Below are 115,343 nucleotides of genomic sequence, written 5' to 3' on the forward strand. Positions count from 1 at the left end.
ATGCCATTAAGCGAAGGTCATTCGCAATTTTAGACATATTCATCATACATACTTTAAGTGCTGCAGATACTTCAGTGTAAGCATCCGTATTTTGCGTTGCATCTACTAAGTCTTCTGCACCAACTAGTGGTAGTTCACTAATTGCAGCTAAATGTTTTACAACTGCTTCAATATATTCTGGATCTGCATTTAAGCCTGTACCAACTGCAGTTGCTCCCATATTTACTTCATATAAATGTTGACGTGATTGCTGAATTCGTTTCATATCACGTTCAAGTACACGAGAGTACGCTTTAAATTCTTGTCCAAGACGAATTGGCACAGCGTCTTGTAAATGTGTACGACCCATTTTAATCACATGATCGAACTGTTCTGCTTTTAATTCAAATACATCGTGCATATAACCCATCGTTTGTAATAAACCTTCTAATGCGTTTAATGTAGCGATATGAATCGCCGTTGGGAATGCATCGTTTGTTGATTGCGCCATGTTCACATGACTATTTGGACTAATATAATGATAGTCTCCCTTTTCCATTCCTAATAATTCAAGAGCACGATTGGCAATGACTTCATTTGCATTCATGTTCATTGAAGTACCTGCTCCGCCTTGGATTGGATCGACAATAAAATGATCATGCCATTTCCCGTCAAGAATTTCTTGAGCAGCTTCTGCGATTGCGCCGCCCTTGTTCAATTCCAATCTTCCTACATCTGTATTAGCAAGCGCTGCAGCTTTTTTTACAATTGCGAACGCTCTAATTAAACCTTCATGGATTTTGTATCCTGTAATTGGGAAGTTTTCAACTGCACGCATTGTTTGTACGCCGTAGTATGCATAGTTTGGTACTTCTTTTTCACCTAAAAAATCTTTTTCAATTCGAACACCATTTTTAACTTCAGTTAATGTTGCCATGATTATTCACTCCTTAACGATTTCTTATGCTGCTTTTGTTTCTTTGACTGTTTCTACATATTGTTTTGCTTTCTCATTATCGAATTCGCCTTCCCACTTCGACATAACAATGGCCGCTAATGCATTTCCTAATACATTGACAGATGAGCGAATCATATCTAAAATGCGGTCAATTCCCGCAATTAACGCGATACCTTCTAGTGGTAACCCCATTGAACCTAACGTTGCTAATACAACAACGAACGATGCACCTGGAACTCCCGCCATACCTTTGGATGTTAACATGAGAACGAATAATAACGTTATTTGCTCTGTCAGTGACATGTGCACACCGTACATTTGTGCAACAAATAATGCCGCTAACGCTTGATAAATAGCCGATCCAGTCAAGTTAAATGTATAACCTGTCGGAATTACGAAAGAGGCAACTGCCTTTGGACAACCGAACTCTTCCATTTTTCTCATTATATTAGGTAAAACAGCTTCTGAACTTGCTGTCGTAAATGAAAGAATAAGTTCTTCTTTTAAAATTTTCATTAATGTAAAAATGTTTACGCCAACCATTCTTGCATTAATACCTAATACAATCACAACGAATAGTATAACAGTTACGTATACAGCTAGCACTAGTTTTCCTAAAGGAAGTAGTGTTGCTACACCAAATTTTGCAACCGTAACCGCAATTAATGCGAATACACCAAATGGTGCAAATTTCATAACTTGATTTGTAACCCAAAACATCGCTTCGAGTACACCTTCAAAGAAGTTAAAAACAGGCTTTCCTTTTTCCCCAATTGCCGCAACTCCTAAACCGAATAATACTGAGAAGAAAATAATCGGTAATAAGTCACCTTGTGCAATCGATTCAAATACGTTTTTCGGTACAATGTGAACAATTGTATCAGCAAAACCTTTCTTCTCAGTTGCATCTGCTGTTTGTTTATAAGAAGAAATATCACTTTGCTGTAAGTTATTCATATCAACGCCAGTACCTGGTTGGAATATATTCGCTGCGAGTAATCCCATTAAAATAGCAATCGTTGTAATAATTTCGAAATAAAGAATTGTCTTACCGCCCAGTTTCCCAAGCTTTTTCATATCTCCTACACCAGCTACTGCAACAATTAATGCAGAAATAACAATTGGTACTACAATCATCTTAATTAAGTGAATAAATATATCCCCAATTGGTGTGATATAAGAAATCGCCGTTTTATTGCCATAAAAGACTGCCCCTACTACAATCCCTAAAACAAGCGCGACAAAAATTTGTGTTGCCAATCCGAATTTTTTCATTTATGTTCATCCCCTTTATGCGAACGCTTTCATTTAGTATTTATAAAAAGCTTACTCACACATCATATAGGGGAACCTACAAAATCATACAAAAACCTACAAGTTTGTCACAAAAAATTCGAAAATTTTTCTTTCCTTTTTCATTGACACCTTTTTATTAAAAAGATATAAAATATACTTGATAAGTAGTCAGATTCTTTCGTATAATCAAAAAGATATATACTTACTACAAATCAAAATGAAAAGGAGTGGATGATATGAAAAACTATACAAAGCAATTCGTCTTATCTTCTTCTTTTCTTTTTCATTTTCTTAAAAAGGAACAAAGGCATTCGCCTTTGTTCCTTTTTTATTGCGATCTATATAGGGGGAATTGTTATGAGGCCATATAAACGTGTCTTAATTAAATTAAGCGGCGGTGCACTTGCCGATCAAACCGGAAATAGCTTTAACTCCAAACGATTAGAACATATCGCAAACGAAATTTTATCCATCGTTGATTTAGGTATCGAAGTATCCATCGTCATCGGTGGGGGTAACATTTTTAGGGGGCATCTAGCGGAAGAATGGGGAATCGATCGTGTAGAAGCTGACAATATCGGTACGTTAGGTACAATCATTAACAGCTTAATGCTACGCGGCGTTTTAACAAGTAAAACAAATAAAGAAGTGCGCGTTATGACTTCCATCCCGTTTAATGCTGTAGCTGAACCATACATTCGCCTACGTGCAGTCCACCATTTAGATAACGGGTATATCGTTATTTTTGGGGGTGGTAACGGGCAACCGTTCGTTACGACAGATTACCCAAGTGTTCAAAGAGCCATTGAAATGAATAGTGATGCTATATTAGTCGCAAAACAAGGAGTAGATGGCGTCTTTACTAGTGATCCAAAACATAATAAAGCAGCAAAAATGTACAAAAAACTAAACTATAACGATATTGTTAGGCAAAACATACAAGTAATGGATCAAGCCGCTTTATTGCTTGCCCGTGATTATAATTTACCAGCACACGTCTTTAACTTTGATGAGCCTGGAGTAATGAAAAGAATTTGCTTAGGTGAACATGTGGGGACGTTGATTAATGATGATGCTTCATTGCTTGTGCATGAAAAATAATTACTAATCATAAAAAAGGGGGTCTATAAAAGGCCCCTTTTTCATTAAAATTTACAAATAAAAATCAATCAATCCCGCAATTTTCTCTTTACAGCGCTCCCAGAATGATAACTTTTCAAAAAATTCTTTCGTCATCTCTTTTGAATCATGAAAATCCTCCGTTAATGCCTCATTAACTTGCCCTACAATTGAACCACCATGAATATACAAATTCATTTCATCATTTATATTGAAACTTCGCGAAGTAAAATTTGTCGTACCAATAACAGTTAGTTCATTATCAATAAGCATTAATTTGCCATGGAACATTCCTTTTTTATAACCATATACTTTAATTCCATTATTAACAGCTTGACGAATATAAGGATATGCTGCCTCTTTAATAAGAGGGATATCTGGTTTATATGACCAAAGTATTTTTACTGTAACACCACGTTTTTGTGCCGCGATTAAAGCGTTCATTAACTCTTTATTTTTCGCTATAAAATACGGGGTCGTAATGACAACCGAATGCCTCGCTTCGTTTATTAACTTCACATATTTTTCAGCAACGTAATGTCCATTGTAACTCACCATCGTATGTAACGTGTTCCCTTTACTAGCTTTATTCGTACTTCTCTTTATATGTTCTTTCGTATCTCGTTTCCAATCTAAAACGAATTGTTCTTCTAAATCTTTTGCTCCTTCACCTTTAAGTCGCACATGATAGTCACGCCAATATCCAAATCTCTTATCTTTACCTAAGTACTCATCTCCTATATTAAAACCACCTGTATAGCCAATCTCCCCATCAATCGTCGTAATACGGCGATGATTACGATGGTGCAGTGAATAAAAACCAAATGGCAATTCAGGTTTTCTACTATATGTAAAATGTACACCACTTTCCCGCAATTCATTTATCTTCTTTCTTTCAAATGATAAATCATTAATGCGATCAACGGATAAATAAACATTTACTCCTTCTTTTGCCCTTTCTTTTAATAAGTTTAAAAAAGTATGGCTACTTTTATCATCTGACAAAATAAAAAAGTACGTGTAGATAGATTGCTTCGCTTCTCTTATATCAGTAAATAACTGTTTATAAAACGACTTCCCTTCTACATATAATTGAAAATCACTATAGTGGGGAGCATACTCTGTCGGCATATTTTTACCAGCTTCCATTTTCCTTCCTAAGGTAACGTCAATATGCATCCAAATTAAAATAAAAACGAAAATAGCAATAATAATAGAAGTAACTCTTAATATTTTTTTAATCATTTTGGTTTCCTTCCAATCATATTCCTTACTATTTCGTAGTGTTTCATTTAAATATGTTTTCATACGAAATGTATTTCTTATTTTTATTGATACTAAACAGTTAAAGGAGATACGAATATGAGAAAAGGAAAAACTCCTATTGTTTTTATCCCAGGTCTTTTCGGTTCAATGAGCAATATTATTATTCCCGGCACTGGTAATTGGAGTTTTGGACTATCTGCATTTGTTTACGAACCATTCATCATGATGCTAGAAAGTATGGGATACGAACGAAATAAAGACTTGTTCATCTGTTTTTATGACTGGCGGCAACGTATTGTTTTTTCTACACAAAAATATTTATTACAAACGATTGCTTATGCTAAAAAGGTTACAGGTTGCGATAAACTAAATCTAATTTGTCATAGTATGGGCGGTCTTCTTGGACGTTCTTACGTTCAAAGTGCAACATATAAAAATGATGTGAATCAACTTATAATACTCTGCACACCAAACGCTGGATCTCCACCAAATTATAGTTATTGGACTGGAGGTAGTCTCCCTATCCATGCCTCTTCTAAAATAAATATCGTTCATTTTTATATGGAACAATATATTTGTTACTTAAGCATCTTACATAAAATGAATAAAGTTGAGGCGATACACATTTACTTTCCAGGATTACAAGATGTTATTCCTTGTAAAGATTACGGAAATTATTTATTTATAAGATCTGGCTCTTCTATTACATTTCTTCCTTATAGTAAGATGAAAACGAAAAATCCTTTCCTCGATACATTAAATGAAAATAGATTTATTATACAAAAAAGAAATATTGAAACGACACTCATTGCCGGAGATGGAGAGGAAACAATTCAATATTTACAAGTCGTCCCTTCACATCCCAAACTGAAATGGACAGACGGCAAAGTCGTCGGTGATTTAATTACAAAACATGGTGACGGTAACGCTGTTCTACATAGCGTTTTTCTTCTAGAGGGAAATAAATATGTTGTGCATGCTTCACATAACGAAGTGCTCTACAAAAGCATTTCTATACTACAAAAGATACTCTAAATTTCAAAAAAAGGTATGGCATTAAGCCACACCTTTTCACATTAAACAAAATTTCTCGCATCATTATTTCTTCCAAATTTATAAATCGCAATTAAGAAGAATGCAATTGCAAAAGCGAATAAAATTAAAATATTTAAATACAACTCAGAGAATGGAATTCCTTGCTGTAGTTTTGCTATCGTGTCTAATAACCAACGCTGCGGAAGGAAATTAGCTACTTTTTGTACTGCATTTGGCATAATGTCGTACGGGAAATAACATCCAGCGAGCAAACATGTTGGTACTATCACTAAATTTTGCATTGCATTTGAAGCAGCTGAACTTTTTGAAAAAGACACAATGACTAATGATAAACCAATTGCGATTAAAGCGAATATCATAAGCACACCAATCATTACTATGAAAGGCATATTAATATTTGTATGAAAAACATTCGTCAGAAATAATACTGCAATGACAATTTGCAATGTTAATATCATCATATTTACTGCGATATTGGATAATATAAATTTCTTTCCATCAATTGGTGTTGATAATAATCTAAAGTACGTTCTATTCTCTTTTTCTTTTAAAATAAATCCTGATAAGTTCACTGCTGAAAACAGCATAAACATAATAAGATAACCCATCGTTTGATTTGTCATATCTTTATTTTTCGAAGTATCTTCTAGCGTCTCAGTTTTCATTTTAAATGAACTTTTTTGATACCCTGCGTACATATTATCAAATGTACTTTGATCTGTTCCTGCTACTTTACTAATAGCTGCTATATTATCAATATAATTATATAAATATGATTTTATAAATCCTGTTACTTGATCACCTTTAATCGATGAAATTTCAATATGATCTGGTTTCCCTTCTCGAACACTTTTGGAAAAACCAGAAGCTAATGTAATAACTCCATCAAGTTTTTTGGAAGTGAGTTTATCTTCCACTTCAGACTCCTTAACCTTACTCACATTCACATGATTTAATCCTTCTAAAAACTTTATCGTATCGTTTGCTATCGGCTCATTTTCTTTATTTACAATCCCGATATTTAACGTTCCTTGCCCTGCATTTCCGTATATCGAAAAAGAGATGAGCGTTCCGATTATTGGCAAACTAATAATAATGAATAACCCTTTTTTATTTTTCAAAAGTACAGATAACGTTTTTTGTATGAGCCATAAAATATCTTTCATACTATAGCCCCTCCCGTCTACGTAATGCAATAATTGCAATTAATAAAAAGAGTGCTGATATTCCAAGGTTTAAAGAAATGACTGGTAGTGCTGCCCCTACATCATTCGCATAAATAATTTTCATAACAGCTGTATTTGCCCACGTTAATGGTGATAAATTCGTAACGAAATTTTCTTCTACTACGAAATATGCACCACCAAAAATAGAAGCTAATTGCACTACTACCATAATAATTGCTCTTGATGCTTCAGCTGTTTTTGTAATATATCCGATTCCTAAACCGAAGCTAATTGCTAGAAAGACTTGTGTTAATAAAATAAGAAATATGATTCCAAGATGATTGCCCCAATTCGCTTGAAAAACAAATTTACTAAATAACATGACGAGTAATATGCACAGGGCATTTGCTACTAGGCTACCTAGTACTTTCCCAATGAATATTTCAGCTTTACTTATAGGTGCAGCAATGAGACGATCTCCTGTTTTACGTATTCGTTCTCTTCGAATTAAAGAACTCGCTCCCATTGCAGCATATAATGCAATCATCGTTGTCATTACAACCGCATAGTAATCCATAGAACCTGGTTTTTTTGCAGCTTGTAAGGATGTTTCTTTTATATAATCATTATGATTTCCGTTTGAAATAACTGTGCTCAACTTAGTAGGATCTACTTTTGCAACTTCGACCGCTACATTGTACTTATCAACAAATGTTGTAAGCATTCCTTCCACAATACTTCCCTCAATACTACTTTTGTCACTTCCGTAAAATTTCGCACCATCTTTCTTTAGTTCTACATAAGCAGCATATTTATTTTGTTTTACTTCTTCTTTTCCATCTATACCTTCGGAAGCTTTTTGAAAATGAATACCTGATTTATCGACTTCTTTTGTAAATGCTGCAAACGATTGAGAAAATGTGCTACTCGCTTCATCTTTATATAGCACTTGTATATCTTTAATCGAATGACTATCACTATTAAATGCGTTTGTTAATGCTGTTCCTAATACAAGCATAAGCACAATTGGAAATGCTAACATAAAAACTAAAGTTCTTACGTCTCTGAAATCTCTTTTCATATGCATAATTGCAATATTGAAGATGTTCAATTGATGAACCTCCCTTTACTGTTCTTCTTTTACCTTTTATTTATCTCGTAAGTTTCTTCCAGTCAACGTAAGGAATACCGTTTCTAAATTCGGAGCCTGCTCCTCTAACGAACGAATTTCAATATCATGATTAATGAAGTGCTGAATAATTTTATTTAAATTGTTTAATCCTGCATCCGAGTTTACTTTAATTACGTTCTCTTCAATTTGAACAGCTTTCACACCGTTTATCTCTTTTAACTTCTCTACATCTAAATTTTCTACTGACTTCACTTCAATCCAAATATCTTTCGTATCTGTAATAATCGCTTTTAATTGTTCTTTCGTACCTTCTGCAATCACTTTACCGTGATCTACTATAGCTATTTTCGTACAAATCTCTTCTACCTCTTCCATGTAGTGACTCGTATAAATAATCGTACTTCCCATTTCGTTTAATTTCCGAACAGACTGCAGGATATAATTTCTTGACTGGGGATCAATTCCAACTGTCGGCTCATCCATAATAATTAACTTCGGTCTATGAGCAATTGCACAAGCGATATTCAGTCTTCGCTTCATCCCACCAGAAAAGTTCTTTGGATAGCTTTTCTGTTTATCGCTAAGTCCTACAAATTGAAGAGCTTCCTCGACCCTAGCTTTTAATTCAGCTCCTCGTAATCCGTACAATCCAGCAAAAAATTTCACATTTTCATAAGCTGTTAACTCTTCATAAATCGCAATATCTTGCGGAACGATACCGATATTCATCTTCGCAAATCGATTATGTTTCTTTATATTTTTTCCTAGTATGCTAATTTCACCTTCATTACTTCTTAACAAACCAGCAATCATGTTGATTGTCGTACTCTTACCAGCACCATTCGATCCTAAAAAGCCAAATATTTCTCCTTCTTTAATAGATAAAGACATATTATCAACTGCGATGAAATCACCAAATTTTTTCGTTAAATTTTTAATTTCTAAAGTATTCATCGTTTCACCCCTATTTCGGTTTCTCTGCTTTTAGTATAAACAAAAAGAATGAACCTGCTCAGTGCAGAAGTTCATTCTTTTCACATGAGATTATTCACTTTTTTCATATGAGATGATTCATCCTCATATCGGCAGCAACATTGTTACTGAAAAACCACTTGTCCCATCTACAATAATTTTACCATTTACAGATGCCGTTCGTTCCTCCATCCCCATAATCCCGAGACCTTTTTTAACAAGTACTTCACCTTTGCCATTATCCTTCACTTGTACTTTCACCATCTTGTTAAGTACATGAATATCGATTGAAATAACTGTCGCATCAGCATATTTCATCGCATTTGTTAATGTCTCCGTAACATTTTCACCGATAATCTTCCACTGAATCGGTGAAATCATATCTAAATTCCCTTTATATACGAAAGGAATATTTATATCATGCTTACTGGCAAATTCCTCTATGAATAATTTCATACGATGAATGCCAATTTGCTCTGTTGGTGGTTTCATATTTTTTAATGTCACCCGAATACTTTCAATTCCGTCTTTTGAAATATGAATTGCATTTTGTAATAACTCGGCTGATTTTTCTTTATCTATCTCCATTAACCTCTTTGCTGCTTCCATTTGAATAAGTGCACCTGTCATCGAGTGGCCAATTTTATCATGAATTTCTTGAGAAAGTCGATTTCTCTCTTCTAACTTAAATGTGTATTCTGATTGCCTTATGTACTCTTTATTTTCATGTAAGCTTTTCGTCAATCGCTGCATATCTTTTCGCATCTTATCATTTTGTGATTCAAGCTTTAATACGCGCGATATATACCGTTCTGCCATAATTAATACGAGGAAAGAAAATGCAACAATTAATCCGTATGTCATTCGAATGCTTTCATTTGTAAAAATAATAGGAATCATCATAATGATAAATAGCTGCCATTTCTTCTCTATATAACGGAATATAATTTCATATAAGTTCAATGGTAAAAACAAAATAAAGAACGAATGAATCTTCCATGTAAATAACATAACTAGACCAATTGATACGCAAGTTAATATGTTTTTGTACGTAGCTTTTTTAAATATAGAAATCAGCACGTTTACAGAAAGATATAAAAGCAAAGTAAATATAATCCATGGTAAGTTCTCTACATTTAAATAAATGTAACTAAACACAATATATATAAAGACAATTAATTTACTTACAATTAACCAAAATTCCATATCTTTAATCTACTTTCCCTGTCAAATAATAAATCGCGATTTGTGTACGATGTTCAAGTCCAGTTTTCCCTAAAACTGATGTAATATAATTTGCAATTGTTCCTTCTGATATGAAAAGTTGCTTCGAGATTTCTTTATTCGAAAAGCCTTTTGCAATTAATGCGATAATACTCAGCTCTCTTTCTGTAAAAAGACTTGTATCTATTTTACATTCTTCCTCTTTACTTTCCATTAAATTAGACTTAATTTTATCGAGAACGACATCTTGCATAACTGTTTGCCCGTTATATACTCCTTTTATCGCATCACGAATACGCTCTGGATCATTATTTTTTAATAAATAACCTTTCGCTCCGTTTTTTACTGCATCCAAAATATATTCATCATCATCAAACGTCGTTAAAATAAGCGGCTTCGTTTTCGTCTCTTCACAAATAAATTTCGTCGCCTCTACCCCGTTCATGTTCGGCATACGAACATCTAAAAGAGCGATATCAACGTCGTTCTTTTTGCAATATTCCACTGCTTCTTTTCCGTCATTTACTGTATCTACTACTTCAAACTCTTCATATGTATTTAAAATAATTTTCATGCCTTCTCTAATAAAAGAATTATCATCTGCTATTAATATTTTAATTTTCATGTTTGTTAGTATGGAACTTCCCCTACTAACATTCACATCCTTTCTCCCGGTAACATTTCCTACTTGCTCATTATATACTTCTCTTTACCATTTTTTCACACCTTTTTTTTCATCTAGCTCTCCTGCAAAAAATATATTATTCTTTTTTTACAAAATGTGTAGGGTGACTTATCATTCTTTACGTCTATATAATAGAATGCGTCAAAAAGGAGGGAGAGACCGATTGAGGAAAAACAATTAATTGAAAAAGCACAACAAGGAAGCGAACATGCTTTTCGTATCCTTGTGCAAACATATCGTCATTATATTTTTCAAGTTATCTTTTCTATTTTAAGGCATGAAGAAGATGCAAAAGATGTTACACAAGAAGTATTCGTAAAAATTCACGCCTCTCTCCCAAATTATCAATTTCGTGGATTAAAAACGTGGATGGCGCGTATTGCCACCAATCACGCTATTGATTATAAGAGAAAAAAAGCTAGAGAAAACGAAGAGCTATCCTTATGTAAAGAAACTGAGGAAAATATAAAATCCTCTCATAATATCGAGGCTTTATTATTGACGAAAGAGCAAAAATTACTCATTGCTCAAAAACTGAGAGAACTTCCCGAAAATTACCGTGACGTCGTTCTCGCACATTACTTAGAAGAAAAAAGTTATCAAGAAATTGCTTTACAGGAAAACATCGAAGTGAAAACAGTCGAAATGAAACTGTATCGGGCAAGAAAATGGATTAAAAAACATTGGAAGGAGGAAGAGTTTCTATGATGCATTATTCAAAAGAAGATTGGCGCAATTATACATTAGATGTTATAGAAAGCAATGAACGTGAATCTATGGAAGAACATCTTTATGAATGTAATCATTGTTTAGCACTTTATATGGAAAGTATTGATGAACAACAGGAAAACCTTCCAATGATAAATGATGATTCATTTACGAACGAAGTTATGACGCAAATTAATTTTGAAACGCTACAACCTAATGAAAATATAAAAACAAACTCACTAAAGCGCACCATCGTTCACTACATAATTGCGACTGCGGCTACAATTATTTTTATGGTAAGTGGTTTATTCCAATATATTTTCACAGCGACATCAAATTTCGAGAAATCTTCAAAACATAACAAGTCTTCTATCTCACAACAAATTGTAAACAAATCGGTAGACACATCCAAAAAGGACGGAGGTTCAAAGCATGAATAAAAATCCCTTTTTAGCACTTGTATTAGGGCTAATTCCCGGGCTTGGACATTTATATTTAAAGAAATTTGGACGGTTTATTTTATATAGCGGAGGGGCTGTATTTCTATTTATCTTTGCAGTATTTTGTACAATAGCATTGGGAGCGCGTGATATTGCTTTTCTTTCTCTATTTTTACTAGCCGTGTTATGGGTGGTCAACTTATTAGATTTAGTTATCACGATTATTAACCAATCGAAAAAACAAGCAACCGGAGAATTGACAGAGTCCTCTAAAGAGAGCGAACGATTTTATATCATTCTTCTTTCCATCATCCCTGGACTTGGTCATTTTCAATTAGGGCTTATGCAACGTGGACTTACATTTTTAGTAGCTTGTACAGGAATCGGAAGTATGATTATTTTCGTTGCACTTTTAACATCGCAAGAAAGTTTTCTTATCTTCCTTATTACATTACCTGTTTTATGGATTTACAATTTCTTCGATGTTGTTCAGCAACTCCAGAAAAAAGAACGTGGTGAGCAATTAGTTGACCGCACTATTTTTGAAGATTTTGAAGAGCACCGTGAGCAAGGAAAGAAAAGTAAAACATTCGCTTCTATTTTAGCGATGTTTCCTGGAGCAGGACATATGTATTTAGGCTTGCAGCGCCGCGGTCTTCAGCTTATGGCAGCCTTTTTACTTTCAATATATTTACTCGACTTATTAAGACTTTCAGCGTTTTTATTTTTAGTACCGATTATTTGGTTCTATAGCTTTTTTGACGCTTTACAACAAACTGCAAAGTATGGAAAAGAACGTGTAAATGACGAACCTATCATTGATTATTTTATCAATCATCAAAGATGGATCGGTATTGGGTTAATTGCACTCGGTGGTTATTATTTATTAGATCAAACAGTCCTTCCTATTTTGAATGATTACTTTGCAACTATATTTAACATTCATCTTAGCGAGCTGTATTATCGCTATTTCCAAACATCTATCGTTGCACTCCTCTTAATTGGTGGCGGCTTTAAATTGTTACTTGGAAATAAAGAAAATAAAGGTGGTACGAAAGAATGAGAACATGGCGCGTTGGAACATTTTCAATGGGGCTTTCTATTATTGCATTAGGTTGCTTCTTACTATTTTCAGTTATAAAAGGCACGCAAGCATTAGATTCTTTAACAGCATGGTGGCCTGTTTTACTTATTATACTTGGCGTGGAAATCTTACTTTACCTTCTATTTTCTAAGAAGGAACAATCATTTATTAAATATGATATTTTTAGTATTTTCTTTATCGGTGTTTTAGGAAGTGTTGGCATTGCTTTTTACTGTTTATTATCAACTGGATTACTAGATGAAGTTCGTTATTCTATGCATACCACTCGCCAAACGAGTAATATTCCAGGTGGACAACTTGATATACCTGAATCTATCAAAAAAATTGTAGTGGATGCAGGGCATCATCCTCTAACAATAGAGGGCAATGATACAAATCAAATTCACCTTCTTGGAACATATGAAATGACGACGAAAGCTAATGAAAAACTCAATTTAAAACAAGAAGATTTCCTTTCGGTTCAAACAACTGGGGAAACGATGTACGTAACATTAAAATCATTACCCGTTCAACATACGTTATGGAATTCGGCACCACAAGTGAAACCAACGCTTGTTCTTCCGAAAAATAAAAATGTGGAAATCCGTGCTTCAAATAACGAACTATCTCTTTATCCAGGTCAATTACAAAATAATTGGTTTGTACAAGAAAGCTCAAGAGTGTCTGTCCATCTTGCAAAAGAGAGTGATGTATCTTTAACAGCAGTAACGAATCAAAAAGAAACACAGGGAAGCACACCTTGGGAACAAGTAGAAGATGTAACGAAAAAAGAAAATACTTCTTCAGAAGAGCATCCAGAATTAAACAACCAAGAACATTGGTATAAAAATTCAATTAAAACTGGAAATGGCACGTACAAGTTAAATATTGAGAAAGCTTATAATTTAAATATGAGCGTTATTGAAAAATAAGAAAAACCTTCCGCAATTGCGGAAGGTTTTTCTCATATAATCGCTTTAATTCCTTCTAATACTAATCCAATCATAAATCCGCAGACAGCTCCGTTTACTCGGATCCACTGCAAATCTTTACCAACGTTATTTTCAGTCATTTCAATTAACGTTTTATCATCTAACTTATCAAGGTTTTCTTGTACAAGTTTTCCGATTTTCGAATGGTTATTTTCAACAAGCTTCACAACTTGTTTTTGTAACCATTCTTCTATTTTTTGAACAGTCTGTTCATCCTCTTTTATTTTATTCATTTGTGTTTGTAAAAATGGGATAACATACTTATCCGCAAATTCTTCGTTATTTACAAAGACAACTGCTCTTTGTTGTACTTGCTCCAGCATCTCTTTTATTTTGTCAGTAGCATTCCAATTAGCAATCCATTTTTCTTTCCAATTTTCTAATTCTTGTAGTAACGCTTCATTTTCTTTTACATTTATAATTTCTTGACGAATTTTCGCTAATATAAGTTGTCTCGTGCTATTATCTGCATCTTGTAAGCTGTTAATATTGCTAATGATAAATTTCTGCAAAATACCGCCAATTTTATCTTCATCTACAATATTCATAAATGATTTCAAAGTAAACTGCAAGAATCCATCCACTTTTATATTTTCCATCGCCTTCATACCTAAGCTTCCGAGCTGATAACGCGCTTCATCTTGCGCTGTCCAATCTTTCACTTTTACTAATATGTAATCAAGTGTCTTTTCATCATATTCTTGCACAACTAATTGATCAACAAGCACTTGCAATATGTTACTTGTATTAATTGTATGCAAATACGTTTTTAATTCTTTTTCAATAATAACAGCTAACTTTTCTGTATCTATTGAAACAATTGCTTTCTCAGCAATCGTTACAATCCCCTTTTTCACAGCATCAGACTGCATTTCTCTCTCAGCAATTTGCAGCACCATTTGTGCTAGCTGCATCTCTTTTACTTTATTTGTAATACTTTCTTTCGTCAGCCACTCATTTTCTAACGTATGAATGAGCCCTTTCGTTACTCTCTTTCGGTTTTTAGGTAACAAAGCTGTATGCGGAATTGGAATTCCCATCGGGTGACGGAATAATGCTGTAACTGCGAACCAATCCGCAAGTCCACCAACCAATCCAGCTTCAAATCCCCCTTGTATAATCTCTCCTGCTACCGTTCCTTGAAAAGGGATAGAAGCCGCAAAGCCGATACCCATAACCCCAAGCGAAATACCCGCTATATATTTAGTCTGTAATGACATCGTATACACATCCTCTTATTATGTAAAATAAAGCTTTTTTGTTGTATTTATTCCATATTATTTATCCTTTATATATACTATAAAGAACTATTGTGAAAATAACAAAGATTTTTATGTACATGAAAAAATGAGGCTACAACTAGCCTCATTTTTCTTATATCGTTAATTCCAAACCTTTCCTATAATATTCATCCATTACATCTTTAGGAACCATACTTCCACCCGTTCCCCACACAATATGAGTACCTTTTTTCAACTTCTCTGTTAACTGGTGCTTTTGTAAATACTCATCTTCTTTACATATTTTCACTGGGCCTATCATACCTGCTAGTGCAGAAGGCTCTAAATCAATATTCTCCGTATCAGCTAGTTCTTTTAACAATCTATATAACGCTTCATCACTTACTGTGTAATTTCCACTCAAAAATGGTTCCATCGTTTTACCGACAAATCCAGATGGCCTTCCTACCGCAAGTCCATCTGCATCTGTTACATTATCAATTCCGATATCTTGAACAGCAATTTTGTCATGAAGGCCTGTCATTAAGCCGAGTAACATACAAGGAGAATGTGTTGGCTCTGCAAAGAAACAATGAACATTGTCTTTATACAATAACTTTAAACCGAATGCTACTCCGCCAGGTCCTCCTCCTACTCCACACGGAAGGTAAACAAATAAAGGATGATCTTTATCTACTACAACCTCTAACTCTTCTAATTGCTTTTGTAATCGTGATGCTGCGACTGCATATCCTAAAAACAAATCATGCGAGTTTTCATCATCGACAAAATAACAGCTAGGATCAGCATCCGCTTGCCTTCTTCCTTCTTCTACTGCTTTACTATAATCAGCCTCATATTCAATCACGTTTACACCTTTACTTCTTAACAAATCTTTTTTCCATTGTTTCGCGTCTGCTGACATATGAACCGTTACGTTAAAACCTAACTTCGCACTCATAATCCCAATACTTAATCCTAAGTTTCCTGTCGAACCTACCGCAATAGAATATGTTGCAAAAAACTCTCTACATGTATCACTATCTAAAATGGAATAATCATCTTCTACTGTTAACATACCATGCTGCAAAGCTAATTGTTCAGCATGCTTCAGCACTTCATAAATACCACCTCTAGCTTTAATTGATCCTGATATCGGAAGATGACTATCACATTTTAATAATAATTCTCCTAAAATAGGTTGCTCGTAATGTTTCTCTAAAGCTTGTTTCATTGAAGGGATTTTCACTAAAGGCGATTCAATTATGCCTTCAGTCTCTTTCGTTTCAGGAAAAACTTTCGCAATATATGGTGCAAAACGCTTTAACCTCTCCTCCGCATCTTTTACATCTTCTTCATTAAGTGGTGAATCTTTTATTGCCGTTTCATACTTTTCCATGTTCGGATTCACCCAAAACACTTCTTCTGTTTCAATTAATTTATTTAATAGTGGATATTCCTCTTTTAATTTCTCTATTTCTTTCATTCTTCTTCCTCCTCATCACCTTGTAGCTTACGATTTAATAAATTATAATTAAATTAATTTTAATATAGTTTAACACAAATTATTCATTTTAGTTAATTTTAATTTAATTTATTTAAATATAATTTAATTGTTATTAAGGAGATTTTCAATATGGAAAATATAGATATTGGTAAAAAAATTGAAAAACAAAGAAAAGAAAAAGGTTTAACGAGTAAAGAGCTAGCAAAGATGGCCAATATTACGCCATCTATGTTAAGTCAAATTGAACGCGGATCTGCTAACCCTTCTATCCAAACATTAAAAGTACTCGCTAAAGCGTTAGATGTTCCAACATTTAGCTTTTTACTGGAAGATACAAATACAGACGATTTAATTGTACGTTCTCATAAACGAAAAAAAATGATTATCGATAATTTATCATATGAAATGCTATCACCTGATTTCACAGGAAATTTAGCAACAGCGATTATGACCGTCCCGCCGAATACAGCTTCATCAGAAAATGTACTAGAACATAAAGGTGAAGAATTAGCATTTGTATTAGAAGGAAAAATCACATTACATTTAAATGAAGAAGAATACATATTGGAAACGGGTGATAGCGTAAAAATACCCGCTTATTTAAAACATAGATGGGTAAATCAATTTGAGAAAAATGCGATTGTCTTATTTTCTGTTACTCCGCCAATTTTTTAATAGATGTAATAAAAATAGCCACGTGCGGATTCCTCCGTACATGGCTATTTTTATCTTTTCGGCACGAACAAAATTCCTAAACTCATAACAAAAAAACTGAATATTTGCTGCATCGATAAACCAAATAAAACCGAATTTTGTTCACTAATAAGCGAAATAATAATATGAGCAAACCCCTCAACTATTAGAAAAACACTTATATTCTTTCCATTTCCGAGTCTTTCATTTTTCATCCATAACAAGCCCAGTATACAAAGACCAAGGATGATCTCATATACGAAAATGGGATGATATATAAATTTAGATTCATATATTTTCACACCCCAAGGCAGTGTCGTTTGTACACCTATTTTGTGGTGGAATAGAAAATAAAAAATAATACTCATACAAAACCCAATAGGCAATGCATCAAGTAAAATACGAAGCGAAAATTGCTCCTTTTTACTTTTCCAAACAATGTATACACTCGCAATTATACATCCTACTATAATATGTTTCATACTTCCTATAGCTAATAATGCTTGCAATGGCGATTTAAAAGCCCATACTGGATTTATAATTGCCGGTGCAAATTTCCATACAAATACAATGATTAGAAAAGCATTTGTTACTACATCCATCATTTTTTCATATGGTACACTTTCGTTCTTCATCTTTCGTTTCATCAATATAAATCCAAATAGACTTCCAATTATAAGAGATACAGGTTGTAACCTCACGATCCACTCCATTAATACAAAATCCCCTCTTTAACTCTCAATTAATTTCTTAAATTTCTCTTCTAATTGATCTGGAGGTAATACGCCTCGTACTTGCTCTACAATAATTCCATCTTTATTAACAAAAAACGTCGTTGGTAAAGAAAATACTTTATAATCTAATCCAGCTACTCCGTCCATATCTAGTAAAACAGGAAACTTAAATCCATGACGATCCGCAAAAGCGCTCGCTTCTTGCACTGGATCTCCTATTGTTGCATTTACCGCAAAGATTTCAACATCCTTTTTATATTTATCATACATACGAACTAAGTCAGGTGCCTCCATTTCACATGGACCACACCATGATGCCCAAAAATTAATAAGATACGGTTTTCCTTTTGCATCATGTAACGAATATAGCTTCCCGTCTAATCCTTTTAATGTTATGTCTGGTGCTTTAAATCCTACTTGTGGTAATACTTCTGTTTTTTGTAACTCCGCTTGTTTTTCTTTTCTTTCCTTTTCTTCTTTCTTTGTATTATAAAAGTTCACTCCGGCCCAAATTAGTGCTCCGGCCAGTATTATCGCAATTAGCTTCTTCACTTTTCTTCCTCCTAAATACACTACATCAAGTAGTGTTAATACTTAAAAAAAAGAGGCTATATGCACTCTCCGACAATCAGTACAACCGACATACAAAATAAACCTACTGTTACATATACCGAATTTGTATGTAACGGCATATTGAGCTTAACAACTTTTTCATGTAACACTTGCTCGATTCGTAAATTGATTGCTGTTTTTGCAAATGAAGCTGTCACACATCGATTTTCCATTGTCTTTATTTTAATTAATTTTAATAATGCGCTTCCTAACTCGAATTTAGATTTCATTTTCCGCATTGCATACTTATCTGCAGCTAACTCTTGATACACATGATAGCGCTGCAATAACCCTTTTAATATCGGGATGTATATCATTCCTTCTGCTAATAACGTAAAACAAAATAATTTTAATGGGTCTCGATTGTTTTGATGATATTCTTCATGAAAAATAATCGCATCCATTTCTTCATCTGAAAAAGTTTGAAGCATCCCTTCTGACATGACAACTTTCGGACGAAATAACCCAATTGTAAATGCCGCAACTTCCGCAGTCGGCAATATATATATTTGTTTTCCTTTTCGAACGAAGGGAATAAGTACTTTTTGTAATCTTTTAGTATCAAAAAATTGTCGCCACATTCTTTTGCACACGATAAACACAGTAAGTAGTAGAAATCCAGCGATTATAATACGAATGAATGATAATTCTTTCATATGTTTTTCTAACTGAAACAAGCAAAAATTCGAAAGAAAGAACGCCTTATTTTGAAACAGAAATGGATATGTAACGTAATACACTAACATACTAAAAAAGAGGGAACTAACAATGACTGCTAACAATACGATTTTACGCATTTGCCATTTCATTTCATTAATCCTCTTTTTTTAACTGACTCAATTTATCTTCTAACTTTTTTATTAAAGTCGGATCAACTTGCTCTAATTCATCTAGCATATGATTTACAACTAAATCACCAAATTCCCCCATCAATTCCTGTGTCATTTTCTTCGTTTGATTGGATAAGAATTCATCTTTTGTTTGTACAGCACGATATATTCCACTTCTTTTCATAGTCTGCTTTTCTAAGTGTAATTTCTCTACTAACCTGTTCATAACTGTCATTACAGTATTAAAATTTACAGGTGATTCTTCACTTAATTTCTGCTGTACTTCTTTAATCGTAATACCCTCACTAGACCAAACAATCTCCATAATCTTTGCTTCAAGCGGTCCAAAGAAATGGTTTAACCCTTGTTCATTTAGCTTATAGTTTTGAGTAAACATCGTATAGCTCCTTTCACACTACGAATTGTAGTATAAATGAAATAAAAGGTCAATTATGAATGCTATACACTAAAATTCACTCCCAAATCCCATTCACTGTAAACCTAACTTTTCTCCAAATGTTTCAAACAGATACTGCTCTAATATTTGCACACTAAACTTCTCATTGCGCCCTAGTGCAAATAATTCCCGATCTTTCGCTACTATAGTATCTAACGGAATAACGACATTATCCACTATTTTTGTAATTTCAATGATGTTACTTTTTACATTTACCTCTGTTTTAAATTCAATGTTTTCTAATACGATATGCGAGCGTCTTCCTGATGCAAAAAAAGTAAAGTTAGGATTTTTATAAATACCAATTTCACTCTCTAGTGGATATAAATATTGAAAAATGATATCTCTATGTCCATCTTTTATTATTTTTTCATCCTTCTCATCATCCAAGTATTCTTTCACCTTCGTTGTAAATTCAAATCGAAAATCCACTTTTTTCACGCTCCCTCTTTGTATTTTTATATTAAATAAATATATTGAAATAATTTTACCATATTGTAATACAACTTCCTATTAAAAGTAAAAACTCATTTGTAAAATCTCTATTATTTCCAATTCTTTTTTAAAGGATAAGCACTCATTCAATATGAATTCATGCTTCGTTATATCTATTTAAACATATTGTTTCCATATTTTGAAACAATAGTAAGGAGCATTATATAACAATAAAGTGAACCTTTAATCAGTAGGGGCTTTGTTCATCCTCCACCTAACTTCTTTGCTTCCGCTGAACTTTGAGATGGGGTCTTACTGCCCATTATTGCGGGATAAACTGTTTCTAATTCATTTTCCTATATAGCCACTATCACCTTTATTATTCCAATATATTTAAACCCCATTTTCTACTTATTCATTACGTAAGAGAAGGAATGTAACTCTCTTCTATCGAATTTTTATATAACGAAAATGATTAGGTGGTGCTTTACTATGAAATTAGCTGTCATTGGTGGCGGTGATTTACAAGATTCAAATCACTCGCCTATTAATGAGCGACTTATAGAATTAACAAATAAACAGTATCCGAAAGTATTATTCATTCCTACAGCTAGTCATGATGATGAAAGCTATATAAAATTATTTTTAGACACATTCGAAAAACAATTACACTGTGAAGTACAAATTTTACGTATTATAGCCGATACACCTTCAAAATATGAAATAGACGAAATGATTCAGTCTGCTGATTTAATTTATCTCGGTGGCGGGAACTATATTCAAATGATTACAGAATGGAAAGAACATAAGCTCGATGAAAAATTACTATTGGCTCTGCAGCAAGGAACGCTCATTGCAGGGTGTAGCGCTGGTGCTATGTGTTGGTTCACATCTAGTATCCGCTCAGATTATGAAGGTTCTGGTTATATAGAGAGTAACGGCTGGGGAATTGTGAACAAAAGGTTTTGTCCACATTATAATCAATTAAATAGAATGAACGCCTTCCATTCCTTTTTACAAAATCATCAAGGTAATATAGAAGGCATTGCACTAGAGGATAATTGCGCCTTATATATTACAGAAGAATCTTTTGAAATTATCGGTGAACCAGAAAAAGCGTGGGAGTTTTACATGAGTGATAATAAACTCATTAGACAACATTTTGATATTACTTTAAAAAGCTATTTATAAAGTGAAACTTTAATCAGTGGGGGTTTTGTTCATCCCCACTGATTATTAGTTGAACCAATCGGGCATCCACGGGCAGTTGATCTCCCACCTAACTGCTTTGCTCCAGCCGAATTTTGAGGTAGGAGTCTTACTGCCCGTTAATGCGGGATAAACATCCCTTTACAAAAATGCCCCTAAGTATAATAACTTAGGGACATTTTTTGTGTTTAACTCACTAATCGTGTAATTCGTTTCTTCTGCCATGAAAGCTTATAATATGCATACTGTAAAATTAAGCTGACAATAAATGCTGCTGGGTATCCAATCCATATCCCTTCTATGCCAAGACTTGTATGGTAAGAAAGGTAATACGCTACAGGTACTTCAACAAGCCAAATTGATACGACGCCAATAACAGTTGGCCATAATACTGTACCGCTTGCTCGCATTGTCGCACTAATAATTTGCGCATGACCGAAAATTAAATAACTCCATAATGTGATCATAACTAGGCTATGAGCAATTTCAATTGTAGTTTGACTCGTTAAAAATAGTGCTAGAATGTCTCTTGAGAACAAGTAAATGAGAGATATTAGCACACCACCGATGACGTAGTTCATAATAATTCCGGCCTTCACAACTTTCTGCAATCGATCAAATTGATTCGCACCAATTGATTGTGCAGCAAAAATGGAGACTGTAATACCAAGACTAACGGCTGGCATTTGTACATAACTTGCAACTTGGTTCACAACGCCATAAGCTGCTGTTGCATCCGAACCGTAACGATTTACAAACGCGATTACCGCAATTTCTGATAATGAAACTAATATCATATTAATACTTGCTGGAATACCGAGTCGTAGTAATAACTTTAATAAACCCCAATCCATTCGAAGATATTTCCTTACCGTACTATCTAATTGTAGCGGGTGATTTTTCTTCTTTAAATACACTAACATGACAATAAACGTAATAACTGTAGATATAACAGAAGCATATGCTGCTCCATACACATCTAATTTTGGAGCACCTAACCACCCAAAAATAAGGATTGGTAATAAGATCATATTTAGCGCTGTACTTACAATTAAAAAGTAAAATGGCGTTTTAGAATCTCCTGTACCTCTCATAAACGTTGTGTATGCGAAATATAAAAATAAGATTGGCATCGATATAAATAAAATACGTGCATAATGTACACTTATTTCAACAATATTTTCTGGCGTCCCCATAAGGCGCATAATATCCATTGCAAAAATACTACCTACTATCGCTAACACAACTCCAATAATAAAGGTAAATGTTAGCGTCGTACCAACAATCGCTTTTAAACGATCTTCGTTTTTTGCACCAAACGCCTGACCAATTAAAATGGAACTCCCTGAACCAATACCAATTACGAATGAAACAAGTAAGAAAAATAATGGGAAGAATGCCGATATAGCCGCTAAATCATTCACTCCAAGCCACCTTCCTACTACTACCATACCGAATAATTGTCCAACTGATTGTAGTACATTACTTAATAGTAACGGTACTAAAAACATGGACATCGATTTCCAAATCGGTTTACTCTCACTTTCTAACTTATGTGACTCCGCACCTTCTTTATTGTTATTTGTAGGTGGTTTCAAATTTCATTTCTCCTTTTATTAAAAATCTGTTTTTCAACTTCCCTCTTTTTGTATATTTGTTGTAATGGTGTGCTTCTATTCATATTCTTTTCTATGTTATTATAACTTCACCCAATATTGGCTTCCATCAGCTGTTCTATCTAAAAACCCGTATTCGATTAAATATCTTCTCAAAGTTACAAAATCCGGATATACGCTTTCTATAATAGCATTTACTTCTTTTTCAGTGTACTTTTTATTACTATCAAACTTCGTCACTAAATGACGTAATATAATTAATTTACGCTTTTGCTTTTTTGGAAATTTAGAAAGCGGTCCATCTAATCCCTCTGTAAAATGCGTTTTTAACACTTCATCATTTTCTTCTTCTGTAATATTGTAGCGATCATCTACCATCGTTGCTGTTCTATGAATGGGTACAAATTTCGTTTGTACTTTTGATTTTTCTTCTGAAAGTTCCATTAACGCCAAAAACACTTTCGCTTGCTTCATTTTCTCTCGAAGGGTAAACCGATGATTGCGGATAGTTGAAGTACTTCCGCCATCCATCTCTTTTACAATCTCTTTATCATTCAGCCCCATATGGAAAAACTGAACCATCTTCTTTTGCAAATCAGTTAAACCCGTATACTTCTTATCTAGGTTTAATAAATAATCAAACATCGACGTATGTTCGTTTTGCACATGCAATTGTACAAACTTTTCTGCTTCATACAAAACTTGATTATCTTGATAAATAACACCCTTTATAAACGCTTCTCCACAAGCTAAACAAATATATTCCTCTGCTTCCGCTTCAAATACATACCCTTTCTTCAACTCCTCAACTGAAGCGTCCCAAAACTTCTCTGAAATATCACTCATACTAAACACTCCTTTAAAATGTTTATTTTAAAATAGACAAATCTTAATAACGTTTATTATCACTTCATCATCTTAACATAACAAAAACAAACTTTTCAATGTTTCGTTTACCTATTTTATAAACCTTTATAAAAACGTCTATTGGATATTCTTTAAAAAGGACATAAAGCAACGAAAAGCGAATGTATTTAATATATGAATTACGATAGGATGTGAAACAAAACATGACTATTCTGGACGACCCTTGGTTTACTGTTAAACAAATTGTCCAAAATACATATGCAATTAGTGAATATGGACATTGGGAGAAAGTACATTCCTTCTTACTTGTAGGCCATACTATCGCACTCCTTATTGATACTGGACTAGGTATCGATAATCTGAAGCGTATAACTGACCAACTAACAACCTTACAAATTACTGTTGTCACAACACATGTCCATTGGGATCATATCGGTAGTCACTCACAATATGAAGAGATCTATGTACATGCTTTAGAAGCAGATTGGCTCATTAACGGGATAAAAGGACTTCCTATTACTCAAATTAGGCATGACATCGCTCGAGATATCACTTTACCTACACCTAAAACATTTCAACCTGAAACATTCAAGCCTTTTCAAGGAACACCAACAAAATTACTACAAGATGGAGACATTATTGATATCGGAAATAGGAAGATTCAAATTATACATACCCCAGGTCACTCACCGGGACATATTTGCCTATACGATTATGAAACTGCGTTTTTATTTACGGGAGATTTACTTTATGAGGGCACGATTTTTGCATTTTATCCATCTACAAATCCTGTAGATCTAGTTCAGTCTCTAAATAAAATTACAAACGTCTTTCCTATTAAACAAATTTTTGGTTCACATCATACCCTCGGCCTTTCACCTGTTATATTGAAAGAGGTGAAATATGCTATTCAATATTTAAATGATAAAGAGCTGATCAAACACGGGACTGGTATTCATACATTCCAAAACTTCAGCATTCAATTTTAACTAAAAAAAGGTGTTTCCGTATAAGAAAACACCTTTTACTTTTTATATATTCTATTTACAGTCTCTACTAAAACCTTACTTACCTCTACAAATATATGTTTTCGATTTCCATCCTCAACAAATTTATTAGCACAACTACCCATAATGATTATACAACTAATTATGACTAACACTATCTTTCTATTCTTGTAAGTCACTTCATGCCACTCCACTATTACAAAACTTCTTTTAAATTTATCCCATCAAGAAATTTTACATGAATAATAAAACGTGTGAATATGCAATTATGCATATTCACACGTTTTATTACGATGTTATGATTTAATTTAGTTAAAGTACACGTATACCGAGGTGACTAACTTGAAATTTAAAGCGAAAAAAAATCCATTTCACGTCATTTTTATTACATTATTTATCATGATTTTTTTCATTTCGCTATTCTTCCAAAATGAAAATTCTATTTTTTTCACCCTCATGATGCTGCTAAATATCGTGAATCTTTCTTCATTCTATTTCTCTCACTACAACGTAACGGAATCATCTCTTGTCGTAAAACATGGTTTCATACTACGTACTGAAATTCCCTTTGAAGATATTCGCCACATTAAATACTCTGGTAAAAAACTTCATTCAAAGAAATGGACTAGACAGCAATTAGAAATCCATTATAATTTATTCGACTCTGTGACAACTTTCGTACCACAAGAAGAAGAAAAATTCATTGCGCTTTTAAAAGAAAACTGCCCACATATGAAAATATTGAATATGTCTGCTAACAAATAATATATTTTGGCACTTACAGTAATAAAGAAACCAAGATTCTAAACAAAGAATCTTGGCGTTTTTATTACTCTTTCGGGGCAATCATTTTTTTCGGATCGACAATTTCATCGAATTGTTCTTCTGTTAGTAGTCCAGATTGCAGCGCTGCTTCTTTTAGCGTTAACCCTTCTTTATGAGCATGCTTCGCAATTTTCGCTGCATTTTCATATCCGATATGAGGGTTTAATGCTGTAACAAGCATTAATGAACGATTCACATTCTCTTTAATGACTTCTTCATCTGCTTCAATACCAACTGCACAATTATCATTAAATGAAACAATTGCATCTGCTAATAAGTGAGCAGATTGTAAGAAGTTATATGCAATAACAGGTTTAAATACATTTAACTCAAAATTGCCTTGGCTCGCTGCAAATCCGATTGTTGCGTCATTTCCCATTACTTGTGCTACAACCATCGTTAATGCTTCACTTTGCGTTGGATTTACTTTACCTGGCATAATAGAGCTTCCTGGCTCATTTGCTGGAATAATAATTTCTCCTAGCCCACTACGTGGACCACTTGCCAGCCAGCGCACATCGTTAGCGATCTTCATTAAATCCGCTGCTAATGCTTTTAATGCACCATGCGTATATACAACTTCATCATGACTCGTTAATGCATGGAATTTATTTGGTGCAGAAATAAATTGCTTACCTGTAAATTGGCTAATTTCCTCAGATACCATCTCACCAAATTTAGGATGGGCGTTTATACCTGTTCCAACTGCAGTACCACCAATCGCAAGCTCTTTCATATATGTATTGCTCTCTGCAATCATACGCTCTGTTTTTTCAAGCATACGGTGCCATCCACTAATTTCTTGTCCTAATGTTAACGGTGTCGCATCTTGTAAATGTGTACGACCAATTTTTATAATATGTTCAAATGCAGTTACTTTTTCTGCTAACGTTTCTTTTAATTTGGTAAGTGCTGGTAACACGTGATTTTCTACTGCGAGTACACATGCTACATGAAGCGCAGTTGGGAAAGTATCATTTGAACTTTGAGACATGTTCACATCATCATTCGGATGAATATGTACGTCAGATCCCTTCTCTTTCAAAATTTGATTCCCTCGGTTTGCAATTACTTCATTCACATTCATGTTTGACTGCGTACCACTCCCTGTTTGCCATACGACAAGTGGAAAATGTTCATTCCATTTCCCTGCAATCACTTCGTCAGCTGCTGTCACAATTGCTTCTGCTTTTTCTTCTGATAGCTTTCCTAATTTTTTATTAGTAAGTGCTGCACTCTTCTTTAAAATGGCAAATGCTTTTACAATTTCAAGCGGCATTTGCTCTGTTCCAATCGGAAAGTTTTCTTTACTACGTTGTGTTTGTGCTGCCCATAATTTATCAGCTGGAACTTTTATTTCTCCTAATGTATCTCTTTCAATTCTGTACTCCATTTTTTCATCCCCTTGAAAATAAAATACCTACATCTCTTATAATAACAGACTTTCTCTTAAATGATAAGAATTCTCACTCTTGTGTATAAAAAAAATACCTCCTGCCATCGCAGAAGGTATTTTTTTATGATGCTTGCTTTCCTTTTTCAGCATCATCAACATACCAAATAAATTTGCCTGTATATCCGTAAATAACCGCTAAAATTAACGATACGAAGCTTAACCACATAAATGGAACGTATGAGAACGTTGCTACACCTAAAATACCAGCCATAAAAATACCATTATCAGACCATGGCACCATACCTGAAGTTAACGTTCCACCTACTTCTGAGTTACGTGCTAATACACGTCGGTCTATTTTTAATTTATCATAGCTTTCTTCCATAATTTTCGGTGTTAAAATTAATGATACGTACATTGCACAACCAAATATATTCGCTAAGAATGCCACGATTAATGTAGACAATGTTACATTACCTGCAGAATTTAATTTCTTCTCAAATTTTGATACGATTACTTTTAAAACACCTAGTTTTTCAAGTAATCCACCAAATCCTAAACCGAAAATAATAACGGCTACTGATCCAAGCATACCGTTAATTCCACCACGGTTTAATAACTTGTCCACAAATTCAACACCAGATTGAATTGAGAATCCGTTATACGCTGTTCCAATCGCCTCTCCAAAGTTCATTCCTTGGAAAAGAGTTGCCCAAATTGCACCAATTAAAGCTCCCATTGCAATTGTTGGCATAGACGGTCTCTTTAGTGCTAATAGAACAATAACAATGACCGCTGGAACAAGCATCCATATTTTAATATCAAATTGCTTTAATAAAGCTTCTTTTAAAAACTCTACTCGATTTAAATCTACGTTATCGCCGCCATACATCCAACCAGCTACAGTAAACATAATACTAGTAATAATGTAAGCCGGAACATCTAATACGAGCATAGCTCGAACGTGAGCAATAACATCTACTTTCGCCATAGAAGCTGCCAGAACCGTACTATCAGAAAGTGGTGATAATTTGTCCCCGAAATAAGCTCCTGAAAGAACTGCACCAGCAACAAGTGGAAGTGGTAATCCAAGCCCTTCACCAATCGCCATCATAGCAATACCTGCTGTTCCAACTGTTCCCCATGATGTTCCTGTTGCGATAGAAGTGATCGAACAAATAATTAATGTTGCTAATAGGAATATGCTAGGGTGAATAAATTCTAACCCATAATAGATTAATGTTGGTACAACGCCACCAGCAATCCATGTTCCAATTAAAGCACCTACTGCAACTAAAATCAGTATTGCTTCTAATCCGTTAGAAATCCCTTTCGTAATTGCATCTTGCAATTCTTGATAACGAAATCCTAATCTTAATCCAAGCGCAATTACTAAAAACCATGAAATAAATAGCGCTAATTGAATTGGGAGATCAAAAATCGTTTGGAAGGAAAAGACAACAGCAAGAAATAGTAATAAAAGAACTATGATTTCTAGCATCGATGGTAATCTTACACTTTTCATTTTTTTCTCTCCTTACAAGTCGATAACATGACGTGTGTCGTCTTACATGTATGTAATATACAATTAGCGAAGACAAAACAAAATTTTCATATTATTTCGATTTATTTTTCCAGTATAATATATTGGACACCTTTTCTATTGTAAAAGTAGATGCTACTTTTCGCAATGGAAAATATAAAAAATGTTACATTTTTTATATTTAACAATCAAAGAGTAACTTTTTTAATATTTGCCACCAAAAAACTTTTTACTATTATCCTTACCGTTTAAAGGAATATCATTATTCTCCAAACAAAAAAGCACGCATCATTCAAATGATGCATGCTCCACTTTTATTTATACATATTTTGTATTTCTTCTTTGTTTTTAAGTATTTCCACAAACTTATCGCTACAACCTTTCGGAAATAATACGCCGAGTCCATATGAATGCTGGAACTGAAAATGAGGGTGCTTTGCTGTGACTTCATCCCAAAACTTATACACGCCGAAGTTTCGATCTTTCACCTCAATATCATGAAATAACACAATACCGTTATTCGCAAGTTTCGGTAACCATGTTTTATAATCATGAGAAACTGCTTCATACGTATGATAGCCATCAATATGCAACAAGTTTATCGTTCCATCTTGAAATTGATCAACGGCCTCATCGAAAGTAGAACGAATTAAATTACCTATATTGGGATAACTCGTATTTACGACTTTCTCTACGATTTGATAAACGCCTTCTCCATATGGACCTGTATGCTCATCTCCCGCCCAAGTATCTACAGCAAAACATTTTGTAGATAATCCCCCATCCTTTACCCCTTGACAAAAACTGAAAAAAGAAGCTCCTAAATGTGTACCTAACTCGACTAATACTTCCGGCTTTTCAAACCTTACTAAATCATATGCAAAGTCTAAATGCCCAATCCACGCCGTATTTGCCCGAATAAAATGGCTATAATTATCAAATTCAAATGTTGGTTTATGAGTAACCCAGCTCATCGCATATCTCCTTCTACCCATATTTTTAACAAACCAAATTACTCTTATCTTTATTTTTTTGTTACCGCAATTATGAGTCTATTTCATGAAAATATGAAGAATTAGTTCTTTTTCATTGTGGTAAAGCATCGTATACATACGGATCTTTAGGCGTATTGATTTTCTCTACTTTACTTACTTTTACAAGTGGAAATAGTGCTCCTTTATATGTCGTTTCGTCCAACAAACCTGTTATTTTCACCCATGTTTCCTGTGGGAGCTTTTTTACGTTTTCCCCTGCAACAATCATCCCCCAGACTGATGCATCCGCAATACAACAAGTTATGCCATATCGCGCCACTACCGCTTTATCACCTGTCACATCCTTATCATTATATATAAACCCTGAGAATGTAATTTCCTTCCCTTTAAATCCTTTTACATCTTGACCAATTATACTCATTGTTTGAACATAATCCTTATCCTCTACTTGTATCTTTCGTTGTCCCAACATACTTTTTGCTAATTGTTCTTCCGCTTGATCAGTCACTTTTAAATTCGAAGTTTCATCTTGTTCTTTCCCATTAGAATTTGCCTGTATTCCCTCTTTTTCGTTCTTTTCCATACTTCTCGCCTGTACACTTTGATTCATACCCCTTTTTCCTGCTAAACTTCCATCAATTGTTACACCTCCAAATAAAAAAGCACTAATAATTAGAACAACAAATAAAACATATACAAAATATCTTTTTAACCCTAACTTCAATTCCCTATGATGCACACAACAATTACAATCATCTTGTTCCTCTCTCTCATCTCCCCAAACTTGTAATGAACCAAGAAGTAAAATTACTACAAAAGCTATATACGTAAATTTAATCATTTTTGGAGCGATAAAATTATAAATATTCCCGGTTACAAATAGTTTAAATAAGAGCATTGCTAAACCAATTAAAATAATGCCACGAATATAGCGATGATAGGCCTTCTGTTCCTTTCCCTCCACGTTTCTCATCTCCTATAACGTTGTAATTTGCACGATTGTGTACACCGATAAAATAATAATTCCAATCAAAAAGAATACAAATCTCTTTTGAAAATATGCAAACAACATGAACGTATTTTTCATATCGAGCATAGGCCCAAACACAAGAAATGCGAGAAGTGCTTTTACAGAGAAAACATGTCCAAAAGATGCCGCTATAAACGAATCGGCCGCAGAGCAAATGGATAAAACATAACCAAATCCCATCATAATAATTGGGGCAATTACTTCGTTATGTGCTACTGCATCCAGTACATTCCCGTTTGAAATACACTTGCTAAAAAAGCACCAATCAGTAAATACTTACCAGTATCAAAAAACTCATCTACAGTGTGATTCATAACATCTTTCCAACTCTTTTTTTTGTTTTTTTGAACTGACACCTCTATGTCTTTTAAAACATTTCTTTCGCGATACCGATAATACACAATTAAACCTATGAATAGAGCAACAAGAATTGTTACCCCAAAGCGTGCATATACAATGTAATCATTTTTTTGAAACGCATATACAGTAGATAAAAGAACAACTGGATTCATAATAGGTGCACTTAGTAAAATAACAATGCCCACATGAAGTGGTAACCCCTTTTGAATGAGCCTTCTTACAATTGGTATAATGACACATTCACACATTGGAAAAAGAATTCCAACAAATACTGCTGGAACCATTGCAACAATTGGAGATTTCGGCATTACTTTTTGAATCATATCTTCTGTCACAAACACTTGAATGAGAGAAGAAACAATTACCCCTAATAAAATAAATGGTATTGCTTCAAATATAATACTTAAAAACACCGTATTCACATTCAACCATTCTTTTGGCATACTTTTATGCAAATTTGCTAAACTTGTAAAATCTACAAAAAATATTAAAAAGAGAAACATAGCAATAAGAGCTATTCCTATTAATTCTTTTGAAGCCCTATTAAAGACCATCCTTCTCGCCTCCATTTTACTTATATGTAAACAAGTGCTTGTCCAAAAGCTTCCTGCTACAGCACAAATTTTATAGTCTATTCCTATTCTTAAATCGTAACCATTATGATTTATTATTGATTTTTTCTTTTCCATCATTTAATATAAAACGTAATAATTACGATTTAAAGGAGAGAGTATTTCATGAAAAAAGTACCTATCACTGTATTAAGTGGTTTTTTAGGAGCTGGAAAAACTACCTTACTACATCATATTTTGACTAATAAGAACAACTTAAAAGTAGCTGTTATCGTTAATGATATGAGCGAAGTAAACATTGATGCATCCCTTATCAAAAAAGGTGGTTTTTCACGTACGGAGGAAAAACTAGTAGAAATTCAAAATGGCTGTATTTGTTGCACACTACGAGAGGATTTAATGATAGAAGTGAATCGGCTTGTGGAAAACGGTGATATTGACTATATAGTTATTGAATCTTCCGGTATAAGTGAGCCGATTCCAGTTGCCCAAACGTTTACGTATACAGACGATGTTCTGAACATTGACTTAACAAAAAATTGTCGCCTCGATACAATGGTTACTGTTGTAGATGCAAATAGATTTTGGGATGATTTTGCAGATGGTGAAAGTTTATTAGACCGTAAGCAGGCAATTGATGAAAACGATACTCGGGAAGTTATTGATTTATTAATAGATCAAATTGAGTTTGCAAATGTAATTCTCCTTAATAAGATAGACCTACTAGAAAAAGAAGATGTGAGAGAGCTGCATCATTTACTTAAGAAATTAAATCCTAGTGCAAAAATTATTGAAACTTCATTTAGCAACGTACCACTGCAAGAAATTTTAAATACAAACTTATTCAATTATGAGGAAGCGAGTCAATCGGCGGGTTGGATACAAGAATTAAATAGTGAACATCATACACCTGAAACTGAAGAATATGGCATCAATTCCTTTGTGTATCGCCGTAAATATCCTTTCCATCCTGAACGCCTTATGAATTGGCTAGAAAAATGGCCTGTGGATGTCGTAAGAGCAAAAGGATTTTTCTGGCTCGCATCACGTAATAATATGATAGGGCTTCTATCTCAAGCGGGTTCCTCTATTACAATTCAAGGAGCCGGTGAATGGATAGCGGCATTACCTGAAACTGAAAGAAATCAAATTATTACAGAAGAACCCGAAGTATTGAAAAGCTGGAACGAGCGATATGGAGATCGAATAACCGAACTCGTATTTATCGGAATTGATATGAACCGTTCTTTAATTGAACAATCATTAGATGATTGTCTATTAACAGAAAAAGAAATGGCACAAAACTGGGATACATTCATTGATCCTATTCCAGCTTTTACTTACACTTCATAATTTAAAATAGAAAGGCTTCCGTAAACGAAAGCCTTTCTATTTTATCGTTCTCTTATTTAACAAACTTCTTTAATCTGAATAACAGCTTTACATCAAGTGAGAATTTTCAGTTTATTTTTTATTCATTTCGTGATATATTGCATATTGTATACAATATATTTTTTGAAAGGAGGAATCAATACATGATGAATCCAAATCGTTTAAAAGGAATCATTATGGTTGTAATTGGTGCTTGTTTATGGGGATTATCCGGAACAGCTGCACAACAACTTTTTCAATATGAACATGTTTCTACTGAATGGTTAGTTACAATTCGATTGCTTATATCGGGCGTTATCTTGCTCATTATTTCATCATTCGGAACGAGAAAAAAAGAAATATTCAGCATATGGAAACAAAGATCTGATGCTACTAAAATGATATTGTTTGGCCTATTCGGTATGCTTGCTGTACAATACACGTACTTCGCTTCTATTAAAGAAGGAAATGCTGCCGTCGCAACATTATTGCAATATTTAGCTCCTATATTTATTACTGTATACTTACTTTTCAAATGGAACGTTCGTCCATCAAAAATTGATTTCATTTCAATTGCTCTTTCATTAGTAGGCACTTTTCTCTTACTGACAAACGGGTCTATACATAACTTAGCTGTTTCTACACCAGCTATCATTTGGGGAATTTTATCTGGATTATCTCTTGCTTTTTATAGTTTATACTCAAAGGAATTACTAGATAGATGGTCTTCCTCAGTTATCGTTGGATGGGGCATGATTATTGGAGGTATTGGTGTAACGATTGTACACTTTATTTCTACGAAAGAATTCATTTTATTATCAACGATGAAATATGTAAAACTAAATACCTTACCACTTATCACATTTGTCATCATTTTTGGGACACTTATTGCTTTTTATTTATACTTAGACAGCATACGATACTTGACTCCGAAAGAAACGACATTATTCGGATGTACTGAACCACTCGCAGCTATTATTTCTTCTGTACTTATATTACATGTGCCGTTTCAATCTTTTCAGTTATTAGGGGCTTTTTGTGTCATTGTAATGGTACTCATTTTAAGTCAAAAACCGGATGAAGGGAAACCAAAATTAAAGTTTGTTCATGAGAAAAAGGAAAATATACAATGAAAGGATGGAATTCACAATGCCTATCCCTCAAAATTATAAAAAACAAGGAAGATTTTCGGCAAAATCACTCGTTTTAAATCAACTACAAGATTGGATTATTGAAGGTGTACTGCAGCCTGACGAAAAAATTAATGATGGTGAATTGGCTGAAGCACTAGGAGTAAGTAGAACACCTGTAAGAGAAGCACTGCAAATATTAGAACTTTCTGGATTGGTGGAAATGGTACCTGGGCAAAAAACAAAAATTGCTCCTATTAAGTTAGACGACATTCCGATCATTTATGAGACGATGGCTGGTCTTCACTCTATTATAGGAAAGCAAGCACTTCAAAATATTACAGACGCTGATTTGAAACTACTTTCTGAAATAAATGATGATTTTCAGCGCTCTATAGAGAAGAAAAACGCAAAACAAGCGTTACAACTAGATATACAATTTCACAATACAATTTCTTCTATTGCTAAAAATCAATATATTGAGCCCTTTCTAGCAAATATGCAACTTCACGTTTTACGTCTTGAATACTTGTTTTTCCAAAACTTTGTTCCAGCAAGTCAATCTATTGAAGAACATCACTCAATCATTCAAGCACTGCAAAAGAAGGATGAAAAACAAATGGAACAAATGATGTCTCAAAACTGGCTCCGTCCAATGAAAGAAATATCAAAAATAATTTCTACGAAATAATAATAGAGCTGGTTACATAAAATCGTAACCAGCTCATCTTTTATTAATCTATATAGCTACGCCTGAATATCTGCATAATCTTCCATATCTTCGTACTCTTTTTCCAATTCCTCTAAAGACAGCTCGTATAATTGTCGGTCGCGAATTTTAAACACACCTGCTCCAATTAACTCATCAATTAAATGCCTCTTACGATTTTCAACAGCAAAACGGAGTTGACTACTCATCTTTTAAAAAACTCCTTTCTACGATCATTGAAAATGATAATCTCTATCAATTACCACTTTTGATTATAAAAGATGACTCGTTATAAGTAAAGTAATTTCATGAAATATTTACCTTACAAAGTATTTGTGGCCACATTATATATATGTATGCCGCGCGAAAAATGTTATGACACTTTTTCTTATCCTTTTTCTTTCATACTTTGCAAGTTGTCTCACTATGATTAAATTCACCATCTATCTCTACTTGAATGGTGACATGTTCTACATGAAACTTTTCCTTTAATACATCCGTAGCCTCTTTTAGTACACTTTGCGTTTCATTACCTGTAATAATCAAATGGCAAGTTAATACTTGAAAATCAGATGTGACAGACCATATGTGCAAATCATGAACTTCTTTTACAACCGTAATATTTAATAATGTACTTTTTACCTCTTCAACATTTATGTGCTGTGGTGCACCTTCCATTAATATATGGACCGTATCACGTGTTACACGCCATCCACTAATAATGACTAAAATGGACACAAGAATACTAGCAATCGCATCTGCAGCAGTCCACCCGAAAAATTTAATACATAGCGCTGCAATAATCGCTCCAACTGACCCTAATAGATCGCCTAATACGTGTAAGAAAGCACTTCTTAAATTTAAATTCCCCTTCACATCTCCGCCTCTCATTAATATCCAAGCTGATAAAATATTAATAAGCAGACCAAGTACAGCAATAATGAGCATCCCATTACTAGCAATCTCAACTGGTTCTGTAAAACGGCGAATTGCTTCAATGAAAATGTATACTGAAATGACTATAAGAACGACACCGTTGCATAATGCTGCTAACATTTCGACTCTCTTATACCCGTATGTTTTCGCAGCTGTTGCTGTTTTTTCTCCAAGCTTAAACGCAAGTAAACTTAAAGCTAAAGATACCGCATCACTTAACATATGCCCCGCATCAGATAATAGTGCTAAACTATTTGTTACAAATCCGCCAATTACTTCAGCAATCATAAAACTTGTCGTTAATACGAAAGCGATTAGCAGCGCCTTTTTATTGTTAGAATGACCGTGATCATGTGAATGTCCCATACCAATACTCCTTTAAGTGCAATATCTGTATGTTAGTATGAAACAAACTCCCCATCTTTATCCCGCATCAATGCCCGATTGGTGAAAGCTTATAATCAGTAGGGATGCCACACGCTGATTAAAGTTTCACTTTACCTCACTTCCTCTGTATACACACTTCGCTATTTTTCAAACAAGTCCTTTTTCTCAAATAAAAACAAGACTACTTCTTTTTTATTTTCATATTGTTTACTAAGGAAGGAATTTTTAAGGAGGGGACGAAATTGAAAAGATTATTTCTCTGTATGGAGCGTGAACTTGTTGTTGTAAAAGAACGATATGGTAACTATGAAGCATCCTATCACTTACAAAATATGCAACCTACCTGTATCGCTGTTGACCCGTTTCAACAAAACCGTGTATATTGCGGGACATTTGGACGAGGCTTATGGTTAAGCGACGATGGCGGAGATTCGTGGAAACCAATTGGAGATTCATATCGTTACTTTGATTTTCCAAATGAAGATGGTATTTTACATTCTTCGATCACTTCTATTACAATAAGCCCTAATGAACAAGTTAACGGATATGGCGTCGTTTATGTAGGAACAGAACCTAGTGCTTTATTCCGTTCGGAAAATGGTGGTGAAACGTGGACGGAACTGAAAAATATGAAATCATTATTATCTTCTTATACGTGGGCTTTCCCGCCTAGACCGTTTACCCATCACGTACGCTGGATTACAGTTGATCCAAATAATCCAAATACAATCCATGTTTCAATTGAAGCTGGTGCTGTTATTCAAAGTAATGATAGAGGGCATACATGGATGGATAAAAAATTCGGTGCTCCTATCGATGCTCATCAATTGCTTATGCACCCAGAAGCTCCAAATCGCCTTTATGCATCATGTGGTGACGGATTTATGGGCGGACCTGATCGCGCATACCTCGAAAGTTATAACAGCGGAAACAGCTGGATCTCATGCAGCGAAGGACTTGAACATCATTATTTATACAGCATGGCTATCGATCCAGCTGATTGTGATACAATTCTCGTTTCTGCCGCACCAAGCGCTGACCTCGCTCATCACCGTATTCCTTATGAATCTTATATTTATCGTAAAACGAAAGATACTCCGTTCCAGCAAGTACAGCAAGGTCTACCATCAGCAATCGGTACAGTCATTTCAATGTTTGCGACAAATCCAGCAGAACCACATACGTTTTACACTTTAAATAACAATGGCGTGTTTCAATCCACTGATAGCGGCGGATCGTGGGAACAACTAAATATTCCTTGGAAAGATGAATATAAAACGCAACATCCGCATGCTTTACTTGTTACTAGTTCTTAAGAAGAAAAAGACTGCCTAATCGTTTTAGGCAGTCTTTCTTTTATTTCTTTAAATCAATTACGATACCATCTAACACTATATCTTTACTCTTCGCTTCTTTTTTCGGCACTTCAATTTTCTTCTCGATTCCATTAATAAACTCCACTCCACCAAAGTTTTCTGGTGTATGAACTCTTAAATGAACACGCGGTGTAACGATAAGCTTTGTTGCATTTTCGTTCAACTTTTGGAATGTAGTACTCCAACTACTTTTATGTGGCTCCGCTACTGTACTGCTTCCACCATTTCCTTCACCTGCATATTTATTTCCTAAATCATCTTTTATTTCTAATTCCACATCAGCACTATCCCATATACTTCTTAATGCCTTAGATTCTTCTTGATTATAAAAAACGATAAAGGACATCGAGGTTACTTCCATTTTGTCTATATTTACTTTTATTAATTCATTTTCAGTACTTCCTTTGAGTTTCATTTCTTTACTTTCCATAGCATTTAAAGACAACGCAAAATTCCAATCTCCTTTTATTGATTTTTTTCCATCTATTGTTTCTATTTTGTCTATCTCCCACTTGATATTTGCAACATTCATTTTTTTACCATCAACATCACTTGCTGTACTCATACCCACATACTTTTTATCCCCTATTTTTGTAATTTTAGAGCTACCAGTCATACCATTAAAACCTACAACCTGTAAGGATTCAAGGATGTTTGGATTTTCTCCTAAATCTTTATCACTTTCAATAGAATACGTTATTGTTACAGTTCTTCCGTTAAATACAGCATCATTGAGTGTAACCTTAACTCCATTACTCTCCCTCGTCATATTCAACTCAGTCGAAAACTCTTTATAATTTTCATATAGCCCTGTTCTACCATTATCTAAAAATCGGAATATGTCACCTACAATTGGCAATCCCCCGGCATATGTAGGAAACCCGATACCGAGCGTTGCAACTGATAATCCTACTAAAATAGATGCAGCAGCAACGCCTTTTTTCCAACTTTTCATCTTTTTCTTCGTACGCATCGATTGTTTTACATTGCGCTTCACTTTTTCTTTTTCAATTTCAGAAGCCTCAATTTCCTCAAGTTCTTTCTCATCTATATCAATATCATTTAATAGTTCATAAATGTCTTTCATATGACACTACCTCCAAAACTAATTTTCGTAGCATTTTGTTGTAGTTTCTTTTTTCCACGATACACACGATTATCTATCGCTGCCCGAGTTAACCCTAACTTGTCTCCTATTTCTTCTGTCTTCATACCAAGAAGATATTTCATAATGAACACCTTTTGATCTAACGGTTCTAATTGATTAATAAGCTTCAATAACTCTTCCCTATCTTCCATAACGATTAATTCATCTTCTGCTGACTTTTCCGTACTAATATGGAACTCATCTGAAATAATTTCTACTTTTTTAGTTGCTTTCCGGTAATAATCAATTGCTTTAAACTTCGCAATCGCCGCTATCCATTTTTTAAAATCATTCGGCTCTCCATGAAACTTATTTGCATTATTCCATATGGAAAGAAATATATCGTTTATACATTCCTCTATGAGTCCATCATTTTGAATTGGAAGTAGAACTTTATGCGTGATTCCCTTTATGAGTGGTAAATATGTATCGACAACAAATTCTAGCGCATCTTCTTTTTGTCGCTGTAATCTTTTTATATAATTTTTCTCATTTGATTTCATGTAGCGATTCCCCTTATTTTTTTGTAAAAGCTTTTACACCCTATATAACGTCTAAAAAAATATTTTCTCTCATCTTTTTATTATTTTTTGTATGTAATGGAATACTTTTCCTTACCCATTGTCTCACATAACTATGTGTTCAAAGAAAATTTTCTCAAGTCTGCAATTTGATTCATGTAGTACACTATTTATATAGTCATTCTTTAACTTAGTGTACATTTTATTTCATTAATCTACTTTTCAACATTTTAAATTAGGAGATGAGATATGTATGTGTGGAATTACAGGTTGGGTAGATTGGAAAGAAGACCTTTCAAATCAACATGTTATTTTAAAAAAGATGGCAAATAGTATTGGGCATCGCGGTCCGGATGCTGAAGGATATTGGTTTTCACCTCGTGCTGCCTTTGCACACCGGCGTTTAATTGTAATTGATCCCGAAGGCGGAGCACAGCCGAAGACATTTCATGCTGGTGATTATACGTATGCTCTTACTTATAATGGAGAAATTTATAATTTCCGTGAGCTTAGAGAGCAACTTCAAAAATGCGGTCATGCATTTGAAACGCATTCAGATACAGAAGTGTTACTACATGCTTATCTAGAATGGAAAGAAGACTGCGTACAACATTTAAACGGAATTTTCGCTTTCGCCTTATGGGATGATCAGAAGCAACAATTATTTTTAGCACGTGATCATTTAGGCGTAAAGCCACTCTTTTATACTGAAAGAAATGACAGCATTATTTTCGGATCTGAAATAAAAGCATTATTAGCACATCCATCTGTCCCTGCTGAAATTGATGCGGATGGCATAAATGAAATATTTGGATTAGGCTTATTTCGAACTCCAGGATGTGGCGTCTTTAAACATATTGAAGAAGTGCGTGCTGGACATTCTATAACATTTACACGTGATAAAAAAGTAGTTACGAAGTATTGGAATTTAGAAAGTAAGGTCCATACAGATTCTATAGAAGATACATCATCACATATTTTATCTATTTTACAAGATACAGTAAAAAGACAATTAATTGCCGATGTTCCTCTCATTTGTATGTTATCAGGAGGATTAGATTCTAGCGGTATTACTGCACTAGCGGGAAAAGAATTTGCTGCTGAAAACAAAACACTTCATACGTATTCCATTGACTTTGTAAATAGTGCAAAAGATTTCGAACTGACATTTGCTCGCACTGGTTTAGACGCTCCTTGGGTAAAACGCGTTTCTGAACATGTAGGGACATCTCATCATGATATTATTGTGAATGCTGAAGAATTAGCAAATCACTTATTCGTTCCCCTTCGTGCAAAAGATTTACCGAGTGCTGGTGAAATGGAAACTTCACTATATTTACTATTTTGCGAAATGAAAAAAGATGCGACCGTAGCTTTATCCGGCGAATCTGCTGATGAAGTATTCGGTGGATACCCTTGGTTTCATCAAGAAGAATTACTTTATGTAGATAAGTTTCCTTGGCTAACAAATTGGAAAAATACATCTCCTCTTCTACTAAATGAAGTAAGTAACCAATGTAACTTAAAAAACTATATTGATACACGATTCCAAGAAGCGATACTTGAAGTACCTACTCTTGAAGGCGAAAGTAAAACATCCGCGAAACAACGTCAAATGTTTTATTTATTTTTAACGAGATTTCTTCCGTTCTTACTTGACCGTAAAGACCGTATGAGTATGGCTGTAGGATTTGAAGTTCGTGTACCGTTTTGCGATTATCGATTAGTTGAATATTTATGGAACGTTCCTTTCAACATAAAAAGCATTGATAATATTGAAAAAGGCATTTTACGTAGAGCACTGCAACCTGCTTTACCTGATGATGTACGTAATAGAAGAAAAAGTGCTTATCCAACTTCACAAGACCCACATTATTTACAAACAATTCGTCATTTATCACTCGACATGTGCAGTAATAAAAATAATCCTATTTTCTCTCTTATTAATCATTCCACATTACTTGCTATTGCCGATCAGAGTAATAAGGAAATTAATAATTTCGAAGCAAGGAGTGCTATGGAATATATGCTTCAAGTAAATGAATGGTTAAAAACGTATCACATCCATATCGCTTAACAAAAAAGAGTTCAAGGACAAAAGCCCTTGAACTCTTTTTGTATTAATTAGCACATTGTTCATTATCAGTATCAATGGACCATCCAATAATCGTGGCACAATCTCTACCTTTCCACTGCAGTACATTTGTTAATACTGGTTCAATCTGCAGACTATTTCCGTCGTGCAATATTTCTACTAAAGATTGGTCATCATCAAACCTTCGTTTATCACACTCTAAAATACCGTCCGTTGCCATTACGATGTGATTCATTCCTTTTTCTAATCCTCTTACACCTGACGTAAAACAAGGTGTATTTGCTGCAAAAATATTTTTCCTACCAATATATTCGTAATTCTTCCGTTTATTTAATCGCCCTTTACCATTTTTCGTTTTCTCAGAATGGAATAAATATGCGAAACAATCACCGACTGATAACCAATATAAAAATTCACCTTTTCGCAAACAAATTAAGCATGCAAGTTCCTCATCATCTTGATCACATTTTTCAATAAACAACTCATCTGTAAATAACGCTAATAAGTACATATGTGTATGATGAAAAGCTAAATGTGTTGGGTAGGAAAATAACTCTGTTAGTTTCTCTTTTCTTTCTGAAATGGCTTCTATTATATAATCAATATTTTTTGTTTTGTGGTGTGTATCAAAAATCATAACAAATTCAAATTGTAATTCCGGATCCCACCAAGCAAGCACCGCATCTCCTCGTTCGTATGCATCACTCTCTTGATTTCCCCCATATACGCCGACTGAAAGAGGACCACATTTTTCAACATGTATTTCATCTACATACATCTGTTCATGACTCATCCATTTGAATGTATTCACAGCTATCATCCTCTCTCTTGCTGAATGTATACCTTTACAAATAGATTACCTTATATTTCAATAAAAATAAACTTTTTCAACATTTTTTATCCAAATAAAAGGATTTTACTTCTATACTAACGAATATATCTTATTATACGACACAAAAAAATAGGAGGGCTTATTATGAAAGACATCAATCAGCATTGGGAGAGTATTTATTATCACTTACGATATGAATATGAAGACAACCTTTCTCACCAAGCCATTCGTATTTTACAAATCATTTCTCGTGAGAAAGATATAACAATTGGAAAAGTCGCTACTGAGCTTACTCTCTCTCATAACACAGCATCTGAACACGTAAAGCGCCTTATTCAAAAAGGGTATATCATGAAAGAAAGAAACAAACAAGATGAAAGAGTTGTGAACCTTACTTTAACGAAAGAAGGCATTGAAGTATTAGAAAAGCATACTTTACTAGATAAAGAAAAGATAAAAATATTAGAATCACAGTTATCAAAAGAAGAACAACAATTAGTCGAAAAAGCTTTTTCGTTATTAGCGAAGGAGGCTAAATATGCATTTCCTCGTTAAAGTAATCGTTTCCGCACTTATTATCGGTGTTATTACTGAAGTAGCTAAACATTATAGTACGATAGGTGGTTTTATCGCTGCCCTTCCTCTCGTAAGTTTACTAAGCCTATTTTGGATTTCTTTCGAAGGCGGGAACAAACAAGAATTAAGTCAATTTGCTATAGGCGTATTATATGGATTCCCTGCATCCGCACTATTATTATTTATCGTCTATATTGGATTGAAAAATTCGTTTTCACTTAGTACATCTATCCTGTTCGGTATAGGTGTCTGGTGCATCGTTTTCGCTTGTCAAAAATTATTTCAAACTTAGTTAGGAGGGGTTACTATTTATAAATTTGTAGAGGTATTGGGGCAAACTATAGAAGTATATATGAAAGGAAGTAGTAAACAAACTGTAGTCATTCAAACCGGAATGACTTGCTCATTTTATGATTGGTTTCCTATTATAGAAAAGCTTTCACAGCACTTTACAGTCGTTTCCTACCATCGCCCAGGTTACGGAAAAAGTGAACTAAGGAATCATTCACGTACTACATTACAAACAACAAAAGAACTTCGTATGTTACTACAAAAACTAGATATTAACGACCCAATCATTCTAATTGGTCATTCCTACGGAGGCCTATGCGCACAACATTTTGCCATGTTACATGAAGATAAGATGCAAGCACTTATTTTAGTTGATTCTACCTCCATGAACTTACACCGATTAGATGAACTTCATTTACCAATTTCTGATCAGACTGATTCGGATGATCTGTGGCTTCAAAAATATCATACATACTCCAAAATGGATGTAGACATGCTTTCTAATGAACTAAAACCAATGCTAGCCGGTCAATCAAGACAGTACATTGAATTTTCTACCTCTCCTACATTATATAAAACGACAGCTTCTGAACTATCGGAGTGGAAAAATTGTGCTCGCTCAATAAAAGAACTCTATAAAACATTAGAAGTACCTTTAATCGTTATTGGTAGAGACCCTCAATATTCTATTACTCAGTTGACTAAGGGCGGCATGCAAAAAGAGGAAGCGACACAACTTGAAGCAATGTGGCAAGAACTGATTCATGAACAATTACAAATCTCAATAAATAGCCAATATATACTTGCCGAACATGCTGGTCACGGAATAGAAAATGATCGACCAGATATTATCATTGAAGCGGTTCACTCTCTAAAAATAAAAAAAGGAAGCAACTAAAGCTGCTTCCTTACTTATCTATTCATAATCTTCTTCATCATCGATTTCTTCGTAATATGAATTCCCATTACTTACATAAATAGGGCCATTCGCAACATCAATACGTAATACCCATGCCCATGGCACAGCTAAACGCTTATGTATTGCTCGCCAAAAGCTCATTGATTTTCTTTCGTACTCCTGGAACTCCTGAAGTAACTCTTTGTAGGAGGAACCGTCTAACTGAATATTTGCTTCTAGCAAACGAGAATGGGCATAGTACTGCAGCTCTAGTTCAGCAGCAATTTCCATTTCTTCTTCCGTTGCCATACCAATAATTGTTCCATCTGCTGGTACAATTTCATATACGTTGTGAACTTCAATAAGCCCTTCTTTCTCTTTCTCAAACATGTAAACAGCCTCCTTTAACATATAATTTTTATGTTACAAAGTCATACTTCTACAATAACATCTCTCTTTCCTCTTTTTTTGATAAACTTTTACAAATTATTTATCTGATGACCCGTATTCTCTATCCTTTCGGCAGAAACTAAATCTTCATTATGAAAATTCAACTTAAATATATCAGGCATACGAATTGTTTTCCAAAATTGAAAATCATATTTTGAATCAAAATAATTCATGAGTAATACCATAATATTCCCATGAGTTCCTATTACAATATTCTTATCTTTATATTTTTTTAATATATTTTGCATACATATTACAGCACGCCTTTGCGCTACATCATTCGATTCTCCGCCTTCGTATGCAAAACTCCAATCTTCCCACACATTCTCGATAGCATCATTAAAATCTGCTACTGGCTCTGAACTTAATAACCTTTCTCGTAAATCTTCTTCTATTTCTATTGATACATGATATGTATTCGCAATTCCTTGTACAGTTTGAATTGCTCTTTTGTACGGACTAGAAATCACTACATCAATATGTGCATCTTTTAATAAGCTTGTAACGTTTTCTGCATCCAATTGTCCTTTTTCAGATAAAGGTCGCTCCCGTTCTTCTTTTGTATAGGTAGAATGGGCATGGCGAACAAAATATATTGTTGTCATTTATTCATCTCCTTTTTCCGTTTCTACCCAAATTCAATACATTACCATCAAATCCCTTTACCTTTATAATAAGTGCTTTCAAATTTAAATGTTGATTTTCATATTAATAAAAGGGAAACACCCCATATGGTATTTCCCTCATTTAAAATAGACTACATTCAATTAAATACTTTATCAATTTTATTTCTGTCGTATTCTAATATCCAATCATTATATGTATGATACATATTCCTAATTGTATTAGGAGAGGTAGCTAATACATCACAACCTCTATCATCATAAATGTGAAATATAGTATTCTTGTTAATATTTATGAAATACACCCTATGAAAAATACGCGGTTTTATCCCCATATCTTGATTACAAATTGCTTTTATCATAGGAATGTATTTCAAGTCTGAAACTTTACATTTCAAAGTATATCTATATGTTTTATATACCCCGTCTTCATCGTCTTCTGGAAAAACATAAGGGATTGTATTTTTCTGTAACTTAAACAAATCAGACTTCTCTTTTACATACTTAGAAAAGATATTCAATTTGTGTTTGAAAGTTTCACCGTCTGCATAGTCATTTACATCCACTACAATATACATATCATCTGTTTTGGAATGTAAAGACTGAAATAAAGTAATAGCTCTATTATAAACGCCTTCTAAATATGGGCAGTTTTCATAAATATTAGTGCAATCATAGTTCACACCTAATTTAAAGCGAATACCCATATCCCCATTATAAAATAGAGGTGGTCTAAGTTCTAAATTTGGAAACGTTTCAAGCATATACTCCTTCAACCTCATCTCAACACCTACCTTTAATAGCATCTTGTTTACATAATAAAATTATTCTATTATAATTTATTTCTAAACTCCTCACTTGTTATAATATCTCGAATAAAATAGTCTACATTATTTCTCAACTTTTGATATGCAATTTGATCTTCTATACCGTTAAACATAATGACAGCTTCTACTTTATTCCCTTTCTTATCTGTAGTATACAAGCTTTTTGTCAATACGAATGCGGTAGAACCACCTTTTTGACCAGCATATTCGAACTTACTATTTTTAACTGTTCCTTTGAAAATGTTCTCGATCTCTTCTTGCATTGATTTTGGAAAATAATTTCTACTATTTATCTTTTCCATTATACTCATATAATCTTTAGCGTTCGCACCCACTAATCGATCTGACCAAATTCGCTGAAATTCCATATCTACTTTTAATGGAATATCCCGATTTTTCCATTCTTCCTCATCTTTCATCCATTCCTGTATTTGTAACACATGTTTATTATATTCATCTTTTGACATGTTACGTAACGTTTTTAATGACTGATTTTCTGGCACATGAAGTTCTTTTTCTACGTATCCTCTCATATATAGTGCAGCGGTATAAGAAGTGAACTTATCATGACTAGTAAGCTCTAACTCTTTTATACTTTCATTTACTCTTTCTATTCCAAGCTTTTCTAACAAATATGTTGTATTTGCATTAGAACTATAATGAATCATTCCTTTAGCGACTTCTTCTAAAGCGATTTGTCCATTTTTCACTAATTCTCTCGCTTTGGCATCTTCTAACCAGTTAGGATGTGCTCCACCATCAGTATCTTTAACGTAATATTTTTCTAGCTCGTGCAATGAAATTTGTTCATCACGACTTATTTTTCCTTCTGACACTTGCTTAGCAAATTCAACTGCTATTACGATTTTTGCCATACTTGCTAATGGCAATTTTTTATTTTCATTTATAGAAGTTAATACTTCTCCATTTCTTTTAATAAGTAATGAACATGTTTCATCTTCTTTATGTTCTTTTATGTACTTTAATACGTAATCAGGATCTTCTTTTGACAAATAGTAATTCATAATAACAAAGAAAGCTATAACAGCTACTATAATGACCCCTGCAATTATTCCTATAATCTTTAATATGTTCACAATATACCCCCTCTAATACATTCCCTTCAACATCATAATTATAACAAACCAAATTACAAAATTATACAAAATAGAGTAACTCTTCCTAGAAGGAAAGAGTTACTCTATTTCACATGATGTTATTTGTCCATTTAACGTAACGACTATATTTGATTCGTCACTTTTTTTCACACTATTTATTCGATTTGAGTTAGGAGGACCAATTACAACTGATTCCTTAATTGGCGAAAGGTCCTTCTCTAATTTTTCTGCACTTACACCATATGCAGCTTGAAATACTTCTGGCGGTGTTAATCTAAGTATGTCTGACCCTTCTGCTGTTTCAAACTGATCGTTATTGAAGAACAAATGCAATTGTACTTCTTCTGTTACTGCTGTGATCCAATGCCACCATCCCATTGGAATAAATACAGTTTGCCCCGCTTTCACATGATAATTTTGCAATTGATTCGTTTCGGGATTTAAGATAGATGTAACTGCTGCTCCTGATACAACAACATCCAATTCCCATGCATTCGGATGCCAATGTGGTTCTCGCATGTGCCCTTTTGTCATAAATAAATCAACAAACGCTCCACCTATCATTGCTGGTAACTGCGTGGACGTAACTTCATATGCAACGTTTTTCTCATCCCTTTTAAAAAAGACATTTTTTCTCGAATCAAAGAAAAGGTTTGGAGTTCCTGAGCTTTTCTTTAAATTTTTATTATCTGGAACATAGCCTGAACTACTCATTTTATCCCTCTTTTCCACTCCGAACATTTCTACTTTCACACTGTATCGTATGGAAAAAATGTATGAATGTGCCTAATCATTCACATAACAAAAAAACATGCCTTCATAAGGAGAGCATGTTTTGTGATATCCTTCACATTGTTTAGTTAAAAAATAAATGTTTACTTACCATGATGTAACATTAAATCACTAAGTTCTTCTTCAATGTGATTTAATTTCGCAACGCCTTCTTTCCATTTATGAATATAACGTGAAACCCCAACGAAAAATAAAACGATAATTGTGGAAAGAATAATACCATACACGATTGTTACAGTACTCATAGTTACACTTCCTTATAATTAGTAATGTGGTTATTAGTTATATTTTTATTATAAACCTTTTTCTTTTAAAATACTTCAATTTCAACTTTTTGTAACAAAATTGATTTTTCTAATAATAGTACATAACATGATAATGCTAGAAGAAATCTCTTTCAGATTTCTTCTAGCGTTATAATTCAAAGAACTAAAACTCTCATTCATAATCCTTTTACTTTACACCGACTGAAACCGTTTCTGGCAATGTGCTACCACCATCAATGACAATGTGTGTACCTGTTATGTAGCTTGATTCATCGGATGCTAAAAAACCTGCTAACTGACCTACTTCTTCAATTTTCCCTAAACGTCCTAAAGGAACACCTGAAGCAATTCCATCGATTACATTACTCGGCTCATTTGGATCGGATTCATTTGCTATTTGCTCTGCCATTGGTGTCATAATGTAACCTGGGCAAATTGCATTTACAGTAATATGATGTTTTGCCACTTCACGTGCTAACGCTTTCGTAAATCCCCAAATTGCTGCCTTCGTCGTTGCATATGCAGTTTCACCTTCATCAGCAACCAACGTTCCTGTTACAGAAGACATATTCACAATCTTTCCGTAACTTTTCTCAATCATATATGGCAATACCGCTTTAGAAAAATTCCATACCCCATTAATATTTACTTGAAATTGAAAATCACGCATTTCATCTGACATATCTAAAAAATTTGCAAGTCGAATAACACCAGCGTTATTTACTAACACATCAATCTTTCCGTACTTCTCATATGCATCTTTCACTACTTCTTTAACAGCATTCATATCAGCTACATCGACTACATAACCCGCAGCATCTAACCCTTTACTTACAATATTTTTGGCAGTCTCATGAACTGTCTCTGAAATATCAACAAGTAATACTTTCGCCCCTAGCTCTGCAAATACATGAGCAATTCCAGCTCCGTTCCCCATCGCAGCTCCTGTAACAAAAGCGACCTTACCATCTAATTTCCCCATTGTATAACCCCCTTATAAAATATATAACTCCTTTACATTTTTATCATACCAAATATTCCCTCTCATTCTTTACACATCTCCATTTGTTAAAAAACGTTCAAAAACAGGTAAAATTTTCACAAATTATACAAAACTTCACCTTATGTACTATTACCATATGAGTTATATTATTTAATAGGAAAAAGGGGATGATATAGTATGACGACTTGGTTTATTGTTATGTTAGTTGTATTTGGGGCATTTAAAATTATTGTTTCGAGCCTTCCTAACACTGTTATTGAATCCATTATTAGCAAGTATGAAACACATCCACAACTTGAAGAAGAGAATGTGACTATTACAATTCACGGAAATAACGTAGAAGGTGACCAGAAATCTAAAATTATTCATGATTTTAACGAAGGTTTATTTTTAGATCGCTATTATGCACCGCCACATAATGAGGGTACTCCTTTAATTATTCATGCAAAACGTGGCAAAAAAGATTTTACATTTTATATTTATAGTCATGAAGAGCATGTTGATGTTGTAAAGCAATATAAAAAGAAGGTTGTTGCTTATAGTTTACGTTCTAAAAACCTTCAAAATAATGATATGCTCGTGTCAGCTGATTTAGCGTAATACTCATATATAAAAAGGAATCCATGGCATATGGATTCCTTTTTACTATTCACTGAAAAATAAGCTCTGTTTTCAAACTATCTTTCGGTAACAGCCATCCTTTTTGTTCTAAACTCTTCATTAATACTTCTCTTTGTTCTTTTGCAATACTTTCCTCATTTGTTTTAAAAGACACTTCTATTACGAAATCATCTTCTATTTTCCCTGTATTACTTAGTGGCCAAACTTCAATATTCGTTTTACTATTTTCAAACTCCCCTGTATACCTTTTCATTAATACAGGACCGTAAATACGGGAATCCCTTAACATCTCTTCTCCCCAATTCGTATACAACCATTTGTTCATTTTCCCTGGCAACTTTTCTATTAACATGTTTTGAGCAGCTTTTTCGTTTGGTAAATCAAGTACTCCATATCCTTTCGCACTGTAACTTTTCTTATTTGAAATACTTAACGTTTTCTTTTCAAATCCCCAGTCTATTTCCGCCTCATAACTATCCGTATTACTATCGAATCCTTCTTTTTTAGCTACTACTAGTGCATCTTGAATTACACCGTTTTGAATCGGGTATCTTTTTTTATATGTTAGCTCAAAATCTTTACTAAATTCTTTCTTTCGAATTCTGGCAAACCAGCCTCCATTACTTAAATCTTTATTTGCCGTATCTAAAAACTGAACTTGTATTCTTTCATAATTTATACCAGTCTGAAAATGCTCTAGTACATCTTGCTTCATCTCTTTGTTAGGACCTAGTACTTGTTCTGGCTTTAATAATAACTTCACTTCAAAACTAGGTGTCATTGGACTTGCAGCAAATCCTTCCTTAACGTTATAAAGGAAACAACAAAAGAAAATACTTACGCATACAAATACTTTTTTCATATACCTATCCCCTTTACATTTCAAATGACTTCTATACGTTCCATAGTAAGTGAATATACATTTTCATACCCTTCCGTACTAAGCTTTTTCTGTAATCGATCCGTATCCTCTTTCAATGCGTGTACTAACACCGTATGTTCTGGTAATAATGTATTTAACATCTCTTTCACATCTCTTATACTTTGGTGAACTTTATATGGAACTCGCTTCACCCTACATTCTTTACCTACACGTTCCTTCAAAACTTTTTCTGCAAAGCTCCCTTTCGCAATATGTCCAGTAAAGATAATAGAATTTCGTTCTTCATTCCGAAGTTGTTCATAATATAACTGCGCTCGTTTCGTTTGCATATTTGCATCACTCATTACAACTATTCCATAACTATGTTGCATACCACTGTCATCATCCATAACTATTATGTTTCTTTTTAAACTCTCTATTAGCTCTTCAAGTTCTTCATGATTTTTGATCCAATCTTTATATACGAACATCTGTTGGAATCCATCCAAAATTTCTTGATCTACTATAATGGGAAGTTCTTTATATTTTTTATATAAATACAATACGATATCTTGCGCCCTACCAAGGGGTGGCAAAGGTAATAATGCTATCCCTTTATTTCCTGCAGCACGTTCAATTTCTGCACATAGTTCGTTTACTCGTTCATGTTGCGAAACATCATCAGTATGATAAGCGGCATCTACAATTGCAACTTTTATATCGCCACGTAATTTCTCAGGTAAATTCGCTCGTAGTATGTTAGACTCTGCTGAATAATCGCCAGAATAAAATATATATGTATGGCTCATATCCACTAAAAACCAAACAGCTCCTAATACATGCCCACTATACCCCCATTGAAACCGCAATGTAGGAGTAATCTGTATCCATTCATTCGGATTACTAATCTCATCAACATATACATAATTTAAATCTTTCACATTTTGGTCGTTATAAGGTACATTCCATCCTTGCGTCACATTGTAGTTTCTCCATTTTTTATAATAAGCGGGAAGTTGCTCCTTCGTATAACGAGTTGTCCATATTTTTTTCTTATATCCATACTTCGCTAATAAAGGTAAACCCATCGTATGATCTTCATGAATATGTGATAAAAATACTGCATCTAAAAACGGTACAACTTCCTTCTCTATTTTTGGATAACTATCCTCATATGATCGATTAATACCACAATCAAATACTATTTTCGTTTCTTTATTTTTTACGAAGTAGCAAGAACGACCGTATTCTCCCGCTCCTCCCCACACTTCTATTCTCATCATGCTACCCCTTTTCTTTTTTGCTCCATATGCTGCAGAAGTAATAAACATAGTGTTGTAAGTCCAACTGATACGACAGCCATCGCCATTCCAATAGATACTTCTCCTTGTTCAAATTGAGCAAAAATAAATGTTGCTGACGTTTCTACTGATGGAGGTAGTACGAGAAGCGATGCTACTAACTCTCGTATCGAGATTGTAAATGTCATCGCCCATCCGGCAAGAATACCTGGGATAATAAGAGGTAATATTATTTTTCTAAAAATATACATATAATTCCCAGAAAAAATACTTCCTGCCTGCACAAGAGAATCATCAATTTGCCCGAGCGATGCTTTTACATACTGCACTGTATAAGGTAAAAAAAGAACGACGTACGTTACGATAACCATGACTGGTGTATTGTAAATGGACAGGGGCATATAGGGAGAATTCCAAAATAAAATAAGCCCTACAACCATCACGATTCCTGGTACCATATTCGGTAACATACCGCACATATCCAGCCATTTTTCAGAGGACCTTTTCCCCTTTCGGATCATAAGTGCTAAAAAGACGCCAATCATAACAGCTATAATCGCTGTTATAAGCGAAAAGAGAAAACTGTTCCATAAAGCTTCTAATCCTGGAGATCCGATTGTAAATAATGCTTCATAATGGCTCGTTGTAAAGTTATTTACATGTAAGCCGCCCCCTCTTAATTTTGATAAAGAAGCAATCAATATTGAAAAATACGGGATTCCAATTGATACGATTAATAAACCAATTACATAAAACCATGCTACAACACGCGTAAATATAGACAAAGTATATCTTTTAGATTTCACACCTTTTCCACTAACCATGGCATATGAATACTTTCGATTTAATACATTTTGCATATACCAAATGAGCATACATGCACTAAGTAATAAAGAAGATAATGCTGTTGCACTACTAAAATCAATTGGCCAACTCGAAATAAATTTATGAATCTCTGATGTTAACACATGAAATCTTATTCTTCGTCCAAATGTAGCCGGTGTTCCAAATTCAGCAATCGTCTTTACGAAAATGAGTAAAGCACCCATTACATAACTTGATACTAATAACGGCAATATTATTTTTCTTAAACGATAGAAAAAGCTTCCACCATGAACTGCTGCCGCTTCTTCTTTACTACTCCCAATTTGAAGTAACGTGTTTTTCAACATAAAGTATAGAAATGGGAATAAATGCAGACTCATAATTAAAACCATACCTCCTAAGCTAAAAAACGAAGATGAAATCGTCTTTAGCATCGGAAAAAACTGTTCAAAATAGCCGTTTGGTTGCATGAACAAAATCCAGCCCATCGATCCAATATACGGCGGAGTCATAAATGGAATCATAAAAACAATATCTAACTTGCTATGCTTTCCAACATCTGTTTTGCTCATAATAAAAGCCAGTGGAAATGCAAAGATGGTTGCTCCTATTACTACGAGTAGACCTAGAAGCATCGAATTTAGAAAAATCCCAGCTAATCCACCACTCTGCATCACTTCAAACGGCTTAAAAAAATTCCAACTACTATTTTCATATACACTAGAAAGTAAAATGAGAAAAAGTGGAATGACGATTAACATCGCCACAAGTAACAACGCTACCGTCATCCCAACTTGCCTTACTGATCCGAATCGATTTACCATGTAATCACCATCTTATTGAAATACTTTCTTAAATTGTTTTCCTATTTCATCTTGTTCTTTCTCAACTGTTTTCCAATCAATATTTAATACTGGAATCTCCTCCACATTTGGTCTATTTTCAGCTTTTATATCTGTTCTACCAGGCAATAAATATGCTTTAGAAATTTGTTTTTGTACATCATCAGATAATAAATAATCAATAAACTCTTTTGCACCTTCAACATTTTTACTATCCTTCATAATGCCTGCTGCACGTGGGCTAATCACTGTTCCGCTTTTTGGATAAACAATATCAACTGGTTCACCCTTTGCTTTTGCACTGTACGTCATATAATCAACACCCGCAATAACCATATCTTTTGCTCCTGTTACAACTGGATCTAATGCTTCTTGGTTTGCCCCTGCTACTGTAACTTCATTTTTCTTAAGCTGTTCAAATAAATTCCATCCATCTTTTCCATTCTTTTTCACGTATCCTGTTACAAAGTCTAAAGCTGAACCTGAAAGTGCTGGATCTGGAAGATTCACTCTCCCTTTCCATTCTCCTTTCGTTATATCACTCCAATCTTCAGGTGCTGTCTTCACATTTTTTGTGTTATACACAATCCCTAACGCTGAAGCACTATATCCAAAATAATGTCCTTTATCATCCGACCATTCAGAACGAAGCTTATCAGCTTGTTTCGCTTCTTTATAAGCTAACGTTTGTCCATCCTTTTTTAATCCTTCCATCGCTGGTAAAGATGCAAGTACGACTACGTCAACGACTGGATTTTTCTTTTCGGCTTCCATTCGCGCTAGAATCTTACCTGTTGTTCCTTGAAACATTTCCACTTTTATACCCGTTTTCTTTTCAAAGTCCTTTTGAATTTTTTCTGCTAATCCTTTTGGTCCTGCACTATATACAACAATTTTCTTTTCATTCGTAGTTTTACTTTTTGCATCTGCATTACCTGTCTTTGAGCTACACCCTGTTACTACTGCAGAAAATAATAAAGTACATACAAATAAAGACTTAAGCGAACTGAATTTCTTCATACGATTCTCCCCCTATATGATGAATACATTTTTTCGGTACATATAACGAAACTGGTTTCCCGATGCTTAGCTTACTATTGTGATAAGCTGTCCATACACCGCGTGTCTCCATGTCTACTTTCACTTCATAACGTTCCCCTACATATGTAACGTGCTGAATTTTACCTGTATACATTTCGCACAGGTCATTATTCGTCCAGCTCACATGCTCTGGGCGAACCATTTGTTTCCCCTCTACAAGCCAATTTGCCTTACCAACAAATTTTGCAACAAATTCATGAGATGGCTTCACATAAATATCTTCTGGTGTTCCTTTTTGCAATACTTCTCCTTGTTTCATGACAATGATTTGGTCTGACATTGACATCGCTTCTGTTTGATCGTGGGTTACATACAATGCCGTTAAACCAATAGAATGAACGATATCCATAAGCTCTAATCGCATTTCTTCTCGCAAAATTGCATCGAGTGCACTAAGCGGTTCATCAAACAAAATAAAATGCGGTTTCGTTACAATGGCTCTAGCAAATGCGACACGTTGTTGCTGTCCGCCAGAGAGTTCATGCGGATATCTTTTCTCCATCCCTTGCAAGCGAACTCGCTTTATTGCCTCTTCTACTTTTTCCCGTAATTGATTCGTTTGCTTTGTAGCTCTTAAACCAAATGCAACATTTTCAAATACAGTCATGTGTGGCCATAAAGCAAAATCTTGAAATACCATACCGATATTACGTTCATGAGGAGATGTTTTTATTTTTTTAGAAGAAGAATACATGCACGTATCTCCAAAATATATTTCACCTTTATCTGGCTCTTCCAGTCCTGCAATCATTCTAAGTAATGTCGTTTTCCCGCATCCAGAAGGTCCTAAAAGTGTGGTGAATTCACCTTGTTTCATAACAATTTGTAACGACTTTAACGCTTGTACTTTTCCAAATGATTTTTCTAATCCACTAATTTTAATATCCATCGTTTCACCTCTCTCCCCTCACTCTTAACCTGCTTTCATTCTATATGGAAGATTTATACTGAATGTTAATGTACTGTAAAGATTAAATTAAAAAACTTCTAATAAACTATTTATTTCTATAGATTTTTTCTATAGTTAGAAGAAAAAGGGGCAACTTGCCATGAATCTCTTAAAATTAGAAATTGTAGTGCTTATTAAGAAATACAAAAAGCTCACGATTGTTGCAGAACAGCTTGGAGTTAAACAACCTACTATTACATTCCATATAAAAAGCTTAGAAGAGGAACTCGGTGTTCCTTTATTTGAATTACGTTCTGGAAGATATTTCTTAACAGAGGCTGGTGAGGCATTACATCATTATGCTTGTAAAATAGATGCACTGATGAAGGAAGCTAGGCGGGTCACGCAAGAATTTAAAGATTTTCATAAAGGTGCTATAACAATTGGCGCTAGTTATGTACCAGCGACATATCTTTTACCAGAAATTGTTCATCAATTTCAATGTGAATTTCCAAATATAAAAATAACACTGATGGTAAAAACAGCTCCTGAAATTCGAACAATGCTACAAAATCATGAAATTGATCTCGGTGTAATTTCCGCAGCACCATTTGATGAATCACTTTTAAAACAGACAAATATAATGCCTGATACACTTGTTCTTGCTTTCTCCAAAGAACATCATTTTTCAAAAAAAGAAAATGTATCATTACAAGATATCGAAAAGGAACGGATATTACTGCATCGTAATCCATCTACAACGAGGGATTTACTTACAAAATGGATGTTAGCTCATAACATTACATTCCAATCAGAAATTGAATTAGATTCATTAGAAACAATAAAACAAATTTTAAAATACGGTAATGGGGTTGCCTTTATTTCTAAACTTGCTATTGAGCAGGAAGTACAACGAAATGAACTACACTACATACCCATCCCTGGATTTGAATTTCAACGTAACATTTATACGATTCATCATGAGGACAGATGGAATTCTAAAATTATTTCTTTTTTACTACAGAGCATCAATTCTTATGCAGCAAAAAATTAAAAGGCTGTCGTTATACACGACAGCCTTTTACACTATAACTCTATTTATTTTTCTTCGCTTCAATTTTTGCTTGTGCTTCTTCAGCCTTATCTAATGCTTCTGAAACTTTTTTCTCTTTTTCTTTCACGTCATCTATACTATCAACAGCTTTAATAAGTTTATCAATTCCTTCTTCTTCTACTTTTCTACGCTTAGCTACTCTTTCATTTACTTTCTCTTCTACATCTTTTGCTTTTTGAAGCATATTCTCTGCATTTGATGTTACAGCTGTTTCAAGTGCAGCGTCTTTTTTCATTTGTAACACTTCATTTGCAATGTCTTTCGCTTCTAAATACTTACCGTCTTTTAATGCTGTTGCTCCATGATCCATTTTCTCAGCCATTTCTTTATATGATTTCGCTTCATTTCCTGATTTCTCTTTTTCTGCTTTTTCAAACCACATTGTTGCATCACTATATTTTTCATCTTTCAATGATTGCATACCTGTTTCAATATATGTGTCATAATTACTACATCCAGCCATTACAACTAACAGAAAAAGCATAACAAAACTTAATTTTTTCATGATGTTTTCTCCTTTTCTTTGCCTGCTCACTTTACTTTAACATACATGAAAAAGAGTTTCAAAAACTAAAATACTAATTTGGTCATTTTTATAATGATAAGTCAAATTTTTATTATTTTATTATTTTTAAGCAGACACATCCACTTGCTTTTTCGCCATATGTTGCCTTACTCCAACTAATACAACTAACAATAAACCTCCGCCTATTGTCATCATAACAATGCTAGTTGGTAACATATCTAATAATAATCCATATACAATCATACCGAGCGGTGCGATTGCAGTCGCAATTGTTTCAAGTAGGCCAAACACACGCCCTAAGTAGCTCGGATCTGTCGTTTTTTGCATATGTACTTGCATCGGAATGTTTACAATCATAATTGCTATACCCGTTAACATCATAAATGCAATATAGTAAATAAAACTCGCTACTTTTGGAATAATAACTAACAACGGAAAGACTGTACATAAACTTAACCCCGCAAATAAAAACAGTCCAGTGTAAATAGAACGAAACGGATTATTCACTTCTTTACGCACTGATAAAGCAATCGCACCCATTAGCATCCCGACTGCTAACATTCCCTCTACAGTACCGAGTTGCTTTGAAGATAAATGCAATGTATGGACGATAATGTATGGCAGTGCAACGGTTAGCCCACAAGCAAAAAAGTTTACCCACAATGCTATTTTCATTAAACCATATATTTCATGTTGTCGTTTTACATATGAAAAACCTTCTTTTATACTCGTCAAGAAATGCTCTTTACTCTCAGCCACTTCTTTTTTATATAAATCAAATACCATAAATAATTGCAAAATAACTGCTAAAAAGAACGTAATACTATTTAACAAAAAGAACAACTGAATGGAAAAGAAACCAAATACGACTCCGCCAATAATTGGCCCTAAAATATTGGATAAAGAAGCCGCCGTTTGATTTAAAGCACTCGCTTTTTGAATACGCCCCTCATCTACTAAACTAGGAATAGACGAAGTTAATGCAACAGAATAAAAACTTGCACAAATTGATAATAATGCTGCTGAAACATAAATAAAAAGAAGTGATGGTCCAAATATTGTAGCAAGGATAAACATAATAAGCATTGTTAAACTACTTAATAAATCCGTACCAATGACAAGCCATCTTCGATTCACACGGTCTGCTACAGCACCTGCAATCGGACCACAAATCATCCTTGGAAACGACCCGCAAACGAGCGTAGTAGCAAACCCCATTCCTGAACCTGTTGTCTTTAGTACGTATAACCCCATTGCGAACGTATAAATACCTGCGCCTAATAAAGACGTCATTTTTCCAATCATCATTAAAATGATATTTCTCGTTGCAATCTTCATTCTTGAATCAGTTTGACCTATACTTACATCTTCCATTTTGACACTCTCCCCTTAAAAGTTAAATTGTGTTAAACTTATTATATAATCAGCTTTCCAATTTCCACAACAAAAAGTTAAATACAATTTAACTTTTTAAATATAAAGGAGCAATGATATGGCAACTCTCGGCGAAAAAATTAAAGCATTGCGAAAAGAAAAAAAACTTACACAAACTGAGCTAGCAGGTTCGGAAATGACAAAAAGTATGCTTAGTCAAATTGAAAATGGTAAAGCTACACCTTCCATGAAAACATTACAATATATTGCAGAAAAACTTGAATGTGAAACAAGTTTTTTATTAGAAGAAGATGATGTAGAAATTGTAGCAATCATTCAAAAAATGGAGCCATTAATAAAAGCAAATAAATGCGATGAAGTATATGAGACTTTACTACCTATCGTTCAAAAAGAATTACCTCTTACTTTAAATACAGCACGTTTATATAAACAGTTCATAACAGGAGCAGCTATTATGAACGATTATCATATTGAATATTACGTTGAAACCGCTGTTTCTATATTTGAAAAATACACATTATATCGAGAAAGCACTGAAACGAAACTACTGTTTTACTATATGCTGTTCAAACGTAAAAAATATAAAGAATGTTTACAGATGATCAGCACAATTCGTGATGAATATAAAACGAAGAATTTAGAAATGGATCTTATTACACATATACAACTATACTTAAAAGAAGCAATTATTTTACTTGCATACGGCAATTATGAAAAATGTGAAAAAGTCATTTTAGACGCACTTGCATTTTCAAAAAAACATCAAGTGTATTATAAAACAGACGAATTTTACCGGATTTTATCTTACCAAAAAGTCATTACAGCTGATAAAGAAAAATATTTATATTACATAAAAAAATCTGAGCAATTTGCCATTTTTACAGAAGATACTCTATCCATTGCGATTATTGATATTTTAAAAGCTTACTACTACAACACGATTACTAATGAATATACAATCGCATTAAAACATCTAGAACAGTTTCGAGAAAAACTAAAAGATCAGCCCATTTTTCAAGACGACGGATTGTATTATCTTGAAAAAGGAAAATCTTTGTATGGTTTAAAACGTTATAAGGAAGCTTTAGAAACATTAAAACACGCTACCATACCAGATTATATGAGTCATCCACTTGATCAATCGTGGGTATTAACTGCTGGGTCTTATCGTGCCCTTTGCCATATAGAACTTCAAGATAAAAAATCTGCCTTAAAAGAAGCGAAAGATGCAGTTCAAGCGATAGATAGCTATCCTGATTCCATCTTCTCCTCATTTATTAAAGAAACATTACAAATAATACAAAAACTTTAAGAATGTCTCGAAATGGTATATTATTCCTCCTTTTTAGCAAAGATAATAATGATGGGAGGAATATAAATGAATATTCAACGTGCAAAAGAGCTTTCTGTGTCAGCGGAGCAAGCTAATGTTAGTTTTCAAGGCATGCCTGTTATGATTCAACACGTCGACGAAAGCAATGAAACCGCCCGCATATATGAAGTAAAAAACCCAGGACGCGAATTAACAGTTCCAGTTAATAGCTTAGAGGAAATATAAGAAATGCCACTTCATTTTTTTGAAGTGGCATTTCTCTTTTTTTAGATTACTTATTATAAATTTCTTCTATCTTCTATTTTACAGGAGCTAAAAAATAAGAATTTTCTACTTTTTTTCTTTTTGTGACCTGCTAAAATACAAACTATGGATTAATTATTCACACTATACATTAAGGGGGAAAAATAATGAAAACTGATTTAGAAAAGAACAAGCATTATTATGCAGTTATATTCACTTCCAATTTATCAAATGATACAGCAGATTATAGTACAGTTTCCGACAAAATGGAGGAACTTGCAAAACAGCAACCTGGATTTTTAGGTGTAGAAAGTGCACGTGATCATTCAGGACTCGGAATCACCATTTCTTATTGGGAATCACTTGAAGCAATTGAAAATTGGAAACAAAACGCCTTACATAAAGAAGCGAAAAAAAGAGGGCGTGAGCAATGGTATGAAAACTTCCACCTGCGCATATGCCTTGTTGAGAAAGAATTTAAGTTTCATAAAGGTATATTGTAACGATGAAGAAAAAATTAGCTCTCGTTGTTGTTCATGAAATATATGGTGTGAACGACCATATGCATCACGTTACCCAACACTTCACTTCATCTCATATAGATGTATTCTGTCCTAATCTTATACAACCGCAACAAGCATTTCATTATAGTGATGAAGAAAAAGCATATCGTTTTTTTATGAATCATATTGGATTTAATAATGGCCAAAAACAAATTGAAGAATTGATTACGCATCTTTCTAGTCGTTACACACATATTGGACTTATCGGCTTTAGTGTTGGTGCTACGATCTCATGGCTATGTAGTAACAATCCGAAAATAGACTTTATTATCGGCTGTTACGGTTCCCGTATACGTGACTATATTCATATGAAACCAACATGTGCTACCTTACTTATTTTCCCTGAAAAAGAAGCTAGTTTTTCAGTATCCTCTTTAATGCAAACATTACAGCAACAAAATAATCCTTTATTAGAAATGCAACAACTATCCGGTGAACATGGTTTTCTAAATCCGTACACTGAAAAATATAACGAGCACTCTACAAAACAAGCATACAATATAATAGATTCATTTCTTGCAAAAACAATCTTATAAAGGAGATCTAAGTGACACTTACAGTACTCTTACTTATTTTCATATTCATTGCCTTTTTCTCAGCGCTAACTATTATTTTTGTAACCGTCAAAAAAGGGAAGTTTTCCAAACGTCCCTACTTACAATCTATTATCGTTTGCATTTTATTTTTTACAAATTGGATTTTATATTTATCAACTTTTTATGCGTTACTCCCCGAGAAAATTAGTGAGCTCATATTCTTGCCCATTTGGTTTTTCCTTTGTATTTTAGGATTTATCATTTTTTGGCGCGAATGGAGAAATAATCGTGTGTTTTCGATATGTATCGGTTTTCTTTCCTTTATTAGTTTTCTATTTGGGTTATTGTTGTTAGTTCTTTCGGGGATGTAAAACAAAAGGAAGAAAAGCCAACTTTCAACTTTTCTTCCTTCTATTTTTACCTTTAGATTTCACTGCCACTGATTCACAAGGTGAGTAATAAATTTGAGGTGTCGCCTTATCAACAAACATCATAAACGTAATGAAGCCGATAATAAAGAAAATAAACAACGTTAACAAAATTGCTCCTATCGTTAAAAGTATCATAACACCACCCCTATATTTTTCATGTTATTACACCTTTCGCTATTATATGAGCGTAATCCTTTTTAGAAAAAGAAACGTAACAAAATAATCACAATCACTCCCGTTAATACTGTTCCTAATAAACTACGAGTATATATTGCTACAAGAAATGTTGGAATTGCTGCGATAAGGTAATCCCACTGCACCGTCTCATGCATAAATAAAACTTGCGCTAAAAGTGCTGCTAATATCGCGATTGGTATGTAATTTAACCATTTTAAACCCCAGTCTGGAATTTGTAGTTTACTAAATACGAGTAGAGGTAAAATACGTGGCACGAGTGTGACAGCACCTGCTGCTAATAAAAGTAATAATACGTCTAATCTCATTTCCATTTTTCAATTACCACTCCAATCGTCGCAGCTAATAGTGTTGCTATAATAACTGCTATACTATCAGGCGTAAATAAGTGTGCAACGTATGCAATTATAATCGCTACAATTGCAACTGTAAGATGAATTGCTAGCTTCGGTTTACTACTTATGAGCTGAAGTACAAATAATCCGATAAACATTGCTGGTAATGCATAATCCATTCCGTACGTATGTGGGTCTGGTATCCACTCACCAAATAGCCCGCCAATAATAGTAGCAAGAATCCAATTTAAATACGCTGTTACGTTAAGCCCGATCATCCATCTTTCACCTAAATATCCTTTTTGCGCCGCGTGCTGCACTGCAACGCCGAACGTTTCATCTGTAATTTGCGAACCGATGATTAAGTTTTTGAATAGAGGAATTTTCGTAAAATAAGGTGCAAGTGCTGCACTCATTAATAAATGACGTAAATTAACAAAAAATACGGTGAAAATAATTGCAGAAGCAGGTGCACCAGCTGCATACATACCAGCTAATATAAATTGGGCAGAACCTGCATAAATTAAAGTGGACATAAACGCAATTTCAATAATGGAGAAACCTGCTGTTTTTGCAATTACACCGGCTGCTATACCGATGCTTAAATAACCAAATACAGTTGGTAAACAATCTTTTACTCCTTGCTGAAATGTATCATCGCTTTGCAAAGCTACATGTGCCTGAGCTTTACTCATCCATATCATCCTCCATTCCTTCTAAAGTTCGTTTTCCTGTTACGACATGAACTAAATCTATGTTTTCACGCCATAACGTATCTAACTTATCAGCTCCAAATTCCTGCGTGATTTCTTCAACCATAATATCGTGCCGCACATACTCTGTAGCAACGAGAACTAGAGCTGGGTCATACGTTGTAACAGCCCATGAAGTGCTATCATTTGAGAAGTTCGCAATTAATACTTCTTCTCCGTCACGTGCGATTACAGTTAAATGACCACCCATTCTCTTTTCAACAACGTGGGGCGTCATATAATTATGGTGAAACGTCGCGCCTATTTTTGTTTCTGGAGCGCCAAATAAGATTGAAAATATATGTACACCTTCCTCTTCCTTTTGATGAATGTATGGCTCAATTTCATGCACTTGATCTTCCCATACAGAAATCCATAACTCTTCCTTCGCTCTATTAATTATATTGCATATTTCTTTTAAAACACGATCATTTGAGCGAATATGCGAAATTACATCTATTTGTCGCTCTTGTTCTAAACCATTTAATTTCTCATCTAAAAATTCAAAGGACTTCTCAAAGTCTTTTCGCATTCGATTCATTAATTCGGTAGCTGGTACTGGTACATATTTAACTGGTTCAGAAGGTACAATATGTACCGCTCCTTTATCCATTAACTTACCTAGTACCTCGTAAATCATAGAACGAGGTACTCCTGTTTGTTTACTCACTTCATAACCAGTTACTGGGGAATGTTTTAGTAGTCCAATATACGCTTTACATTCGTACTGGGAAAAACCTAACTTTTGTAATTCTTTTATAATTTCATCCATGAGTACCCCTCACAATCTAAATAACTCTCATTTCAAAACAATGTATGTACGTTAGTAGTTATTAGTATACCTACTAATATAAAAAAACAGACCTATAAAGTCAATTGATAATTCTGAAATTTAAACGAAAAAGACTTCCGCTAATGGAAGTCCCTTATCTCAATATTTCATTCGCTTCTTTTTCATAAATTTTATCAAATGAAGTCATAACGCGTTGTGACGCTGAAATCATTTTTTGATCCGTCATAAGATCAGCCATCTCTTTCGTCATATCTACATTTGAATTTTCTAGCATATAATTTTTTACTGTCCCTACTCCATTCGGTAAATCAGCAATGTTCCCTTCTGCTAGAGTAAAGCTTTTGTTCTCTCTTTGTATTAGACGATTATTCGCTTCTGCACCTACTGTTTTTGTTTGCAAGCGAGCAATATTGTTTTGTGTCACTGCATCATATAACGTACCGTCTGCTTGTACAGCTACTTTTGCTCCTTCTGGAATACGAATACGTTCATTATTCTCTCCCATTACGAAAGCGCCTGAAGTTGTTTGTAAATAACGATCACTATTTAATGTAAAACTACCGTCTCTCGTTAAAAACGTTTCATTATTTTTAGATGTAACGAAAAACGAAGCTGTGCCAGCAGTTCCGTCATCTAAAAGGAAATCTGTAGCACTATTTGTCATTTGTATATTTCCTTGTACTAAGTTCACATGCGTTGCGGCTGGTACTACAGCGTAATCGACTGAACCGATATTTGTTACAGCTCCGTCACCGCGGCGATATGTGTCTTGTACATCAAATACTTTAGAAGTCATATTTTCTGCTTTAAATCCTGTCGTTTGGGCATTTGCAACGTTATTCGAATGAACATTAATGCGCTGCATGTAATTCATCATGCCCATAGAACCTATATAAAGACCGTTCATACTCGATTGAATAAGACAATTGCCTTATTCTTCACCTCTTTTCTATGATGTTTGTAACATTTGTTTCGCTAAATGTTCCGCTGTAGCGATATGTATGTTTTTCTTTACGTCTTGTCCGTCTGTCATTAATACAATGGGAGCTGATGATACCGCTGGAATTTTCAACAATTCACCACTACTTGCTGTTTCATCAAATTTCGTAAATACGATACCATCAATATGAATATCTTTAAAGTTCGTAATGATTTCGATCATATCTTTACTTTTCATCGAAGCTGATAACGTTAAACAAATATAATCCGGCTCTACTTGTCCCATCGTTTCAATCATTTCTTCCACTGTTTCTGACGCACGATAATTTTTTCCAGCTGTATCAATTAAAATATAATCGACGCGCGCTTCTTCTTTAAAGTACGTAAGCGCTCTTGTCATTGCAGCTTCATCACGCACAGCGATTACTTCAAATCCAATTGTCTTTACGTAATCTTGCAGTTGCTGAACTGTCCCAATGCGAGAATGGTCGGTCGTAATGAAACCAACCGTTTTTTTCTTACCGTGAAACTGCCACGCCATTTTCGCAAGTGTCGTCGTTTTTCCAACACCAGTTGGACCGATTAATGCAATTGTTTGTACTTCTTTTTCAAATACATTTTCCGTATTGAAATGAGAGCTCATATCTTCCAATATATATTCGATTACTTCTTCTTCTGTAATCATCGTTGCATTCTCAAACTTCACTTTTAACTTTTCAGCATATGCATGAATGAAATATTGTTCTACATCGTTTTGCTCTAGCATGCGAATTACTTTTTGAATAATAAATGGTACAGATTCTTGCTTTTCTTTTTTTGCAACTACTTCTTCTTTTTTGACAGGAACGACTTTTTTCACAGCTTTTTGCTTTTTCGTTACTTTCGTTTCTTCTGTCTGTTTCACAACGACGATACCTTTTTCAAACAGCTTTAATAGTTTCTCTTTCTTTCTTGCCCATTCTTCACTATTTCCTGTTTGCATCGCCGCGTACGACATAGGAGTCGTCACGTTTTCTAAATTGTGCAGTACCGATTGAATTCCGTTCGCCTTCACAATTTGTTCTGAAGGCTCATTTACAACATCCATTAATTGTTCATGAAATTGAGCTGTGCCTTCGTTCACTTCTTCCTGTTTATCCTCTGGAAAAGCAACTAACATTTCATAATTCTTTTTCCAAAAAAACGGGATATTTCGCTTTACACTTTCATCTACAACGTAATAATAATCTGTACCATATTGGTCAAATAACTTTCGATACAATTCATTTTTCGAAGCTGCTTTTATTCGCATTAACGCTTCTTTCTTTTCTGTACTTTCCATTACTTCACCCCCTACTATTCAATATAGGCAATTTGATCTACAACAATTTCTGGTGCTAATTCGCTAATACAAAGCACTTGTGCTTCTACTTGATAGCGCTCAAGAAGTCTTACAATCGCAAATCTGAAATCTTTTCTACGCGTTAATAACACTGGTTCTCTTCCCATTAAACGAGCTTGTTTAAAGACACGCTGTACTTGCTCAACGACTCGCGTTTCTAAATCTAAATCCCAGTTTAATAAATAACCTTGATAAGAATTGTTCACAACGTCTGCATCTAACTCAATTGAATCTGAGAAGAGCGCCGCATATATTTTCCCGTCAGGATTTTTCGCATTTTCACAAATCACTTTTGAAATACATTCACGGACGAATGACGTTACGCCGTCAACATGATTTTGATAAATTTCTTTTCCGTCAATAATACCTTCAATAATAGTTGGTAAATCACGAATAGAAATACCTTCTTTTAGCAATTGCTTAATAACATTTTGAACGAGTGATAAGTCGATTTCTTTCTTCTTAATCTCTTCTAATAAAACGCCGTTATCATTTTCAAGGGAGTTAATTAAGTCTTTTACATGTTGACGCTGAATTAACTCATGCAGATTACGTCTAACGACAACATCTAAATGCGTAATTAATATGCTAAGTGGCTCTAATACTTGATAGCCTTTCATTTGTGCATCTTGTACCATATGTTCTAAAATCCAATATCCATCCTCGCCGAAAATCGGATCTTTCGCTGGTTCTGCATCTAAATCGGCCATTACGTTCGGTGTTTTCAGTGCTAATAAGTAACCTGATTTTAAAACACCTTCAGCTGCCTTCGCACCTTTAATACGAATAATGTAACGTCCGCGTGGTCTAAAACTCGTATTATCTTTAAAGTTAATTCCAGGAACGTTAATACCAAGGTCGGTAATAATCGACTTCCTCATAAGAACAACTTTATCACGAGCTGTTTCCCCGTTAATTTTCTGCTTTACAAGTGCTGCTAAATCTAAGCCGAGTTCTACAATAATTGGATATTTATCTGTAAATACGCCAAATGAATCTTCCACTTGTTGCAGTTGCTCATCTTCGCCTTGAATCATTTCTAATTCTTTTTGAAGCTCATCTTCTTTTTCTTTCTTCATTCGGTTTTTATTTCGAATTCCTAAGAAGATAATTGTTCCACCAACGAGTGCGAACGGTAGAAACGGCAGCGGAGTAAAAATACCCATTGCAATAAATAAACCACCAAGCGCATAGACAACTACTTCATGCGCTAATAACTCTTTAAAGATTCCTTCCGTTACCGTATCCGGTGAACCGTCAAATACACGCGTTACGATAATACCAGTTGAAATCGCAAGCATTAACGAACCAATTTGGTTTACAATTCCGTCACCGACTGTTAACTGTGTATAATGAAGGGCTGCTTCACCAAAGCTCATTCCTTGCTGCATCATTCCGACAATTAAGCCAAAAATAATGTTTACGAATAAAATGACAATGCCGAAAATAACGTCCCCTTTAATGAACTTCCCGGCACCATCCATCGCCCCGTAAAACTCTGTTTCCATATTTAATTTTTTTCGTTTTGCTTGTGCATCTTTTTCTGTAATAATACGCTGGTTTAAATCAGCATCGATTGACATTTGTTTCCCTGGTAAAGAATCAAGTGTAAAACGAGCTGCAACTTCAGCTGTACGAGATGCACCATTTGCAACGATAAACTGGAATATGATTAATACTGTAAAAATAACGATACCAATTAATAAGTTCCCGCCAATTACGAATTGACCGAACTCTTCAATAACATGACCCGCATTTCCGTTTGTCAAAATCGCTCGCGTCGTCGATACGTTAATCGATACGCGGAAAATCCCGATTAATAACAACATCGTCGGAAATGACTTTAATTCATCCCACTCGTTAATACTTGTCGCTCGCATATAAATAAGCACTGACATACTTAGTAGAAAAACGATAATGATATCAAGTATAAATGGGGGAAGTGGAATTAAGAGCGCCACTACGAATGACGCTGCTAAAAAGATAGAAAAATAGGTTCTTGCAGAATCTATCTTAAACAAAGAGATCTCCTCCAAACGCGCTATTATACTTCAAGTTCGTTCGTTTGAATTAAATAGCGCATAACTTCAATTACAGCTACGTATAAATCTTCTGGAATCGTCTCATCTTCCTCGACTTGATAATATAAAGAACGAGCAAGCGGACGGTTTTCCACCATTGGTATTTCTTGTTCACGGGCAAGTGTTCGTATATATAATGCGAGTTCATCTTCCCCTTTTGCAACGACAATTGGTGCTGCATCAACGTGTTTATTGTACCTGAGTACGACCGAAATATGGGTCGGGTTGTTTACAATAAATGTTGCACCATCCATCTTCTTCGCAATTGTTCCTTGCAATATGGCATGCATAAAGTTTTTTCGTTTCCCCTTTACTTGCGGGTCCCCTTCATTATCTTTATGCTCTTGTTTTACTTCTTCTTTTTTCATCTTAATATCTTGTTCGTACTCCCACTTTTGATAAATGAAATCAATAATAGAAAGAACAATTAATATAATTAAAATAGCTAAAAAGATAAATTTAATTTGCCTTATAATTTCAGTAAGTGACGCAGTCCAGTTAAATCCAATCATACTCACGATTTTCTCTAAATTCTTTTTAAAGAGAACGTAAGCGACGTAACCGATTAATCCCATATAAAACAGTGATTTCAAAATATCTACTAAACTTTTACGACTAAACAATCTCATAAAATAATTTTTTGGGTTAATACGTGACGCTTTCGGCTTAATGACTTTAGAAGAAAATAAGAAACCGACTTGAATCATATAATTGAATAAATGAAAAGCGTATACGAGTATTAATATCGGAGCTGATACTTTTAATAGTAAAATCCCCATCATATAAAAATACTCGGTCGAATCTGTATTTTTTCCAATTTGATCAAACAGCACCGATACGGAATTGGCAATCTCAAACCCTAGCCAATCTCCGAAAAAGTAAACGACAACTGCTAACACAAGTATGGAAAATAAATTATTTAAATCTTTACTCCGGGCAATATTCCCTTCTTCACGCGATTTCTTACGCTTCTGCGGGGTGGCCTTTTCTGTTTTATTATCCTTTGCCATGAGCGTCCCCCTACTTCGTTAAGAAAAAGTTAAATAGTTTCGTATATTCCTCAAGCAATACATCCGTCATATTTTTAAACACATAACCGAGCATCGGTACACTCATCGCAATAAACAAAATACCACATGTAATTTTAATCACATACGCATTCATAAAAACGTTTAATTGCGGAGCGTTTTTTGCGATTAAAATTAAAACAAAGTTAATGATGAATAAGCTTCCCATGAGCGGAAGAGCAATTTCAACCGCTGATGTAATCGCAAATAATAACGTTGCGAGTAGACTATCTAAAAAACTAGTCGTCAGCAATTTTGAAATCGCCTCTGTATATTGAAACGACTTTAAAATCGTGGCAACGAAATAATTAATGCCGCCAAGTGAAATAAAAATAATGAGAAAAAATATATCAAAAATGGTTGATAGTAAAGTAGACTGTGAACCTGCGTTTACATCAAACAAACTTGCTTGTGATAAACCGATGTCAAAGTCTAAAATATGCCCGGCCATTTTCGGAATGTTCCACAGCATTTCTACAATTTTTGAAAGTGATAATCCAATTACAATTTGCGTACCAGCATAAGCTGCAACGTCCCAAGTTGTTTTTATGTGAGAGACATCAACTTGATCGGCAACAGTAATGGAAAGAGCAAGTCCAAATGTAACCTTCGCCATCGCTGGAATGGATCGACCTGAGAAAAACGGTAAAAAATATAAAAATGAAGTAATGCGGCAAAACGCAAAAAACGTCGCCGCCCATAATTCCATATTCATTTCAGTTCCCCTATCTTAGTACGAACGCAATAGCGATGGAATTTTATCAAATAAATCTAAAATAAGCGTCGTTAACTCTTGAAACATCCACGGACCTAAAATGATAATAACGAGTACAATACTCGCCATTTTCGGTAAAAACGTTAGCGTTTGTTCTTGAATTTGCATCATCGCCATAATGACAGCGATGATAATAACGACAATCATACTAACACCGGCAACCGGCATTAAAATCATAACCCCTTTATAAAAAAAGGTTTGAAAAATATCTATAATTGGTGACGTATTCATTTATATGACTCCTATCACATAGCATCAAACGCTTCAGGCGACCGTTTTAAACATAATGTCGACGATTTTTGTATATCCACCTAAATATACGAAAACGAGTATTTTAAATGGTAAACTTAAAATCATCGGCGGTACCATCATCATCCCGAGGTACATTAACAGTGTACTAATAATCAAATCTATAAATACAAACGCTAAATAAATGAACATCCCTGTTAACAATCCCTTTTGAATTTGCGTTAACGTAAAGGATGGTACGAGCGTAAATAAGGATAGATCCTTTAAATCTTTCGGCAACTCTTCTCCGCGCACTTTCAGCATCATTTTTAAATCATGCTTATACGTATGCTTTGACATATACTCTTTCATAATCGGCGCTGTCGTTTCCGCAGCTTGACTTACTGTTATTTTCTCTTTTGTCATCGGATCCCACACATCGCTCTTTAGCTGCCCAAGAACAGGCTGCATCGTAAAGAGTGATAAAAATAAGGCAAGTCCAACGAGCACTTGGTTCGGCGGTAAATTCATTACCCCGAGTCCTTGACGTGTAATCCCAAGAACGATCATAAAATAAGTAAAATGTGTAAATAATAGAACGATAGATGAAGATAATGATAAAAGGGTAACGAGCGCAAATAACTGTACACTTGAGTTACTCGTAAACTCTTTTCCATTTTCGAAATTAATAAAACCGTTTTGGGCTGCATACGCTGGATTTACAAAAATAATTGAAAAAACGATAGAAAATACGAAAATAACGGCTAATAACGATAACTGTTTCTTTATTCTCATGATGGATCCTCTACTTTTTTCGTTTCACTCTTCACCGCGTCTTCTAGCGCTTGTTGAAACTGATTTCCTGTTCCTGTTAATTGCACAGATTGAACACCGTTATTACTAATAACAGTGAACACTTGCTTACCATCCACTTCAAATAAAAAGGCGCTCGTTTGATGATTTAAATACACGCCGTCTTTTACTTGAATATGGCCATTTTCACCTTGTTTAAAAAACTGCTGCTTGCGCGTCTTTTTCGTCATATAATATGCACCGTAGCCGAGCGCACCAAACAGTAACACGACTTGAAATAAGGTCGTCATATACGACATATGACTCCTCCTCTACTCTTTATCTTGCATTTGACTTTGCGCTTTCATAAGCGCAGCTTGCTTCTTGTCAGCTTCAATTTCAGAAATAATAATACCGAACTTCTCGTCCATTACGATCGCTTCCCCGATGCCGACTTTCATATTACTTAAATATACATCTACTTTATGTCCTAAGTTTTTCTCTACTTCTAGAACATCGCCCACTTTTAACTGTTTCACATCACCGAGCGTAATAGATGCCTTTCCAAGCTTTACACCAAGTTCAATCGAAATATCTGAAACAGTATCAATATGTGCTTTACTTGCTTCATTTCGCTTTCCTGCAAATTCTTCTAATCCCATTAATGACACAGGAGATACTTCATGCTTCATATGGATCCTCCTACTCTACAAAACTTTTAAATAAGAGCGCCTTACGCGTTCCATCTTTTCCAATAAAACAATTAAATTTATGCTTTCCATCTACATAACCAAGTAATTCATCCGAAACTTTCGTATGGAGCGGAATTATATCGCCTTCTTCAATTTGTTCAATCTCACCCATTGTCATCTTCTGCTCACCAATTGCAACGTGAACAGGTTTGTACACTTGATTTACTTTCGCTTCCACTTCAGACGTATACTTTTTACGTTTATCTGAAGAATGTTCAACAATATTTTCAGATGTTAACTTATCCATAATCTCTTCAACAGATAAGAATGGAATTCCGATACGCACCGTCGTATTCCAAAAATCCGTTTTCATATTTACGTTTAATAATGAAATAATATCACTTGCTGTCGTAATCTTTAATGCATTCGGATCTGTCTCTGTCGTTACAAATTTCGGTTCAATCGCAACAACGCTTTCAAATGATTGCTCTAAATTTTTACAAAGAAGCGTAAATATATTATCAAGTGTTAAAAACTCAAATGCGGTAAGTGGTCTGCGCATCGTAAAGTTACGCTTACTATCTCCACCAAGCCAACATTCATGAATATAAATAACGAATGCTAAATCAATCTCAATAACAATTTCCCCAAGCTCTGGAAGGCCAAGATCAATAACACAATATAAATAATAATCTTTCGGCATTTTCTCCACATACTCACTCGTAAACGGAACTTGCTCAACCGTAGAAGGCTCTAACTCAATCGGAATACGCATACGCGCTGACAACGTCTGTGACGTCTGTTTACCAAATGTAGAAGCAATTGCTTGCAAGCTACGTAAATGCTCAACACCGAACTTCTCCGGTCTATTAAAATCATACTCTTGAAATTTCTCTTGCTTTCCTGCTTCTTGTGCGAAAGCTGGCATTTCCTCGCCTTCATTAACCGCCTTCAGCAGGGCATCAATTTGCTCTTGGCTTAATTTTTCGCCACTCATGACAATCCCCTTCCCTACCTTTTCAATTCAACGATTTCAACGTACATCTTCCCGTTTTTCGTCAAAATCTTTCCGGTTCCAATCTCTTCATTCTCAAGCATAAGACGTACCGTATTTTTCGTTGAATTTTCAAGACGATACAATGTACCTTTCGTAATATGAAGCAAATCTTCAATTTTCTTTTTCGTATTTCCGATTTCAAAATAAATTGTTAACGGAATATCATCTTGTAATTTCAAATCTAGCCAACTCCCATATCATGTTCACGAAAATTTCATGTTCTCTCTATATATGAAACTTCTTATTTTGAAACGTCGATATTTAATATTTTTTTAATATATCCTTGCGTTTCTTTAAATGGTGGTACGCCTCCGTACTTTCTCACATTACCAGGACCTGCATTATAAGATGCAAGCGCTAGTACGAGATCGCCGTTATTTTTCTTTAAATAACCGCTTAACTCTTTCACGCCGCCCTCAATACTTTCAGCTGGTGAAAATGGATTTTTTATACCCATCTCTTTCACATTCGCTGGCATAAGCTGCATAAGACCCTTCGCACCTGCATGTGACACCGTTTTCGGATTAAAATCAGATTCTACTTCAATCATTTTTTGAATTAACGTTTTCGGAATTCCGTATGTATGACTTACACGATCTATAATATCCTCATACTTCCCTTCATTGGAAGAACGTATTTTTTGAATATTATACTTCTTCGTTAATCCCCACGTATCAGCAGCCTCATTTTTCGTTTCTGGGAAACGTCGTTCAAACTCTTTTTGTGCGACTTGCACTTCATCTACGTTCTTCGTTTCAGCCTTTTCTTCAGGCTTACTCGCTTCCTCTACGTTATTAATAGATTGTTCGGGTTTATTTACGACCGTTTCTATTTTCGTAGATTGTACCGGCTGACTCATATCCTCTACCTTTGCCGGCTGCGTAGTACCCTTCGTCTCCTTCGCAGGTTCACTCTGCAACTTCTCTTGAAAACGACTACTAACGAATGCTTGTGGACTACTTAGCTTTTGCTGAATTTGTCCTTTTTTATATGCAAGCACTTCTTTTACTATATTTCCAACTATCATAATATCACCTTTTCGGTAAACAAAGATAATCTAATATTAGAGTTTTTTTTTAAAGTTTGCAATAATCCTTTTAATAATATTGTAATAAAAAAATGAATATATTGTTAAACTGTTATTTTTTTATATTTATTAATTCGAATTTTTAGTTGACACCCGCTATGACAGGGATTACAATAAATCTCGAAATTGATTTTTTCGCATATTACCGTTTTTCAATTTGCAGAAAAGTCAATATAAAAAAATGGGGGTTCTTAATCATGAGAATTAATACAAACATTAATAGCATGCGTACTCAAGAGTACATGCGCCAAAACCAAGCTAAAATGAGTAACGCTATGGACCGTTTATCAAGCGGTAAACGTATCAACAACGCTTCTGACGATGCAGCAGGTCTTGCAATCGCAACTCGTATGCGTGCACGTGAAAACGGTTTAGGAGTAGCTGCTAACAACACACAAGACGGTATGTCATTAATCCGTACAGCTGACTCAGCAATGAACTCAGTATCTAACATCTTACTTCGTATGCGTGACCTTGCAAACCAATCTGCAAATGGTACGAATACAGATAAAAACCAAGCAGCCTTAAATAAAGAATTCAATGCATTAAAAGAACAAATTGATTATATCTCAACAAATACTGAATTCAACGATAAAAAATTATTAGATGGTTCAAATAGAACTATCGCAATTCAAACATTGGATAACGCTGATACAAACAAACAGATGAATATTCAATTAGCTAACGTTTCTACAGAGGCACTAAAACTTAATAAATTAGATATTGAAGGCACTTCTACAGAAACTCTTAAAATGACAGATGCAGATATTACTGCGCTTGGTACTGCACATACTGATACAAAAACTGCTGCTGGTAAATTAGCTGGTATTGATACAACTTCTGTTGCTCCTAAAGACTTAACTGATGCTATCGCTAACGTAGCAAGCTTTAAAGCAGGATTTGAAAAAGTAAAAGGATTCTTAGGTTCTAAGGAAGTCGAAGGTATCGAAAAAGCTTTAGAAAAATTTGATGCTCCTGGTGGTCAAACGCTTGTTAATGCAAAAGCAATTGGTGCTGCACTTACAACGGATACATCTGCATTTAAAAAAGATAGCACTTATACAAAAGAAACATCAGATGCTTCTACTGCAATTGCGTCAATTGATGCTGCATTAGAAAGCATTGCATCTAACCGTGCAACTTTAGGTGCTACATTAAACCGTCTTGACTTTAACGTAAACAACCTGAAGAGCCAATCTTCTTCTATGGCTTCAGCTGCTTCTCAAATCGAAGACGCTGACATGGCGAAAGAAATGTCTGAAATGACTAAGTTCAAAATCTTGAACGAAGCTGGTATCAGCATGCTTTCTCAAGCAAACCAAACTCCACAAATGGTTTCTAAATTATTACAATAAGCCATTTGAGTTAGTTTCATGAATAAACCTCTCTGCTTGCGGAGAGGTTTATTTTTATAAAAAATTCCTTTTTTTGATGGAAGAGAGCATCTGCTGTGCATAGAAGCGGTTAGTGCTTATCTTGATCCCCTCTTATGTTCAAACACAAACAGTAAATAAGCATAAGCCCCTCTATCCTTCCATAACTGTTTATTAGATTAAAAGATACTGACTATATTAATCTATAAGGGGTGTCTATTATGCGTATTGGTACAAATGTTTTAAGTATAAATGCTAGGCAATCGCTATATGAGAATGAAAAACGTATGAATGTTGCGATGGAGCATTTGGCGACTGGTAAGAAGTTAAACCATGCGTCTGATAATCCAGCTAATGTTGCAATTGTGACTCGTATGCATGCACGAGCGAGTGGTATGCGTGTGGCGATTCGTAATAATGAAGATGCGATATCGATGCTTCGGACAGTGGAAGCTTCTCTTCAAACTGTGACGAATATTTTACAGCGTATGCGTGATTTAGCTGTTCAATCTGCTAATGGTACAAATTCAAATAAAAACCTTGATTCACTAAATAAGGAGTTTCAGTCTTTAACAGAACAAATTGGCTATATTGGCGAGACGACTGAGTTTAATGATTTATCCGTGTTCGACGGCCAAAAACGTCCTGTTACGTTAGATGATATTGGTCATACAGTAAATATAACGAAACACATTCCCCCTTCCCCTACACAACATGACATCAACATTTCAACAGAACAAGAAGCAAGAACGGCGATTCGTAAAATTGAAGAGGCTTTACAAAATGTATCACTTCATCGTGCTGATCTTGGGGCTATGATGAATCGTTTACAGTTTAATATTGAAAATTTAAATAGCCAAAGTATGGCCCTAACAGATGCTGCATCTCGAATTGAAGATGCGGATATGGCGCAGGAAATGAGCGATTTTTTAAAGTTTAAATTGTTAACTGAAGTTGCACTTAGTATGATTTCACAAGCAAATCAAATTCCGCAAATGGTTTCCAAGTTACTACAATCTTAAAAAATCATCTTCCTTCTTTGAAACGATTCCATACAAAACAAAAGGGAAATACATATAAACTATGTATCTCCCTTTTATTTTGTACCCAAATTTTATTACTGCGTTACAGTCATAACCTGCCCACTACGATCAACCATAATTTTCATTTTACCGTCTTGTGCGTTATATAACCCTAATTTATGCAAATCTTGTTTACATTCTTTTACGAAGAAAGGCAATGTGCGAATTTGATCGATATCAGAACTCGTAATGAAATGAATTAAATGATGCGTCATTTCTTTTATATCATGAACAAGTTCTTCCTTTTCTCGCTTTAGCTTTTCATTTTCAGCCCGTAATACATGCAATTCGCCTTCGAGACCACGTGCGTTCTTTTCATCTTTTGAACGCTCTGCAGCCATGCTAGAAAGCTTATAGATTCCTTCCATAAACTGATGTAGTTCATGCTCTTTTCTTTCACTACACTGGCTAATCGTTTCAAAATTATCAACAATACCAGATATAACTGTTACAAGGCTTTTTTCACTCTCTGTATTTTGAACTTCTTCTCTTAACTCTTGCTTGTTTTCTTTTTTCATCTCAACAATCGGTTGTTTTACAGGTGTATATTTTCGCTTTCGTCCTGGTTTTTGTTTTTCAATATTTTCAAACGGCATTTCACATTTTTTTAATTTGTAATACGTATTTTGCAATTGACTTTCTGTTTTTGGAAAAAGATTTAGTTCTTTTTTACTAACGTATTTTGAAATATTAATAATGTTTAAACCGTGACGTTGGGAAAACTGATACACTTCATACAGTAACTCTAGCTCAGACTTCAGCCATGTAATCGCTGATTTTTCATATGCTCGCATCCCGCCATGTTTTTCTATATCTATTTGAAATAATACCATTCTATTATATAAATCAACTAGTTCTTCATATTTTACTTGGAATTGTTTTTCTATTTTTTTAAATTCCGCTTCTAGTTGCATATCGTTCATTTTATTATTTGACATGTTTTGTAAAAGACTTAATACATTGATTGCTGTGTGGTGATACATAATCTGTGTCACTCCCCCTCATCCTTTCACAATTCTCATCTGACTCCCATGTCTTCTCAGAAAATAGCAATTTTTTCATATCCATATTATAACATTTCGAAATTATCTGTCAAATATTAAACATACAAAAATGTATAGAAAGTATAGAAATAGAAAAAGAAAAAGATTTTTTATTAATATGTATAATTACATATTAATCACTTTTAATTATATTATATGGTATTTAGAATGTAATTTCACCGAAAAAATTTGCGTTATCACGAAAAATTAACAAAATAATCCAAAGATACATTTTTATATTTTTAAACAAAAAATCTTCAAATAAAGATTTTTCATACATACAATCACAAATACTCCAAAAACGCTACATCTTTCCACCTATACAGAGTATAGAACACTAAAAAGGAACTAACCAATATTACACACGGTTAGTTCCCTTCTCTCCACTAAAAGAATAGAGTTATAAGTAGAAATCTATAAATCTTCAATTGAAACCTCACATCGCGTGTGGCTCTATTAAGCACTAACCGCCATCGCCACTCTCAATGTCCCACTTCTTCCACTTACCTAAAAAACCCGCTACATATCTCTGGTCTTAACATGGCATAGGGCTCTATTAGGCACTGACCGCCACCAAGCATGGCTAGAGCTTCTATTCCAGCTAAAAAAAGCTTTTAAATCTCTTTTACAGCACTAACTTATCAACTAAACCAATTAACTCTTGAATATCCGGCTTACTTACTTGCGCATTTGCTCCTACAGCTTCGCCTTTATGGAATAATTCATTTGTAATTAATGAAGAGAAAATAATGACCGGTAAACGATTCATTACTTCACTATCCTTAACCACTTTCGTTAAATGATGTCCATCCATTTTCGGCATTTCAATATCCGTAATTAGCAAGTGAATATGCTCAAACATTTTTTCCCCTTGCTCTTTCGCTAATTTTTCAATTTGTGCTAACGCTTCTGCACCATTGCTGAAGAAGTTCATTTTCGTATATCCAGCTGATGATAATGTTTCTTCTAGTATTTGGCGAAGCATTGCTGAATCTTCTGCAATATAAATCACTTTTTCAGCTCGATCTGTTTTCTGTTCTAACCCTGCAAGTGATTTATTGTCATAACCAGTACCACTAATTTCACATACAATTTTTTCATAATCTAATAGCAAAATAATTTGCCCATCTAGCTTTACAATACCAGATGTCGTTTCTTCTAGCCCCATAGATAATGAAGCTGGTTCATCAATTTGTTCCCAAGAAATACGTTGAATACGATGCACTTCATCCACGCGGAAAATAACTTTCATTTGGTTTAATTCAGAGATAATAAATTTCGTTTGATCAAGTGGCTTTGTCGATTTTAAATTAAGAGCTGTCGCTAAGTTAATAACAGGTAAAATTTCACCACGTACTTGAACAACACCTTCAACTGCATGATGAGATTCTGGCACAGTTGTAACAGGGAATGGATTAATGATTTCACGTACTTTCATTACGTTAATACTAAATAGGTTTTCACCAACAGTATATGTAACAATCTCTAATTCATTTGTTCCGCTTTCTAATAAAATACTTTGTGCTTGTGACATAAAGGTGTCGCTCCCCTTCCATTAATTCCATATATCTAATTATTAAGCTTTATAAAAGAGAAAAAGTCAACTACCTATATGAAAAATATAGATAGTCGAACGATTTATTTTAAAAGACGCTTAATCTTGTATAAACGAAGCAAGTGCCTCTAATAACACTTCTTGTGCTCCTACAATTTCTGTCGGCATTGCTTCCCACTTTTTCGAAAGCTCCGTTTCTACTCTTATTCTTAGCTCCGAATCCATTTCTTCTAGCACATATTCTTTCGTCGCTATATCAACATCAAGTAGCGCAAGTGCATATAATTCTGGATCATTTATTTTTTTAAATAATTGTTTCAATATAGCTGGTGCTATATGTTTTAATTTTTCAATATGAATTTCCTTATCCGAAAATAGTAACTCATATTGAATAAACGTAACATTATCTTTAATCACTTTAAAATAGCAATTATTTTTTTTACCATTTACAAAATAACCGTTCGGATCTGCAATAATACTCTCTACTTTACGAATTAAATCTGGCAAACTACTCGCCGCCATAACAGTCCGCTGCTCAACCTCACTTGGCGAAATGAATGTAACGCGATACTTATTCTGCGCCATCCTCCTCACCTCTCCTTTTATAGAAATCTATCGTCACATACTATCGAAAAGCACCGGTCTGCCATAAAACGATTAACCATCCCAGTAACCTTCCATAGATCCATTTTTGCAACTACACTTCGCTTACATCTTCTTCAACTACCCTAGTAACTCTCCATACCTCTGTCCTTACACACCAGTCGAGGTCCTATTAGGCACTAATCGCTCCAAAACAACGCTGGGTCCTCTCTTCAACCCTAAAAAGAGCTTTTAAGGTCTTTTTAGATCTTTTTAAGAGCTTTTCAATAACTCGATGTTATTGAACCAAAATGCAATCTGCTGATCCGTTATCCCTGATAGTGTAATAAAAAACTCACGGCACTTCATCTCGTCCTTAAACAGTTGATACTTCCATTCTCCTTCACTACCAACACTTACGAAATAAAACTCATGAATACGGCCAATGATTGATTGCTTTTCGCCAAATGAATATGGAGGTACTTGCTTAATTTCAAATTGATCAGGTAAATATACATGCTCTTCTCGTTCCATTTTTAACACTTGCTCAGCAAGTTCACGTTTATTTTCGAAAAAAGGCAATTGTAAAATTCGCTCTTGTCTTGTCATACGAATAAAAAACCCTTTCTACTACATTACAATTTTTCTGTATTATATTATCGAATTAAGTTTACTACTTCATTTAATACTTCATCTGACACTTTAATTACTTTCGCATTTCCTTGGAATCCACGTTGATACAACATTAAGTCAACGAATTCTACAGATAAGTCAACGTTTGAACTTTCCTTCGCTCCACCACGTACGTTACCGGCACCATTCTCACCTGCAACTCCAATTGCTGGAATACCTGACGATGGTGTTGCAATGTAATTACCATTTCCTGATTTCATTAACCCACCTGTGTTCGGGAATGTAGCCACTGCTAATTGTCCTACAACTTTCATACTACCATCTGAATACCTCATCATAACGAAACCACCGTCTGAAATAGAATAATCATTTGCAATTGCTGCTGGGCGTCCCGCTACATTTGTTGCTGTAAGTGTTTTTCCTGTTGGATAATTTGTTAAACCACCTAAGTTCAACTCTAGCTCTTTATTAGCAAATGGAATCTTTATAGTCCCACCTTGTGTAACCTCTCCTGTATTAGGATTACGTTGCACATCTTCGTCAAGCTTTTCTAATTTACCAGTTTTATCAAATTTAATGTTTTTCGTTAAAGGTGTACCGTCTTCCCCATTAACAGCCTTAAATTCTTTTTCATTTTGAGAATCATTTCTCATAGAAAATGTATATGTATATTCTCCTGGAACAGGTACATCAACTGTCTTTTCGCCATCTCCATCGCCTTTACCATCTCCAACAGGCTCTTTTCTTGTAACCTGTTTAATATCTAAACGTAATGTGATTGAATTTCCTTCATCATCATAAATTGTAAAATCTGTTGATAGATTTGATTGATTTCTAGATAAATTCCCAGCTAGTGTTGCCTTATCAGTTACACTTCCTCCTATGGCCGAACCAATAGGAAGTTTTATTGCACTTGGTTGCGATGAAAAATCTATTTCTTGTGTACCTGGTTTTACACCATAGCCTAATACATACTGTCCACCTGTAGCCGTTATAAAATTGTCAGCAGATGCACCAAAAGAACCTTTTCTAGTATACTCTATATTTCCTCCGTTACGATCCCCAACTATAAACAAACCATTTCCTTCTATTGCTGTTTCCATCTTCTCACCGGTTAAAGTAATAGAACCATCACTAAAATCTGTAGCTGTACCACTAAATTTCAAACCATTACCAACACTCTTTGGATTCGTACCCGCATAAGAACCATCACCGCGTGAACCAACTGTATTATTATATAGTAAATCATCAAAAATAGCTTTTTGCTTCTTATATCCTGCTGTTTGCGCATTCGCAATATTATTTGAAGTAACACTTAATGCATTTTGTGTTGCACTCATTCCTGTAATACTTGTATATAACGCTTTAATCATAACTTATGTACACTCCTTATTTATTTTCTTTAACTTCCTCAGTTTCTCCAGCCGTTTCTGTATTTTCTTTTTTCTCATCTTCTGGATTTGTTTCTGTTATCGGTTTATCTGATACTCTTTCTACGAAGCGGGTTGAGACAACTTGGTTACCAACAATAAGTTGGACATCATTATTTTCAGCAAGTCGCACTGTTTCCACTTGACCAAATACTTTTTCTCCCTTGTCGTTAACACCTCTAACATACTTTCCTAAAAACTTCATCCCTCCATCAAGGGCTGTCGAATACATCGTTGTTTGAAGCTTATCAACAGCTTTTGTCATATTCTGTACTTGTTCCATAAGGGACAGTTGAGCCGTTTGATTCATCATTTGGTTTGTATCCATCGCATTAAACGGATCCTGCTGTTGAAAACTGGCTAAAAACAGCTTTAAAAAATCATCTTTATTCATAATACCAGGTGTGTTTTGAGTACCCGTTGATACCCCGTTCGCTTTTTGAACTGGCGATTGTACACCACCGTTAACAGCCGCGTTCTTTGTTTGCGCTCCTGCTTGCAACGGAATATGATTTGTACTCGTTGTATTCAATCCAACTGTTGGCACGCTTTATCCCTCCAATAATCCCGCAAATTCGTTTGCATGTTGTTTCTCGTGTTTCTTACTTGCTAATTTTTGTTTGTGCCTTTGCTCTTGTTCTCGCTGTTCTTTACGATTTTCATCTTTATCTGAATAACTAATTTGAATATTGATTTCTTTTTCTTTTAACTTTAGTCTCAATTCATCAAAAATGATTTCAACCCGTTTTTTCGCATCGTGCTTTTCCATTTCTACATGGACATCAATTTGATCTCCATGTTTTTTCATAAACACAGTTAATGTACCAAGTTTTTCTGGATTGAGCTGGAATAAAACACGTTCTTGTTTCACTACAAACTTTTGCAGTGCTTCTACTTGCGCTTCCATTTTCTTCCCTATGTCAGGTAATGTCACTTTTTCAGTCATTCTATTTTGTTTTACTACTGGTTCACTCCCCACTGTTTTTTGAAATAATTCAGCTCCATGTATCTCTGAGTCATTCGCTATAAGCGTTTCTTCGTTTTGAACTAATTCTTTTGCTTGAACTTTTTCAGAACCTTTAGCCGAATCCTTTGCTGAATTTTTTTCTAAATCAAAGGCTCTCTTTAATATGTCCTCATCATTTTCCTTTTTTAGAAATTCCGCGTTTTTCGGTTCTTCCTGTTTCTTTGCAATATTACAAGTTTCTGTTTCTACCACTTTCAATACTTGCATCGTTTGCTCTGGCATCGTCACTTTATCTAATACCATTTGCATTGTATCTTCTAAACATATAGCATTTTTGATATTCATATTTGATAGAAGCTCTTGTAATTGTTGTAATTCAGCTGCAGGTAATTCGTTAAGTTTTATATTTCCATATTCCTTATATAGCTCTTGTATTTTTTGTATGTATTGATATAACAATTCTGGCTGCACACGTAATTGCTCAATTGCAACCATTTGCTCAGATACAGCTAACAACAACTGTTCTGTCTCTTTTTTTTCTTCTTTCTTTACAATTGGCTCTTCTTTCGTTACTGATTGTTTAGAAAGAATATATTCTTTTTTTTCTTCTTTTGGTGCTTCTTCTCGTTTCATTTTCTCCGTTTTCGGCTGCTTTTTATTTTCCATTCTCATCGTACGATCGAATGAAGAATCTTCACTTTTTGATTGTACTTCTAGCCCTTTTTCTTTTTGCGGAGGTAAACTTTGTTGCACCGGTAATACAGACTGTATCACTACATTCACCTCATCCATTCATACACATTTTCAAATCAAGAAGCATTTTTTCTTCCTGCTTTTCTCGTACTTTTGCAAGCTTCTTACAATCTTCTCGATACATCTCATCAATGACACGTTCTTTTTCTTTTACTTGCTCTAAAAGGCTTTCATTTTTTTGAATAAAACCTTCTGTTTTTTTTATTTTTCGATTCCATTCTTCTATTCTTTCAGGTGAAAACGTATGTGAGGAAAGCATACCAGCCATTATACGCTGCCCAGTTTGTACGACTTTACTACGCGATTTTACTACATATAAATCATATTCTTTTTTTTGTTCTATTTTTCTTTTTTCAGCTGTTAATTCATACACTTCTTTCAAAATCTGTTCTTTTTCTTGATTTATTTGCAATTTTATCGTGTCATACTGCTGCTTATCCACCTGTTTTAATAGCCCCTTCCTATTATAACGCTCTCTTTTTCTATTATATAGTTTTTTTCCAAAAAAATCTGTGAAATATTAAAAAACAAAAAAATAAGACCTCTTGAGCAGAGGTCTTATACGATATGGTGCATCGCTTCAACAATATCATCAAATTGAAAACGATCTGATCGACCTTGTTTTAAAAACGTATTTATACCTTCTACTTTGTTTTTACATTCAAAAATATAAGCATTTTCTGCATTTTCTTGAATCGTCCCTAATTTAAAATACAATTCATTTTCTTTATAAACAGATAAGATTTTTCTCATTTCATTTGCAAGTTGCCAGTGATTTGGCGACACGATTTCTTCCATAATCCTACTTACTGAATCTAGCACTGAAATAGCAGGGTAATGACTGAGCGTTGCAAGTTCACGCTTTAATACAATATGTCCATCTAAAATACCACGTGCTAAATCTGGTACAGGTCCGTTTAAATCATCCCCATCAACGAGTACGGTATAAATACCTGTTATGGATCCCTTTTGTGTTTTCCCAGAGCGCTCTAATAACTTCTTCATATAACTTTCCATTAAGAGTGTTTTACCACCAATCGGCAACTCTTTAACGGCAATATCAACACTTCTACGCGCGTCAGCAAAACGAGTAACAGAGTCCATCATAAGTAGTACGTTATTACCTTGATCACGGAAATATTCAGCAATAGATGTCGCAAGCTTCGCTGCACGAAGTTGCATTAGGTGACTTTCATCTGACGTCGCTACAACAACGACGCTTTTTCGCATTCCTTCTTCACCTAATTCTTTTCGAATAAAGTCTTTTACTTCTCGACCACGTTCTCCTACTAAACTAATAACATTAATGTCAGCTTTTGCGTTTTTCGCAATCATTCCGAGTAAAGTAGATTTACCAACACCAGAACCTGCAAAAATACCAATCTTTTGACCGATGCCAATTGTTAGCATGGAATCAATAGATTTGATTCCCGTTTCAAATACATCGGTAATTTCTTCACGTTCAAATGCATGAATAGGCGGGGCATCTAGTTTTATTTTTTGCAATAGAATGTTTTCAGCGTTCTCGTTTAACACTTCACCATTTGCACTTAACACTTTTCCGAGCAAATGATTACCACGAGGTATAACAACATCTTCTGTAATTAGTGTAACTGAATCTCCGTAACATACTTTTTCTGTCTGTTCAAACGGAAGTAACATATTGTTTTCTTTTTCAATCGCAATCACTTCACATAAAACATTATGTTCTCCAACGAAACAAACATCTCCAATTTTCGCCTTTGGCCCTTTCGCTACGAAAAACTGTTCTTGTACACTATGAACTTTACCGACTTTCGTATAAAACGGTGTTTCAATAAACGTATTCCATTTTTGGTTTTCATTCATTAATAGTCGATTCATACATTTTGCTCCTCAAATAACTTCTCTTCTTCCCATTTCTGGCGAAGTTTCGCAAATATAGGTGCAAATTTAAATTCAAAGAACTCTTTCTCTTCTTCTAGAACAAATTCACCGAACTGTAAGGAGAAATCATATTTCCATTCTACTAATTGTAGTAACCAATATTCTTTCGTATTTTCCTTCTCTTCTTGAATGCGTTCAAATGTTTCTGGATGTACGGTAATAACTAGTTTTTCAAACGAAGTAGGTAACGTTTGCACGATGCCAGTTAAAATAGGTAACACATCAAGCAATCTAGCATCTACTGCTTGATTCACAATTTTTTCTGCTAGTTGAAAAGATTGATCCCATAATAATTCTGTCCATTCGTATGCTGTTTCTTGTTGTTCTTTTTGAAACTGTATACGTGCGGATTCTATCTCTTTCATCTGCTGCTGTACATGTATTTGAAATTGTTCTTGATCATGTAATAACTGTTGACGCTCTCGTTCTAACATTTGTTGTTGTTGCTTTAGTTGATTCAGCTCAATATGTAATGATTGTTGCTGCGCAAGAAGTTCTTCATGGTTCACCTGTATTTCTTCTACTTGAACTGGTATTGGTTTTGGAAATTGTAATTCATACGTTTCTTCAGAAAAAGAAACAGAATTCTTCGGAATTCTGTTTTTAAATAAGGACATCATCTTCACCTCTTTGAACGATAATTCTTCCTTCCTTCTCTAGCTTTTTCACTGTACCTGTAATCGTTTGCTGTGCCTTTTCAGCATCCGTCATCTTAAGCGGTCCTAAGCCATCTAATTCTTCTAGAATCATCTCTTTACGGTTTGAAGACATACATGTAAATAATTTCTCTTTAATTTCTTCTTTTGCAATTTTAAGTGCTTTCGCAATAACACCGTTATCTGTAATTTCCTCTAACACACGACGAAGTGCAAGATCTTCAAGTCCGAGTAAGTCTTCAAATACAAACATGTTTTCTTTAATTTTCTCAGATAACTCATAATCCATTTCATCCAGCTTTTGAAAGACTGTTTTTTCAACACCTCGTGAAACGTTATTTAAAATGTTTACTATTGTTTTCAAGCCATCTGTTTTATTAATTGCATTAAATGCCATATTATTTAATTTTGATTTTAATAAATCCCCAATTTGATTTATTAATTCACCATCAACTTGCTCTAGCTTCGCAATCCCCATTACCGTTTCTACTCGCTTATGATCTGGTAATCTCTCAATTAATTGAGAAGCAAGCTGCGGTTTAATATAAGAAGCGATAATCGCAATCGTTTGTGGCGATTCATCATTAAGTACAGTAAGAAGTGGTTCTAAATCTGTAAGTGAATTTAAGAATTCAAACGGATTATCTTTGTTATACCAAAGATCTTCTAATAATTTTTCTAGTTCGTCTTCTGGCATATTTTTAAATATGCGACGAATATATTCTTTATCTGGAGTCACTAGGTTTAATTCTTTTACATTTAATTCATACAAGAACTCCCCTAGTACATTTTCTAACGTTTCCGGTTTATATACACGAAACTTCGCGATTTCACGAAGTAATACTTCTTTTTCCTCAGCCGTCATATATTCAATGACTTTTGCTGCCACCCCTTCTTCTAATGTACGAATAAGGATGGCAGCTTTTTCTTTGGAGGAGATTTCATCTAACATCGTTGTTCCTCCCTTACTGTCCATTTAACCATTTTTTAATTACTTTTGCAGTTCCTTCTACATGTTCTTTCGTAGCATCCTGCACTTGTTCATCTAACGTCGGTTCTTTCGGTTCTTCTGGTTCTGGTTTTGGCTCTGGTACTATTTTCTCTTCAGGAATTTCCATAATACTTTCATTACTTGCAGCAATTTCCTCTTCTGCTAAGTATTCTTCATATTCCTCTTCTTCTTTCTTTCTCTTACGTCTTGCTAAGAAGAACCATACTAGACCACCAATCGCTAATAAACCAGCTGGAATTCCACCGAATAACCACCAGTTTATACCGCTTTCTTCTGGTTCTTTCTTCTTCTCTTCTTTCGGCTGATCAAACTGAACAGTTACAACGTTAACTTGACCGTTTGTAAAGTTTCCATTCGGATCAGCTTGAAGCCCAGCAGCTGTGCCGATTGCTTCTTTGAAAGTAGTCATATCTATTTTTCGTTTTACTAACGTATCGTTGTCTACCCATACTACAACATTTGTTTTCGTTAATTCTGGGTGTTTCTTAATTGTTTCAACTGTTTTATCTATTTCATAGTTTTCAATTTTGTTACCATTTTTATTATCGTAGACGATTTTACCATTTTGATTATTGTTCGTACCGTAGTTTGGTACTTCGCCGTTCGCTGTAATACCAGCACCTTGCTTCGTCTCTGCACCTTCTTGTGCAGTAGAGCTTTCTTCTTGCTCTTGTTTACTACGAAGTACACCTTTATCACCATATTTTTCTGACTGGCGTGTAACTTCATCATAGTTTACAGATACTTTCGTATTCACTTTATATTCATTCGGTTTAAACATCGTCATTAACGTTGCATCAATATCTTGCTTTAATTTACCTTCAATTTGATGCTGCATCTCTACTTCTTTTTCATAAGAAGAGGAACTAGTAGAATGCGCTCCATCTGCCCCTTTTGAGATGACACCTTTTTTACTATCAATCACACTTACTTCTTCTGCTTTCACCCCAGGAACTGCTGCACTAATCATTTGCTGTATACCCGCAACTTGATCAGCAGTTAATAATTGTCCACGTTTTACCCCAACAGTAATCGCAGCTGTTCCTTTTGCTTTTTCTTCATCAAAAATTGTCTCTTTTTCAGGTAATGTAATTTGAACATTCGCCGTTTCAACTGTCGCAAAGTTTCTTACAATATCTTGCTCCAATTGCTTTTTCGTACCGACAATTTGCTTCATTTTTTTATCTTGCTCACTTGAACCGAGCGAGCTTTCTAATAAAATTTCCTCACCGCTTTTAGAATTAAAAGGTAAGCCCATCCCATTCATTTCTTTTCGCACCCATGGAGCATCATTTTTTTGCACACGAATCGATCCATCGGCCGCTAACTGATAATCGACACCTAGCTTTGATAATTCTGCTGTAATCTCTTGCTTATCTGCATCATTTAAATTTTGATATACAACAACATATTTATCTGGCAAGGTGAAGTATAAAAGTGCTCCTGTTACAATCGCTAAAAGCGCAGCACCGATTACTAACTTATGCCACGTTTTTAACGATTGGATAACATTTTTCATCTTTTCCATTTAAACACACCCGTCCACTTTCCTAAATTTGCATATTAATTAGTGACTTATAATTTTCAATAAGATTATCACGTACGAGAGCAGCCGTCTTCATTTGAGACTCAGCCTTCTTCTGCTGAATTAAAACGTCATGCGTTTCTCCTACCCCTTTAGTTAGTAAATCATATACTGCTGTTTGCGCATTGTTTTGTGTTTGATTCATATCTTCCAATAAATCGATAAACTTTTTCCCCTCAACTACTGATGTTTGAGAAGTTTTTGGTGCACCAATTTGCTGAACCACACCAAATGGTTGCGTATTTAACATCGGTTGGATTTTCATATTACTATATTCCCCCTTATCCTCGGCCAATTTCTAAATCTTTATCAAGCATTTTTTTATTCGCATTTAATACACTTGTATTTGCTTCGTACATTTTTTGGGCAACCATTACATTCGTCATTTCAGCAGTCACATCAATATTTGGATAACGTACATATCCTTCTTCATTTGCATGCGGATGTGTTGGGTCATACACTAAGTTTTCAGTTTTATCTGCTTCAATACTTTTTATTTTTACCCCATTAGTAGGAGACCCATCTAACATATTTGCAAAACTATTGTTTGATTCTAGCACTACACTACGACGCTCATATAAATCTGCCCCCGGAGCCGCCGTTGTATTTGCATTTACAATATTATTTGAAGTAACTTCCATCCACTTTCTCGCTGTCGTTAGTCCTGAGCCACTTGCATTAATTGCCTGAAACATCGTTGTCTCTCCTTCTACTTTTAACGTCCGCGTGCCGCTTGGTTAATTGCATATTGTGTATTAATCGCGTTAATTGAAATACCGTATAACTGATTTGCTTTCATTAAATCTAGCATTTCTGTCGTTACATCCACACTATTTCCATCTTTATTCGTTTGCATTGATTTTGTTTGAATCTTTGCATATGTATTTTTCGTATTTACTGTCGGTAAGTGCATTTCATTCGTTTGATATAAATCTGGATTGCCCTTTAAGTCTGCAGCATTGTTCTTATATAATGCACTACTTTTATTCATTTGCTCAGCAAATGTTACATCTTGCGCTTTATAGCCGGGTGTATTCGCATTTGCAATATTACTAGAAACAGTATTTCGTTTCGTCACTAAATAATTCATATAATGGCCTACATCACTCACTAAATCTGGCATATTCCACACCCTTTCTTTTTTTACTTAGTGATCCACTGATGGAAGTTTCACTTCATTATTTATTTTCTTATATGTGTTTATTAAAATATTAACAATCATGTACCCTTACATATTTTATTCCATTTTTCCATTGTTGTCTTTAGAAAAATACAAAAATATAAAAAAGAATACAAAAAAACTGTATACACGCAATAATCTATGAAATATTTCAATCTATGATTTACAAACTAAAGTTCATTTTCACATTATTTAGATTACTACTATTTTTCATTACAGTCATAAAATGAAACCTCAATCAGCGGAAATCTTTATTTAAATAAAGGAATGGATCCCCTCTTAAAAGGGGAATCCGTTTCTAAACTCTAGCACTAAAATTTACCGTAAAATGAATTAGCTTTCATGCGCCCATCATTTGTCATAATCATTTCTTCCAAAATCTTTTGCTTATCCCGAATATGCTGTGCCGCCTTAATAATGAATGGACTTACTTCTGCGGCAACTTGCGCACGCGTTTCCTCATCCAATGTCATCATCCAGCGATTTAACATTTCACTCTTCTCAGCAAACTCTTCATCTGACACTTGCAATTCACCGATTTCATTAAAACAGCCGACAAACGTCCGATAAATGTCATTGTTCATTTTCAAGTGCTCCGCGGTAACCGTCTATTAAATCTTGTAACACTTTCACAATCGCATCAATATCTTTTGCTTCACGTGTTACTTTCATTGTTTGAATTTGAATGCTAATCCAATCGTATAAGCCATATAAACTATCATATAAATCCTTCGTAATTTCAGGATTTAATTGAAGCTTCAATTCTTCAAAAATACGTTCTAACTTTTCAAGAAGTGCATCTCCTTCTTGTAGTTTAAAAGCATGTAGCAGTTCTTCTAAATTACGAAACTCTACAATGCATCTTTCATAAATAAAAATTGTATTTTTAATTGGATTACTCGTCATAATATCATTTTGCATATAACGTTGCCATGCTTGCATACAATCACTTCCTTACCTTTCATTAATCATCACTTTTTTGTTTTGTCATTGCTTTAATTGTTTTTAATTGGCTATCTAGCGCCGCTAATGTACTCTCTAGTTTTTGATACTTCTTCACAATTTCATCTTGTTTTTGCAAGTTTTGCGTCTCAATATCTTTAATCTTTTTATCTAAATCACTTACACGTGAGTCAATGCTTTTTACTCTCTCTCCGACTACACCTTTATCACCAAATAACTTATCAAGTGGCTCTTCCATCATTTTTCCTAAACCGTTAGAACTAAAGAAAAATTGCTTCGCTGCATCCGGTTTTTCTTTTAACGCTTTCGTTAATGCTTCATCATTAACTTCCATCGTTCCATCTTGTTTTAATTGAATACCAAATGAGAATAAGTAATTACCATCTTGTGAAAAAGTTACAACATTGTTCATAGCTTGACGCACACTTTGCATAATAGCTTGGCCTTGGAACGCCCCGCCTTTTCCAGCAAAGATATCTACTGTAGAAACAGCTTTATTATAATCGGCAACCATTTTTTTAATAACATTTGCTGCGTCTGTTACGTTTGAGTCACTTACTGTGAATTTTAGATCTATCCCTTTTGCTTTTTGTTCTGTTGTTGTACCTGCATCTGGTGTTCCTTCTACTTTCGGCTCAGTTACTTTCAATAATTCAATTTTCACACCTGGAAGAGCTTCAACTGTATTGGTAGAACTTTTACCTTTAATACCATTAATCGTATATTCAGCATTTTGCGCTTCATTAATTACATTAACCGCTACGCCATCCTTACTAGCTAACCCTATATCTTGAAACAATGTAGATGTATTGTCCTTAAAATTAATTACTCCATCTTCTCCCTCTTTTTTTGAGGTCATGAAAATTTTATTCCCAAGTGTATAAGCTGATACGCCGTAATCTCCATCATTAATTTTATTAATTAAATCTTTATATGTCATATCAGATGTTACTTTTAATTCTTTACCACCTAGTTTTAATGTTTCATCTCTATTAAGCTTTGCATCTACATCAATTTCTTTAGAAGCTATTTGATGACGCTGCGCAAGCTGTGTAATCGTCATATTAAAAGTTCCAGCGATCGCGCCACCATCAGCTTTTACATTAATATAACCGTCTTGTGATGTTGTTACCTTTTTCTCATTTCCTTTAAAAGCCGCTAAGTTTTTAAAAGTTTGCGTAAAAGAGCTAAATTCTGATTTTAAACTTGTATATAATAGTTTATCTTGTGAAAGTTGGTTCTTTTCATTAGCATAAGGCGTCTTTCTCATTTCTAACGCTTGCATTTCTAATTCTACAAAGTTAGATGTATCGATCATATTATTTCCGAGGTTCCATATTTGTTGTCTACCACCGATACCCGTTAATGTTCCTGCCATAATTTCTCACTCCTTATAGATTACATGTAGTCTAAAATACTCGTTTTACTCATCGTACTAACCGCTTTAAGCGTCGCTTCATACGTTGCGTTTATATAAGCTAAATCAGAAATTGCTACCGCTAAGTCAACATCCTCAATTTCTTTACGGTTTTCTTGAAGCGCTAAATTTTGTTCACTTAAAATTGTTTTAAACGTCTCCATTGTATTCATTGTCGAACCAACTTCAGTTGTACGATTAATGATACCGTCTAAATTTTTCTTATTCTCTCCTAATAACGGCTGTAATGCTTTTTGGTCACCCTTTTGCATCGCTTCACTTATCTGTTTTAACGTTTTTATAACAGGGGATAATAGTGCTTCGCCGTTACGAAATGCTTTTAATTCATAACCGTCATTTAGTTGCCAGTTCACATCATCTGGTCCACCTTGATACGTACCATCTTCTGTAAATGGTGGTTTTTCCGCACTATCACCACCAAAAATATAACGACCTTGCTCTTTCGTATTCGCTAAATATACGACCTGTTTTAAAATTTGATCTATCTCTGCACCGATAGCCTTTAATTCTTTTTCACCATTTTGCTCACTTAATGCCTGCACCATTAATTGATCTGCTCTCGTTATAGATTTTAAAACACCTTGTAAAGTATTTTCAGTTTGTGTTAATACATTTTTCGAATCAGCTATATCTTTCTGCATCTGTTCAATATTCGCCAATGAATGTTGAATCGCAAATGATTTACTTGCTGCAAGTGGATCTTCACTCATAAGAAGGTTTTTCTTCCCTGAAGTTACTTGATTTCGGTGGTACTGCTGTTGCACATTTAAATCCATTAACTGATTCTTTGCCCAACTTGCATTTTGAAATGTAGATACTCTCATTTCTATCTCCTCCTTTTATATTTCTAGTCAATTACTATCACCTATCGAATAATTGAAAACAGGCTATCAAACACTTCATTCATCGTCGTCATAGCTTTAGAGTTTGCGACGAAGTATTTTTGAAAAGCCATTAAATTAACCATTTCCTCTTCCATATTAACGCCTTCAACACTCATCTTTTCTTGCTGAATCCCCTCTAATAAATCCCCATGAATTTTTTGATAAGCATTTACTGCACTTTTATCAGATGCAATACCAACTATGAATTGGTCTAATGCTTGTTTATATGAAAGCCCTTCTTTATAATCTCCTTCTGTAATTGCTGCTAGTTTATTTGCTGTTTCAGCTGATATTTTCATTTTCGAAATATCTTTTGCAAATTCAGGGTTTAATTTCATATCTTTCGCTTGATCTCCAACGAAGAACTCTTTCCCCATTACTGTGTTCACTTCATTCTTTACAGAACTCATTAATTCTTCAAGATTTTTCTTATAACTAGCAATCTTCGCTTTCGTATCGATCGCTGATTGGATTGCTCCACTAGCTAAGGGAATTTCCGAACCATAAATCTCAACTGACATTGGTTCTTTTTCTTTATTTAATTGAAGAGGGTATGCATCTTGCCCATTTACCGTTAAAGCACCATTCATTCTAACACTCGCGATATTAGGATTCATAGATTCATAAGATACTTCTATATTTGCATACTTAGACATTTCTGTAATGATACGGTCACGTTCATCTAAAAGTTGATTCGGTACTTGTGTACCTGCTTCTCCAATTTTTTTATTTGCCTCCGCTAAATTAGTAGCAAGACGATTAAATTCATTAACATGCGCTTCAATATCTTCAGTCGTCTGCAATTCCACTGAATCTAAATTTTTCGCAAGACGATTTACTTGACTTGTAAACTTTCCAGTTTCAGAAATTAATGTATCGTAGTAGTTTGGTTGTTCTGGATTTTTTGCCACTTCACGAAAAGCATTAAAGAAGCCATCCATTAAACTAGATAATGAATTCTTTCCTGTCGTTCCAGCCATAGATTCTACACGTGATAAAGTCGAATTCATGTAGTTATAGTAAGAGAGTTGAGATAATTGATCGTTAAACTGTTTTGTCTTCACTTCATCTGTAATACGGTCAACACCTAACGTTTGTACGCCATAACCTATTTTTTGTTCCGGTGAATAGCCATGACTTGCTCCAGCCGATCCGTAATTCGCCATTTGACGCACATAACCAGGCGTATGAATGTTAGATAAATTTTGTTTCGTCGTTTGTAATCCCATTTGTGCCGCTAACAAACCCGATAGCGGTGTATTATAATCAGACAGTCTCATAATGTTTCACTTCCCCTTTACAATAGTTCGTTCATAAAGATTTGTGAATTATTGTTTCGTTCTAAATTATACTCAGAAACGGAATCCACAATACTTTCTGTAGTTTTTAATAGTACGTTTAAGTAATATTGATTTTTCAAAAGAATCATTTTTACATTCTCTTCTAATTCAGCTACATTTTTTTGTAATTCTTCCATTTTTTCAATTTCTTCGTTAGAAAAATACGAAAATAATGCACTTACGCGAAACGGCTCAATTCCCTTTTCTTTACAAAACTGAATAACCATTTCTTCAAACGAGCTTGATAATCCTTTTAAACCATCTATGTACTGCAATTGCTCTACTTGCAATTTTTGAACTGCATTTACATTTTTATGTTTCAAATTCTCATATATTTGTTCTCCAAGCGTTTGAATGTTTTCATATGCTTTTTGAATAATAACGAGCTTTTCATATAATTGTATGTACATATCGTTTCCTTCCCTTTTACAAGACTAAATTTACAATTAAACCGTGGATTTCTCCAATCTGATTTAACATTTCTAAATGTCCCGTTTTCGTATTAATTAAATTCATAACATCTTCTAACTCATTTAATCCCATTTCCGCCTGTTTCACAATCGTCATTTTCTGTGAATAGCCATAACGTGGATGGCGAGACATGACATCTTTATATTGCAATACATTATCTACGTAAAAATTCAAAAATGACTTTACTGTATTTTTGTATTCCATTACATTATCAAGCGTTAATTCCATTTCAATTTTCTCTTTAATTTCTCCAATGTTATCGACAAATGCTTCCATTTGTTCTAACAATTTATCTTTTTTCGGATCTGCATGCAAATTATCCGAAAATGCAAGTCCTGTCCTGACATTTGCTTCTTTCGGCATTTGAGTAGCAGGCGGTATATGCGATAAAATTGGATTGTGCGAGATCGAACGCAGCATATATATCACCTATTTATTTTTTTATTTCTTCCTAAACTTAATCGTAAAATCCAGTTATTTATAATTATACTCTGAACACTAATATTTTGCAGTTATTTTTTATAAAAGATATGTTACAATTTAGCATGAGGTGGCACAAATCTATGAATATTTTTCTTTGTGGTTCAAATCAATTAACAGCATTAGATCAGGAAGAAATAAAAAAATTTTTAACTGACTATGCTCACAAACATAAAATTTACATATTATGTTATAAATCTATTGAAAATGAGGTTCTTCGTTTTTTCATCGAAAACGAAAGACTCGCTCAAAATTTATGCCTTTACACGCTACAGCCGTTACAAGCATTAACAGATGAATTTCAAGAGGTCGTTGATTACTTAAAAAAACACGGAGCCGAGTATGTCGCTTTTGATCATCCTTCCGACTCCATTTACCGATCAGATTATATGTTTTTTGTAAAACAAATAATCGAAGATACCGATTTAGTTCTCTGTTTTTATAATGGGGACAAGCATACATCTGTCATTCCCGTTGACGTTGCAAAAGAAGCAGGAATTGATGCTGTTATTTATGATTTACCAGGTTTACATGAAAAACAGATGAAAAAAAACTTTGAACAAAAAATCCGTATGATGTAAAGGGGGAGGCACAATATCGTTATTGTGCCTATTATAAATATGATAATTGAACAAGATTATGATCATTTTATCGCGAGTTTTAAACAACAATTCAATATGGATATCGCTTCATATAAACAAGATAGAATGCGTCGTAGAATCGATGCTTTTATTTCGAGAAAGGGCTTTGAGAACTACACTAGTTTTCTAAGCAATTTACGTACCGATCAAAAGTTATTTTTAAGTTTTATTGACTATATTACAATTAACGTTTCAGAGTTTTTTAGAAATAAAGAACGTTGGCAAACGTTAGAGACGAAAGCACTACCAAAATTACTCGAGCAAAATAACGGAAAATTAAAAGTATGGAGTGCCGCTTGCGCTGCCGGTGAAGAACCATATACACTCTCTTTAATTTTATCGAAGCACCTAGCTCCATATCGTTTTGAAATACAAGCAACAGATCTTGATTTTCACATTTTAGAAACTGCAAAACGCGGTCAATATACAGAACGTTCTTTAAAAGAATTACCTGCCGATTTAAAAGAGCGTCATTTCACAAAAGAGAATGATATATATTCATTACACCAAAACATTAAGCAAAACGTGACGTTCAAGCAGCATGACCTGTTAATGCAGTCGTTCGATACAAATTACGATTTAATCATTTGTCGCAACGTAATGATATACTTTACTGAAGAAGCAAGGGTAAAACTTTATGAAAAGTTTAGTCGTGCTTTACGAAAAGGCGGCGTATTATTTGTTGGTAGTACTGAACAAATTTTAACACCTGAACGTTATAATCTTCAGCGCTTCGATACATTCTTCTACGAAAAAATATAAAAGAGGTCGTCACAATGTAAAGTGACGACCTTTTTATATAACTCGAATTAAAATAATAGCAACAATCCATACAAAGAGAAAAAGAAACGTCATAGACCATTTATGTTCTTGCATCGTATGTTTCAAAGCCTGTGATAATTGTGTCATATTCATTTCTGCAAGTGCTCTCCATACGCTTACATCCCGCTCTTTAGCAGTGCGATCTGTAACGCTAATTAAAATGGTTTCGTTAGACAATTTCGTTATATATGCAGTAATAACCGTTACCATTAAATTTATATTCCCTTCTGACGAATCACTTTCCACTCTAGAAAGGAGTGCACTTACATCTAATAACGGAATATGTACCTTTCTACCAAATGATAGTTGTACTTCTGCGAAATCATACGTTCCATCTAACAAAGGAAGTTCTTTTATATGCGCTTGCTTAACAAGTCCTTGCAAGCTTCTCATTACTTGTTCAAATATTTTATCTGTTTGCTTTCCTTCTCCAGATAACGTATGTAGCTTTTTAAAGAGTTGCAGTACTGTATCCATCTCTTTAGAAAGCATTTCCTTCATAACCTTTCCATCACCTAAACTTGCAAGTAAAATCCCTATTTCATTATTTTTCGTAATAATTTTAGAATGTCCAGTAAACACTAAATTACTACGCTTTCGTTCTTTCTGAATTTCATGTTCCGAAATAGCTGCAGGCTGTTTTAATGGTTGTAGCGTCTTATCTTCAATTGTCGTACGTTTAATTTCCATTTAAGCGCCTCCACTACTATGTAATACTTAGCCCCATTCTTTATTACTCTTTAAAACTAAAAATAGTACGAATAAACCTGACATGATAGCAAATACATTAGAAGCTTGTATTCCCTGTTCACTTTTTGCTTCTTTCTTCTCTTCTGGCTCTTCTTTTTTCTCTTTCTTTTTCGAAATGACTTGATTGTTATTATCTTTATCTTTTTGAGCCTTCGTTTTATTTACTTCCTTGTTGTCTGTGAGAGGCTCTTTTATAACATAAGTAATTTTTTCTTTCTCTTTCAATGGTTCTTTTATAAAATTGTTTACTTTCTCTTCTTTTTTTGGAATTTGAACAACTGGCGGTTTTTCTTCTGGAAGCGGGATTTCCACTTTCAAGTCTTCCTGCTTCTCAGTTTCTTTCTTATCTTCTAATTTATTTTCTAATTTATCTTTATTCTCTCGTTCTTCTATCTTTTTATCCTCTTCTGTTTTTTGCTCCAAAACAGAAACGACATACTCACTTGCTTCAATCAGTTTATTTCCAGCCGCATCTACTACCTCTACAAGTAGTCCGTATGTCCCACTTGGCAACGCATCCGTTATTTCAAATACTTTTTGCCATTCCATGTCGCGCTTATTGTAATCTAATAAAAATGTAATCTCTTTATTTTCTTTTCCTTTTAATGTAACACGAACTTCTTTCACGACTGATTCTACGTCTGTTGCCTTCACTCTTACACGTATAGAATCGCCTTGTTTTCGTTCGATTACGTTCCCCTTCGCCTCGTCGATAGTAACCTTATGCAACTTCGGCATCTCTTTATCTATTGTTGGCGTTTCATTATTTATACGAATGAGCGGGACTTTCACTTCATTTTCTAAGAGCTCTTCTTTCTCATTTTCTTTTAAACTTTGAATGAGCTGAAGGTTCCAATCACCTTGCAAATCAAAAGTCTCGACCTTGTAGTTAGCAATCCATCGCTTCGTTTCTTCTTCATACTTAAACGATAGCATTCTTTCTTGTTCATACTGATCGCCGTTTTTTGGCAAGCGCAAAATACCTTTTATACTTTGAACATTTTTCTCTTTCGGCTCTACAATAACCAGCACTTCTTCGCCAACTTTTAATTCCGGCTTATTTACTGTAATAACCCCTTGATCCGTCTCTATCTTTTTTTCGGTTTCTTGTTTATTTTTTGCTTCTTGTTGTTCCTCTTTATCTTGCTTCATTTCCACTTGTTCTAGCTGTTCTTGAACTTCCTTATTCTCTTCTGGCACATTTTGCTCTTCCGCTTTACTTTGTAGCGGGAAGAGCAAGCACACATGTATGCATAACCAGCTCATTAGAAAAAACTTTACGTTTTTCATCTACTAGCTCAGACTCCTATTTCAACGACTTATAGCGATTTCGTCACTTTTACTCCGAAAAATCCATCTACATTTACAAGTTCACCATACGCCACCAATACATCATTTACATAAATACGAATTGGTTCGTCAATATCTTCATCTAGCACAACCGCTTCATTCTCTTGTAAACTTAAAATATCTTGAATTGTTTTCACTGTGCTTCCAAATATAAATTTCACGTTCATTTCTACATTTTGTAGGATGGATGTGTCCATGTATACTGGTTCCATCTGTTTTACTTCTTTAAATTCAATAGGTTGCACAACAGGTTCTACAACTTTTTCTTCTTCAATTTCTTCCGTAACAATCTCTTCTTCTTCCACCATTGGATATAGAAGTCGTCTTACCATTTCTTTCGCTTCTGAAATCGGTAAAATTTGATACATTTTCGATTGAAGCAGGTCGCCAATTTCAAGGTTGAACGTAATTTGAACGAGTTCGTCCACTTTCATTGACTCTCCCAAATATTCCATTTCTTCTTTTAACGTTACGAATTTAACATTTGGTGGCGTCATGTCCATTTTTTCTTGAAACATTTCTGACATCGCCGTCGCAGCATGCCCCATCATTTGGTTCATGATTTCTTTAATACCGCTCAGTTCTAATTCACTAAGCTCCTTCTCCGGATCAACTTCACCTGTTCCCATCATCATTAAATCTACCATTGTTAAAGCGACATCTTTCGTAAATACGAATACATTCTCATTCTTTAGTCCTTCAACAAAATCAACATTTAAAATAACAAACGGGACTGGTACTCCGTCATAATGACGAACATTGATTGATTCTACATTGGGCGTACTAATTGTAACTGGCTGATTTAATAGTGTTGACAATACTGTTGAAGCTGAACCAATTGAAATATTTGCAATTTCACCAAGGACATCTTTCTCTTCTTGCGTTAAGTGCTCTTTTTCAACTTGTTCTTCTACAATCTCAGTTTCCACTACTTCTGCTGGCTCGTCTTGCTCTTCTACTTCACCAGATAATTGCATTAATTTATTTATCATTTGTTTCGCATGTTCAACTGAAACAATTTGCACAAGTTTAGAGTTTACAAGATTATCTATCTTTAAATCAAACGATACTTTAACAATCGTTTGATTCCCATCGATTTCCGAGATTTTCTCCATTTCTTCTGATAACTTTACAACTTTAATTGTCGGCGGAGACATATCTACTGTATCTTGGAAGAATTCAGACATAGATGTAGCTGCGAACCCCATCATTTGATTCATCGCTTCTTGTACAGCACTTAGCTCTAATTCACCAAGTTCTTTTCCGTCCTCCACTTCACCTGTTCCCATCATCATTAAATCAGCAATGGATAATGCAACATCTTGCTTAAGGACAAGAAGGTTTTCCATATCTAATCCTTTTGTAAAATGAATGTTTAATACAACGTGTGGAACTTCGACGTCGCTTGAATCATATAAATCTACCAATTCGATGCGAGGAGCAGTAATGCTTACTTGCCTATTTAAGATTGTTGATAATACAGTCGAAGCTGAACCAAATGATATATTTGCAATTTCGCCAAGAATATCGCATTCTTGAGGCGTTAAATGCTCATTTTCTTTTTCTAGCACAATTGTGCTCGTATCCCCTTTTGTGTGTTGCTCAGGCATTTTCTCTGCCTCCTCATTTCTGTTTTTCTATCAAATGATATAAACTCTCATTTTATTTTAACAAACTTATTATATAAAACGTTAATATGTATTTATTCCCATTTTTAGATTAGTAACGATTAACCAAAAAGCTCCCCAATTGTATACAAGTGGGGAGCTTTCCTTCATTCCTATTATAAACCTTCTGGGTTTAAAATGAGGACCACTCGTCCATCACCGAGAATTGTCGCACCAGAGAAATAATTAGAACTCTCTGCAAAGAAGTCACCTAATGACTTTAAGACTATTTCTCTTTGACCGATAATTGTGTTTACAATAAGTCCATAGCTGCGATGTGTATTACGAACAATTAACACAGGAACCATTTGACCATCATATGACGCAAACGCCTCATCTGCTGTTTTCTCACCAAATACCGTACTTAAATGCTTCACTTCAATAATTTGATTACGGTAATTTAACACATCTTTTCCTTGTATGGATTGGATGTCTTCTCTCTTGATTCGAATTGCTTCAACAATATTACCAAGAGGTAAAGCATAACGTTTATCATTCGTTTGAACAAGCATAGATTGTATAATAGACAACGTTAATGGAAGTTCAATTCTAAATGTACTTCCCTTTCCTTCTTCAGAATCAATAATTAAATGTCCACCTAAACTATGGATTGTATGTTTCACTACATCCAATCCAACGCCGCGTCCAGACAGGTCTGATACAACTTCAGCTGTACTAAATCCTGGTTGGAAGATCAAATCAAATATTTCACGGTCTGTTAATTTATTTGCTTCAGATTCTGTTACAACACCATTTTTAATCGCTTTTTCTAATACTTTCCCTTTATGAATTCCATTTCCATCATCCGTAATTTGAATTACGACATGATTTCCACTATGGAACGCTTCTAATTTAATCGTACCTGTCTCATTTTTACCTGCATCACGACGTTGTTCAACAGTTTCAACCCCATGATCAATTGCATTACGAATTAAATGAACAAGCGGATCACCGATTTCATCAATAACAATTTTATCGACTTCAGTATCTTCACCTGTAATTTGTAAATCGATTTTTTTCCCTAAATCTTTCGCTAACATACGTACCATACGCGGGAAACGATTAAAGACTGTTTCAATCGGCACCATACGCATGTTTAGAAGTACATTTTGAATATCTTTTGAAATATCGCCTAATCGATTTAAATGCTCAATTAATTCTTTGTTTTGAATTGCTTGTGCCAATTCATCTATACGACCACGCTCAATTACACTTTCTTCAAACATGTTCATTAATCTTTCGATTTTTTCTAATTGAACACGTATGGAACGATTTTCCACTTTACCATTTTTCGTTTTTGCAGCGCTTTTAGCTGGTGTAGCATTAGTAGATTGTTTAGATACTTCTTTAGTTGATTCCACATGCGTAGCCGCTTGTGAAACTTCTTGTATGGCTTCTTGTGTAGCCAATTTTTCCGAAACTACTTCTTTTGATATATGTGCTTGCTTCACTTCTACTTTCTCAATTTCAGAAACATGAAGCACTACTTGTTTTAATTCTTCTTCACTTTGATCAGTATCCATAAATACTGTGAACTCAAATCCGAAAGCATCTGCTTCAATTTCTTCAATACTTGGAACTGTTCTTTGTACATTACCTACATTTTGCAGCGCTTCAATACACATAATGGCACGTACTGCTTTTAAAATAGCTTGTTGCTCAACAGTTATATGCACTTCATGTGAAGCTTCATCATCGTTATTTATAGTTTCTTGTTCTATATGTTCAGTAGGAATTTCTATATTGCCATTCAATAATGCTTCTAATTTCTGTTTCGTTGCAACTACATCAATATTGCCCATTCCACCTTGCTGCACATCTGCAACCATCTTCTCTAAATTATCAATGCACTCAAAAATCACATCAATAATTTCCGCATTTACAACTATATTCCCATGACGAATTTCATCTAAAACGTTTTCCATTTTATGCGTTAAATCCGCCATTTCCGTAAATTCCATACTCGCTGACATACCTTTAAATGTATGGGCTGAGCGGAATATTTCTCCCACAACATCCATATCAGTGGGATTTTGTTCTAAAGTTAGCACATTTTCATTTAACGATTGTAAATGTTCTTCTGATTCCTCAAAAAATATATTTAATAGATCTGTTTGCATTTTAATCCCCTACCTGTCTAACAAACATTTCATTTATGTATAACAATTTAGTGTTTTAAAGCAAGAAAAAAGGGGGCCACACGCATATCCGCTATCAATGTTTAGATTCCTTGTGGCACCCCTTCTATATTAGCTGTTTGCTACTTTTGTTAACGCTTCGATTACACGATCTGCTTGGAATGGCTTTACAATAAAGTCTTTTGCTCCACCCTTAATTGCATCTAATACCATACCTTGTTGTCCCATTGCAGAACAAATGACAACTTTTGCACTTGAATCAATTTTAATAATTTCTTTTAATGCTTCAAGTCCGTCCATTTCTGGCATAGTAATATCTAATGTAACAATATCAGGTTGAAGTTCTTTATACTTTTGAATTGCCTCCACTCCATTTTCCGCTTCTCCGATTACTTCAAATTCAGAATTACTTTTTAATAAGTTTTTAATCATCGTTCGCATGAACATCGCATCGTCTACAACTAAAATTTTATGTGCCATTCTTTTTGATTCTCTCCTTCTATGTATAAATATATCTTAATATTTCACCTTATCATTCTCACTCATTATACAAAATAAAATGATAAAATTTAATATTTTTTTAAAAGAATTTTCGTATTTTTATTATTTTATTATTAAAATGATAATATACTATTCTTTTATGTAAATGACAACGCGACGGTTTTTCTCCCAATTTTGCGGTGAATCATTTGGTACAACTGGCTTTGTGTCTGCATATCCTACCGCAGCTAGCCTTTTATCATCCACATTATACACTTCGATTAAGTGGTGAATCATATTTGCTGCTCTTGCTGAAGACAACTCCCAGTTAGAAGGGAATTTGTCATTATGAATAGGTCTACTATCTGTATGACCTTCTACAACAATGGGATTTGGTACCGATTGGAAAAACCCAACTAATTGACTTATTATCTCTTTCGCTTCTGGTTTAACGTTCGCGTCACCCGTATCAAATATTAAATTATCTACTATAACGACGCTTACTCCCGTATCCTCTCGATATACATTCACTTGACTAATCCCGTTATTATCTACATATGCTTTTAACTTCTTATATAATTCATCCATTCTTTTTTTCGAGATCATTTTTTCATCATTTTTTTCATGAGAAATATCTGGTATTGTATTTTCCATTACTTTTGCATCTACTTGCTCCGTATCACTAAACTTTTCAAGCATCTTTGACAATTTTACTGCATCCTGCTTTGAAGTAGCAACTAGTAATACAAAGAAAGTTAATAATAACATCGTTAAATCTGTAAAAGTCGTCATCCAACGAGGCGATCCCTTTTGCGGTCGTTTCAACATAACCATACCACTCCTTGCAATATTAGGCTGCTCGTTTTACTTTTTTTATCTTTGTTTCGTATACATACGTATCGAGTTTTAACTTTAATTTAGACGGAATTTGTCCACGATACAATTCTGAAATCGCTTCAATAACAAACTTCTTCTCTGTATATAAATCCTCAATACCACGATACACTTTTTCAGCAAGAGGGATTGCAATCATATTTGCAAGTACTGATCCATACAATGTCGTTAACATTGCAACTGCCATCCCTGTACCAATTTGCGACGTGTCTTGCAAGTTTTGAAGCATAATGATAAGACCAATTAAAGTCCCTATCATACCCCAAGCGGGAGCGAAATCACCAATTTTATCTAATAATGTCGCTCCCTTTCTTAACTCATACACTTCCGTTTCAACATCTTTCATTAACACTTCTTTTAATTCCTCTTCATCGTAACCACTTAACATTAATCGAATTCCTTTTTGAATAAAAGGATTGTCCACTTGCTCTCCATCAACTTCTAAAGAAAGTAAACCGTGTTTTTTAGATTTTTTCGAAAAATCAACAAACAAATCCGTTAACTGTTCTAAATCTTCTTCTTTTCTATGTAAAACAGTAAAAATACTTTTCGTATATTTTTTTATTTCTCCAAATCGATATGCCACAACAATTGTCGCTGTTGTTCCCCCTATAACAATTAAAATAGATGAAACATCTAAAAAGTTTTTAAAAGCTTTTATTCCACCGCCGCCAAGCATAATTGCTGCTATTACAATAGCAAAACCTACTATTATGCCCACTGGGCTAGAAATATCAAACTTCCTTTTTTTTCTTTCTGGTCTAGCAAACACTTGATTTTCGTCTCCCATATTCCTGCCCTTTCCTTTTCATTTTTATAAAACATTTTTTTATTTTAATAATGCGTTTTCACATATAATAAGTATTATACGCTCATCATCTATTTATCGCAATATACTCATGAAATTGACACATTTCATTTCCATATTAGAATTATAGTATGGAAATATGAGGAGGATCACGATGGAACATAACATTTTACAAGTCATTGCACTAGCAGAAAAACTAAAATATGAAATGCGACATAGCTGGCTTTCTAACGGACGTCAAGAAAGCGTTGCTGAACATACGTGGCGCATGTCTCTAATGGCCATTTTAGTTGAACCTTATTTAGATCAAAAAGTAAATATCGAAAAATTACTTAAAATGGTGATTATTCACGATCTAGTCGAAGCAGAAGCTGGTGATATTCCTGCTTTTGATACAATGAATAGTCATGAATTACAATTACAAAAACAAATAAATGAACAAGAAGCAATTTTAAATATTAAACGAACATTAAAAGGTTCTCTCGGCGAGGAATTATATGATTTATGGATGGAGTTTGAAGCGAAAGAAACGTACGAAGCAAAAGTTGCTAACGCACTTGATAAGCTTGAGGTAAAAATTCAGCATAACGAAGCTGATATTGATACGTGGCTGCCAATTGAGCATAAAATGACATTCCAAGTAGCAAAGCATACAAACTTTGATTCTTTCCTATCTAAATTACAAAAAATCATTGAGCAAGATGGTGAAAAAAAATTATTAGCTGCCGGCATTGACGTTGAAGCCTGCAAGCAATAATGAAATAAGACACTCAGTACGAGTGTCTTATTTCATTATTGTTGATACAGCCTGCTTGTAAATAAGTTGTTGTTTTCCATCAACTAACATTAAAACGGTAAATTTGTCTATTGCAACAACTTCTCCTACTATTCTAACGCCACTCTTTAAAAAAATTGTAACAATACCTTTTTCTTCTTTTATTTGTTTATATAGCTCTTCTTGTAAATGTTCCAAATATATCTCTCTCCTCTTTGTTGAATATCTTAATATAAAAAACTACAAATTATTTATTTATGTACTTTATCTTTCACATTCATAAACTTATTAATAAGTATATCTAAATCTCGGCTAAATAACAAAACTTTATCATGATCCAATCCATGTCTAGCAACAAGTTGAATTAGCTCTTTCTTTTTAGTTTCTATTTTATTTTGTAGTTGTCCCATCTCCATCTCTTCACTAAAACTCCCTTTTCCCATAATATTACTTGTAAAATTATAGTACAAATCCTCTCATAAAAAAATATAAAAATGGTTTTTTTTACAATTTTTATATTTTTTATGAACAAATCGCGAAATATATAACGATTTCTTCACATACCCCTAGCTCCATATACAATCAAAATGACCATACAGGCGTTTGTCTAATTAAAAAAGAGACTGGCTCCTTTTCCATACGAAAAACATACTGTATACAGTAGTCCATGAATTATATAGATTAACTTACTCAAAAGGAGGAAAACATATGAGTTATGGTGGAAGTTGCGCTGGTTTCGGCGGTGGATTTGCTTTGCTTATCGTACTATTCATCCTTCTAATCATCATCGGATGTAGCTGTTGGGGTGGCGGCGGATACGGATACTAATATATCCTATCCTTAACAAATGAACGAAAAACTATAAGAAAACAGCTCATATTTGAGCTGTTTTTTCATACTTTCGTATGAATTTATGTCCCTCCTTTTTCTGATTTCAACTCATAAAAAAATGTTTACTATGAAATAAGAAATATTTTTACTTAGGAGGATTACAATGATTAAAGGTCTTTACGAAGCACATTTACCTGTCCGCAACTTAGAGGTATCAATATCTTTTTATGAATCACTTGGACTGAAATTATATAAAAGAGGAGATGATATTGCTTTCTTTTGGATTAAAGAAAATGAAAGTTGGCTCGGTCTTTGGGAAGGTACAGAATACAAAGTAAATTATCATCCCTCTTTACGACACATCGCCTTTCAAGTAAGCTTACATGATTTAGAACATGCGATACATTGGCTAAACCAAAAAGGCATTTCAGCACGAAAAGATTTTGGAATGGAGCCAATTGAACCGATTGTTTTTCCTGAATTAGCGCATGCCGCCGTATACTTTAACGATCCTGACGGAAATAGTTTAGAATTGATTGCACATTTACCTGTCGGACTCCCTACAGAGGAGAAAGTGTATTTAAGTGAGTGGAAAAAACAAGTTCAAGCATCATTATTACATAAGGATTAATCTTTTATGTCAGTTTCTTATTCCGCGCTTCTTAAAACAAATACTAACTTCAAAAAACTATTTTATGGGCAAACATTAAGTGTGCTTGGAGATTGGTTTCATACAGTAGCTTTATTAACATTCGTCTATAGCATAACGGAATCTCCGTTTATGATCGCACTTACTTTTATAAGTAAAGGTTTACCACAGCTCCTTCTTAGTCCATTCATAGGCGGAATTGTAGACCGTTTTTCTAAAAAGAATATTATGATTTTTACCGATATTACACGGGGAATTCTAGTCCTTACATACTTATTCGCCAGCTATAAAATTGAAATTATTTTCATTACTAATATATGTTTATCTGTACTTTCTTGCTTATTTGAGCCGGCTAAACAAGCAACCTTAAAAAACATCGTACATCAAAATCATTTCGTAACTGCTAATTCTCTTTCTAGTACAATGAATGGTTTTATGTCTATTATGGGGGCTTCTTTAGGCGGGATAATTGCACAGTCTTTACATATTGAGTTCGCTTTTTTAGTAAATAGCCTTTCCTACTTTGTTTCAGCCTATTTTATTTATAGTATGAGTATCCCTGCTCATATTAATTTTAATAAGAAAAAAGCATTTTTGACTGATATAAAAGATGGATATACATACATATTACAAACAAAAATCATTTTAACATTAATTCTTGTCGGCGTTTCATGGGGGATTATTGGTGGCGCTTATCAGCTATTTCTAACGATCTATGCCGAAAAAATTTTCCACACGAACATTGGGATTTTATATACGGTTCAAGGGGCTGGGCTTATGATAGGAAGCCTTCTCGTTAATCTTTACATATCCAGCAATAAAGAAAAAATGAAAAAAGCATTTGGTTGGGCCTACTTCCTACAAGGCTTTTTCTTTCTTGGATTCATTCTATCCGATCAACTTATTTTCGGTATCATTACATTACTCTGTATGCGTATAGCAGGGGGAATCATCGTTCCACTTGATACGGCATTACTTCAAACTTACACGCACGAAAGTATGATTGGTAAAGTTTTTTCCTTTCATTACTCAATTTACGGTTCACTTATACAGTTCTCTATGTTCATTACAGGATGGCTATTAGAAATCCTTTCTCCTCAAATAATTGGTAGTTTTCTAGCTACATGCTGTATATTTGTAAGTTTTATATGGCTTTACCTGTTTTATCGCGGGAAACTTAATGAAGAATCTACTATTACTTAATAGCATGTTTATGTACATGCTATTTTTATTTATGTCGAAAAACAGAGGAAAAAGGCGATTTATTTTTCTTACGTTCTAATTTTTTAGAATGTACAATAAATTTAGATTATAAGAAAGGAGATGTAATAATGTTTGAAGATAGACTTACTATTTCAGCTGAGCAGCAGAAGCTTATTTCCAATGCAACCCGCATTCAAATTCTTCACCTTTTAAAAGACGAAGCACTCACTGCAAAGCAAGTAGCTACTAAACTAAATAAATCTGCTGGTAGCGTACATTATCACGTTCAAATTTTATATGATGGAGGGTTACTTGAATTAGTAGACACGAAGGAAAAAAGAGGGGTTATTGAAAAATATTATAAAGCAAAAGCTGCTCATTTCTATATTGAAGAAAGCGGCACAGAGGGAACGAATACAGGCAGTCATATTGTTTCTCATTTGTTTTTAACTCCAGAGGAATTACAACAGCTTACTTGGGAGGTTACACAAGTTTTATTACGCTGGGAAAACAAAACCGCTCGTCAATCAAACTCCGAAGAGGAATACGCTATTTCCTGCAGGATAAAAAAACAATGAAAGAAAGGTCCAGCTGCTCATGAAAAATAAATTATTATTATTGTCGGGAACTGGGATTTCTCGTTTAGGTGATTTTATGTATCTAATCGCCCTAAACTTACTGGTATTAAATAGTACAAACTCCCCTGCTGCTGTAGCAGGATTATGGATTGTTGGCCCAATTGCCACCGTTGTTACAAAAATATGGTCTGGTAGCATAGTAGATCGATTAAACAAACGCTCTATTATGCTCATCACAGATATCATTCGAGCAGCTCTCATTGGCTGTATTCCACTATTTGATTCTATTTGGGCCATTTATATTTTTATCTTTTTAACTCGCATTGCTACATCATTTTTCGATCCAGCTTCATTTTCTTATAAAACAATGCTTATACCTGCTGAAGAACGCGCTCAATTCAACGCTTGGAGTAGCTTTTGTACAAGCGGGGCTTTTATTATCGGTCCAGCTCTTGCTGGAATACTTCTCACCACGTACTCAGCAGCCTTTGTAATTTACTGCAACTCACTTTCATTTCTTCTTTCTACCATTCTTATTTACTTCTTGCCAAACATTACATTACAAACAAAGCAAAACGAAGAAGTTACAAATACTTTCGTACAAACATTACGAAGTGATTGGAAACAAGTTTTTTCGTTCGCTCGAACGGAAACGTACATTATTCTCATATTCGTTTTATTTCAAGCGACTATGCTTGTCGCTATGGCACTTGATTCACAAGAAGTTGTTTTTACAAGACAAGTACTGTTTTTAACCGATATAGAATACAGCATGCTTGTTAGTATAACTGGCGCTGCTTACGTTTCCGGTTCATTTCTCGTCTCTCTCTTTTCCAAACGTTTACCAATTCAATATTGTATCGGATTAGGGACAATTTTCACAGCAATAGGCTATGTAATTTTCGCCTTTTCAAATTCATTTATAGTCGCGGCAGGCGGTTTCATTTTACTTGGCATTTCTTCATCATTTGCTGGTACTGGCTTTATCACATTTTATCAAAATAACATCCCTATACATATGATCGGACGTATTGATAGCGTGTTTGATTCAATAAAAAGTTTCATCCAAATCTTTTTCATTTTAGCAATTGGGGCGTCCGCACAATTTCTTTCTGTTCAAATGACTGTAATAAGTAGCTCGTTACTCATCCTTTTCCTTTCCTGTTTATTAGCAATCCGAGTAATGACGCCTTCACGAGAAAAATATTTTAAGGCTACAGGATCATCATTGGAATATTAACCGCAACATAACAAGCGGCGATTTGCTAGGTAGTAAGCCCTCACTGATTAAAGTTTTACTTTATATTAAAATATTAATGAAATTTGATTATGTAGGAGGGCTTTTTTGAATACTATATTCATGTTCATTTGTATTATATTAGTAGCTTCTATTTTACAAACGAGTACCGGTTTTGGCTTTTCTATTATGGCAACACCTTTCTTACTCATGTTATTTCTACCACAAGAAGCTATACAAATAAATATCATTTTATCATTCATTATTTCTATATCAATCATTTGGAAAATAAGAATGGACATTGATTGTATTCTACTGAAAAGATTAATTGTCGGAAGTATAGTTGGTGTTCCTTTTGGTATTTTCATTTTCGTTTCCATTAACATCAACACGTTTAAATTAGCAATTAGCATCCTGCTCTTACTATTAACGTTGATGCTAATCTGTAACTTTAAGATTCAATCAACAAAATCTAGAGATTTCATAGTTGGCGGATTATCCGGTCTTTTAACGACAAGTATCGGTATGCCAGGACCACCTCTGTTACTGTACTTTACAGGAACTGATACGAAAAAAGAGAAATTGAGAGCAACTACTTTAGCTTTTTATCTATTTATATATTTCATTAGTCTACTAACGCAAATACTCTTTACTGGCACAAACAAGACAATTTGGGAATCAAGTTTTTACGCTATTCCAATCGTATTTCTAGGTTTGTATATAGGTCAAATTATTTTCAAATGGCTTAATCAACAGATTTTTAAAATATTTACGTACATCCTTTTAAGTTGCACGGGCATATATCTTCTTATTGAAAGTTTGCATTCGTTATAGTAGGTGCTTTAGTTTGTGTCATAACGGATAAGTTTTCAATATTTTTAAACGTGATAACAATAAAAAGCGGCTATTATGCCGCTTTTTATTTTCACTTAAACTAACGTTTCATCACAAATCTCTGTTACATTTTTAAAATATTGCAAGTTCTCCTTCGCTTCAGCTTCATTAAATAAATTGAGTTGCTTCATTATTTCAGTAGCAAATTCAACATATGCAGACCCTACTGCTGTTATGATTTTCCCATCAACAGTTACATCTTTGTTTTGTTTATATTCCCATTCATGTAAATGTGCTAATTGTTTTTCATCTGATGTTAATGATGTTGAGAATTTCTTCTTATTCAGCACTCCTGCTGCATGTAATAAAGATGTTCCTGCACAAATACCCGCTATCCATTTATTTTGCTTATGTAATTTGTTCACAATAGATAACAATTGTTCATTTTCTAAATGAACAAAAATATGTCCGCCTGGTACGATAAACACTTCATAGTCCTCTATTTTAATTTGCTTGATAGAGACATGTGGTTGACACAAAAAACCGCCTTCTCCTGTAACTTTTTTGCCGTCTACTGTTGCTGTTATTATTTCAAATTGCTTACTTATCAAAAATAAACTCGCTATATTCACTTCAAATTCTGCAAATCCATCAAACAAAAAAATTAAAGCTTTTTTCATATTATCTCCTCCCCCTATACTTATTCGAAGACAATTACATTTCTCCTCCAAAAAAGGCAAACCTGCATCACAGGTTTGCCCCTTTGCTCACTTCTTATTAAATCCTTTTTCACTTAAAAACTCTTTCATATGCATTCTTTTTTCTTTAGACATAAATGAACTCATTGATTCCGTCCATGTTACGTTTTTTTGATTTGATGATCTTTCTTTATAATACGCGCTCATCGTTTCATCATATTCGTTTAATAATTCATCATATTTCTTTTCATCATATCCATTTTCATGAAGGATAGCTGTTACTGGTAAACGTGGTTTCACTCCATGATCCTCATCTGGTACACCGACTGTCATTCCGAATACAGGATATACTTTATCCGGTAAATGAAGCAATTCACTCACTTCTCTCGGATTATTACGAATTCCACCAATATAGCAAATACCGTATCCTAACGATTCTGCTGCTAGCGCTAAGTTTTGCGCAAAAAGTGAAGCATCTACTGTCGCAACGATAAAATCTTCTACTCCTTCATGCTTTATCTCGGTACCATGTTTTTCACATGCCATTTCAAGTCGTTTTAAATCTGCACAACAAACAAAAAACGCTGCACAGTCTTTCACGTGACGATTTCCGGATAACTCTGCTAGTTTAGCCTTTAATTCCTGGTCTGTTACATATATAACAGAATACGCCTGTACAAAATGTGAGGACGCCGCATGCTGAGCAGCTTGCACCATTCTTTCTATTACCTCTTTTGAAATTGATTCTTCTTTATATTTACGAACTGAAACGTGTTGCTCCATTTTATGTATGATCTCATTCATGAAAAACACTCCTTTTTTCTCTTCATAATGAAAAATTAACATATCTTTTTCAATATTCACAACTTATAAGCACAAAAAGAGCAATTCTTTTTGAATTGCTCTTTTTAAAACGTCTATTAGTAAGGTAAATGAAATTATACCGACAGATGTACATCATATTATTTCTTATCTTATTACGCCGCTTTCAAAACTTTAATACCTTTTACGATATTCCAAATAAAGTAGTAAATTCCTACAAGAATGAACACTGCATATGTGATCATCATTCCAATTCCAGCACCGTCAGATTGATTGAATCCTAAACCGTATATTCCTGATATCGCTAATCCTCCAAATAAAATTGCGTATGGGAAAATATGTGACCAAAATGCTTTTTTCGCGTGGTATTTCACTTCATCCTCCGCAACGAAGTACACGATTATTGGTAGTAAAAATGGTGCAAAAAAGATACTAAAGTAACATAGGGAAGATAATATATTATTTCCTTTCATCCGATTCACCTCTAAGTAGTTTTTGTTATCTTCATTATGTCAGGAATCCATTTTAGAAACTATCGCTTTACCTTTCATTAAGGTGACATATTTGTAAGATTCTCCTCAAAAGATCCCGCCTAGAATGCTAGGCGGGATCACTTTCACTATATTCGATTCATAAACCAATATTGCGTAATGGCTAAATACTCACGTATATTCGATGGAATAACAATTCGCTGCGGTGTTTCGGCCGGAAGACCTTCTAATTGTAACCCTTGCTTAGCTGCTATTTTTTTCGCTCTAAACATGTGGAAATCGTTTGTTACGATCATTCCTTTTTTCATATTGTCCGGAATTAAAGGTTTTGAGAATTTAATATTTTCATCTGTACTCGTTGACTTATCTTCCATGATAATGCGATCTTCTGCAATTTTTAATTTCATTAATTCATTTTTCATTGCTAATGCTTCTGAAATATCTTCCCCTTTTCCTTTCCCTCCAGATACTATAGCAATTGTTTTCTCATGCGATTGTAAATACTCAGCTGCTTTATCAATACGATATTGCAATGAGTACGATGGTTTCGTTCCGTTGACTTTCGAGCCTAATACAATGATGTAATCCGCATCGTAGGTCGCTTTCATATGTCCATGCTTATATATGTAATATTGTAAAAATCCCACATAAACGGCGCAAACCATTATAATTGCTATTATATAATTAATTATTTTCTTCTTTCTCATATCCATATTCTCCTATGTTCTTTGCTTCTTTCATGATAATATCCATTTATTTGTTTGTATACAGACAAATTCCAATTCAACCTAATTTATCCTCTAGAAAGTAATATTTATATTCCTTTCGGGAACAGTAAGTACAACTTTGCACGAAGGAGTGTCCCTATTGCTTCTCTTTTTATGTAACGTATCGTTCTTTTTTATTTTATTCTTACTATCGCTTAAGATGCTCGGTAAATCTGCTTTAGCACAACTAACTCCTCATGATTTTGGTGCTATTATCTTTTTATCTTATTTAGCTTTTCAAGCCATACCAGTCTCTGGTGCTTTGCAAGCTTTTCTCGGTATGATCGTTATTACATGTTTACATTTAATTCTTACAAAATTAAGCTTATTCAACAAACTAAACCGTTTCATTCTCGGTCACCCTATTATTTTAATTAAACATGGTGACATTATTTTTGAGAACTTACAAAAAAGTAGATATCCCATTGCTGAATTACTTTCTAACCTTCGCGTTGCAGGATACCCGAGTGTTCATGAAATTGAATACGCTATTTTAGAAGCAAATGGAGCCATTAGCATTTTACCAAAGCGTGAACTTGTACCATTAACTCCGAAAGATTTGAACATAGATGTTAAGTATGCCGGATTACCAATTGCTCTTATCGTTGATTCACAAATTCAATACGATAACTTAAAGTTAATTCATAAGGACGAAAGGTGGTTATATAAAGAGTTAAAAGAAAAAGGCATCACAAATATTAAAAACGTTGCCTTTGCATCTGTTCAAGAAACAGATGGATCTTTTGCAATTAGTCTAAAACAATAAAAAAATCCCCTTACTTGTTCAAGGGGATTTTCTTCATCATATTGCTTCTTTCTCGCCTGCCATGTTTAATGGCACAGGATGTTTCATACGATTCATCGTAAATACGATAATCGCTGTCAATACTTCAGCTACTGGCATAACGAGCCAAATTCCGTTTATCCCAAATAATTTCGGCATAATCCATAATAATGGAATAATAAATAGTAACCCTCGGCTCATTATAATAAGTACTGATTTTTTCGTTTGTCGCACTGATTGGAAGTACTCTCCATACACAATGTTATAACCTAAAAATACATATTGGATAAAGAACAAGCTAATACCTGTTAATGTTAACTCCAATAACTCTGGAGATTGAACATCAAATAGACCAATAATATATTTCCCGAAGAATAATCCGACAATTATTGCAACACCTCCAAGTACAACTGCAATTTTCACTGCAAACTGCAATCCTTCACGCAATCTTTCTGATAAATTTGCACCGTAATGAAAACTAGCAATTGGTTGTAACGCTGCTCCAACGCCGAAGAATAATAGTAATGTCATCGCATGAATACTATTCACCATCGCATAAGAAGCAACTCCTACTTCTCCTGCATATTGAACGAATGCAATATTAAAACCAATCGTTACAATCGCTACTGTACTTTCTGCTGTAAAACTTGGAAAACCTATTATCATAATTTGTTTAACTGTA

At 34.3% G+C, this 115,343-nt stretch carries 129 protein-coding genes and 1 pseudogene (1 of these 130 running past the window's edge); 37 read left to right on the plus strand and 93 right to left on the minus strand.

What is annotated here, in order from left to right:
- Both AC0NJG_RS07195 and AC0NJG_RS07200 read right to left on the minus strand, forming a co-directional pair.
- On the minus strand, positions 1–916 hold a 916-nt coding region (locus AC0NJG_RS07195; RefSeq protein WP_474062947.1), incomplete at its 3' end, for a lyase family protein.
- A gap of 24 nt (positions 917–940) precedes the next feature.
- Entirely contained in the window at positions 941–2,212 is a 1,272-nt protein-coding gene (locus tag AC0NJG_RS07200; RefSeq protein ID WP_000713288.1) for a cation:dicarboxylate symporter family transporter, read from the minus strand.
- 378 nt (positions 2,213–2,590) lie between these two features.
- On the opposite strand from AC0NJG_RS07200, the gene pyrH reads away from it, so the two are divergent.
- The gene (gene pyrH / locus AC0NJG_RS07205) at positions 2,591–3,334 is read left to right on the plus strand and encodes a UMP kinase (RefSeq protein ID WP_001248049.1); all 744 of its coding nucleotides are present in this window, start codon (positions 2,591–2,593) and stop codon (positions 3,332–3,334) included.
- Between the two features lie 51 nt (positions 3,335–3,385).
- Here the strand turns inward: pyrH and cls are convergent, their stop codons facing one another.
- Positions 3,386–4,597, minus strand: a complete 1,212-nt coding sequence (gene cls / locus AC0NJG_RS07210) for a cardiolipin synthase (RefSeq protein ID WP_087953077.1) — start codon at positions 4,595–4,597, stop codon at positions 3,386–3,388.
- Between the two features lie 117 nt (positions 4,598–4,714).
- Between cls and AC0NJG_RS07215 the strand changes: the two genes are divergently transcribed.
- The gene (locus AC0NJG_RS07215) at positions 4,715–5,653 is read left to right on the plus strand and encodes an esterase/lipase family protein (RefSeq protein ID WP_088327516.1); all 939 of its coding nucleotides are present in this window, start codon (positions 4,715–4,717) and stop codon (positions 5,651–5,653) included.
- A 41-nt stretch (positions 5,654–5,694) separates the two neighbouring features.
- Here the strand turns inward: AC0NJG_RS07215 and AC0NJG_RS07220 are convergent, their stop codons facing one another.
- From AC0NJG_RS07220 to AC0NJG_RS07240, 5 genes are all read right to left on the minus strand, one after another.
- Positions 5,695–6,840, minus strand: coding sequence for an ABC transporter permease (locus tag AC0NJG_RS07220; RefSeq protein ID WP_087994336.1), 1,146 nt, complete (start codon positions 6,838–6,840; stop codon positions 5,695–5,697).
- Position 6,841: 1 nt separating this feature from the next.
- The gene (locus AC0NJG_RS07225) at positions 6,842–7,951 is read right to left on the minus strand and encodes an ABC transporter permease (RefSeq protein ID WP_087953007.1); all 1,110 of its coding nucleotides are present in this window, start codon (positions 7,949–7,951) and stop codon (positions 6,842–6,844) included.
- Positions 7,952–7,987: 36 nt separating this feature from the next.
- On the minus strand, positions 7,988–8,926 hold the full coding sequence (locus tag AC0NJG_RS07230; protein WP_087953008.1) for an ABC transporter ATP-binding protein: 939 nt from the start codon (positions 8,924–8,926) through the stop codon (positions 7,988–7,990).
- 123 nt (positions 8,927–9,049) lie between these two features.
- Positions 9,050–10,150 (minus strand): sensor histidine kinase, encoded by a 1,101-nt coding sequence (locus AC0NJG_RS07235; protein WP_087953009.1) that lies wholly within the window; start codon positions 10,148–10,150, stop codon positions 9,050–9,052.
- A 4-nt stretch (positions 10,151–10,154) separates the two neighbouring features.
- Positions 10,155–10,793 carry a response regulator transcription factor gene (locus AC0NJG_RS07240; RefSeq protein WP_071722977.1) on the minus strand — a complete coding sequence of 213 codons (639 nt, stop codon included), beginning with the start codon at positions 10,791–10,793 and terminating at the stop codon, positions 10,155–10,157.
- 285 nt (positions 10,794–11,078) lie between these two features.
- Between AC0NJG_RS07240 and AC0NJG_RS07245 the strand changes: the two genes are divergently transcribed.
- From AC0NJG_RS07245 to exsE, 4 genes are read left to right on the plus strand one after another with little or no spacing between them, the layout of a single operon-like run.
- A complete protein-coding gene (locus AC0NJG_RS07245; RefSeq protein ID WP_001195471.1) occupies positions 11,079–11,561 on the plus strand; it encodes an RNA polymerase sigma factor in 483 nt (160 codons plus the stop codon).
- Entirely contained in the window at positions 11,558–12,001 is a 444-nt protein-coding gene (locus AC0NJG_RS07250; RefSeq protein WP_474062948.1) for a hypothetical protein, read from the plus strand. The genes AC0NJG_RS07245 and AC0NJG_RS07250 overlap by 4 nt, the downstream gene beginning before the upstream one ends.
- A complete protein-coding gene (locus tag AC0NJG_RS07255; RefSeq protein ID WP_087953010.1) occupies positions 11,994–13,064 on the plus strand; it encodes a hypothetical protein in 1,071 nt (356 codons plus the stop codon). Before AC0NJG_RS07250 ends, AC0NJG_RS07255 begins: the two co-directional genes overlap by 8 nt.
- Positions 13,061–14,017, plus strand: a complete 957-nt coding sequence (gene exsE, locus AC0NJG_RS07260; protein WP_071722986.1) for an exosporium protein ExsE — start codon at positions 13,061–13,063, stop codon at positions 14,015–14,017. The genes AC0NJG_RS07255 and exsE overlap by 4 nt, the downstream gene beginning before the upstream one ends.
- A gap of 32 nt (positions 14,018–14,049) precedes the next feature.
- Here the strand turns inward: exsE and AC0NJG_RS07265 are convergent, their stop codons facing one another.
- Positions 14,050–15,297: a DUF445 domain-containing protein gene (locus AC0NJG_RS07265; RefSeq protein WP_474062949.1), complete on the minus strand. Its 1,248-nt coding sequence runs from the start codon at positions 15,295–15,297 to the stop codon at positions 14,050–14,052.
- A gap of 154 nt (positions 15,298–15,451) precedes the next feature.
- Positions 15,452–16,783, minus strand: coding sequence for a D-serine ammonia-lyase (locus AC0NJG_RS07270; protein ID WP_087953012.1), 1,332 nt, complete (start codon positions 16,781–16,783; stop codon positions 15,452–15,454).
- Positions 16,784–16,933: 150 nt separating this feature from the next.
- Between AC0NJG_RS07270 and AC0NJG_RS07275 the strand changes: the two genes are divergently transcribed.
- Positions 16,934–17,479, plus strand: a complete 546-nt coding sequence (locus AC0NJG_RS07275; RefSeq protein ID WP_308900559.1) for a helix-turn-helix domain-containing protein — start codon at positions 16,934–16,936, stop codon at positions 17,477–17,479.
- A gap of 50 nt (positions 17,480–17,529) precedes the next feature.
- Here the strand turns inward: AC0NJG_RS07275 and AC0NJG_RS07280 are convergent, their stop codons facing one another.
- The 5 genes from AC0NJG_RS07280 to AC0NJG_RS07300 form a co-directional block, all read right to left on the minus strand.
- Positions 17,530–18,210 (minus strand): prolipoprotein diacylglyceryl transferase family protein, encoded by a 681-nt coding sequence (locus AC0NJG_RS07280; protein ID WP_087994341.1) that lies wholly within the window; start codon positions 18,208–18,210, stop codon positions 17,530–17,532.
- Between the two features lie 18 nt (positions 18,211–18,228).
- A complete protein-coding gene (locus AC0NJG_RS07285) occupies positions 18,229–18,783 on the minus strand; it encodes a TlpA family protein disulfide reductase (RefSeq protein ID WP_087994342.1) in 555 nt (184 codons plus the stop codon).
- Positions 18,784–18,839: 56 nt separating this feature from the next.
- The gene (locus AC0NJG_RS07290; RefSeq protein WP_087994343.1) at positions 18,840–19,652 is read right to left on the minus strand and encodes a M56 family metallopeptidase; all 813 of its coding nucleotides are present in this window, start codon (positions 19,650–19,652) and stop codon (positions 18,840–18,842) included.
- Positions 19,653–19,656: 4 nt separating this feature from the next.
- Positions 19,657–20,070 (minus strand): BlaI/MecI/CopY family transcriptional regulator, encoded by a 414-nt coding sequence (locus AC0NJG_RS07295; protein WP_016717115.1) that lies wholly within the window; start codon positions 20,068–20,070, stop codon positions 19,657–19,659.
- A 93-nt stretch (positions 20,071–20,163) separates the two neighbouring features.
- Positions 20,164–20,562, minus strand: coding sequence for a DUF3942 family protein (locus tag AC0NJG_RS07300; RefSeq protein ID WP_014893865.1), 399 nt, complete (start codon positions 20,560–20,562; stop codon positions 20,164–20,166).
- A 495-nt stretch (positions 20,563–21,057) separates the two neighbouring features.
- Between AC0NJG_RS07300 and AC0NJG_RS07305 the strand changes: the two genes are divergently transcribed.
- Positions 21,058–21,756, plus strand: coding sequence for a peptidase E (locus AC0NJG_RS07305; protein WP_087953017.1), 699 nt, complete (start codon positions 21,058–21,060; stop codon positions 21,754–21,756).
- A gap of 206 nt (positions 21,757–21,962) precedes the next feature.
- Here AC0NJG_RS07305 and AC0NJG_RS07310 read toward each other — a convergent pair whose 3' ends face one another.
- Together AC0NJG_RS07310 and AC0NJG_RS07315 are read right to left on the minus strand one after the other, a co-directional pair.
- Entirely contained in the window at positions 21,963–23,372 is a 1,410-nt protein-coding gene (locus AC0NJG_RS07310) for an MATE family efflux transporter (RefSeq protein ID WP_087953019.1), read from the minus strand.
- 99 nt (positions 23,373–23,471) lie between these two features.
- Positions 23,472–24,236 (minus strand): DUF2087 domain-containing protein, encoded by a 765-nt coding sequence (locus AC0NJG_RS07315; RefSeq protein WP_014893866.1) that lies wholly within the window; start codon positions 24,234–24,236, stop codon positions 23,472–23,474.
- Between the two features lie 224 nt (positions 24,237–24,460).
- Here AC0NJG_RS07315 and AC0NJG_RS07320 point away from each other — a divergent pair, with 224 nt between their 5' ends.
- Complete coding sequence (locus tag AC0NJG_RS07320) at positions 24,461–25,246, plus strand: MBL fold metallo-hydrolase (protein WP_474062950.1); 786 nt, start codon at positions 24,461–24,463, stop codon at positions 25,244–25,246.
- A 360-nt stretch (positions 25,247–25,606) separates the two neighbouring features.
- Positions 25,607–26,029 carry a PH domain-containing protein gene (locus AC0NJG_RS07325; RefSeq protein WP_087953022.1) on the plus strand — a complete coding sequence of 141 codons (423 nt, stop codon included), beginning with the start codon at positions 25,607–25,609 and terminating at the stop codon, positions 26,027–26,029.
- Positions 26,030–26,093: 64 nt separating this feature from the next.
- On the opposite strand, the gene fumC is transcribed toward AC0NJG_RS07325, so the two are convergent.
- From fumC to AC0NJG_RS07350, 5 genes and pseudogenes are all read right to left on the minus strand, one after another.
- Entirely contained in the window at positions 26,094–27,482 is a 1,389-nt protein-coding gene (gene fumC, locus AC0NJG_RS07330) for a class II fumarate hydratase (protein ID WP_087953023.1), read from the minus strand.
- A gap of 124 nt (positions 27,483–27,606) precedes the next feature.
- Positions 27,607–29,010 carry a Na+/H+ antiporter NhaC gene (nhaC, locus tag AC0NJG_RS07335; RefSeq protein ID WP_087953024.1) on the minus strand — a complete coding sequence of 468 codons (1,404 nt, stop codon included), beginning with the start codon at positions 29,008–29,010 and terminating at the stop codon, positions 27,607–27,609.
- 332 nt (positions 29,011–29,342) lie between these two features.
- On the minus strand, positions 29,343–30,002 hold the full coding sequence (locus AC0NJG_RS07340) for a class I SAM-dependent methyltransferase (protein WP_087994349.1): 660 nt from the start codon (positions 30,000–30,002) through the stop codon (positions 29,343–29,345).
- Positions 30,003–30,114: 112 nt separating this feature from the next.
- Positions 30,115–30,987 (minus strand): TIGR03943 family putative permease subunit, encoded by an 873-nt coding sequence (locus tag AC0NJG_RS07345; protein WP_088327504.1) that lies wholly within the window; start codon positions 30,985–30,987, stop codon positions 30,115–30,117.
- Positions 30,988–30,999: 12 nt separating this feature from the next.
- Positions 31,000–31,967 (minus strand): annotated as a pseudogene (locus AC0NJG_RS07350) (permease).
- 183 nt (positions 31,968–32,150) lie between these two features.
- Here AC0NJG_RS07350 and AC0NJG_RS07355 point away from each other — a divergent pair.
- From AC0NJG_RS07355 to AC0NJG_RS07365, 3 genes are all read left to right on the plus strand, one after another.
- Entirely contained in the window at positions 32,151–33,338 is a 1,188-nt protein-coding gene (locus tag AC0NJG_RS07355) for a GTP-binding protein (RefSeq protein WP_000757655.1), read from the plus strand.
- Between the two features lie 185 nt (positions 33,339–33,523).
- Positions 33,524–34,489 (plus strand): DMT family transporter, encoded by a 966-nt coding sequence (locus AC0NJG_RS07360; protein WP_474063001.1) that lies wholly within the window; start codon positions 33,524–33,526, stop codon positions 34,487–34,489.
- A gap of 16 nt (positions 34,490–34,505) precedes the next feature.
- Positions 34,506–35,177, plus strand: coding sequence for a GntR family transcriptional regulator (locus AC0NJG_RS07365; RefSeq protein WP_087953030.1), 672 nt, complete (start codon positions 34,506–34,508; stop codon positions 35,175–35,177).
- 56 nt (positions 35,178–35,233) lie between these two features.
- Here AC0NJG_RS07365 and fbpA read toward each other — a convergent pair whose 3' ends face one another.
- Positions 35,234–35,404 (minus strand): Fur-regulated basic protein FbpA, encoded by a 171-nt coding sequence (fbpA, locus tag AC0NJG_RS07370; RefSeq protein ID WP_000098301.1) that lies wholly within the window; start codon positions 35,402–35,404, stop codon positions 35,234–35,236.
- A 193-nt stretch (positions 35,405–35,597) separates the two neighbouring features.
- A complete protein-coding gene (locus tag AC0NJG_RS07375; protein WP_087953031.1) occupies positions 35,598–36,497 on the minus strand; it encodes a cation diffusion facilitator family transporter in 900 nt (299 codons plus the stop codon).
- A gap of 263 nt (positions 36,498–36,760) precedes the next feature.
- Between AC0NJG_RS07375 and AC0NJG_RS07380 the strand changes: the two genes are divergently transcribed.
- The gene (locus tag AC0NJG_RS07380) at positions 36,761–37,834 is read left to right on the plus strand and encodes a WD40/YVTN/BNR-like repeat-containing protein (RefSeq protein ID WP_474062951.1); all 1,074 of its coding nucleotides are present in this window, start codon (positions 36,761–36,763) and stop codon (positions 37,832–37,834) included.
- Positions 37,835–37,874: 40 nt separating this feature from the next.
- On the opposite strand, the gene AC0NJG_RS07385 is transcribed toward AC0NJG_RS07380, so the two are convergent.
- Both AC0NJG_RS07385 and AC0NJG_RS07390 read right to left on the minus strand, forming a co-directional pair.
- Positions 37,875–38,981, minus strand: a complete 1,107-nt coding sequence (locus AC0NJG_RS07385; RefSeq protein ID WP_308900547.1) for a DUF4179 domain-containing protein — start codon at positions 38,979–38,981, stop codon at positions 37,875–37,877.
- The gene (locus tag AC0NJG_RS07390; protein ID WP_087953033.1) at positions 38,978–39,544 is read right to left on the minus strand and encodes a sigma-70 family RNA polymerase sigma factor; all 567 of its coding nucleotides are present in this window, start codon (positions 39,542–39,544) and stop codon (positions 38,978–38,980) included. The genes AC0NJG_RS07385 and AC0NJG_RS07390 overlap by 4 nt, the downstream gene beginning before the upstream one ends.
- A gap of 271 nt (positions 39,545–39,815) precedes the next feature.
- On the opposite strand from AC0NJG_RS07390, the gene asnB reads away from it, so the two are divergent.
- Positions 39,816–41,639, plus strand: a complete 1,824-nt coding sequence (gene asnB, locus AC0NJG_RS07395) for an asparagine synthase (glutamine-hydrolyzing) (RefSeq protein WP_474062952.1) — start codon at positions 39,816–39,818, stop codon at positions 41,637–41,639.
- Between the two features lie 43 nt (positions 41,640–41,682).
- Here asnB and AC0NJG_RS07400 read toward each other — a convergent pair whose 3' ends face one another.
- Entirely contained in the window at positions 41,683–42,510 is an 828-nt protein-coding gene (locus tag AC0NJG_RS07400; protein ID WP_474063002.1) for a PP2C family serine/threonine-protein phosphatase, read from the minus strand.
- Positions 42,511–42,633: 123 nt separating this feature from the next.
- On the opposite strand from AC0NJG_RS07400, the gene AC0NJG_RS07405 reads away from it, so the two are divergent.
- Genes AC0NJG_RS07405 through AC0NJG_RS07415 form a run of 3 tightly spaced genes read left to right on the plus strand, consistent with a single transcriptional unit; the run spans position 42,634 to position 44,254 of the window.
- Entirely contained in the window at positions 42,634–43,044 is a 411-nt protein-coding gene (locus AC0NJG_RS07405) for a MarR family winged helix-turn-helix transcriptional regulator (RefSeq protein ID WP_087953036.1), read from the plus strand.
- The gene (locus AC0NJG_RS07410) at positions 43,028–43,357 is read left to right on the plus strand and encodes a DUF3147 family protein (RefSeq protein WP_087953037.1); all 330 of its coding nucleotides are present in this window, start codon (positions 43,028–43,030) and stop codon (positions 43,355–43,357) included. The genes AC0NJG_RS07405 and AC0NJG_RS07410 overlap by 17 nt, the downstream gene beginning before the upstream one ends.
- Before the next feature lie 60 nt (positions 43,358–43,417).
- Positions 43,418–44,254 (plus strand): alpha/beta hydrolase, encoded by an 837-nt coding sequence (locus tag AC0NJG_RS07415; RefSeq protein WP_242071317.1) that lies wholly within the window; start codon positions 43,418–43,420, stop codon positions 44,252–44,254.
- An 18-nt stretch (positions 44,255–44,272) separates the two neighbouring features.
- On the opposite strand, the gene AC0NJG_RS07420 is transcribed toward AC0NJG_RS07415, so the two are convergent.
- The 7 genes from AC0NJG_RS07420 to ucpA all read right to left on the minus strand — a co-directional run bounded on the left by AC0NJG_RS07420 (position 44,273) and on the right by ucpA (position 49,312).
- Positions 44,273–44,644, minus strand: coding sequence for a hypothetical protein (locus tag AC0NJG_RS07420; protein WP_060630314.1), 372 nt, complete (start codon positions 44,642–44,644; stop codon positions 44,273–44,275).
- A gap of 89 nt (positions 44,645–44,733) precedes the next feature.
- Complete coding sequence (locus AC0NJG_RS07425) at positions 44,734–45,309, minus strand: histidine phosphatase family protein (protein WP_087953039.1); 576 nt, start codon at positions 45,307–45,309, stop codon at positions 44,734–44,736.
- 158 nt (positions 45,310–45,467) lie between these two features.
- Positions 45,468–46,109, minus strand: a complete 642-nt coding sequence (locus AC0NJG_RS07430; protein WP_087994356.1) for a DUF3885 domain-containing protein — start codon at positions 46,107–46,109, stop codon at positions 45,468–45,470.
- A 50-nt stretch (positions 46,110–46,159) separates the two neighbouring features.
- Entirely contained in the window at positions 46,160–47,251 is a 1,092-nt protein-coding gene (locus tag AC0NJG_RS07435; RefSeq protein WP_087953041.1) for a serine hydrolase, read from the minus strand.
- A 99-nt stretch (positions 47,252–47,350) separates the two neighbouring features.
- Positions 47,351–47,986: a cupin domain-containing protein gene (locus AC0NJG_RS07440; RefSeq protein WP_087953042.1), complete on the minus strand. Its 636-nt coding sequence runs from the start codon at positions 47,984–47,986 to the stop codon at positions 47,351–47,353.
- 161 nt (positions 47,987–48,147) lie between these two features.
- Entirely contained in the window at positions 48,148–48,309 is a 162-nt protein-coding gene (locus AC0NJG_RS07445) for a hypothetical protein (protein WP_000109006.1), read from the minus strand.
- Between the two features lie 208 nt (positions 48,310–48,517).
- A complete protein-coding gene (gene ucpA / locus AC0NJG_RS07450; RefSeq protein WP_474062953.1) occupies positions 48,518–49,312 on the minus strand; it encodes an SDR family oxidoreductase UcpA in 795 nt (264 codons plus the stop codon).
- Between the two features lie 198 nt (positions 49,313–49,510).
- Here ucpA and AC0NJG_RS07455 point away from each other — a divergent pair, with 198 nt between their 5' ends.
- A complete protein-coding gene (locus AC0NJG_RS07455) occupies positions 49,511–49,933 on the plus strand; it encodes a YfmQ family protein (RefSeq protein ID WP_474062954.1) in 423 nt (140 codons plus the stop codon).
- A gap of 49 nt (positions 49,934–49,982) precedes the next feature.
- On the opposite strand, the gene AC0NJG_RS07460 is transcribed toward AC0NJG_RS07455, so the two are convergent.
- The 5 genes from AC0NJG_RS07460 to AC0NJG_RS07480 are packed head-to-tail and all read right to left on the minus strand — an operon-like array spanning position 49,983 to position 55,774.
- The gene (locus AC0NJG_RS07460; protein ID WP_474062955.1) at positions 49,983–50,816 is read right to left on the minus strand and encodes a hypothetical protein; all 834 of its coding nucleotides are present in this window, start codon (positions 50,814–50,816) and stop codon (positions 49,983–49,985) included.
- 20 nt (positions 50,817–50,836) lie between these two features.
- Complete coding sequence (locus AC0NJG_RS07465; RefSeq protein WP_142940690.1) at positions 50,837–52,099, minus strand: MBL fold metallo-hydrolase; 1,263 nt, start codon at positions 52,097–52,099, stop codon at positions 50,837–50,839.
- Positions 52,096–53,766 (minus strand): ABC transporter permease, encoded by a 1,671-nt coding sequence (locus tag AC0NJG_RS07470; RefSeq protein ID WP_474062956.1) that lies wholly within the window; start codon positions 53,764–53,766, stop codon positions 52,096–52,098. The genes AC0NJG_RS07465 and AC0NJG_RS07470 overlap by 4 nt, the downstream gene beginning before the upstream one ends.
- Before the next feature lie 12 nt (positions 53,767–53,778).
- Positions 53,779–54,804: an ABC transporter substrate-binding protein gene (locus AC0NJG_RS07475; RefSeq protein ID WP_474062957.1), complete on the minus strand. Its 1,026-nt coding sequence runs from the start codon at positions 54,802–54,804 to the stop codon at positions 53,779–53,781.
- A complete protein-coding gene (locus AC0NJG_RS07480; protein WP_087994360.1) occupies positions 54,782–55,774 on the minus strand; it encodes an ABC transporter ATP-binding protein in 993 nt (330 codons plus the stop codon). The genes AC0NJG_RS07475 and AC0NJG_RS07480 overlap by 23 nt, the downstream gene beginning before the upstream one ends.
- A 160-nt stretch (positions 55,775–55,934) precedes the next feature.
- Here AC0NJG_RS07480 and AC0NJG_RS07485 point away from each other — a divergent pair, with 160 nt between their 5' ends.
- Positions 55,935–56,828: a LysR family transcriptional regulator gene (locus tag AC0NJG_RS07485; protein WP_087953049.1), complete on the plus strand. Its 894-nt coding sequence runs from the start codon at positions 55,935–55,937 to the stop codon at positions 56,826–56,828.
- Positions 56,829–56,868: 40 nt separating this feature from the next.
- Here the strand turns inward: AC0NJG_RS07485 and AC0NJG_RS07490 are convergent, their stop codons facing one another.
- Together AC0NJG_RS07490 and AC0NJG_RS07495 are read right to left on the minus strand one after the other, a co-directional pair.
- A complete protein-coding gene (locus AC0NJG_RS07490) occupies positions 56,869–57,393 on the minus strand; it encodes a DUF4398 domain-containing protein (RefSeq protein WP_087953050.1) in 525 nt (174 codons plus the stop codon).
- A gap of 126 nt (positions 57,394–57,519) precedes the next feature.
- Positions 57,520–58,788 carry an MFS transporter gene (locus tag AC0NJG_RS07495; protein WP_087994361.1) on the minus strand — a complete coding sequence of 423 codons (1,269 nt, stop codon included), beginning with the start codon at positions 58,786–58,788 and terminating at the stop codon, positions 57,520–57,522.
- A gap of 118 nt (positions 58,789–58,906) precedes the next feature.
- Here AC0NJG_RS07495 and AC0NJG_RS07500 point away from each other — a divergent pair, with 118 nt between their 5' ends.
- The 5 genes from AC0NJG_RS07500 to AC0NJG_RS07520 all read left to right on the plus strand — a co-directional run bounded on the left by AC0NJG_RS07500 (position 58,907) and on the right by AC0NJG_RS07520 (position 61,855).
- A complete protein-coding gene (locus AC0NJG_RS07500) occupies positions 58,907–60,121 on the plus strand; it encodes a helix-turn-helix domain-containing protein (protein WP_087994362.1) in 1,215 nt (404 codons plus the stop codon).
- A gap of 66 nt (positions 60,122–60,187) precedes the next feature.
- On the plus strand, positions 60,188–60,367 hold the full coding sequence (locus AC0NJG_RS07505; RefSeq protein ID WP_001025740.1) for an H-type small acid-soluble spore protein: 180 nt from the start codon (positions 60,188–60,190) through the stop codon (positions 60,365–60,367).
- A 185-nt stretch (positions 60,368–60,552) separates the two neighbouring features.
- Positions 60,553–60,888 carry an antibiotic biosynthesis monooxygenase family protein gene (locus AC0NJG_RS07510; protein WP_087953053.1) on the plus strand — a complete coding sequence of 112 codons (336 nt, stop codon included), beginning with the start codon at positions 60,553–60,555 and terminating at the stop codon, positions 60,886–60,888.
- Positions 60,889–60,890: 2 nt separating this feature from the next.
- Complete coding sequence (locus AC0NJG_RS07515) at positions 60,891–61,484, plus strand: dienelactone hydrolase family protein (protein WP_087953054.1); 594 nt, start codon at positions 60,891–60,893, stop codon at positions 61,482–61,484.
- A gap of 11 nt (positions 61,485–61,495) precedes the next feature.
- Entirely contained in the window at positions 61,496–61,855 is a 360-nt protein-coding gene (locus tag AC0NJG_RS07520) for a hypothetical protein (protein WP_143880998.1), read from the plus strand.
- A gap of 24 nt (positions 61,856–61,879) precedes the next feature.
- On the opposite strand, the gene AC0NJG_RS07525 is transcribed toward AC0NJG_RS07520, so the two are convergent.
- From AC0NJG_RS07525 to AC0NJG_RS07600, 16 genes are all read right to left on the minus strand, one after another.
- Entirely contained in the window at positions 61,880–62,050 is a 171-nt protein-coding gene (locus AC0NJG_RS07525; RefSeq protein WP_143880997.1) for a DUF3951 domain-containing protein, read from the minus strand.
- A gap of 62 nt (positions 62,051–62,112) precedes the next feature.
- Positions 62,113–62,424: an AzlD domain-containing protein gene (locus AC0NJG_RS07530; RefSeq protein ID WP_000425945.1), complete on the minus strand. Its 312-nt coding sequence runs from the start codon at positions 62,422–62,424 to the stop codon at positions 62,113–62,115.
- Positions 62,415–63,140: an AzlC family ABC transporter permease gene (locus tag AC0NJG_RS07535; protein WP_143880996.1), complete on the minus strand. Its 726-nt coding sequence runs from the start codon at positions 63,138–63,140 to the stop codon at positions 62,415–62,417. The genes AC0NJG_RS07530 and AC0NJG_RS07535 overlap by 10 nt, the downstream gene beginning before the upstream one ends.
- Complete coding sequence (locus AC0NJG_RS07540) at positions 63,133–63,969, minus strand: TrmB family transcriptional regulator (protein WP_143880995.1); 837 nt, start codon at positions 63,967–63,969, stop codon at positions 63,133–63,135. Before AC0NJG_RS07540 ends, AC0NJG_RS07535 begins: the two co-directional genes overlap by 8 nt.
- Positions 63,970–64,123: 154 nt before the next feature.
- The gene (locus AC0NJG_RS07545; RefSeq protein WP_087953059.1) at positions 64,124–64,897 is read right to left on the minus strand and encodes a flagellar basal-body rod protein FlgG; all 774 of its coding nucleotides are present in this window, start codon (positions 64,895–64,897) and stop codon (positions 64,124–64,126) included.
- 42 nt (positions 64,898–64,939) lie between these two features.
- Positions 64,940–66,250 carry a flagellar biosynthesis protein FlhF gene (gene flhF, locus AC0NJG_RS07550; protein ID WP_087994367.1) on the minus strand — a complete coding sequence of 437 codons (1,311 nt, stop codon included), beginning with the start codon at positions 66,248–66,250 and terminating at the stop codon, positions 64,940–64,942.
- A 14-nt stretch (positions 66,251–66,264) separates the two neighbouring features.
- A complete protein-coding gene (gene flhA / locus AC0NJG_RS07555; protein WP_250669751.1) occupies positions 66,265–68,331 on the minus strand; it encodes a flagellar biosynthesis protein FlhA in 2,067 nt (688 codons plus the stop codon).
- A 23-nt stretch (positions 68,332–68,354) separates the two neighbouring features.
- On the minus strand, positions 68,355–69,401 hold the full coding sequence (gene flhB / locus AC0NJG_RS07560; protein ID WP_474062958.1) for a flagellar type III secretion system protein FlhB: 1,047 nt from the start codon (positions 69,399–69,401) through the stop codon (positions 68,355–68,357).
- A gap of 10 nt (positions 69,402–69,411) precedes the next feature.
- On the minus strand, positions 69,412–70,173 hold the full coding sequence (locus tag AC0NJG_RS07565) for a flagellar biosynthetic protein FliR (RefSeq protein WP_001055694.1): 762 nt from the start codon (positions 70,171–70,173) through the stop codon (positions 69,412–69,414).
- 15 nt (positions 70,174–70,188) lie between these two features.
- Positions 70,189–70,464 carry a flagellar biosynthetic protein FliQ gene (locus AC0NJG_RS07570; protein ID WP_001098085.1) on the minus strand — a complete coding sequence of 92 codons (276 nt, stop codon included), beginning with the start codon at positions 70,462–70,464 and terminating at the stop codon, positions 70,189–70,191.
- 33 nt (positions 70,465–70,497) lie between these two features.
- Positions 70,498–71,256 (minus strand): flagellar type III secretion system pore protein FliP, encoded by a 759-nt coding sequence (locus AC0NJG_RS07575; RefSeq protein WP_001220586.1) that lies wholly within the window; start codon positions 71,254–71,256, stop codon positions 70,498–70,500.
- Complete coding sequence (locus AC0NJG_RS07580) at positions 71,253–71,573, minus strand: hypothetical protein (protein ID WP_000121176.1); 321 nt, start codon at positions 71,571–71,573, stop codon at positions 71,253–71,255. The genes AC0NJG_RS07575 and AC0NJG_RS07580 overlap by 4 nt, the downstream gene beginning before the upstream one ends.
- 12 nt (positions 71,574–71,585) lie before the next feature.
- Positions 71,586–71,945: a flagellar motor switch protein FliN gene (fliN, locus tag AC0NJG_RS07585; RefSeq protein WP_000680021.1), complete on the minus strand. Its 360-nt coding sequence runs from the start codon at positions 71,943–71,945 to the stop codon at positions 71,586–71,588.
- A gap of 10 nt (positions 71,946–71,955) precedes the next feature.
- Positions 71,956–72,942, minus strand: a complete 987-nt coding sequence (gene fliM / locus AC0NJG_RS07590) for a flagellar motor switch protein FliM (RefSeq protein WP_074602232.1) — start codon at positions 72,940–72,942, stop codon at positions 71,956–71,958.
- A gap of 14 nt (positions 72,943–72,956) precedes the next feature.
- Positions 72,957–73,181 carry a flagellar motor switch protein FliN gene (locus AC0NJG_RS07595; RefSeq protein ID WP_000775712.1) on the minus strand — a complete coding sequence of 75 codons (225 nt, stop codon included), beginning with the start codon at positions 73,179–73,181 and terminating at the stop codon, positions 72,957–72,959.
- 62 nt (positions 73,182–73,243) lie between these two features.
- Positions 73,244–74,029, minus strand: a complete 786-nt coding sequence (locus AC0NJG_RS07600) for a lytic transglycosylase domain-containing protein (RefSeq protein ID WP_270726161.1) — start codon at positions 74,027–74,029, stop codon at positions 73,244–73,246.
- A 257-nt stretch (positions 74,030–74,286) separates the two neighbouring features.
- Between AC0NJG_RS07600 and AC0NJG_RS07605 the strand changes: the two genes are divergently transcribed.
- Both AC0NJG_RS07605 and AC0NJG_RS07610 read left to right on the plus strand, forming a co-directional pair.
- Positions 74,287–75,444 (plus strand): flagellin N-terminal helical domain-containing protein, encoded by a 1,158-nt coding sequence (locus AC0NJG_RS07605; RefSeq protein WP_474062959.1) that lies wholly within the window; start codon positions 74,287–74,289, stop codon positions 75,442–75,444.
- 239 nt (positions 75,445–75,683) lie between these two features.
- Positions 75,684–76,484: a flagellin N-terminal helical domain-containing protein gene (locus AC0NJG_RS07610; protein ID WP_474062960.1), complete on the plus strand. Its 801-nt coding sequence runs from the start codon at positions 75,684–75,686 to the stop codon at positions 76,482–76,484.
- A 95-nt stretch (positions 76,485–76,579) separates the two neighbouring features.
- Here the strand turns inward: AC0NJG_RS07610 and AC0NJG_RS07615 are convergent, their stop codons facing one another.
- The 22 genes from AC0NJG_RS07615 to AC0NJG_RS07720 form a co-directional block, all read right to left on the minus strand.
- On the minus strand, positions 76,580–77,527 hold the full coding sequence (locus AC0NJG_RS07615) for a DNA-binding domain-containing protein (protein WP_474063003.1): 948 nt from the start codon (positions 77,525–77,527) through the stop codon (positions 76,580–76,582).
- A 685-nt stretch (positions 77,528–78,212) separates the two neighbouring features.
- Positions 78,213–79,121: a chemotaxis protein gene (locus AC0NJG_RS07620; protein ID WP_000075958.1), complete on the minus strand. Its 909-nt coding sequence runs from the start codon at positions 79,119–79,121 to the stop codon at positions 78,213–78,215.
- Between the two features lie 120 nt (positions 79,122–79,241).
- The gene (locus tag AC0NJG_RS07625) at positions 79,242–79,727 is read right to left on the minus strand and encodes a LysR family transcriptional regulator (protein ID WP_474062961.1); all 486 of its coding nucleotides are present in this window, start codon (positions 79,725–79,727) and stop codon (positions 79,242–79,244) included.
- Between the two features lie 270 nt (positions 79,728–79,997).
- Entirely contained in the window at positions 79,998–80,333 is a 336-nt protein-coding gene (locus AC0NJG_RS07630; RefSeq protein WP_071742666.1) for a DUF3964 family protein, read from the minus strand.
- A 47-nt stretch (positions 80,334–80,380) separates the two neighbouring features.
- The gene (flgE, locus tag AC0NJG_RS07635; protein ID WP_078438040.1) at positions 80,381–81,730 is read right to left on the minus strand and encodes a flagellar hook protein FlgE; all 1,350 of its coding nucleotides are present in this window, start codon (positions 81,728–81,730) and stop codon (positions 80,381–80,383) included.
- 16 nt (positions 81,731–81,746) lie between these two features.
- Entirely contained in the window at positions 81,747–82,334 is a 588-nt protein-coding gene (locus AC0NJG_RS07640; protein ID WP_071742670.1) for a flagellar hook assembly protein FlgD, read from the minus strand.
- Positions 82,335–82,337: 3 nt separating this feature from the next.
- On the minus strand, positions 82,338–83,528 hold the full coding sequence (locus AC0NJG_RS07645) for a flagellar hook-length control protein FliK (RefSeq protein WP_474063004.1): 1,191 nt from the start codon (positions 83,526–83,528) through the stop codon (positions 82,338–82,340).
- 10 nt (positions 83,529–83,538) lie between these two features.
- Entirely contained in the window at positions 83,539–83,949 is a 411-nt protein-coding gene (locus AC0NJG_RS07650) for a cytoplasmic protein (RefSeq protein ID WP_474062962.1), read from the minus strand.
- 116 nt (positions 83,950–84,065) lie between these two features.
- The gene (gene fliI, locus AC0NJG_RS07655) at positions 84,066–85,370 is read right to left on the minus strand and encodes a flagellar protein export ATPase FliI (protein ID WP_474062963.1); all 1,305 of its coding nucleotides are present in this window, start codon (positions 85,368–85,370) and stop codon (positions 84,066–84,068) included.
- A complete protein-coding gene (locus tag AC0NJG_RS07660; protein WP_474062964.1) occupies positions 85,367–86,050 on the minus strand; it encodes a FliH/SctL family protein in 684 nt (227 codons plus the stop codon). Before AC0NJG_RS07660 ends, fliI begins: the two co-directional genes overlap by 4 nt.
- Positions 86,037–87,041, minus strand: coding sequence for a flagellar motor switch protein FliG (locus tag AC0NJG_RS07665; RefSeq protein WP_000883361.1), 1,005 nt, complete (start codon positions 87,039–87,041; stop codon positions 86,037–86,039). The genes AC0NJG_RS07660 and AC0NJG_RS07665 overlap by 14 nt, the downstream gene beginning before the upstream one ends.
- A 13-nt stretch (positions 87,042–87,054) precedes the next feature.
- Positions 87,055–88,629, minus strand: coding sequence for a flagellar M-ring protein FliF C-terminal domain-containing protein (locus AC0NJG_RS07670; protein WP_474062965.1), 1,575 nt, complete (start codon positions 88,627–88,629; stop codon positions 87,055–87,057).
- A gap of 22 nt (positions 88,630–88,651) precedes the next feature.
- Entirely contained in the window at positions 88,652–88,951 is a 300-nt protein-coding gene (fliE, locus tag AC0NJG_RS07675; RefSeq protein ID WP_000701688.1) for a flagellar hook-basal body complex protein FliE, read from the minus strand.
- A 16-nt stretch (positions 88,952–88,967) separates the two neighbouring features.
- On the minus strand, positions 88,968–89,381 hold the full coding sequence (gene flgC / locus AC0NJG_RS07680) for a flagellar basal body rod protein FlgC (RefSeq protein ID WP_000484673.1): 414 nt from the start codon (positions 89,379–89,381) through the stop codon (positions 88,968–88,970).
- Positions 89,382–89,401: 20 nt separating this feature from the next.
- Entirely contained in the window at positions 89,402–89,809 is a 408-nt protein-coding gene (gene flgB / locus AC0NJG_RS07685; RefSeq protein WP_002020944.1) for a flagellar basal body rod protein FlgB, read from the minus strand.
- Between the two features lie 368 nt (positions 89,810–90,177).
- Positions 90,178–90,450 (minus strand): hypothetical protein, encoded by a 273-nt coding sequence (locus tag AC0NJG_RS07690; RefSeq protein WP_001058076.1) that lies wholly within the window; start codon positions 90,448–90,450, stop codon positions 90,178–90,180.
- Positions 90,440–90,808, minus strand: coding sequence for a flagellar export chaperone FliS (locus tag AC0NJG_RS07695; protein ID WP_001149509.1), 369 nt, complete (start codon positions 90,806–90,808; stop codon positions 90,440–90,442). The genes AC0NJG_RS07690 and AC0NJG_RS07695 overlap by 11 nt, the downstream gene beginning before the upstream one ends.
- Before the next feature lie 22 nt (positions 90,809–90,830).
- The gene (locus AC0NJG_RS07700) at positions 90,831–92,207 is read right to left on the minus strand and encodes a flagellar hook-associated protein 2 (RefSeq protein ID WP_474062966.1); all 1,377 of its coding nucleotides are present in this window, start codon (positions 92,205–92,207) and stop codon (positions 90,831–90,833) included.
- A gap of 20 nt (positions 92,208–92,227) precedes the next feature.
- A complete protein-coding gene (locus tag AC0NJG_RS07705; protein WP_474062967.1) occupies positions 92,228–93,091 on the minus strand; it encodes a flagellar hook-associated protein 3 in 864 nt (287 codons plus the stop codon).
- Between the two features lie 41 nt (positions 93,092–93,132).
- Complete coding sequence (flgK, locus tag AC0NJG_RS07710; protein ID WP_070172696.1) at positions 93,133–94,431, minus strand: flagellar hook-associated protein FlgK; 1,299 nt, start codon at positions 94,429–94,431, stop codon at positions 93,133–93,135.
- A gap of 17 nt (positions 94,432–94,448) precedes the next feature.
- Positions 94,449–94,901 carry a hypothetical protein gene (locus tag AC0NJG_RS07715; protein ID WP_000275897.1) on the minus strand — a complete coding sequence of 151 codons (453 nt, stop codon included), beginning with the start codon at positions 94,899–94,901 and terminating at the stop codon, positions 94,449–94,451.
- A gap of 16 nt (positions 94,902–94,917) precedes the next feature.
- Positions 94,918–95,382 (minus strand): YaaR family protein, encoded by a 465-nt coding sequence (locus AC0NJG_RS07720; RefSeq protein WP_000946323.1) that lies wholly within the window; start codon positions 95,380–95,382, stop codon positions 94,918–94,920.
- Between the two features lie 143 nt (positions 95,383–95,525).
- Between AC0NJG_RS07720 and AC0NJG_RS07725 the strand changes: the two genes are divergently transcribed.
- The gene (locus AC0NJG_RS07725) at positions 95,526–96,023 is read left to right on the plus strand and encodes a hypothetical protein (RefSeq protein WP_001020098.1); all 498 of its coding nucleotides are present in this window, start codon (positions 95,526–95,528) and stop codon (positions 96,021–96,023) included.
- Between the two features lie 39 nt (positions 96,024–96,062).
- On the plus strand, positions 96,063–96,845 hold the full coding sequence (cheR, locus tag AC0NJG_RS07730; RefSeq protein ID WP_000582886.1) for a protein-glutamate O-methyltransferase CheR: 783 nt from the start codon (positions 96,063–96,065) through the stop codon (positions 96,843–96,845).
- 33 nt (positions 96,846–96,878) lie between these two features.
- On the opposite strand, the gene AC0NJG_RS07735 is transcribed toward cheR, so the two are convergent.
- From AC0NJG_RS07735 to AC0NJG_RS07765, 7 genes are all read right to left on the minus strand, one after another.
- On the minus strand, positions 96,879–97,595 hold the full coding sequence (locus tag AC0NJG_RS07735; protein WP_000403958.1) for a hypothetical protein: 717 nt from the start codon (positions 97,593–97,595) through the stop codon (positions 96,879–96,881).
- A gap of 27 nt (positions 97,596–97,622) precedes the next feature.
- A complete protein-coding gene (locus tag AC0NJG_RS07740; RefSeq protein ID WP_474062968.1) occupies positions 97,623–98,945 on the minus strand; it encodes a transglycosylase in 1,323 nt (440 codons plus the stop codon).
- 29 nt (positions 98,946–98,974) lie between these two features.
- Positions 98,975–100,615, minus strand: coding sequence for a flagellar motor switch protein (locus tag AC0NJG_RS07745; protein ID WP_087951920.1), 1,641 nt, complete (start codon positions 100,613–100,615; stop codon positions 98,975–98,977).
- 173 nt (positions 100,616–100,788) lie between these two features.
- A complete protein-coding gene (locus tag AC0NJG_RS07750; protein WP_087951919.1) occupies positions 100,789–102,792 on the minus strand; it encodes a chemotaxis protein CheA in 2,004 nt (667 codons plus the stop codon).
- 129 nt (positions 102,793–102,921) lie between these two features.
- On the minus strand, positions 102,922–103,290 hold the full coding sequence (locus AC0NJG_RS07755) for a response regulator (RefSeq protein ID WP_000940576.1): 369 nt from the start codon (positions 103,288–103,290) through the stop codon (positions 102,922–102,924).
- Between the two features lie 150 nt (positions 103,291–103,440).
- The gene (locus tag AC0NJG_RS07760; RefSeq protein WP_048551696.1) at positions 103,441–104,118 is read right to left on the minus strand and encodes an OmpA family protein; all 678 of its coding nucleotides are present in this window, start codon (positions 104,116–104,118) and stop codon (positions 103,441–103,443) included.
- Between the two features lie 22 nt (positions 104,119–104,140).
- The gene (locus tag AC0NJG_RS07765; protein ID WP_074540183.1) at positions 104,141–104,974 is read right to left on the minus strand and encodes a flagellar motor protein MotP; all 834 of its coding nucleotides are present in this window, start codon (positions 104,972–104,974) and stop codon (positions 104,141–104,143) included.
- Between the two features lie 172 nt (positions 104,975–105,146).
- Between AC0NJG_RS07765 and AC0NJG_RS07770 the strand changes: the two genes are divergently transcribed.
- On the plus strand, positions 105,147–105,749 hold the full coding sequence (locus tag AC0NJG_RS07770) for an HD domain-containing protein (protein WP_000400753.1): 603 nt from the start codon (positions 105,147–105,149) through the stop codon (positions 105,747–105,749).
- A gap of 27 nt (positions 105,750–105,776) precedes the next feature.
- Here the strand turns inward: AC0NJG_RS07770 and hfq are convergent, their stop codons facing one another.
- Together hfq and AC0NJG_RS07780 are read right to left on the minus strand one after the other, a co-directional pair.
- On the minus strand, positions 105,777–105,965 hold the full coding sequence (gene hfq / locus AC0NJG_RS07775; protein ID WP_000400661.1) for an RNA chaperone Hfq: 189 nt from the start codon (positions 105,963–105,965) through the stop codon (positions 105,777–105,779).
- A 53-nt stretch (positions 105,966–106,018) separates the two neighbouring features.
- A complete protein-coding gene (locus AC0NJG_RS07780; protein WP_002091864.1) occupies positions 106,019–106,237 on the minus strand; it encodes an aspartyl-phosphate phosphatase Spo0E family protein in 219 nt (72 codons plus the stop codon).
- A 238-nt stretch (positions 106,238–106,475) separates the two neighbouring features.
- Here AC0NJG_RS07780 and AC0NJG_RS07785 point away from each other — a divergent pair, with 238 nt between their 5' ends.
- From AC0NJG_RS07785 to AC0NJG_RS07810, 6 genes are all read left to right on the plus strand, one after another.
- Positions 106,476–106,595 carry a YjcZ family sporulation protein gene (locus AC0NJG_RS07785; protein ID WP_000120179.1) on the plus strand — a complete coding sequence of 40 codons (120 nt, stop codon included), beginning with the start codon at positions 106,476–106,478 and terminating at the stop codon, positions 106,593–106,595.
- A gap of 166 nt (positions 106,596–106,761) precedes the next feature.
- On the plus strand, positions 106,762–107,229 hold the full coding sequence (locus AC0NJG_RS07790; RefSeq protein WP_048551693.1) for a VOC family protein: 468 nt from the start codon (positions 106,762–106,764) through the stop codon (positions 107,227–107,229).
- A gap of 6 nt (positions 107,230–107,235) precedes the next feature.
- Positions 107,236–108,450 (plus strand): MFS transporter, encoded by a 1,215-nt coding sequence (locus AC0NJG_RS07795; protein ID WP_087951918.1) that lies wholly within the window; start codon positions 107,236–107,238, stop codon positions 108,448–108,450.
- Positions 108,451–108,578: 128 nt separating this feature from the next.
- Complete coding sequence (locus tag AC0NJG_RS07800) at positions 108,579–109,028, plus strand: ArsR/SmtB family transcription factor (RefSeq protein ID WP_474062969.1); 450 nt, start codon at positions 108,579–108,581, stop codon at positions 109,026–109,028.
- Positions 109,029–109,047: 19 nt separating this feature from the next.
- Positions 109,048–110,268, plus strand: coding sequence for an MFS transporter (locus AC0NJG_RS07805; RefSeq protein WP_087951916.1), 1,221 nt, complete (start codon positions 109,048–109,050; stop codon positions 110,266–110,268).
- 105 nt (positions 110,269–110,373) lie between these two features.
- Positions 110,374–111,099 (plus strand): sulfite exporter TauE/SafE family protein, encoded by a 726-nt coding sequence (locus AC0NJG_RS07810; protein ID WP_087951915.1) that lies wholly within the window; start codon positions 110,374–110,376, stop codon positions 111,097–111,099.
- Between the two features lie 95 nt (positions 111,100–111,194).
- Here the strand turns inward: AC0NJG_RS07810 and AC0NJG_RS07815 are convergent, their stop codons facing one another.
- From AC0NJG_RS07815 to AC0NJG_RS07830, 4 genes are all read right to left on the minus strand, one after another.
- On the minus strand, positions 111,195–111,779 hold the full coding sequence (locus AC0NJG_RS07815) for a type 1 glutamine amidotransferase family protein (protein ID WP_087951914.1): 585 nt from the start codon (positions 111,777–111,779) through the stop codon (positions 111,195–111,197).
- A gap of 87 nt (positions 111,780–111,866) precedes the next feature.
- Positions 111,867–112,601 carry an oxygen-insensitive NADPH nitroreductase gene (nfsA, locus tag AC0NJG_RS07820; protein WP_087951913.1) on the minus strand — a complete coding sequence of 245 codons (735 nt, stop codon included), beginning with the start codon at positions 112,599–112,601 and terminating at the stop codon, positions 111,867–111,869.
- 173 nt (positions 112,602–112,774) lie between these two features.
- Positions 112,775–113,092, minus strand: a complete 318-nt coding sequence (locus AC0NJG_RS07825; RefSeq protein WP_000678040.1) for a magnetosome magnetite crystal formation protein family — start codon at positions 113,090–113,092, stop codon at positions 112,775–112,777.
- 146 nt (positions 113,093–113,238) lie between these two features.
- Entirely contained in the window at positions 113,239–113,817 is a 579-nt protein-coding gene (locus AC0NJG_RS07830; protein WP_087951912.1) for a YdcF family protein, read from the minus strand.
- A 160-nt stretch (positions 113,818–113,977) separates the two neighbouring features.
- Here AC0NJG_RS07830 and AC0NJG_RS07835 point away from each other — a divergent pair, with 160 nt between their 5' ends.
- Positions 113,978–114,643 carry a DUF421 domain-containing protein gene (locus AC0NJG_RS07835; RefSeq protein WP_087994386.1) on the plus strand — a complete coding sequence of 222 codons (666 nt, stop codon included), beginning with the start codon at positions 113,978–113,980 and terminating at the stop codon, positions 114,641–114,643.
- Between the two features lie 36 nt (positions 114,644–114,679).
- On the opposite strand, the gene AC0NJG_RS07840 is transcribed toward AC0NJG_RS07835, so the two are convergent.
- On the minus strand, positions 114,680–115,343 hold the final stretch of the coding sequence (locus AC0NJG_RS07840; protein WP_087951910.1) for an MATE family efflux transporter. Its footprint extends 692 nt past the window's final position; only the last 664 of its 1,356 coding nucleotides appear in the window; its start codon lies off the right edge, out of view — the gene reads right to left on this strand; its stop codon occupies positions 114,680–114,682.

It is taken from the genome of Bacillus sp. SSR7, assembly GCF_055902415.1.

Excerpts from the sequence above, each read along its gene's own strand:
- fliN (WP_000680021.1), bottom strand. The coding sequence starts at position 71,945 with ATGAAGCATGAAGTATCTCCTGTGTCATTAATGGGATTAGAAGAATTT.
- AC0NJG_RS07275 (WP_308900559.1), top strand. The coding sequence starts at position 16,934 with ATGGAAAATATAGATATTGGTAAAAAAATTGAAAAACAAAGAAAAGAA.
- AC0NJG_RS07525 (WP_143880997.1), bottom strand. The coding sequence starts at position 62,050 with ATGATACTTTTAACGATAGGAGCAATTTTGTTAACGTTGTTTATTTTC.
- AC0NJG_RS07580 (WP_000121176.1), bottom strand. The coding sequence starts at position 71,573 with ATGTCGTATATGACGACCTTATTTCAAGTCGTGTTACTGTTTGGTGCG.
- AC0NJG_RS07760 (WP_048551696.1), bottom strand. The coding sequence starts at position 104,118 with ATGTTGAAACGACCGCAAAAGGGATCGCCTCGTTGGATGACGACTTTT.
- AC0NJG_RS07530 (WP_000425945.1), bottom strand. The coding sequence starts at position 62,424 with ATGGAAATGAGATTAGACGTATTATTACTTTTATTAGCAGCAGGTGCT.
- fliM (WP_074602232.1), bottom strand. The coding sequence starts at position 72,942 with ATGAGTGGCGAAAAATTAAGCCAAGAGCAAATTGATGCCCTGCTGAAG.
- AC0NJG_RS07785 (WP_000120179.1), top strand. The coding sequence starts at position 106,476 with ATGAGTTATGGTGGAAGTTGCGCTGGTTTCGGCGGTGGATTTGCTTTG.
- AC0NJG_RS07410 (WP_087953037.1), top strand. The coding sequence starts at position 43,028 with ATGCATTTCCTCGTTAAAGTAATCGTTTCCGCACTTATTATCGGTGTT.
- AC0NJG_RS07460 (WP_474062955.1), bottom strand. The coding sequence starts at position 50,816 with ATGAAAAAAGTATTTGTATGCGTAAGTATTTTCTTTTGTTGTTTCCTT.
- AC0NJG_RS07610 (WP_474062960.1), top strand. The coding sequence starts at position 75,684 with ATGCGTATTGGTACAAATGTTTTAAGTATAAATGCTAGGCAATCGCTA.
- AC0NJG_RS07230 (WP_087953008.1), bottom strand. The coding sequence starts at position 8,926 with ATGAATACTTTAGAAATTAAAAATTTAACGAAAAAATTTGGTGATTTC.
- AC0NJG_RS07695 (WP_001149509.1), bottom strand. The coding sequence starts at position 90,808 with ATGCAAGCATGGCAACGTTATATGCAAAATGATATTATGACGAGTAAT.
- AC0NJG_RS07490 (WP_087953050.1), bottom strand. The coding sequence starts at position 57,393 with ATGAAAAAATTAAGTTTTGTTATGCTTTTTCTGTTAGTTGTAATGGCT.
- AC0NJG_RS07535 (WP_143880996.1), bottom strand. The coding sequence starts at position 63,140 with ATGAGTAAAGCTCAGGCACATGTAGCTTTGCAAAGCGATGATACATTT.
- AC0NJG_RS07615 (WP_474063003.1), bottom strand. The coding sequence starts at position 77,527 with ATGTATCACCACACAGCAATCAATGTATTAAGTCTTTTACAAAACATG.
- AC0NJG_RS07295 (WP_016717115.1), bottom strand. The coding sequence starts at position 20,070 with ATGTTTACTCAAAACTATAAGCTAAATGAACAAGGGTTAAACCATTTC.
- pyrH (WP_001248049.1), top strand. The coding sequence starts at position 2,591 with ATGAGGCCATATAAACGTGTCTTAATTAAATTAAGCGGCGGTGCACTT.
- cls (WP_087953077.1), bottom strand. The coding sequence starts at position 4,597 with ATGATTAAAAAAATATTAAGAGTTACTTCTATTATTATTGCTATTTTC.
- AC0NJG_RS07670 (WP_474062965.1), bottom strand. The coding sequence starts at position 88,629 with ATGGAAAAGATGAAAAATGTTATCCAATCGTTAAAAACGTGGCATAAG.
- AC0NJG_RS07445 (WP_000109006.1), bottom strand. The coding sequence starts at position 48,309 with ATGAGTACTGTAACAATCGTGTATGGTATTATTCTTTCCACAATTATC.
- AC0NJG_RS07565 (WP_001055694.1), bottom strand. The coding sequence starts at position 70,173 with ATGAATATGGAATTATGGGCGGCGACGTTTTTTGCGTTTTGCCGCATT.
- flhF (WP_087994367.1), bottom strand. The coding sequence starts at position 66,250 with ATGGAAAGTACAGAAAAGAAAGAAGCGTTAATGCGAATAAAAGCAGCT.
- AC0NJG_RS07625 (WP_474062961.1), bottom strand. The coding sequence starts at position 79,727 with ATGGCGCAGAATAAGTATCGCGTTACATTCATTTCGCCAAGTGAGGTT.
- AC0NJG_RS07355 (WP_000757655.1), top strand. The coding sequence starts at position 32,151 with ATGAAAAAAGTACCTATCACTGTATTAAGTGGTTTTTTAGGAGCTGGA.
- AC0NJG_RS07420 (WP_060630314.1), bottom strand. The coding sequence starts at position 44,644 with ATGTTTGAGAAAGAGAAAGAAGGGCTTATTGAAGTTCACAACGTATAT.
- AC0NJG_RS07715 (WP_000275897.1), bottom strand. The coding sequence starts at position 94,901 with ATGTACATACAATTATATGAAAAGCTCGTTATTATTCAAAAAGCATAT.
- AC0NJG_RS07280 (WP_087994341.1), bottom strand. The coding sequence starts at position 18,210 with ATGGAGTGGATCGTGAGGTTACAACCTGTATCTCTTATAATTGGAAGT.
- AC0NJG_RS07600 (WP_270726161.1), bottom strand. The coding sequence starts at position 74,029 with ATGATAGTTGGAAATATAGTAAAAGAAGTGCTTGCATATAAAAAAGGA.
- AC0NJG_RS07200 (WP_000713288.1), bottom strand. The coding sequence starts at position 2,212 with ATGAAAAAATTCGGATTGGCAACACAAATTTTTGTCGCGCTTGTTTTA.
- AC0NJG_RS07700 (WP_474062966.1), bottom strand. The coding sequence starts at position 92,207 with ATGGCAGGAACATTAACGGGTATCGGTGGTAGACAACAAATATGGAAC.
- AC0NJG_RS07575 (WP_001220586.1), bottom strand. The coding sequence starts at position 71,256 with ATGAGAATAAAGAAACAGTTATCGTTATTAGCCGTTATTTTCGTATTT.
- fliE (WP_000701688.1), bottom strand. The coding sequence starts at position 88,951 with ATGAAAATCCAACCGATGTTAAATACGCAACCATTTGGTGTGGTTCAG.
- AC0NJG_RS07475 (WP_474062957.1), bottom strand. The coding sequence starts at position 54,804 with ATGAAGAAATTCAGTTCGCTTAAGTCTTTATTTGTATGTACTTTATTA.
- AC0NJG_RS07510 (WP_087953053.1), top strand. The coding sequence starts at position 60,553 with ATGAAAACTGATTTAGAAAAGAACAAGCATTATTATGCAGTTATATTC.
- exsE (WP_071722986.1), top strand. The coding sequence starts at position 13,061 with ATGAGAACATGGCGCGTTGGAACATTTTCAATGGGGCTTTCTATTATT.
- AC0NJG_RS07480 (WP_087994360.1), bottom strand. The coding sequence starts at position 55,774 with ATGGATATTAAAATTAGTGGATTAGAAAAATCATTTGGAAAAGTACAA.
- AC0NJG_RS07725 (WP_001020098.1), top strand. The coding sequence starts at position 95,526 with ATGAATATTTTTCTTTGTGGTTCAAATCAATTAACAGCATTAGATCAG.
- nfsA (WP_087951913.1), bottom strand. The coding sequence starts at position 112,601 with ATGAATGAGATCATACATAAAATGGAGCAACACGTTTCAGTTCGTAAA.
- AC0NJG_RS07375 (WP_087953031.1), bottom strand. The coding sequence starts at position 36,497 with ATGGGACATTCACATGATCACGGTCATTCTAACAATAAAAAGGCGCTG.
- AC0NJG_RS07270 (WP_087953012.1), bottom strand. The coding sequence starts at position 16,783 with ATGAAAGAAATAGAGAAATTAAAAGAGGAATATCCACTATTAAATAAA.
- AC0NJG_RS07235 (WP_087953009.1), bottom strand. The coding sequence starts at position 10,150 with ATGGAATTTTGGTTAATTGTAAGTAAATTAATTGTCTTTATATATATT.
- fumC (WP_087953023.1), bottom strand. The coding sequence starts at position 27,482 with ATGGAGTACAGAATTGAAAGAGATACATTAGGAGAAATAAAAGTTCCA.
- AC0NJG_RS07425 (WP_087953039.1), bottom strand. The coding sequence starts at position 45,309 with ATGACAACAATATATTTTGTTCGCCATGCCCATTCTACCTATACAAAA.
- fbpA (WP_000098301.1), bottom strand. The coding sequence starts at position 35,404 with ATGAGTAGTCAACTCCGTTTTGCTGTTGAAAATCGTAAGAGGCATTTA.
- AC0NJG_RS07455 (WP_474062954.1), top strand. The coding sequence starts at position 49,511 with ATGACGACTTGGTTTATTGTTATGTTAGTTGTATTTGGGGCATTTAAA.
- AC0NJG_RS07500 (WP_087994362.1), top strand. The coding sequence starts at position 58,907 with ATGGCAACTCTCGGCGAAAAAATTAAAGCATTGCGAAAAGAAAAAAAA.
- AC0NJG_RS07385 (WP_308900547.1), bottom strand. The coding sequence starts at position 38,981 with ATGAAAGACATTTATGAACTATTAAATGATATTGATATAGATGAGAAA.
- AC0NJG_RS07750 (WP_087951919.1), bottom strand. The coding sequence starts at position 102,792 with ATGCAAACAGATCTATTAAATATATTTTTTGAGGAATCAGAAGAACAT.
- AC0NJG_RS07660 (WP_474062964.1), bottom strand. The coding sequence starts at position 86,050 with ATGTCCTTATTTAAAAACAGAATTCCGAAGAATTCTGTTTCTTTTTCT.
- AC0NJG_RS07220 (WP_087994336.1), bottom strand. The coding sequence starts at position 6,840 with ATGAAAGATATTTTATGGCTCATACAAAAAACGTTATCTGTACTTTTG.
- AC0NJG_RS07790 (WP_048551693.1), top strand. The coding sequence starts at position 106,762 with ATGATTAAAGGTCTTTACGAAGCACATTTACCTGTCCGCAACTTAGAG.
- flgE (WP_078438040.1), bottom strand. The coding sequence starts at position 81,730 with ATGATTAAAGCGTTATATACAAGTATTACAGGAATGAGTGCAACACAA.
- AC0NJG_RS07320 (WP_474062950.1), top strand. The coding sequence starts at position 24,461 with ATGACTATTCTGGACGACCCTTGGTTTACTGTTAAACAAATTGTCCAA.
- AC0NJG_RS07405 (WP_087953036.1), top strand. The coding sequence starts at position 42,634 with ATGAAAGACATCAATCAGCATTGGGAGAGTATTTATTATCACTTACGA.
- AC0NJG_RS07545 (WP_087953059.1), bottom strand. The coding sequence starts at position 64,897 with ATGAACGGTCTTTATATAGGTTCTATGGGCATGATGAATTACATGCAG.
- AC0NJG_RS07415 (WP_242071317.1), top strand. The coding sequence starts at position 43,418 with ATGAAAGGAAGTAGTAAACAAACTGTAGTCATTCAAACCGGAATGACT.
- AC0NJG_RS07770 (WP_000400753.1), top strand. The coding sequence starts at position 105,147 with ATGGAACATAACATTTTACAAGTCATTGCACTAGCAGAAAAACTAAAA.
- AC0NJG_RS07240 (WP_071722977.1), bottom strand. The coding sequence starts at position 10,793 with ATGAAAATTAAAATATTAATAGCAGATGATAATTCTTTTATTAGAGAA.
- flgB (WP_002020944.1), bottom strand. The coding sequence starts at position 89,809 with ATGCCAGATTTAGTGAGTGATGTAGGCCATTATATGAATTATTTAGTG.
- AC0NJG_RS07830 (WP_087951912.1), bottom strand. The coding sequence starts at position 113,817 with ATGAGAAAGAAGAAAATAATTAATTATATAATAGCAATTATAATGGTT.
- AC0NJG_RS07250 (WP_474062948.1), top strand. The coding sequence starts at position 11,558 with ATGATGCATTATTCAAAAGAAGATTGGCGCAATTATACATTAGATGTT.
- AC0NJG_RS07265 (WP_474062949.1), bottom strand. The coding sequence starts at position 15,297 with ATGTCATTACAGACTAAATATATAGCGGGTATTTCGCTTGGGGTTATG.
- AC0NJG_RS07255 (WP_087953010.1), top strand. The coding sequence starts at position 11,994 with ATGAATAAAAATCCCTTTTTAGCACTTGTATTAGGGCTAATTCCCGGG.
- AC0NJG_RS07705 (WP_474062967.1), bottom strand. The coding sequence starts at position 93,091 with ATGAGAGTATCTACATTTCAAAATGCAAGTTGGGCAAAGAATCAGTTA.
- AC0NJG_RS07720 (WP_000946323.1), bottom strand. The coding sequence starts at position 95,382 with ATGCTGCGTTCGATCTCGCACAATCCAATTTTATCGCATATACCGCCT.
- AC0NJG_RS07690 (WP_001058076.1), bottom strand. The coding sequence starts at position 90,450 with ATGAACAATGACATTTATCGGACGTTTGTCGGCTGTTTTAATGAAATC.
- ucpA (WP_474062953.1), bottom strand. The coding sequence starts at position 49,312 with ATGGGGAAATTAGATGGTAAGGTCGCTTTTGTTACAGGAGCTGCGATG.
- AC0NJG_RS07430 (WP_087994356.1), bottom strand. The coding sequence starts at position 46,109 with ATGAGGTTGAAGGAGTATATGCTTGAAACGTTTCCAAATTTAGAACTT.
- AC0NJG_RS07515 (WP_087953054.1), top strand. The coding sequence starts at position 60,891 with ATGAAGAAAAAATTAGCTCTCGTTGTTGTTCATGAAATATATGGTGTG.
- AC0NJG_RS07745 (WP_087951920.1), bottom strand. The coding sequence starts at position 100,615 with ATGCCTGAGCAACACACAAAAGGGGATACGAGCACAATTGTGCTAGAA.
- cheR (WP_000582886.1), top strand. The coding sequence starts at position 96,063 with ATGATAATTGAACAAGATTATGATCATTTTATCGCGAGTTTTAAACAA.
- AC0NJG_RS07360 (WP_474063001.1), top strand. The coding sequence starts at position 33,524 with ATGAATCCAAATCGTTTAAAAGGAATCATTATGGTTGTAATTGGTGCT.
- AC0NJG_RS07620 (WP_000075958.1), bottom strand. The coding sequence starts at position 79,121 with ATGTCACAAGCACAAAGTATTTTATTAGAAAGCGGAACAAATGAATTA.
- AC0NJG_RS07755 (WP_000940576.1), bottom strand. The coding sequence starts at position 103,290 with ATGGCACATAAAATTTTAGTTGTAGACGATGCGATGTTCATGCGAACG.
- AC0NJG_RS07440 (WP_087953042.1), bottom strand. The coding sequence starts at position 47,986 with ATGAGTAGTTCAGGCTATGTTCCAGATAATAAAAATTTAAAGAAAAGC.
- AC0NJG_RS07825 (WP_000678040.1), bottom strand. The coding sequence starts at position 113,092 with ATGAAAGGAAATAATATATTATCTTCCCTATGTTACTTTAGTATCTTT.
- AC0NJG_RS07540 (WP_143880995.1), bottom strand. The coding sequence starts at position 63,969 with ATGGATGAAATTATAAAAGAATTACAAAAGTTAGGTTTTTCCCAGTAC.
- AC0NJG_RS07605 (WP_474062959.1), top strand. The coding sequence starts at position 74,287 with ATGAGAATTAATACAAACATTAATAGCATGCGTACTCAAGAGTACATG.
- AC0NJG_RS07800 (WP_474062969.1), top strand. The coding sequence starts at position 108,579 with ATGTTTGAAGATAGACTTACTATTTCAGCTGAGCAGCAGAAGCTTATT.
- AC0NJG_RS07815 (WP_087951914.1), bottom strand. The coding sequence starts at position 111,779 with ATGAAAAAAGCTTTAATTTTTTTGTTTGATGGATTTGCAGAATTTGAA.
- AC0NJG_RS07570 (WP_001098085.1), bottom strand. The coding sequence starts at position 70,464 with ATGAATACGTCACCAATTATAGATATTTTTCAAACCTTTTTTTATAAA.
- asnB (WP_474062952.1), top strand. The coding sequence starts at position 39,816 with ATGTGTGGAATTACAGGTTGGGTAGATTGGAAAGAAGACCTTTCAAAT.
- AC0NJG_RS07390 (WP_087953033.1), bottom strand. The coding sequence starts at position 39,544 with ATGAAATCAAATGAGAAAAATTATATAAAAAGATTACAGCGACAAAAA.
- fliI (WP_474062963.1), bottom strand. The coding sequence starts at position 85,370 with ATGAATCGACTATTAATGAATGAAAACCAAAAATGGAATACGTTTATT.
- nhaC (WP_087953024.1), bottom strand. The coding sequence starts at position 29,010 with ATGAAAAGTGTAAGATTACCATCGATGCTAGAAATCATAGTTCTTTTA.
- AC0NJG_RS07735 (WP_000403958.1), bottom strand. The coding sequence starts at position 97,595 with ATGGAAATTAAACGTACGACAATTGAAGATAAGACGCTACAACCATTA.
- AC0NJG_RS07290 (WP_087994343.1), bottom strand. The coding sequence starts at position 19,652 with ATGAAATGGCAAATGCGTAAAATCGTATTGTTAGCAGTCATTGTTAGT.
- AC0NJG_RS07805 (WP_087951916.1), top strand. The coding sequence starts at position 109,048 with ATGAAAAATAAATTATTATTATTGTCGGGAACTGGGATTTCTCGTTTA.
- AC0NJG_RS07495 (WP_087994361.1), bottom strand. The coding sequence starts at position 58,788 with ATGGAAGATGTAAGTATAGGTCAAACTGATTCAAGAATGAAGATTGCA.
- AC0NJG_RS07465 (WP_142940690.1), bottom strand. The coding sequence starts at position 52,099 with ATGATGAGAATAGAAGTGTGGGGAGGAGCGGGAGAATACGGTCGTTCT.
- AC0NJG_RS07485 (WP_087953049.1), top strand. The coding sequence starts at position 55,935 with ATGAATCTCTTAAAATTAGAAATTGTAGTGCTTATTAAGAAATACAAA.
- AC0NJG_RS07305 (WP_087953017.1), top strand. The coding sequence starts at position 21,058 with ATGAAATTAGCTGTCATTGGTGGCGGTGATTTACAAGATTCAAATCAC.
- AC0NJG_RS07765 (WP_074540183.1), bottom strand. The coding sequence starts at position 104,974 with ATGGGAGACGAAAATCAAGTGTTTGCTAGACCAGAAAGAAAAAAAAGG.
- flhB (WP_474062958.1), bottom strand. The coding sequence starts at position 69,401 with ATGGCAAAGGATAATAAAACAGAAAAGGCCACCCCGCAGAAGCGTAAG.
- AC0NJG_RS07630 (WP_071742666.1), bottom strand. The coding sequence starts at position 80,333 with ATGACAAGACAAGAGCGAATTTTACAATTGCCTTTTTTCGAAAATAAA.
- flgK (WP_070172696.1), bottom strand. The coding sequence starts at position 94,431 with ATGAGACTGTCTGATTATAATACACCGCTATCGGGTTTGTTAGCGGCA.
- flgC (WP_000484673.1), bottom strand. The coding sequence starts at position 89,381 with ATGTTTCAGGCAATTAATGCAAGTGGCTCAGGACTAACGACAGCGAGA.
- AC0NJG_RS07470 (WP_474062956.1), bottom strand. The coding sequence starts at position 53,766 with ATGGTAAATCGATTCGGATCAGTAAGGCAAGTTGGGATGACGGTAGCG.
- AC0NJG_RS07365 (WP_087953030.1), top strand. The coding sequence starts at position 34,506 with ATGCCTATCCCTCAAAATTATAAAAAACAAGGAAGATTTTCGGCAAAA.
- AC0NJG_RS07795 (WP_087951918.1), top strand. The coding sequence starts at position 107,236 with ATGTCAGTTTCTTATTCCGCGCTTCTTAAAACAAATACTAACTTCAAA.
- AC0NJG_RS07315 (WP_014893866.1), bottom strand. The coding sequence starts at position 24,236 with ATGAGTGATATTTCAGAGAAGTTTTGGGACGCTTCAGTTGAGGAGTTG.
- AC0NJG_RS07665 (WP_000883361.1), bottom strand. The coding sequence starts at position 87,041 with ATGTTAGATGAAATCTCCTCCAAAGAAAAAGCTGCCATCCTTATTCGT.
- AC0NJG_RS07740 (WP_474062968.1), bottom strand. The coding sequence starts at position 98,945 with ATGAAAAACGTAAAGTTTTTTCTAATGAGCTGGTTATGCATACATGTG.
- AC0NJG_RS07215 (WP_088327516.1), top strand. The coding sequence starts at position 4,715 with ATGAGAAAAGGAAAAACTCCTATTGTTTTTATCCCAGGTCTTTTCGGT.
- AC0NJG_RS07340 (WP_087994349.1), bottom strand. The coding sequence starts at position 30,002 with ATGAGCTGGGTTACTCATAAACCAACATTTGAATTTGATAATTATAGC.
- AC0NJG_RS07505 (WP_001025740.1), top strand. The coding sequence starts at position 60,188 with ATGAATATTCAACGTGCAAAAGAGCTTTCTGTGTCAGCGGAGCAAGCT.